Origin of the sequence: Algoriphagus mannitolivorans DSM 15301, from assembly GCF_000429425.1 — a bacterium.
Lineage (GTDB): Bacteria > Bacteroidota > Bacteroidia > Cytophagales > Cyclobacteriaceae > Algoriphagus > Algoriphagus mannitolivorans.
Genome location: NZ_AUBV01000013.1, coordinates 1 through 115,343 on the forward strand (window position 1 = coordinate 1; position 115,343 = coordinate 115,343).

The window sequence follows — 115,343 nt, forward strand, 5'->3', positions numbered from 1 at the left end:
GTGAAAATCTTATTTATCCAACCCGGAAAACCTATGCAAAATGCTTTTATCGAGCGATTCAACAAAACCTACCGAACCGAAGTATTGGATTACTATTCCTTTGTATCACTCCAAGAAGTCAGAGAGATTACCCGGGAATGGATAGAGGACTACAATCATCACAGACCTCACGGAAGCCTGAATAATTGCTCTCCAATAGATTTTGCAAAGCAATGGGCGTTAACAGTGGATAACTTCTCTGAAGTTACCCACAATTAACACCCTTAGTAGTAATAATAGTCAACATCAAAAACCAATTTTGTCTATTTTAGAATTGTCCAAAAAGTGGGAAGCCTTCACCAGCAGCTCAAAATCGGATGGTCTTCGGATGCCACAGCACTCCGTGCGTCCCCTTCGCCCCCCCCCTGAGCGTAGATTGCCCCACCTAAGCGGAGTTTGCAACTCCGCTTGAATATCTTCAGGAATTTGTAATTCCCAACCAACCAGCTTCCTAGATACATCCTTGATTTTTTGACCAATTACCCCCTCCCTCCCATTCCATTTTCCCCTATCTTTAGTCAAACAACAAATCGTAAGTACTATGAATGGTAATTTCAAAGGAGCCTTAGTCGGAACGTTTATTTCCTGGATGCTTTTTGCCTTGATTGGTTTTGGGCTTTGGGGATGTCCTACCTACAATGTCTGGCAGCAGGAAATGTCCGGTCGGGCGGAGTTTGCCAAGGCTGAGCAAAACCGCAGAATTCTCATCGAAGAAGCTGCCGCCAACCTGGAAGCCGAAAAGCTCAATGCCCAGGCGGAAGTCGAAAGAGCCCGAGGGGCCGCAGAAGCAATCTCCATCGAAAACGGAGCACTTTCCGAGAAGTACATCCAATACCTCTGGGTACGCCAGCAGCGCAATCTCAGCGACAAAACGGTCATTTATATCCCGACCGAAGCCAATCTCCCCATCTTGGAATCCACCCGTGGCCTAAAAATCCCTTCCGGAAGGAATCAGGATTAAACCTTCCCTATCCCACCCTAAGCCCAGTGAGTTTTCGCTGGGCTTTTTTGATGGAGTCATACCTCGTACCGCCCCTCCGCCGTCAACCTGAGCGGAGTCAAAGGGCAAGGCAAACGATAGCACGAATTCAAACTCCGTCACCCTGAGCGGAGTCGAAGGTTATTATTGAAAAGCAAAAAAATGTAGAATCAGTGGATAGTCCCACATTTCGACTCCGCTCAATGTGACAAACCTACGTTTCCAAACAGCCTATTTTTCATACCCTTGCTAAGGACTGCACCAAGAATCTCTCCCCTAATTCCTTGGTCGTTTGGGATTGCTGGCCTATTTTGAAGGTTCTTGCCTGCCTATTGACCTAATGATTTTTCTATGAAAAGACGCTATCAACTCATCCTAAGCATCCTGCTGATTCTGATTTTCCTGGTCATGGAGCCTCTTGCCGATTGGTTTCGGGAATCCACGGGGCTGGATATTTCCTTTTTCGTGGAGCAAAAAAGGAATCTGCTGATCATCGGCTTTTCCTGGCTGATCATCGTGCTGATCCGGGGTTTGCTCCGGAATATCCTCAAACGATACGATATCAATGAAGAGGATAATTTGGCCTCCAGAAAGCTCCATACGCAAGTTAGTCTCCTGGAGCGGGTGGTGGTTTTTGTGATCATTTTGATTGCCGTTGGACTGATTCTGCTTTCTTTTGAAAGCATTCGGGATGTGGGCATCGGGATTTTTGCCTCTGCTGGGGTTGCGGGGATCATCATCGGACTTTCCGCTCAAAAAGTAGTCGGTACCCTTTTGGCCGGGATTCAGATTGCGATTACCCAGCCTTTCAGGATCGAGGATGCCGTAGTGGTGGAAAATGAATGGGGATGGATTGAGGAGATCAACCTGACCTATGTGGTGGTGAGACTTTGGGACAAAAGAAGGCTGGTCCTGCCTTCTACCTATTTTTTGGAAAAACCCTTTCAAAACTGGACCCGAAACAATGCGGATATCGTCGGTACCGTGTTTTTATACATAGATTATTCCATCCCTTTTGAGGAACTCAGAAAAGAACTCACCCGGGTTTTGGAGAGTTCTGATCTCTGGGACAAAAAGGTCAATGTGCTTCAGGTCACTGAATCCAAGGAATCATCCGTAGAGGTCCGGATTTTGGTCAGTGCCAAAAACTCTCCCATAGCCTGGGATCTTCGGGTATATGTCCGGGAAAAAATGATCGAGTTTATCCGGAAAAATTACCCGGACAGCCTTCCTCGAACTAGGGTGAAGATTGTGGGCGAAAAAACACAAACATAACCTCTAATTCCTCTTTGGAGTACAATCATATTCCTATGAATACTCTTGGGATTTACCGAAATTGAATAAAAATCGAAAACTTATGGCAAGCGTGGAAGAAATCAGGTGCGAACTGATTGATAAAATACAAAGCATTGAAAACAAAGAATTCCTACTGGCTATCCAGCAGTTAATTACATCGGGTTTAGCGGGTTCCAAGTCCATTGAATTGACCAAAGAGCAAATTGAAATGCTCGAAATGAGTGAAGAGGATATCCAAAATGGACGTCTGATTTCCCAAGAAGCCATGGATAAAAGAAACTTGGAATGGCTAGAAGGGCTGTAAAATGGACCAGAACAGCCAGATAGGTGTTTTAGATTTGAAATTTGAGATTTGATCCCATTTTCCCTTCGTTGTCTTCGTGCCTTCGTTGCAAATAGACTTTTCAAAAACCAATAAATAAAGATTAGGCAGGAATTTGAGATTTGATTTCATCTACTCTTCGCGTTCTTCGCGGCTTTGCGGTTTTCAAAAGCCATAATCTTATAAATCTCTCCCAAAATCCTGTAAGACTTTTCTGCGCCAGCTGTGGCAATTTTGTATCATCAATTTTCAGCTATGAAAACAGAAACCACACTAACAGCTCAAAAGCCGGGAAATCTCCATAAGGAAACCTTTCCCGTGACCGGCATGACCTGTGCGGCCTGCGCCTCCAGCGTGGAAACCATATTACAGCACACCCCCGGAGTGAAGTCCGCTGCCGTAAACTTTGCCACCAATACTGTTCAGGTGGAATATGACCATACGACCACACCCGAAGATTTGAATACTGCCCTAACTGAAATCGGATATGGCTTGGTAGTCGGTTCAAAAGATGTTCAGGAAGCCGTCCAAGAAGAACAGGAGAAAAAATTCCAATCCGTCAAGAAGCAGACCATAGGTGCGGCAGCATTGACCTTGCCGGTATTTATTCTCGGAATGTTTTTTATGGATTGGGAACCGGGAAAATGGATCAGTCTGGTGCTTTCCATTCCAGTCCTTTTCTACTTTGGAAAAAACTTCTACACCAATGCCTGGAAACAGGCCCGGCATGGCAAGGCCAATATGGATACCCTCGTAGCCCTGAGTACCGGAATTGCTTTTATTTTCTCGGTATTCAATACACTTTTTCCAGAGTTTTGGCACCAAAGAGGGATTCATCCCCACGTCTATTATGAAGCCGCGACGGTGATTATCGTCTTTATTTCCTTCGGAAAAATGCTGGAGGAAAAAGCAAAATCCCAAACCGGAACGGCTTTGAAAAAGCTGATGGGTTTGCAGCCGAAAACGCTCACGCGACTTCAGGATGGAAAGGCCCGGGAAATCAAAATAGAGGAGGTTTTGGTCGGTGACAGAATTCTGATCAAGCCTGGAGAAAAAATCCCGGTGGACGGAAAAGTACTGGAAGGCAGTTCATTTCTAGACGAAAGCATGATCAGTGGAGAGCCAGTTTCGGTGGAAAAGAAAGCCGGGGATTCGGTCTATTCCGGCACTATCAACCAAAAAGGAAGTTTGGAAATTGAGGCAGTCAAGGTCGGTGCTTCCACACTCTTGGCTCAAATCATCCAACGGGTTCAGGAAGCCCAAGGAAGTAAAGCGCCGGTCCAAAAACTGGTGGATAAGATCGCCGGGATATTTGTTCCGGTAGTCATTGGGATCGCGCTGCTCACCTTTGGAGTATGGATGATTTATGGAGGTGACAACGCATTTTCCCATGCCCTACTCGCAGCTGTGTCGGTATTGGTGATCGCTTGTCCCTGTGCTTTAGGCTTGGCTACCCCTACCGCCATCATGGTCGGTGTAGGCAAAGGAGCAGAAAACAACATCCTGATTCGGGATGCAGAAAGCCTGGAACTCGGTCATAAGGTCAATGCGATTATTTTGGATAAGACGGGGACGATTACGGAAGGAAAGCCTACAGTCAGCAGTGTTCAGTGGGCAGCTGGCAATCATCATGAAGTAAGTAGTAAGCAGTCAATAGTAAGTAGTGGATCAGCAAACCATTTACCACTTACCACTCACTATTTACAGATTTTATACACCTTGGAGTCCAAATCCGCGCATCCTCTAGCAGAGGCTGTGGTGAAGCATTTGAAAACCGAAAATGTCAAAGCCACTGATCTGGAGCATTTTGAAAGTATCACCGCCCGTGGGGTTAGTGGCCGGAAAAACGGAAGAACCTATTTCGTAGGAAACCGTCAACTTCTACAGGAAAATGGAATTTCCATCCCAAAGAATTTGGAGTCCACAGCCCAAGAATGGAGTAACCAGGCACAAACGGTGATTTGGTTTGCAGATCAGGATAATGCACAGGCCATACTAGGCATTCAGGATCAGCTTAAACCCAGTTCAAAAGCTGCTGTAGCCCAACTTCAGAAATCTGGTGTGGAAGTGTATATGCTTACCGGGGATAACCGACAGACAGCCGCGGCCGTCGCCCAAGAAGTGGGAATCGCTGATTATCGGGCAGAAGTCATGCCTGAAGACAAGTCAGAATTTGTCAAGCGACTTCAAGAAAATGGAAAAATAGTCGCTATGGTAGGTGACGGGATCAACGATTCAGAAGCCTTGGCCCAAGCCGATGTGAGCATTGCCATGGGGCATGGATCGGATATCGCCATGGATGTGGCCAAGATTACCCTGATCACCTCCGATCTTCAGAAAATCCAACAGGCATTTCAGCTATCTCATTTGACCGTCAATGGCATCAAGCAAAACCTCTTTTGGGCCTTTATCTACAACCTAATCGGAATTCCTATTGCCGCAGGTGTCCTTTATCCGATCAATGGATTCCTTTTGGATCCCATGATTGCCGGTGCGGCAATGGCCTTTAGCTCGGTTTCCGTGGTGATGAATAGCTTGAGATTGAAAATACGGAAATTGTAAAATTGCAAAATTGAAAAATTAGGAAACTCTGTCCATTCTGACTACTTCCAAATTTGACTACTTGATACTTGATACCAGATACTTAATACTTAATACTTAATACTTAAAACATGAAAACGTTAAAATTCAAAACCAACATCCAGTGCCACAATTGTTTGGCAAAAGTTAGCCCTAAGCTAAATGAAGAATCCGGGATCGCATCTTGGGAGGTGGATTTGCAGGATCCTGACCGTACCTTGACCGTCAACACCGAAAATCTGGAGCCAGCTGACATCAAAAAAGCGGTGCTGAAGGCCGGGTTTATCGCTGATGTTAAATAAAGACTCAAGATTCTAGACTACAGACGCAAGACCATTAATTCTTGCGTCTTGGCTTTTGCCTCTTGCTTCCTGCCTCTTTTGTCTTGCTTCTTGTGTCTTGTCTCTTGCTTTTAGAATCTAAATTTGAACTTCCAAAATTAAATTCCGTACTTTTGCCTTAATGCGAGCCTCATTCTCCATATTCTTAGCCCTTTTGGTATTCTTTGCCTCCGTTGGAATGGCGAAGACGACCCATTTTTGCATGGGCTTGGAAATGAAATCTGAAATTGGCTTTGGAACAAAGCATGTGGATTGTGGCATGAACATGTCGATGGATCATAGCGAAAATGAAGCTGACAATCACCAAGACCCCAAGTCCTGCTGTGAAAATGTCACTACCCAATTGCAGGTGGATGATGAGTTTCAATTAAAAAAATCCGACCTCAATCTGTCCCTGAATTTTGCAGTGGCATTTGTTCAGGCATTTGTGTTTGGAGTGGAAAATATTCCTTCGGACACTCCTGTCTATCCTCCATACTCCCACCCTCCCCTTGAACAGGACCTTCAGGTTCTATATCAATCTTTCTTGATATAAATTAAAGGTTGCAGAACGCTCTGCATGCAAAAAAATCCGCCAATACATTTTGGCTCAGTCCTTTGCATTTTAAACCTTTGATTTATGCTCAATCGAATTATCAAATATTTTCTAGAAAATAAACTGGTTACTGTGCTGTTCCTGCTCCTGATTATCGGATGGGGAATTGTCACAGCTCCTTTTAACTGGAATGTGGATTTCCTTCCCAGAGATCCCGTACCCGTGGATGCTATTCCTGACATTGGAGAAAACCAACAAATTGTCTTCACTGAATGGATGGGGCGCTCCCCTCAGGATGTAGAAGACCAGATCACCTATCCGTTGACCACTTCCCTTTTGGGATTGCCAGGGGTCAAAAGTGTGCGATCCAGCTCTGCTTTCGGATTTTCCAGCATCTACATCATCTTCGAGGAAGACATCGAGTTTTACTGGAGTCGGTCACGAGTCCTGGAAAAACTCAATTCCCTGCCTGCCGGATTGCTTCCCGACGGAGTCCAGCCGAAGCTAGGACCGGATGCCACAGCCTTGGGTCAGGTATATTGGTACACCTTGGAAGGTCGGGATGAAAACGGAAATCCAACCGGTGGATGGGACTTGCACGAGCTTAGAACTGTCCAAGATTATTATGTCCGATACTCTCTCACGGCTGTCGAAGGGGTTGCTGAGGTAGCTTCCGTTGGTGGATATGTCAAAGAATATCAAGTGGATGTAGATCCCGCAGCGCTCAAAGCTCACGGCGTGACCCTGATGGATGTGATGGAAGCCGTTCGAAAATCCAATCTGGATGTCTCTGCCAATACCATCGAAGTCAACAGGGTGGATTATTTCATCCGTGGCTTGGGTTATGTGGAAGAACTTTCCGATTTGGACAAGGCCGTGGTCAAAGTCACCAACAATGTACCGATCCGAATCCAGGATGTGGCTAGGGTGAATATCGGCCCGCAACCCCGAAACATGTCCGGGATTCTGGACAAAAGCGGAGCGGAAGCTGTAGGTGGAGTGGTCATCGCTCGCTATGGAGACAATCCCCTCAAAGTGATTGAAGGAGTGAAATCCGAAATCGAAAAACTTTCCCAAGGACTTCCTTCTAAAACTTTGGCAGATGGTACGGTTTCCAAGGTCACCATTGTGCCCTTTTATGATCGAACGGGCCTGATCTACGAAACCTTAGGCACCTTGTACGAGGCCATCAACCTGCAGATTTTGGTCACCATCCTGGTGATCATCGTCATGGTATATAACCTGAGAGCTTCTTTGCTGATTTCTGCACTATTGCCTTTAGCGGTATTGATGTGTTTCATTTTTATGAAATACTTTGGCGTGGATGCCAATATCGTGGCCCTATCCGGGATCGCCATCGCTATTGGGACCATGGTGGATTTGGGGATTATTCTCAATGAAAATATTCTCCGGCATCTGGAGTCCTCACCTACTGGTCAGTCCAAACTGAAGACGGTATATCAAGCTACCGCAGAAGTGTCGGGAGCGATTGTCACTGCTGTGAGCACCACGATCGTCAGCTTCTTTCCGGTATTTACCCTTCAAGCGGCAGAGGGAAAGCTCTTTGGTCCTTTAGCGTATACGAAGACCTTTGCCTTGGTTTCAGCGGTGATTTTCACCCTTTTGATCATGCCAGCTTTTTCCCATTGGGCATTTTCCATGAAGGAAATGAAGGGAAAGTTGGGTCGATGGATCAACCTTTCCTTATTGATCATCGGACCGGTTATTGCCATTACCGTTTGGGCTTGGGCCGGTTGGTTTTTGTTTGCCTTTGGCTTGTTGCATGCACTTTCTTATCAGTATCCGGAAAAAGTCGGGCCCCATAAAAACCTGGCAACCATCGCCATTACCCTGCTATTTGTCACCTGGCTGTTGACGGGTCTATGGATGCCTTTAGGGGTATCGGTCAGCAAGCTGGTCAATTTCTTCTTCATCGCGCTACTGCTGTTTTTGGTCTTGGGAGGATTTGCAGGGTTTATCCGCATTTATCCTAGAATTTTGCTTTGGTGTCTGGCCAACAAAGGGAAGTTTATCCTATTCCCGATTTTCATCTTCTTGCTGGGAACCAGTGTTTGGTTAGGATTCAATCGGGTATTTGGAATTTTCCCGAGAACCTTTGACATGATCGGGGTCAATATCCGAACCACAGGGCTTTGGTCAGGTTTGAGCCATTCCTTCCCGGGTTTGGGTAAGGAATTTATGCCTTCACTCAACGAGGGATCTTTCCTCCTGATGCCCACCACCATGCCTCATGCCGGTGTGCAGGAAAACAAGGAAGTCCTTCAGCAACTGGATATGCTGGTCACGGCCATTCCGGAAGTAGAAATAGTCGTCGGAAAAGCAGGTCGTGCAGAAACTGCCATTGATCCTGCCCCGATGAACATGTTTGAAAACACGATCAATTACAAAAGCGAATACGCCACAGACATCAATGGCAACCGACTTCGCTTTAAAATCAATGACGGAAAATATGAATTGAAAGACGGGTCCCTTTTCGATCCTGAAACCATGACTCCCAATCAAATACAGGTGTCCGATTTGGTCCAGGATGAGGATGGAGAGTATTTCCGTCAGTGGAGAAAGCACATCAAGTCTCCGGATGATATCTGGGAAGAAATCGTCGGAGTGATCCAAATCCCCGGTGTTACCTCCTCCCCTAAGCTTCAACCTATTGAAACACGGTTAGTCATGCTGCAAACCGGCATGCGAGCTCCCATGGGGATCAAAGTTTACGGCCCTGATCTTCAAACCATTGAAAGCTTTGGCTTAGAGTTGGAAAAGTACCTCAAAGAGGTGCCTTCAGTGAAGAAAGAAGCAGTATTCGCTGACCGAATTGTGGGTAAGCCCTATTTGGAACTGGACATCAACCGGGATCAAATTTCCCGATACGGGATGAATGTAGTAGATGTGCAGGATTTCATCGAAACTGCCATTGGAGGCATGAAATTGAGTACCACTGTGGAAGGTCGGGAGCGATTCCCGATTCGCGTTAGATATGCCCGGGAGTTTAGAGATGATCCTTATGCCATAGAAAACCTTCAAATCCCGACACCTTTGGGAAATTATATCCCTTTAAGCCAAGTAGCCTCCATCAATTACCGACCTGGACCTGATATGATCCGCGGAGAAAACAGCTTCTTGGTAGGCTATGTCCTGCTGGACAAAATGGAAGGATTCGCGGAAGTGACTGTCGTCGAGCAAGCCCAAAAGTACCTGAAGGATAAAATTGATTCCGGAGAATTGAAGGTTCCGAATGGAGTCCGCTATGTTTTCTCTGGTTCTTATGAAAATCAGGTCCGTGCGGAGAAAAGACTGGGTATTGTAGTTCCCCTCTGTTTGATCCTGATTTTCCTGATTCTTTACTTCCAATTTAAGTCAGTATCCACCTCCTTGTTTGTTTTCGCGGGAATTGGAATGGCCTTTTCCGGAGCATTTCTGATGCTTTGGTTATATGGGCAGGATTGGTTTATGGACTTCAGTTTCTTTGGAACCAATATTCGGGACCTTTTCCAAATGAAAGTGTACAACCTCAGCGTAGCAGTTTGGGTGGGTTTCATTGCCCTCTTTGGAATTGCCACTGATGACGGGGTGGTCGTGGCCTCCTATTTGGACCAAAGCTTCAAAGAAAATCAACCTACTACTGTGCAACAGATACGGGAGGCGGTAGTGGAAGCCGGAAAAAGACGGGTTTTACCTTGTATGATGACCACGGCGACCACATTGCTTGCTTTGGTTCCGGTATTGACCTCTACAGGAAGAGGATCTGACATTATGATTCCAATGGCGATTCCTTCCTTGGGAGGAATGGTCTTGGAAACTACCACGGTGTTTATCGTGCCAACCCTTTATTGCTGGTGGGCAGAGCGAAAATTAAAAAACAATTCCAAGGCCTTTGCTGAAGAATTAAACACATAAAGTCATGACAATTAAGACTCTATTCGATTTTGGATTTCGGATTTCTGACTTCAGATTTCTGACTTCAGATTTCAAATTTCTGACTTTCCTACTCCTGTCTGCTCTGATGGTTTTCTCAGGAAAATCTAATGCCCAAACCCTAGATGACTACCTTATCCTGGCTGCCGAAAACAATCCCGGACTAAAAGCTTCCTATGCCCGTTACGAAGCCGCCTTGGAGCGAGTCAAGCAGCCTGGCCTTCCTGATCCAGAACTTCAAGTCGGAATTTTTCTGCGCCCCATGGAGAGATTTATGGGGAATCAGCAGGCTGACCTCAGACTGATGCAAATGTTTCCTTGGTTTGGGATGATCGGTACTCAAAAAGAGGAAGCCAAATCCATGGCTCAAGCTCAGTATCAGCTCTTTTTGGAGGAGAAAAACCAATTGATGTATCAGGTAAAATCCACTTGGTATGACATGATCAGGCTTCAGGAGGAAATCAGGATTTCCAGGGAAAATCTGCAATTCCTTCAGCAATACGAACGCTTGGCCTTGATCAAATATCAGGGGGCCACAGGTGGTTCATCAGGAGCTTCTGGCCCCTCTATGCTTTCATCAGGAGGAAACATGAACTCCAGCACTTCCGCAGGAGCCTCTGAAATGAGTGGAATGGGTGGTAATTCAAGCACTGGGCCCAACTTGCAGCGTCCTTCTTCAGGGATGAATTCCAGCGCAATGAGTACTTCCGGATCTTCTTTGAAGGATATTCTCCAGATCCGGATTTCTATGAAGGAATTGGAAAATACCATCGAGCAGCTTCAGGCAGATCTGGAACCTCTTCAGATCAAATTCAACCAATTGCTCAACCGTGAAATCCGAGCAGAAATAGCTCTTCCAAGCGGTTTTCAGCCGATTGTGCTGGAAGTGGAAAAGATGGCGGTATTGGACAGTATTCAGGCCAATAACCCTATGCTTGCCATGTTTGACTCAGAATTGGAGGTTTACCGCCAACAGGCTCAAATGGCCAAATTGGATGGGCGTCCGATGATGGGAGCAGGGGTAAATTACATGCCCTTTTCTCCAAGAATCGAAAACGGGATGATGATGGGAGGAGACAATATGGTCATGCCCATGGTCTCACTGACACTGCCGATCTATCGAAAAAAGGTAAATGCGAAAATCAAAGAAGCTGAGCTCCTTCAGGAAGCGACACTTCTTCAAAAAGAGAAAACTTCCAACCTATTGGCCATGGAATGGGCCAATGCCTTCAGGGATTGGGAAGATGCAGACCGGAAAATCAGGCTCTATTCCGGGCAGAGGGAGCTCACTGACCAAACTTTAAATTGGTTGATAACTTCCTACACCGCAAATGGGGATGATTTTGAAGAGATTCTCAGAACCCAGCAATCCTTGCTGGATTACCAAATGAAGGAAATCAATGCGATCAACCTTCAATATCAAAGTTTGGCCAAATTAGAAATGCTTTCAGCATCATCAATTCCTCTTAATTAAGAAAACGATGAAAAAGATATTTGAAAATAAAACGATACTCATCCTCACTACCTTGCTCTTAGGGGCATTGATTGGATGGATTTTAAAACCTTCTGCTTCACATTCTGAAGCCGAACATGACCATGCCGGAGAAGCCGGTGCCAATACCCTATGGACTTGCTCCATGCATCCACAAATCAAATTGGGTGAACCGGGCTCCTGCCCTATCTGCGGGATGGACTTGATTCCTGCCACTCAGATGAGTGCTGGCTCAGGCAATCCCCTCGTCTATGAGATGACTCCAGAAGCTGTGGCTATGGCCCAAATCCACACGACCAAAGTGGGTGGATCCAATGCTTCAGGTGAGCTTTTTCTTACCGGAAAAATCCAGGCAGACGAAAGGGAAAATGCCTCCGTCACAGCCAAATTCCCCGGAAGAATTGAAAAGCTCTTCGTGACCTTTACCGGAGAGCGGGTTCAGGCAGGTCAAAAACTGGCTACCCTATACTCTCCGGAATTACTTTCCGCCCAAAGGGAATTATTGGAAGCGAGCAAAAGTAAAACCTCTTTCCCGGAGCTGTACCAAGCTGCTAAAGCAAAGCTAAAACTTTGGAAACTCAGTGATTCTCAAATTCAGGCTATTGAAGAAAGTGGAAAAGTAAAAGAGCAGATCGATATACTTGCCGATCAGAGCGGAGTGGTTACCCAGAGAAACGTGGCGCTGGGTGACTATGTCAGCACAGGACAGGTATTATTCAATGTAGTCAATCTGAACAAACTTTGGGTTCTTTTGGATGCCTATGAAGCGGACTTATCCTCTATCAAGCTAGGTGATCCGATTAGTTTTTCAGTTGCCGGACTTCCAGGTGAATCATTCAGTGCGAAAGTGGCTTTTATTGATCCGCTTTTGGATCCTAATACCCGTGCAGCCTCCATAAGAGCAGAAATCTCCAATACAGGTCAAAAACTGAAACCGGAAATGTTTGTCACAGCTTCTGTAAAAACAAGATCAAAAGGTTCATCGGCTGAACTATCTGTCCCTAGAACAGCCGTTCTTTGGTCTGGGAAGCGCTCTGTCGTCTATGTAAAAGTTCCTGCTGAAAGACCTTCCTTTGAAATGCGAGAGGTAACCTTAGGAAGCCGAATGGGTGACAATTACCTGATAGAATCAGGGCTGCAGCCTGGAGAAGTAATTGTCACCAATGGAGCATTTGCGATCGACGCAGCAGCACAGCTTTCGGGCCAATTTAGCATGATGAGTCGCCCAGAAACCAAGTCCTTGGAGGTTTCCTCAGAATTCAGAAATCAAATTACCCAAGTGGCGGATGCTTATTTTGGTATTAAAAATGCCTTGGTCAAGGACGATTTGGAAGGCACAAAAAAAGAAGTCAATCAGCTATCTCAAAACCTTTCCAAAGTCAATATGGCTCTAGTAAAGGATAAGGCCCATGAGCAATGGATGAATCAGCTCCAAGGGCTGAAGGATGCTAGTCAGAAAATCAGCTCTTCTCCCAATCTTGAAGAGGCCAGAAAGCACTTTTCCATGCTTTCATTCCACATCCTGGAAATGACCGAGACCTTTGGAATCAATAAAGATGTGGTGTATAAAGATTATTGTCCAATGGCTTTTGGAGACCAAGGTGCGTATTGGCTGAGCGAGCGGAAGGATATCACCAACCCATATTTTGGTGCTTCTATGCTTACTTGCGGAGAAGTGAAACAAACCTATCTTAAAGGTCAGCCTGTTTTGAATTTAACAGGCTCGAGTTCAGCTTCGGCTCCAGCCCATCAACATTAAATAGATTGCCCCAGTTTGTGTCTTCACAAACTGATTTCAAATTGCTAAACCAAACGCCCCAGTCTGTGTCTCCACAGACTGGAATTAAATTGCTAAACCAAACTGATTTTAAAATATCAATCAACAACACCTAAATTATAACACATATGAAAAAGTCCCTTTTAATCGCCCTTGCACTTTCAGTGGTACTTTTCTCCTGTGGAGGAAAAACCGAACATGCTGAGGAACATGAGGAGCATACTATGGAACATTCCTCCGGCCATGAATCAGAGGCCACTCCTACTTCCACTTCTAGGAATATGGGTACCACCGCGATGATTGATGCTTACCTCGCGGTAAAGGATGCCTTGGTGGCCGACAATCAGGCAGAGGCAGCCACAAAAAGCGAGGCCTTAGTGACGGCAATTCAAAGCTTTGATGCACAGGCAGCTGAGTCACACAAGGCAAAAGCTTTGGAAGAGGCCAAAAAATTGGCTTCTGGTGACATTGCAGCCCAAAGAGAAAGTTTCCAGGCCCTGAGCGTGGCCATGAAAAATTTGCTTAAAATCGCAGGCACTGACCGGACCTTGTACCATCAGTACTGCCCGATGTATAAAAACAATACAGGAGGCATGTGGCTCAGTGCCAATGAAGACATTAAAAATCCACTATTCGGCAGCTCCATGTTGACCTGCGGTCGAGTGGAGGAAACTATCTCGATGAATTGATTTAACATAAAAAGCGAACTGGTATAATCAGTTCGCTTTTATATTTTCGATTATGAAAATCAAACTCATCTGCCTCCTAGCCTTTATGGTTTTATCCTCCGGAATAAACGTTGCCCAAACTCGGGAAAAGATTCTTGAGCCATTGAAAGTTTCCCAAATCAGAGGAATCAATGTCTTTGGCAAACCGGTGGACAACCAAACCCGCTGTGTGCATTGGCATTCGGACTTGGATATCATTGCGATCAAATTCAAGTGCTGCGAAAAGTATTATCCTTGCTTTTCCTGTCATGAGGAAGAAGCCGATCATGCCCATCAGGTTTGGCCCAAAGCCCAATTTGACCAGAAAGCCATTCTTTGTGGAGTCTGCGGAAATGAATTGAGCATTGAAGACTATATGGCTTCCAATAATACCTGCCCGCATTGCAAATCCGGATTCAACCCCGGATGCAGCAAGCATTACCATTTGTATTTCGAAACGGAACCGAAACAGTGACCGGTGAACAGTGATCAGTTCGAAGTTTCCAGTTCTGAGAATCGAAGCTATTATCCCTTAAAATCAACCATATTATGAATAAACTCACTACCCTTTTTCTTGGCGTTTTATTGGCTTTTGCTTGTAACCCCAAGACAGAATCCACCTCAGAAGTTGAGATGGATCATAGCCAACATATGGCACCTGCGGATTCTACCCAACAAAAGCCTAAAAGTCCAAAAACCTCAGCCATGGCCATGGTCAGTGGAAATCATATCCACATTGACTATTCTTCTCCAAGTGTCCGCGGGAGACAGATTTTCGGAGGTTTGGTGGCCTTTGGAGAAGTTTGGTCCACCGGTGCCCACAAAGCCACTTCCATCCAATTTGAAAAACCGGTGATCATTCAGGGAAAAGAAATCCCGGCCGGTAAGTATGGATTCTTTACCATTCCGGGACAAACAGAATGGACACTGATACTGAATCAAGTTTGGGACATGCATTTGGCGGATGATTACGACAGTGCCAAGGATGTAATCAGAGTTCAAGTAAATCCAGAAACCCTCCTAGAAACGGTTGAATCACTTACCTATACAGTAGAGGAAACTGCCCCTGGAACTGCCAAAATCAGCGTTGCTTGGGACAAAACCAAAGTGAGCTTCGAGGCTAAAAACAAATAACCCAGTAATCTATCACTCAGCCCTATGAGAAAAAACAATCAATATTATACCCGAAAAATCCACCGATTTCTGGGCGTGTTTATCGGAATTCAGTTTTTCTTTTGGACCCTTTCAGGCCTTTACTTTTCCTGGACAGACATCGATGAGATTCATGGAGATCACTTTCATGCAGAACATATGATGCACATGGCGGCAACTAATTTGGTTGACCCGGGATCATTGGACTCTACCTTGGAAATCTCCACCCTTGAGCTTCGTTTTGTTCGGCATCAACCTCATTATTGGGTCAATGGAGAAAAACTTTACAATGCACAAACGGGAGAACTTCAAAACGAAATCACCGAAGAACAAGCCAAAGAGATCGCCAAAATCTATATCAAGGGCGATTATGGGATAAAAAAAGCTGAATATTTGACAGAAACAGGATCCCACCATGAATACCGGGGTCGGCCCCTACCCGCTTGGGCAATTCACTACGATCACCCGGAGAGCCTCACTGCCTATATCGACGCGAAAAGCGGAAACTTTGAACGTGTGAGACACAGTAGCTGGAGGGTATTTGACTTCCTGTGGATGTTTCATACCATGGATTATGCCGGTCGGGACAATTTCAACAATCTCCTTCTTCGGGCATTTTCACTCTTTGGAATGGCCACGATCGTTTCTGGATTTACGCTGTTCTTTATGACAGTAAAAACCAGGAAGCCAGGTAAGCGTTGATTTTGGAGCAAACTTTCCCAAAGTTTAAAACTTTGGGAAAGTTTCAAATTGTCCGGCAATTGATTTTATTCTTGTTTCTGAAGGCTACCCTTTTGCCTTTTAAGGCTTCCAATTCCGATTGCTCTTTTTTTCAGCCTGAACTTTCTTTGATTTTAGCCGCTTTTCCACCGCACCTTTGCTGGGTTTGGTAGCTTTTCTCACTTTTCGTTTCGCAAACGCAGATCTGAGCAGATCATAGAACTTCCGGATTACCAATTCCTTGTTTTGAATCTGGGAACGTTTTTCCTGAGACATCAGCTGTAAAAACCCCTCTTGATCAATCTTATTCTTAGCTTTATGAAGAAGAGTCAATTTTTCCTCCTCGCTTAAAACCAAAGAGTTATTCACATCGAAACGTAATTGAACTTTCGTCTCGACCTTATTGACATTTTGCCCTCCAGGCCCTCCGCTTCGGGAAGTCTGAAACTGGAATTCGGGTAAAAATGCGCCAGAAAGGATTCTTTGTTCGAGAGAGTTCATGGGATTGGAAAATTGGAAGAGTACAAAATTGGAAAATTATACAATAGATGCCTTCCCAATCAATTTTCCAATGTTACAATTTTTCAATCTTTCAATTCCTACCTTTACGAACTAATTCCAGCCTAAATGGAGTTATCACAAGCGTAACCTAATGGACCTTGAATCCATTAATTATTACCTATGAAGACAAAACCAAGAGTTGTAGTCGGCCTTTCAGGAGGTGTCGACAGCAGTGTTGCCGCTAAAATCCTTCTGGATCAAGGCTATGAAGTCATCGGCATGTTTATGAAAAACTGGCACGATGAATCCGTCACCATCTCCAACGAATGCCCTTGGATGGAAGACTCCACGGATGCCATGCTCGTAGCCGAAAAGTTGGGAATCCCCTTTCAAGCCATTGACCTCAGTGAAGAATATCGAGAAAGGATTGTGGATTATATGTTTTCGGAATACGAAGCCGGAAGGACTCCCAATCCTGACATTCTTTGCAACCGGGAAATCAAATTCGACATCTTCCTAAAAGCTGCCCAAAAGCTCAAAGCAGACTTTGTGGCCACGGGTCATTACTGCCAGAAAAGGGAGATTTTGGTCGATGGTCAACCTGTTTATCAATTGATTGCAGGAGCCGATCCCAACAAGGATCAAAGCTATTTTCTTTGCCAGCTCTCTCAGGAGCAGCTTTCCAAGGCTTTATTTCCCATTGGGCACTTGCAAAAGCCTGAAGTACGCCAAATCGCCAAAGGAGCAGATCTAATCACTGCAGAGAAAAAGGATTCTCAAGGTCTATGCTTTATCGGAAAGGTTCGATTACCGGAATTCCTTCAGCAGCAACTCAAGCCTAAAAAAGGCAAAATCATCCAAATCCCTGAAAATTTACCGATTTACGATCAGGTTAAAGTTCCTGCAGGAATCGATGCCCAAGACTGGGATCAGGAAACTTTGGATGGACTATGCTTGCCGATTCATTATACTCCAGACCAGGGAAAAGTATTGGGAGAACACAATGGGGCCCATTATTTTACCGTGGGTCAAAGAAAAGGCCTTCAGGTAGGCGGAACAGGTAAACCCCTTTTTGTCATCGAAACCAATACCCGGCAAAATGTGATTTACACGGGTTTAGGAGAAGATCATCCCGGCTTGAATCGCTTTGGTCTATTTGTCAAAAAAGACCAGGTGCATTGGATTCGGGAGGATTTGGCTTTAAATCCCGGTGAATCGGCTGTTTACGAAGCAAGAATCCGTTACCGCCAACCCCTCTCCAAAGCTACTTTGGTCATGAAAGAAAACGGATTGTATGTACTCTTTGAAAATGCCCAAAAAGGCGTCGCCTCCGGTCAGTTTGTAGCTTGGTATCAAGGTGAGGAATGCATTGGCTCCGGAACGATATTTTGAGTTTTCTCCCACAGATCTGCACAGAAAAGGTCACTGATTTTCATGGATTATAAAATCCGTGATTTTAATCTGTGAACATCTGTGGGAAAGAGTTAATGCTTCTATTCTCCTTTCTTTGCGGCTTTATGGCTGGTAATTGTGCTTAATATACTCTTTGAAAAAATCATCAACTCGGGCTGTCGACTGTCGACCGTGGTCTGTTGTCTTTATCTTCCCTCTGTGTTCTCTGTGGTGAAAATTTATGCTTAACATTCTCTTTGAAGACGAAAATCTTATCCTTATCGATAAGCCAGCCGGGCTTTTGGTGCATCGAACTCGTCAAGCGTATGGGGAAGAGGAAAATGCCTTAATCCAACTGCGGGATCAGATTGGTTCTTGGGTGGCCCCAGTACATCGACTGGATCGGGCTACGAGTGGAATTTTACTTTTCGCCAAAAACGAAGAAATTTTACCACTGCTCAAGGCTAGGTTTATGGATCGGGAAGTTAGAAAGTACTATCTGACCATTGTCCGAGGCATACCCAAAGAAAAAGAAGCCTTAATAGACCATCCTTTGGAAAGTGAACGCTCCAAAAAACTTCAGGAAGCTCAAACCAAATACCGGGTTTTGGCAGAATCCGAGATTCCTTTCAATTCTACCGGACGCTATCCGACCAGCCGGTACAGTCTTTTGGAGGTTGAACTACTTACAGGTCGGACGCACCAGATCCGAAGGCACCTGGCACATCTTCGTCATTACATCATCGGAGATAAAAAGCATGGTGACAATAGGCAAAACATCTTTTTCGAAAACCAATTTGGGCTTTCCAACCTCCTACTTCATGCTTGGAGGTTAAGCTTTCGCCATCCGATGACTGAGGATGAAATCTCCCTTTCCTGCCTTCCTCCCGCCCATTTCCGAACAATTATGTCAAAATTGGGATGGAATGACACTGAATTTTTTTCGGGAAAATAAAGGAAAAAGAATTTTGGCTTACCTTAGAAAAACACTTCAATTACCCTATGAATAAATCCATTTTAACTTTTGGGATGTTGCTGGCTGCAACCACCCTATCTTTTTCCCAAAAGCAAGACATTGAAAAGAACTTCGATGGAGCTGAAGCGATCAAAAGCTTTACTTATTTGGCTTCCGACGAATTGATGGGAAGAGATCCTGCCCGTCCGGAAATGAAGTTGGCCTACGATTACATCGCCTCCTACCTGAAAAAAAGCGGCGCAAAGACGGTTCCGGGTGCCAATGGATATTTTCAGGATATTCCTTTTCGGCTTACCTCTCCTCCTAAATCAGGTTCAGTAAAAATCGGCGCCAAATCCTTTACTCTGGGCAAAAATCTTTTGGTATTGGATGGCAATTCCCTTTCAGGTGACTTTGCTTTGGTGGATGTAGGATTTGGAACGGCTGAGGATTTTGCAGGCAAGGACTTAAAAGGAAAAATTGCCGTGTCCAATGTCGGGGCTCCAAATAGACTCAATCCTTCCGATCTTTTTGCCTTAGGTGCTGAAAAAACCAAAAGAGCTAAGGAAGCTGGGGCCGTTGCCATCATCGAAAAATTCAATGTGCCTTCTGTTCCTTGGCAGTTGGTTTCCAATTTTCTCAATCGCACACAGTTGACTCTAGACCAAGGAGTAGCCTCTGACCTTACCTATATCTGGCTGGAAGATCAGAAAAACGAATTGACAGGTGACAAGTTGAACACAGCTTCTTTGACCATTGAAGGAAAGAAAAATTCCTCGGTAGATGGCAAAAATGTGATCGCCATGATCGAAGGCACTGACCCGGTACTCAAAAATGAATATGTCTTACTTTCTGCACATTATGATCATGTGGGAGTAGGTACACCCGATGCACAAGGAGACTCGATCTACAACGGAGCAAGAGACAATGCCGTAGGAACCGTCGCAGTCATGAATGCTGCTAAATATTTTGCCAAAAATCCTCCCAAGCGTTCTATAATGATTGCCCTTTGGACAGCGGAAGAAAAAGGGCTTTTGGGAAGCGCATATTTTGCCAATAATCCTTTGATTCCTTTGGATAAAATTGTCTATAACCTGAATATCGACAATGGAGGATATAACGACACCTCGATCATTACCGTCATCGGGTTGGGCCGTACCAGTGCGGACTTCTTGATCGAAGAAGCCGTCAAAGAATTCGGAGTAAAGGCTGTGGCAGATCCATCACCGGAGCAAGGATTGTATGACCGCTCCGACAATGTCAATTTTGCACGAAAAGGAATTCCTGCTCCAACATTCTCCTTGGGATTTACCGCCTTTGATGACGAGATTCAAAAGTATTACCACAAGGCAGGCGACCATGTAAGCAATTTTGATTTGGATTACGCGCAAGTTTATTGGAAATCCTATATCCTTGCTGCGCAAAAAATAGCCAACTGGAGCCAGAAACCTGCTTGGAAAGCCGGAGACAAATACGAAGAAGCCAGCAAGCAGCTATATGGCAAATGATTTTTAGTATCTAGATTTTAGTATCAAGTATCTAGAAAAAATAATAGGACTCATAAAAAAAGCTCGATTCCATTCTGGAATCGAGCTTTTTCATTTCGTCTAAAATCCAGCTACTTGATACTTGATACTTGCTACTTGATACTTGATACTTGCTACTTTTAAAACAACATACCTGCGATGGTTGCAGTCATCAGACAAGCCAATGAAGCAGCCATAAGAGATTTTAATCCCAAACGACTCAAATTACCCTGTTGGTTGGGTGCTATGATGGAAATTCCTCCCAACTGAATAGCAATGGAACTGAAATTGGAGAATCCGCAAAGCGCATAGGTAGCAATCACAATGGATTTTGTACTTAAGGTGCCTGCGGCTTTCATTTCAGAAAGACTCAAGTAGGCTACGAATTCATTGATTACTGTTTTTTGACCCAGCAAACTCCCGACTTGCAAACTATCTGCCCAATCTACCCCAATCACCCAAGCGAAAGCCCGGAAAATCTGCCCAAATATGTACTCCAGAGAAAATCCCTGAAACTGGCCTCCAGTCGTTGAAGAAACCCAAGCATTCAGCCCTGTATATTCTCCGATCAATCCACTTAGGCCATAATTCACTGCTGCAATTACTGCTATAAATGCCAAAAGCATTCCGCCCACATTCAGAGCAAGTTTTAAGCCTTCTGCTGCACCGATAGACATTGCGTCAATCAAATTGACTCCCATCGCCTCTTCATTCACCTTCAATTCATCCTGCTTGATTTCTTTTTCGGTTTCAGGGATAAATATCTTGGATAAAACAATCGCCGCCGGGGCATTCATAATACTGGCACCCAATAGGTAGGCGGCAAATTTACTCTGCTCTTCTAAGCTACTACCGCCCAAAAAGGCTACATATCCTGCCAAAACACCTCCGGCAATAGTCGCCATTCCACCTGTCATTAAGCACATCAGTTCAGATTTACTCATCTGAGGGATAAATGGTCTTACCAAAAGCGGCGCTTCCGTTTGCCCCAAGAAGATATTTCCGGCAGCGGAAAGTGATTCAGGTCCAGAGAGTCTCATAGTTCGAGCCATTACCCATGCTATGCCAAAAACAATTTTTTGAAGCACTCCCAAATAATACAAACCTGCAGAAACTGTAGAGAAGAAAATGATGGTGGGTAATACTTTGAATGCAAAAATAAATCCAAAGCTGTCTCCAGCCAGGTCACCAAAGATAAATCTGGCTCCTGCTTCACTGAAGCTCAGGAACTTCACAAAACCCTCAGATAACAACTGGAAACCTTCTTTGACAAATTCGACCTTGGTAATCAAAAAGCCAAATACCAATTGTAGTGAAATCCCAATTAAGACCAACCTCCAGTCTATCCTCTTTCGGTTGTTTGAAAAAATAAATGCAATAAAGATGATGACTACAAGCCCGATGGCACCTCTGATATAATCCATGAAGATGAATATGAAACGAAGGGTTAAAAATAGGCCAAAGGCAAACAAGAAAAAAGCCCCAGATGATCCGGGGCCTTAGTTTCTTAATTTCTCTTGTTTATTTCATCCCGAATCCGGGCTGCTTTTTCATAATCTTCATTATTGATAGCCTTTTCGAGAAGCTGATTTAGCTTGTCCAAGCTAAAATCTTTCAACGAACCTTCTTTTTTGGAAGAAACTTTTTGAACTGGCGCCTTAGTCTCCGGCTGATCATCTCCTTTGTGCTCTTCCTCTGTATGTTCCACAGCTGCTTCAGACATCACTTTTTCGACACAGAAAATAGGAGCATTAAACCTCACCGCAATGGCAATCGCATCGGAAGGTCTACTGTCAATTTCTATTTCTCGAACGGAGTCTTTGCAAACTATTTTTGCATAAAAAACCCCTTCCTTCATGTCAGAAATGATGATTTTTTCAATTTCAAACTTGAAACTTTCAGAGAATGATTTAAAAAGGTCATGAGTCATCGGTCGATTAGGAATGATCTTTTCGATCTCAATTGCAATCGCCTGAGCCTCAAACATTCCAATCACAATAGGCAATCTTCTATTGCCTCCCATCTCTCCCATCACCAAGGTGAAAGAGCCCGATTGGGAATGATTGGATGATAATCCCAGAATCTCCAGTTCTACTTGTTTCTTCACAAAAATTATAGTTCTGCTTTTAGTGCTTCGGTTAATTTAGGTACTACCTCAAAAGCATCTCCAACAATTCCGTAATCAGCTGCCTTGAAAAAAGGTGCCTCTGGATCTTTATTAATGACCACAATGCACTTTGAGGAGTTAACCCCTGCAAGATGTTGAATAGCTCCTGAAATTCCTACAGCGACGTACAAAGTAGGTGCAACTTTTACACCTGTTTGTCCCACGTGCTCATGATGCGGCCTCCATCCGATATCAGAAACCGGTTTGGAACAACCTGTAGCTGCCCCTAATACTTTGGCCATGTCTTCCAGCATACCCCAGTTTTCAGGACCTTTCATTCCTCTTCCTCCTGACACGACGATGTCTGCCTCAGGAAGTAGAATTTCTCCGGTAGCTCTTTCCGTTGAAGTAATTTTGGATGCGAAATCAGCATCAGAAAGATTGATTGAAATGGATTCTACCGCAGCATCAGCGCCGTCGGTTTTCAGATCCACAGCATTTTTCTTTACCGCAAGAATTTTATTTTCTGTAGTCACGGTAGTTTCTGCGAAAGCTTTACCTGTGTAAATGCTTCTTTTGACCACATAGCCTGAAGTAGTATTTGGCAATTCTACGACATTGGAAACAAGACCTGCATTTAATTTGACGGCCAATCTGGAAGCCACAGCATCTCCGAGAGAGGACTTCGCCAATACCAAGGTCTTAGCACCTACAGACTGGAAAGCTTGTGCTACAGCAGAGGCATGAGCCGAAATCACACCATCATTTAAGCGGGCATCACTTGCATGAAGTACTTTAACCGCTCCTGCTTTACCAATTGAAGCCAATTCAGAAGCATCAATAGCACCGAGCGCCAAAGCCACCACCTCACCTTCACCTGTTTTTGCCGATAAGGCATTTGCAAAGGAAACAGCTTCCAAGCTTGTCTTTTTCACTTTTCCTTCTGCGTGTTCTATATATACTAGGATAGACATATCTTTTTAATTTACAATATTTTACACAAAATGGATTAAAGTACTTTCGCTTCGTTTTTCAAAAGCTTCACCAATTCGGCGACGTTATCTTTATCCACGAGTTTTACAGCACCTTTTGCCGGAGGAAGCTGGAAGCTGGTAGCTTCTGCCTGAGTGTCCTGAGCTACAGGTTCCACCACATTCAATGGCTTGGTTCTGGCAGACATGATACCGCGCATGTTAGGAATCTTCCATTCTGCGATTGGCTCCTGACATCCGGCAATCAATGGCAATTGGGCTTCCAGATATTCTTTTCCACCTTCGATCTCCCGGGCCATTTTTACAGTGGATCCATCCACGTCAAGTTTCATGACCGGAGAAAAAGAAGGCATGCCCAGAAGTTCACCTACCATCCCATGCACCATACCTCCATTGAAATCGATGGACTCTCTACCCATCAAAATCAAATCATATCCGCCTTCTTTGGCATAATGAGCGATTTGCTTGGCGACAAAAATGGAATCCTTCGGAAAAGAATTTACCCGGATCGCATCGTCAGCTCCAATCGCCAAAGCTTTTCTCAAAGTTGGTTCTGTTTCGGCCTCTCCGACGTTCAATACGGTCAATGTGCCTCCTGTCTGATCCCGAAGCTCCACTGCTCTAGCCAAAGCATAATCATCATAAGGCCCAATGATAAATTGAACCCCAGTAGAATCAAACTTTGTATTATTGGCAGTAAACTGAATCTTGGAAGTCGTATCCGGCACGTGAGTGATACATACAAGAATCTTCATTGGTTTAGAGTTAGATTATTTTAGATTTATTTTGCGTGAAAATAACAGCGAAAGGTTAATTAAAAAAACTATTCATGAGCAAATTAGATCGTGCTAAAGTACTCCGGGAATACATTTTTGAGGAACCCGACAATCCCTTTAATTATTATGCTTTAGCGCTGGAAATCAAAGATTTAGACCCTAATGAAGCAAGTAAATTATTTGATTTTCTCTTGCTCCAACATGCTGATTATCTTCCAGTTTATTTTCCCGCTGCGAATTTCTTTTTTGAACTAGATCAAATTTCTAAGGCAAAAGATGTTTTCGAAAAAGGAATTGCTTTGGCAAATTCTTTAAAGGAGACAAAGACTCTACTTGAACTCAAAAACTCCTATCAAAACTTCTTGTTTGAAAATGATCTGGAGGAATAAGTTTTAGCGATGATAATTATCGGATCCCCAGATCTGAATTTCCTCTTGTCCTGAGATTTTTTTTCAAATCCTCCCTGCCAATTCTCCCTAGAATCCTTAAAATAGAAATGGAATTGATTTTCAATTTACTAAATTCAGTAGTCGAATTCTACTAAAAAGGCTTTTTACTATGATCTCTCAAAAAGAAATGCTGAACTACTTCATTCCTTTGATGGAAAAAGAGGGTAAACGCTTCAAGAAAAAAAGCCTTATCAAAGCCAAAAAAGCTGAGCCTGGACTAGTTGTCATTACAAAAACCAGCGATGGCGTGGAAACCAAGAACACGGCTCAAAAGGGCGATTGGCTGGTAGAAAATCAAACCTCCGCAGAAGAACAATACCTTATCAAAGAGGACATTTTTGAAAAAAAGTATGAAATGATGCACGCTCTGGGCGGAGGTTGGGGTTGTTTTAGACCCAAAGGTGAAATTTACGCTATGAAGGTAAATGCCTCAGATTTGAAGTCTTTAGGCTCCAAAGAAGTCTTGGAATTTCAGGCACCCTGGAAGGAATCAATCCATGTGAAGCCCGGAGACTATTTGGTGATCTCTTTGGATAAATCTGAAATCTACCGGATTGCTCTTAAGGAGTTTCTTCAGACTTATGAAGAAATTAAAGGCTGAGCACTATTTTTCCCAGTTGACTTCCTGCACGCATTCTCTCAAAAGCCGCCAAAGCATCTTCAACTCCGAAGATTTGGTCAACCACTGGCTTGATTTTTTTAGCATTCACCAATTCAAGCATTCCAGCAAAATCCTGATCTGAGCCCATGGTCGAACCCATAAGCTTCAGCTGATTCCAAAATATCCTTCTGGCTTCCACTTTCCCCGGATTTCCTTGAGTGGCTCCGTAAAAAATTATCCTTCCACCCGGCTTGCAAACCTGAATTAATTGGTTCAGACCATCTCCTGCTGCTCCGTCAATGATCACGTCAAAGCCACCTGAATTCTCCAATGCTTGGGTTGTCCAATCCTCTGATTTGTAATTGTAGCCAAATTTAGCACCCATGGCCTTGGCTTTTTCAAGTTTATCCGGACTACTGCTGCTTACTGAGACATTTGCTCCCAAAGCAATTGCAAACTGAGCGGCAAATTGTGCAACCCCTCCTCCTATCCCAGTGACCAAAACTTGATCTGCTACTTGAACTTGACCTTGATAGACCAGAGCCCGAAATGCAGTCAATCCTGCCAAGGGCAATGCTGCGGATTCCTCCCAGCTTAGGTGAACAGGTTTAAAATTTAATCGGTCCACCGGCACGGCGACATATTCTGCAAAAGTCCCATTTCTAGGCATCCCGAGGATTTCAAAGTTCTTACTTTGAGCCAATTGGCTGTCCCCCCAATGGATTGCCGGATTAATTATCACCTCTTTCCCGATCCAATTTGAATCTTGGTCAGAAAAAACTTCTTCTACTATCCCAGCCCCATCTGAACCAAGAATAATTCCGTCCTTCAGGTTGGGATACAAGCCTTTTCTACTCCATTCGTCCCGATGATTCAAAGCTGCAGCTCTAATTCTCACCAAAGCTTCACCTTCTTTTAATGCAGGTTTAGGAACCTGAAGCATTTTTATCTTATCCGGGATGGTTTGATCTAAAACAATCGCTTTCATGAATTCTTAGAATTGAGGTGGTGTAGGATCAACCTTCAGCAAATCATCGATCGAATCGTCATTGGCACGGCTTGAAATATTGACCACATTTTTAGAGTCAAAACTCGATACACCACTAGCCCCTGAAGTAAACTTATGGGAATAAGACACCTCTCCTGATGGATTGCTTGGGTAGTTAGAGGTAAAATCAAAATCCGTAAACTTGGTAAATCTACCCACAAATCGAAGCTTGACATTATCCAAGGAACCATTTCTGTGCTTGGCGATGATTACTTCCCCTACTCCTGCCGTGGATGCTCCTCCTTCATCTTCGGTAATACCGTAATACTCTGGTCGATACAAGAACATTACCATGTCGGCATCCTGCTCGATCGCTCCGGATTCTCGAAGGTCAGAAAGTTGTGGCCTCTTGTCACCCCCACGGGTTTCTACAGCTCGGGAAAGCTGGGAAAGTGCAATAACCGGAATACTTAATTCCTTGGCAATCTTTTTCAAGGCTCTGGAGATACTCGCAATTTCCTGCTCTCGGTTTCCTCCTCCTCCGCCTTTGGTATCACCGGACATCAGCTGGAGGTAATCGATAACGATCATTTGAATGTCATGCTGAGCTTTTAGCTTTCTCGCTTTTGCTCTCAACTCCAAAATGGAAAGTGCAGGGGTATCATCCACGTAAAGTGGAGCTTTGGAAAGTTTCGCTGTCTTATGCACCAATTGGGCCCATTCGTGCTCGGCGAGGGTACCTTTTTTGATTTTCTCCGAATCCAACTCGGCCTCTGAAGAAATCAGACGGTTTACCAACTGAACAGCGGACATTTCCAGAGAGAAAATGGCAACAGGGCGATTATGATCCACAGCAGCGTTACGAAGGACCGAAAGTACGAAGGCTGTTTTACCCATCGCAGGTCGCGCCGCAATGATGACCAAGTCGGATTTTTGCCAACCTGAAGTGACCCGATCCAAGGCCACCATTCCTGATGGAACCCCGGTCAGACCATCTTTCTGATTTTTTCGTTCTTCCAATTCTGCAATAGCATCCCGCATAATAGACCGCATATCGGAGTAGTTTTTTCGGATATTTTTCTCAGAAATCTCAAATAGATTCTGTTCCATTTTATCCAAAAGCTCAAAAACATCTGTCGTGTCTTCGAAAGCATCCTTCTGGATTTCTGAGGAAATCCGGATCAAATCCCGTTTGATCGCCTGTTCGGTAATAATTCGGGAATGGTATTCAATATTGGCCGCAGAAGCAACCTTGGAAGTCAATTCGGTGATGTAAAAAGCCCCTCCGGCAATTTCCAGAGTTCCTGATTTTCTCAGTTGGGTAGTAACCGTCAAAAGATCAATTGGCTGAGAATCAGAAAACAGATCCAATATCGCCTGGAAAATGACTTTATGAGCCTCTTTGTAAAAACTCTCAACTTTCAGAATATCAATGACATTGGTCAGTGCGTCTTTTTCGAGCATAAGCGCACCAAGTACGGCCATTTCCAGATCTACGGCCTGTGGAGGCACTTTTCCCAGGAAATTTGTAGGATTTTCAAAAGCAGGTTTCTTTCGGGTGATTCGAGGTTGGTTGGTATTATCGGTCATAGAACAAATGTATCTGCTGAAAGGCAAGAGTTGTAAACAAGTTTTCCCAAAACTTATCAACAGGCCAAATCAAGCAAAAATCAAGCCTTGGTTAAAATCGTCTCTTTATAGTAAACTCCATTGCGGTATCCCCTAAACATGGAGCAAAGTACAGCCCAGCTAAAGTGCCAGAGCATTTCCGAAACCGGGATCCCCAGAATTTTATATCCTAGAATGGGTTCATCATTCAGCATTCCATAGGTATCCCAAAAATGTGGATACAGAATTCCAAAGGTGATGTAATAGATCAAGATCACAATAAACAAGGTAGCAAAACCAGAAATCAGAGACAGACGAATCAAATCAGGTCTCTGGATCCAGATGTATGCTGCCAAGCCCATAAACGTCAGGAAAGTCACATAGCCTGAGTGAATTTTAAAACCCAGGCTAAATACCGTGAGGCTTAGGCAGCCCAGCAGCCATAAGAAGAAAAAGTCGCGGTTTTTGGCAGGAGACTGACGCTCATAATCCACCTCTTTTTTTGTAAAAGACGAATGAATATATCCTCCCACTCCAAACATGGCAAAACCGATGATGAAATCCTCTATTCCTGGCCAACCTGTCTTCCATAACATCGGTGGCTTCCAGTAATCGTGAAAGTACCAGACTTCAGCAATGATTCCCATAAGTCCGCCCACCATTCCGACTTTGATCATCCCGCTTTTCCAGGGACTTTTTGCAAATACAATCAGCCAAGCCACCAGATACAGCAGGGAAAGAATCAAATAAGCATATTTGTCGTCCAGCATTGCTAAAAATTTTGCCCGAAAATAGCCAAAATGCTTCCGGTTAAAAAAAACCCAAAATGAAAAATAGAAAGTCCCGTGGCTGACCTATTTTATTTTTAAGTTTGAAAGAAAAATTAATCACCACTTTTTCTTTGCAATGAAAAAATATCATTTCATCGCCATTGGCGGGGCTGTGATGCACAACCTGGCTTTGGCTCTGGTCAAAAAAGGCTACCAAGTCACCGGAAGCGATGATGAAATCTACGAACCATCGCGAACCCGTCTCGCAAAAGCGGGAATTCTGCCCGCTGACCAGGGCTGGTATCCTGAGAAAATCACCAAGGACCTTGATGGAATTATTCTAGGCATGCATGCCAGAATTGATAATCCTGAATTAATTAAGGCTCAAGAGATGGGAATTCCGGTTTACTCTTTTCCGGAGTTTATTTTCAACCAAAGCCAGAACAAAAAGCGGGTGGTAATTGCGGGTTCACATGGGAAAACTTCCATCACCTCCATGATCCTTCATGTACTCCAAGACCAAAAAGTTGATTTCGACTATTTGGTGGGAGCCCAGATTGAGGGATTTGAGCTTATGGTGGGATTGTCAGAGGCTCCCGTGATCATCATTGAAGGAGATGAATACCTGACCTCTCCAATTGACCGAACACCCAAATTTTTCCATTACCATCATGACATTGTTTTGGTCAGTGGAATTGCCTGGGACCATTTCAATGTTTTTCCTGACTTCGAGGATTACAAGGCCCAGTTTGCCAAACTAATGGATCAAACCCCACAAACCGGTCAACTGATTTATTGTGAGGTAGATCCATTGGTTAAAGCTGCGGCAGAGGCAAGTTCGACCGCAGGTCAAAAAACTTCTTATCAAGCCCATCCTGCCGAAATAAAGGATGGGAAAACGTTCCTTAAAACAGATTCCGGTCTGCTGGAGATTTCGGTTTTTGGAAACCACAATCTTCAAAATTTACAGGGAGCTTTGGAGGTTTGCGTTTCCTTGGGGCTTAGCAAAGAGCAATTTTACCAGTCCATTCCAAGCTTTAAAGGAGCTGCAAAACGTCAAGAAATCCTCGCCAGAGGAGAAAGCGGAATACTCTTCCGGGATTTTGCACACGCACCTTCCAAACTCAAGGCTACCGTCAATGCAGTGAAGAACCAGTTTCCAAATCGAAGGCTGATCGCGGTGCAGGAATTACATACCTTTTCATCCCTCAACAAGGCTTTTTTACCAAATTATGCAAATTCCATGGATGAGGCAGACGAGGCTGTGATCTACCTCAATCCCCATGCGGTGGCCATGAAAAAACTTGAATTGATGGACGAGGAAACCTTGAGGAATGGATTTAAAAGACCAGATTTGAAACTATTTACCTCAAGTCAGGCATTGAATGAATACCTGCTTAATCAAAATTATACTTATACAAACTTGTTATTGATGAGTTCGGGCAATTACGACAACCTGGACCTCGAACCCATCAAAGCCAAATTTTAGTCACATGAAATGCCCATGAGAAAATGCTTCTCACACAGGGGGATGATTATCCAGGGCATTCCATCTGACCATTAAAAATCAAATTATAAACAGATGAAACTCAATATCAAAAACCCAATTGCATTTTTTGACTTGGAAGCTACCGGCACCAATGTCTCTACAGATCGAATCGTAGAGATTTCTGTCGTCAAATTACTTCCGGATGGTGGACAGCAGATTTATACCCGCAGAGTTAATCCCGGAATTCCAATTCCACTGGAGGCGTCATTGATTCATGGGATTTATGATAAGGATATCAAAAGTGAGCCCTTTTTCAAGGACATTGCGAAGGATGTTTTTCAATTTATCGGACAAGCTGATTTGGCAGGTTTCAATGTCTTGAAATATGATATCCCTTTGTTGGTTGAGGAATTCCTGAGATCAGGAATCGATTTTGATCTGGATAAAAGAAATCTTCTGGATGCACAGAAGATTTTCCACTTGATGGAGAAAAGAAACCTTACCGCAGCCTATAAATTCTACTGTGGAAGAACCTTGGAAAATGCTCACAGTGCCGAGGCCGATACCTTGGCTACAGTGGATGTATTCCGTGCGCAGATCGAAAGATACCAAGGTGAAGAAGTAGAGGACCTTCAAGGAAACAAGCTGGGAGTTTTTGAAAATGACATGAAAAAAATCCACGATCTAGTCAATGAAAAGATGGTGGATTTAGCAGGTCGATTTATTTTCAATTCCCAGGGAGAAGAGATATTCAACTTCGGTAAGCATAAAGGAAAAACCATCGAACAGGCACTTAAAGAAGAGCCGGGGTATTACGATTGGATGATGAAAGGAGATTTTCCTTTGGATACCAAGAGAAAGCTCACTCAAGTCAAACTCCGTGGTTTTGGAATGAAATGATCGGAATCAGTAGGCAGTATGCAGTTGACAATTTATTGGCTACTGCATACTGATCACTGGAAATTGTTTACTTATTATAATACTCAAGCGCTTTGGCCATATTGGCGTTCAATCTTTCGATTCTGCGGTCAGGTCCAGGGTGAGTGGATAGGAATTCCGGTGGAGCCTCACCGCCTACTTTTGCCATTCTCTCCCAGAATACAGGAGCCGTTCTTGGGTCATATCCTGCCATCGCCATAAAGATCAATCCGAGTTCATCTGCTTCTAGCTCATGCTTTCGGGAAAATCTCAGCATTTCCAATTGAGACCCAATACCTACAGATTGCAAAAATATCTGTTGAACCAAGGTTGGGTTTTGCCCCATGGCCGCAGAGAGGAAAGACAATCCAAAATTGGCAGCCAATCCATTGGACATTCTTTCTCTAGCGTGTGAAGCCACCGCGTGGGCCACTTCATGTCCCATGACCACAGCTACCCCATTTTCATCCTGACACACCGGCATAATGCCTGTGTAAAACGCAACTTTCCCTCCTGGCATACACCAAGCATTTACCTCTTTGGATTCTGCAAGATTAAATTCCCAATTGAAAGTTTTTACCAGATCATCATACCCCTCCTGAATTAGGAATTTTTCTACAGCTTGGGAAATTCTTTTCCCAACTTTCACGACTCGTTGACCATCAGCAGTATTGGTTACCAATTTAGCTTCAGCCTTAAATTTCTGATATTCGGTTTCCACCAAAGGCATAATTTCCTCATTGGAAACCACCGCCAGCTGGCTTCTGCCAGTCAGGGGGACCTTTGCACAAGCATAGGCCATAAGCCCAACCAAGAATATTAACAATATCTTTTTCATAGTCATTTAATGTTTCTTTATCCCAAATTTTTCAAAAAAAGTACCAATGAATACCACTTGATCAAAATTTATTATTTTCAAATCTAAACTAAAGAAATGGAACCTACCCTAAAACCCCACGTGCTCAATCAAAAAGCAATTGACTATCAAGGCAAAATGACCAATCCCGTAGTTTTTTGGTGGGCAATGTTGTTCAAATTACCATCTGCAGTTTTTTGGAAATTGAGAATAAAATCTCTGGATCCTGAAAAGTGCCAGGTGACCATCCCCTATTTTTGGCGTTCCCAAAATCCTTTTCGCTCCATCTATTTTGCCGCATTGGCAGGTGCTGCTGAATTAAGTACAGGAGCTCTTTGTCAACTGGCTTTGGCTGGAAAGGGTGCCTTCAGTATGCTGGTGGTTGATTTTCGGGCCGAATATCACAAAAAAGCCAATTCCAAAATCACCTTTACCTGTGAGCAAGGCACAGAGCTTTTTAATCTGATTGATAGTCTAAACGTAGGTGATACCAATCAATTGACTATGATTTCGGAAGGGAAAAATCCATCTGGTGAAGTCGTGGCCAGATTTTATGTAACCTGGTCCTTCAAAAGGAAAAGTTAATCCATCAAAACCGCCTCAAGTCTTACAAACTCCTTCAGGGATGCTAAAACCCGTTCACTGGACCAATCCAAAAACTCATGGCTTTGGTGGAATTCATTAAACCTGACAATCATTTTATCCCAGGACGAGCGATCCATGTCATACATTTCCATCAGTTGATTCCTTACAGAATCCGCATCGATCACCTCCAGATATCCCGCTCTTCTTCTTTCTTTTTCCAGCTTTTCCTCATAGGCTTTCAATTCCCTATTTCTGCGAGTGAGTGAAGAAAGAACTCCAGAAATGGCAATTCCGCCATGAAGGTTTTCATTGGTCAAGGGTTGAACTCCGACTGCCTTGCTCAATGACCTTGGGCTTTCAGGTTCATTTTCCGCCAAGTACAGTTTTCCATCCTTAAATCGAAACCGGTAAGGCTCTGCCTCTACTTGGAAAGTAGGCAAAAGCCTGGCTTTGTCATGAATTTCGATTAATAAAAACCTGTCCGAAGTCAGCGTCAGTTCTTTTTCCAAAAATCCTGGAAAAGACACCACAAGCGTATCACCAATACTGGCTTTTACCTGGAAATAACCGCGCTCGTTGGTAAAAGCTTTGGATTTGCCTTTGACCTGAAGAGAAACGCCCTCCAAATATTTCTTATCCAGAGCATCCAATACATTCCCTGAATAAGTGCTTTGTGCAAATACTGGTAAATTGATCAGGAACAGGAAAACTAGAAAAACAGGGCGCCTCATGGTTTTCCAAAGGTATTTCCAAAAAAAGAAAGGTGAAAAATTAACCGGTTAAAGAAACTTAAGCTCCGTCACTTAATATCTAAAAGCATGTCTGTACCCAGAAATTCGGGAGTTTCAGTTCTATACCAAGTTCGGTTTTGGGGAATTTTCATTCCAGCAAATTCTTTTTCCCCTTGCAGATATATGATTTCGCCTTTCTGATTGGGCTCATCCTGATAGAATTTATAAGCTTCCATTCGGTAATTATCCGGGTTTAGGTAGAAATACCATATGTCCTTTTCATAAGGAACCCGCACCACCCGATATGACTTTCCTTCCAAAACTTCCTCTCTCACTGAATCCTCGATCCTAGTTCCTTTGTCCATGAGTTTCATTGGCAAGCCCCACAAATAGCAATAATAATTGCGCATTCTCAGAGCCCTTTCTTTTTCGATTTCTCCTTCAAATATCTCAAGGGAGTCATTTATAACCTGATAGTGTAAGCCTTCAATTTGGTAAGTAAACTTCCCCTCTTTGTTGTTAAGCGTGAATTGATAATATCGGGAGTCCCTACCTGCAGGAAGACTATCCTGAATCACAAAGCTGGCTTCTAGGTTTTTCCATTTCCCTTCAGGATCATGATAGGCTATCGAATTTTCAATCATTTCTTTCCCTGAAAGAGGTCCCGTGTTGGGGGTACCGCAAGCCGACAAAAAGGAAATTACTAGGATTGTTATCGAAACTCGAATCATGAGAATTTGGGTTTGTCTCTCTAATTTAGCCAAATGAATTATAATCTCACCCGAATAGCTCCCACACCCAGCGGATTTTTGCATCTGGGTAATGCCTATTCGTTTTTGATGAGCAAGGCACTTGCTGAAAAACTTGGAGCAAAAATCCTTCTGAGAATCGACGATCTGGATCGGGAAAGATACCGCTCAGAATATGTCGAGGATATTTTTGAAACCTTGGATTTTCTGGAAATACCCGTCGATCTCGGCCCAAAGAACCTGAAAGAATTTGAATCGGAATGGTCTCAAATTCATCGTATGCCCCAGTATGAAATTGCTTTGGAAAAAATAAGGGGTTCAGGCTTGGTATTCTCTTGCGACTGCTCCAGAAAAAAAATCCAGGAGTTGAATCCACAAGGCTATTATTTAGGGTATTGTCTTGATCGGAGAATGAAGTTGGACAAACCTGAAACTGCCTGGAGAATCAATACCTTGGAATCTGATTTTTTGAAGTATGTGGAGTATCCTAAGCAAACAGTGACCTCCTTGATTCCAGATGAGACGGCCTTTTATCTTGTTAGAAAAAAGGACAGAGTTCCTGCCTACCACCTCAGCTCTGTGGTCGATGATGAATATTTTGGGGTGGATTTGATCATTAGAGGAAAAGACTTGCTTCCGTCCACTTTTGCACAGCTGGATTTAGCCAGGATTATTGGATCGGAAAAATTCCCTAAAGCCACTTTTCTCCATCACCCCTTGTTAAAAGGCCCAAAAAAAGAAAAACTTTCTAAATCTGATGGAGCCACCTCTATCCAGTACTTGAGAAAAGAAGGAAAAAAGCTGGAGGATGTATTGGAGATTTTGGGACAAATGGTCTCTTCTCCCAACCCCATCAGAACTTTCGAGGAGTTTAAAACCTCAATCCTCTAGAACGCAAAAAGCTCTGATAAACAGAGCTTTTTGTATTCTAAAAAAATTTAAAATTAATACTTCGCAGGTTTGCCGGGAGCCACTGAAGACTTCAGGATAAACTGGCGGATATCTTCATTGGAAGTCACCAAATCCTCTGCTCTTAAATACATCATATGTCCTGAGCGATAACCTTTGAAATCAATTCGGTCTTTCATTTTTCCATTTGGATCAATATGCCAAGTACTGTATTTGGCATTGAAATAATCTGTACCGCCGTCATAATAGCCAGACTGAACCATTAGGTGCAGGTAAGGATTTTGACGCATTGCAGTACCCAAGTCATACCCTGTAGTTTCATTACTTCTGTCCCATGGATTCACCGGGCCAAAAAGATTGTAGGTAAGGTCCGTGTTGAATTTCAGAACATTTTTCGCGTAATAGTTAAATGCCGGCGCGAAAGCGTGATTCCAGCTCGTCAAGGCCGGATCAAAATCATAGCGTTCTCCACCTTCCATTCGGTCAAATCCCTTGTATCTGGAGTCCAATCGTCCAATCGTCATTCCATCTCTTTCTCTAAGGAGCTCCTTCCAGAAAAAGCTGGTAGGAACCATCAAGTTGTATTGGAGAATTGCTTCCTTGCTCAAACCTGAGTAATAAGCCATTTTAGTGGCTATGGCATTCTTTTCAGCATCAGAAAGCATTCCTCCTTTGACCATTGCAGGAAGAATTTCATTCACAGCCATAGGCTCAACAATGGCTAGGATTTCATCCAAATCCTTTGCCTGAAGCTCTGCAGGAAGAGCTTTGTGATACCATGCCGTTGCAGCATAATAAGGCCAGTAATTTGCCATTTTCACCGGGCCACCCCGATCAATACCCATGTCAGTTGGAGACACCAAAATCACCCCATTGAAATACATCCAGTGAGAGTTTTGCAGTTGGGAAACCAAACCTGCCACGCGGGTGGTCCCGTAGCTTTCTCCAATCAGGTATTTTGGGGAGCTCCAGCGGTTTTGTCTGGTCACAAAAGTATTTACCCAATCTGCGAGGTATTTGATGTCAGAATTGATCCCAAAAAATGTACTTCTGGGAGTATCCTCTTTTACAATTCTGGAATATCCAGTATTGACCGGATCGACATAGACGATATCTGCCAAATCCAAAATGGAGTTTGGATTGGATTTAACACCATAAGGCTGGACAGGGTATCCTTCGTCATCGATATTCAGAATAACCGGCCCGGTGTAGGCCAAATGCATCCAGATCGAAGCTGAGCCAGGGCCACCGTTGAAGCTAATCACCAAGGGTCTTTTGGTCTTATCAGCAACATCCGTACGCTCATAATAGGTGTAAAAAAGAGAAGCTATCGGTTCACCTTTGTCATCCCAGACAGGCTGCGTTCCGGCGGTGGCTTTGTAAGGAACTCTTTTTCCTTTGATGGTTACTTCTGCGGTAGTTTCGACTTTGGACTCCACTTCTATTTTCCGCACAGTTTGCGCGAAGGAGACTTGGAAGCAAAACAAAATCAGAATACTTAAATAGATTTTTCTCATAAGGCATTTTCTTTAATCCGGGAATTAAATAACAACATTTGCCACTTTGGAAGAGGGGAAATTACAGGAACGGAGATTTGAAATTCTTACCGCTGGGTGCTTGATCCCACCAATTTGGCTATGACAACTGCTGGATATAAAATTCCAATGGTAGAGAGGAAAACAGACAGCATTTTGGAAAGTATATTGACTGGAACGATATCTCCGTAGCCGACCGTGGTCAGTGAAACCAAGCTGAAATAGATGTAGGTAGAGAAATCCGAATCCACAATTTTTAGCTTACTTTCCTGACTTAGCGGATCTACGCCTTCGATCGAACTGCCAATTACAATTTGGATCACTTCAAAGCCAAATGCTCCCAAAATCGCAAAAAGGAGATAGACATTGATCGCACCGATTACCCGGTATAGATTAATTTCAAAGTCCCTAAAAAGAAGCCTGAAGTTTAGGAAAATAAACACAGACATGTTTATCACCCCGAAAATCCTTTCCAATAGGTAAAATTCATATGGCAGATCGCTAAACCTTAATATCCTCAGCGCTAGCTGACACAAAAAAAGTATAGTAGTCAGGAAGATTAGAAACCTGTTGTCTGAAGACCAAATCCCGGTAAAAAACAAGAAAATAAAGACCAGATTCACGAATAGCATATTCACATGCCCGTATTCAATCAGGACTGGTAGAATGAAAACCGTGAAAATCAAAATCAAAAGTAAAGCAAGAAAACTGGCATCGTTGAGCCAATAGTTGCTGAAATGCCTGATCAACCTTCTTACTCTTAATCCTTTTGATACATTCTGATTTTCCATTTAATCTAGTTTTAAAGAACCTGTCAATACTTCCACAGCACGACCTTTAATCCAAACCCGGTCGTCATGTTTTTCCAAACCCAGAGTGCCTCCCCTTTTACTAGCCTGGTAGGCCTTGAATTGAGTTTTTCCGGTCTTTTGATTCCAATAATCCACTAAAGCACAATGAGCAAAACCGGTCACGGGATCCTCAGGAACGCCCACATTTGGCCCGAAGAATCTGCTGACCATATCATATTCACCATTTCCTTTTGCTGTCACGATAAATCCCTCCTGGCTATGGGAGGCAATCAAGGAGATGTCGGGATTGAGACTTCTCACAGCTTCCTCATTTTCCAATTCGAAAATCCAGTTTTTTCGAAGTTGAGCAGCCTGAACGATCTTTTTCCCGAAAAGCTCGGATTGAAAAAATGGATGAGTATCGGTGAACGTAGGAATCAATGGAAAATCCATCAGAATATACCCACCCTCACTTTTCACTCTCAATTCACCACTTCGGGTTTGAAACTTCATGGTCTCCCCTTCCGAAGACCAACCGGATTGGACCATCCAATAAGCAGACGCCAAGGTAGCATGTCCGCAAAGGTCAATTTCCAGCGTTGGAGTAAACCAACGCAGGCCAAATACTCCCGGATCATTTGTTCTTTCCACAAATGCCGTCTCGCTGAGGCTCATCTCCATGGCGATATCCTGCATTTCCTCTCGGCTCAATGGTTGGTCTAGCAAACAAACTCCGGCAGGATTTCCCGAAAAAGGCTTTTCCGCAAAGGCATCAACGACTGTAATTGGAATAATTCTCATGGATATCGCTCTAGAAATATATTCATATGGTGGATAAAATGCCCGGGAATGATCCAAAAGAGGGCTCTCGGGGTAATAGGATTTCCGCTGGCAGTCCCTACAATATCCAAAGTATCATTCGGAAGCGTCTTCAAAAGCGTCAAAATCGACTTTCGCTGAGATTCAAAATCCAACAGCAAATCCCCAATTTCCACTTGTCCGAATCTGGCATTCAAAACATAAGGGTCTTGATCAAATCCCGGCATAGCTTGTTTTTCTCCTCTGGCAAAGCAAAGTGCACGGAAAGTCATAATTCTTTCCGTATCGATTACATGCCCCAAAACCTCCTTTGGGGACCACTTTCCCGGTGCATAGGGAGTATCCGCCCAGCCATTCTTTTTCTTGGAAAACAATTCGTTTAAGTCGTAAATCTGGGAGTAGATCAGTTCACGATAATTGCTTTCGGGCTGAAGCTTGGAAATATAGGTTTCATAAAACCCGGCGTAATCACCTTTTTTAGGCAAAGAGAAAGTGTTCATGTAAAAGTTGCTTTTAGATTTAATCTTCAGGGATAAATTTAGGCTTATCCTAAAATCACCACCAACAATGCGCAAGTTTTTATTTACCCTATTCCTCGGAATGATCTCTTGGGGAGTATCTGCACAAGAGATTATCGTCAGAAACCCAGAGATTAACCGACTTGTAGAAGAAGTATCTTCGGATTCTCTCAAAAAATACATTTATGAGCTCTCGGCTTTTCATTCAAGACATACCTTGAATACCAACTCTGAAAATGGAATGCCCGCAGCTCAACAATACGTGCTTTCAAAGTTCATGCAATTTGCCAAGGCCTCTAAAGGTCGAATGAGCGCCCAGATTGAAGAGTTTGTGACTCCGGGAGATGGAAGAAGAGTATTGACAGATTCCAAAGTAGCCAATGTAGTAGCGACCTTGAAAGGAACAAATCCCAATGACAATAGAATCATCATTGTTTCGGGTCACTTGGATTCCAGAAATAAAGATGTGATGGATGCCGAGGGTGCTGCCCCCGGCGCCAATGATGATGGTAGTGGAGTGGCTGTGGTCATGGAATTGGCTAGAGTCCTAGCCCAAAAAGAATTTTCTGCAACAATCTATTTTGTTGCCTTTACCGGTGAGGAACAAGGCCTCAAGGGTGCTACCTATTTGGCAGATAAAGCCAAGTCCGAAAACTGGAATATAGAAGCCATTCTCAACAATGACATTGTAGGAAACAGCAATTCCTCCGAGACATTAATAAGCAACAATACTCAAATGAGGGTTTTCTCCGAATCCATTCCTTTGGCAGAAGATGAGCGAGGGGCCGCTATTCGAAGATCCATCAACTCGGACAATGACAGTGATTCCAGACAGTTGGCGAGATATATCAAGGAAACCGGAGAAAAATACGTGGATCACATGGAAGTAAAGTTGATTTATCGTAGTGATCGATTCCTGAGAGGTGGCGACCAAACTCCTTTTATGAGAAATGGATTTACTGCCGTTCGAATGTCAGAAATGAATGAAAACTTCATTCATCAGCATGAAAATGTCCGGGTAGAAAATGGAATTCAATACGGTGACCTTCCGGAATTTATGGATTTCGAATATCTGAGAAAAGTATCAGCGGTGAATCTGGCCTCGGCAGCTTCCTTGGCAAACTCCTCGGGAATGCCTCAAAATGTAAAAATTGATGTGCGTGGTCTTACCAACAAAACCATTTTGCTTTGGGAAGCCCCAAAGTATAAAGCTGTGAAAGGGTATTATGTATTGATGCGGGAAACCTCCTCTCCAATGTGGGAGAAGAAGTTTTTCACCACTGAGACGACCATCACCTTGCCCTATAGCAAAGACAATTACTTCTTTGCAGTGCAATCTGTTTCAGAAAGTGGAGAAGAAAGTTTGGCTGTTTTCCCTTCACCCTTAACTAGATAAGGCTTTAGTGTTAAATTAAATCAATTCTAAATTTCTGCTTTGCCTGTCCAAAAATGAATCCATTAACCCTTCTTTTTGGTTAAGTTTAGGTATAAAATACTTTAACCTATGAAACAGAAAGAAATTGTTACGCTACAGCGTTCATTGCTACCAAATACAGAAGCTCTATTAAACAAGCAGGTTGAGATGGAAGGAAAGTCCTCCGCCTATTACTTATCCATGGCTTCTTGGTGTCATATGATGGGCTATGCAAATGCCGCCAAATACCTCTACACACATGCTGATGAAGAGCGTATGCATATGATGAAGATTTTTCAGTACATCAATGAAGCAGGTGGACATGCTATCCAACCTGAGATCAATGGAATCAGACACAATTTCAACTCGTTGAGAGAAGTTTTTGAATTGATTTTGGAACATGAAATCAAGGTCACCAAGTCAATCAACAACATCGTGGACCATGCTTTCAGTGTAAAAGACTTCGCTACTTTCAGCTTTATGCAGTGGTATGTCACCGAACAGCGAGAGGAAGAAACGATGTCACGAAGAGCTCTCGAGTTGTTCGATATTATCGGTGAAGAAGGTGTTGGATTGTGGACCATCGATCAGGAACTCGGTAAACTCAATTCAGCTGCTCATGCAGAAGAATAAGTAAAAAGAGGAAAAGATGGCGCCTTGGAGAAATTCAAGGCGCTTTTTTTTTTCTATTTTTTAAAAAAGACTTCACCTAAAAGAGAAGAAATAAATATTGAATAAAGACTCTATTCGTTTTAAAATCACACATTTATTTAATTTTTTATTCTTTTGATCCAATTCTTTGTTTTTAAAAATTTCAATAGAATATCTCTTAATAGCAAAAATCATAAAATAATATTCTAGAATACTGAGATTTTATAGTTTTTTTCTAATTTAAATATTGAATATCAAGGAGTTCTTACATCTTTTTTTGAGGTCCAATATGAATCACGAATTTTCTCATTATCAATCTCAATTCTTTCAACTGATCAAAGGAGCTATCCCTCCGTATGCCTCATTGGTAGATGAAATCTCTGAAGTTTTAAATGTGAGCATGGACAGTGCTTACCGGAGAATTCGAGGAGAAAAGCAATTAGACTTTGAGGAAATCAGAATTTTGTGCCAAAAATTTAACATTTCCATTGACCGGATTTTCAGTCAGGATTCCAATTCCATACTCTTCCAAGGAAAGCTGAACCACGAAGGTGAAGATTCCTTTAGGGAATGGATGGAAGATGTGCTAGCCCAACTGAATTTGGTTCATAGCTTTCCAAAAAGACATGTCTATTTCCTTGTCAAGGACATGCCTCCATTTCATCATTACTACCATCCCCTATTGGCAGGATTCAAGTTTTTCTTCTGGATGAAATCCATTCTGTTTTATGAAAGTCTTAAAAACGAAAAATTCACTCTCGACAAGAACTACTTTGCTCCTTTTCAAGAGCTAACCCATAAAATCCTAAAAATTTACAACAAAGTACCGACCTCAGAAATCTGGAATGAAGAAGGTCTTCATACTACACTCCGACAGATTGAAGTGTATCATGAGATGGGGTTAATTCCCGATAGGAACATTACTCTTTCCTTGTACAATTGTGTTTTGGAGGTAATTGACCACCTGGAGAAAATGGCTGAAACCGGCAGAAAGTCCATTCTCGGACATCCTCCCAATGATGACTCCGGAGAATATCGACTCTATTTGAACGAAATCGTATTAGGGGACAATACGTTTATGGCTGAAATCGGCCCCAATAAAATCACCTACCTCAATCACAGCGTGCTGTTTTTTGTCGGCTCTACCGACCAAAAATTCAATGAGGCCATGTTCAACAACCTGGAAAACCTGATGAAAAAATCTACCCTGATCAGTGGTACAGGGGAGAAAGAGCGAAAGCAGTTTTTCAATAAACTTCGTAAAAAAGTGTATGCTAAAATAGCATTGGTTGAGGTACTGTGATATATTGAACGTCTCAAATTAGTTCACTAGATTACTCCAAATCACACCCTAATGAGAATCTCCAAAAGCCTTTCGGCGGGTATTCTACTCCTTTTAGCCTCCTGCAATTCTTCTACTCCTTCCTCGGAAAGCCAAGAATCTCCAGCTTCCAATGAGGTAGTATTTTCGGATCCGGAGCCACCCGTAAAAGAAGAAGGAATGGTTTGGATTCCCGGCGGAGAATTTATCATGGGCACCAATGAAGCGGATGCTTATCCTGCCGAAAAACCAGCAGTTAAAGTAAAAGTATCAGGTTTTTGGATGGATACTCATGAAGTTACCAATGCTGAATTCGCCAAGTTTGTAGAAGAAACTGGGTACATCACCGTGGCAGAGCGCAAACCCGAATGGGAAGAGTTGAAAAAACAACTGCCTCCCGGAACTCCAAAACCGGATGATTCTATATTGGTACCTGGCTCCATGGTATTCACACCGCCACCCTACCCTGTTCCTACACAGGATATAAGTCTTTGGTGGAGTTGGGTAAATGGGGCTAGCTGGAAAAATCCCGAGGGTCCCGGAACGGACTGGAAGGGAAGAGAAAACCATCCTGTAGTGCACATTGCCTTCGAAGACGCCCAAGCCTATGCTAAATGGGCTGGAAAAAGGCTTCCAAATGAATTCGAATGGGAATTTGCAGCCCGAGGAGGAGTAAATGGAAAACGTTTTGCTTGGGGAGATGAATTAACTCCATCAGGAAAGCATTTAGCCAATACTTTTCAGGGAAATTTTCCTAATGAAAATCACGCCATGGATGGGTTTTTGGCCACTTCACCGGTAAAGTCCTTCCCCCCAAATTCCTTTGGACTATACGATATGATCGGGAATGTATGGGAGTTGACCTCGGATTGGTATGATGCACTGAAACTTGCCAGAATCGCGGGACAAGCGCCGAAATTGGATGCAGGCATGAACCCATGCTATAATCCTGACAATCCATTCGCTCAAGAAAGAGTAATCAAGGGAGGTTCTTTTCTATGTTCCCCAAATTACTGTGTAAACTACCGCCCATCCGCAAGACAAGGACAGGCTTTTGACTCCGGAACATCAAATGTGGGTTTCCGCCTGGTGAAAGATCCTACAAATAAATCAGTAAGTATGAACTAAACTACCACAATTTACTAATATGAAAAAATTTCTTTTTTGTCTGATTAGTACCCTTTTCGGGTTTAAAAATCCAACTTTTGCTCAGCTACAACCAGGCTTTTCACCTCAGGAATACAGAGATTTTCTGGGGATCACAGCAGGTAGTGTGAATGATGAAAATTTCGGGAGAGGAATACCACAAAATCCTAATCTCAAAAAAATTTATGAATCCCCTCAGGTCGGTTTAGAAAACAAATGGTATCTCTGGATAGAAGAGGATAAAAAGATTGGCTGGCTTACGATCCGCGGTACTGTCAACAATAATGACTCTTGGTTGGCTAATTTCTATGCAGCGATGATTCCAGCCCAAGGAAGTATACAAATCAATAATTCCTATCAATTTCAATTTGATCTAAGCCCTGATCCCAAAGCCGCTGTCCATGTAGGTTGGACATTAGCAACAGGCGCACTGGCAGAATCTATGGTTCCGAAAATCGACTCACTTTACCAAAATGGATATCGGGATTTTATTATTTCTGGACATAGTCAAGGCGGAGCAATAAGCTATCTAATGACTTCTCATATCCTTTCTTTAAGAGAAAAAGGCAGATGGGAAGAACCTGTCCGGATTAAAACCTACGCTAGCGCAGCACCAAAACCAGGAAACCTATACTATTCCTATTCTTTTGAATTTCAAACTCGCGGAGCTTGGGCCTTTAATGTGGTAAATGGAGCAGATTGGGTTCCAGAAACCCCTTTTTCAATTCAGACCACACAAGATTTCAACCCATCCAACCCTTTCGTAGGAATAGATGAGATTATTAAAAAACAGAAATTCCCCCAAAATTTGGCGTTTAGAAAAGTCTACAATAAACTGGATAAACCTTCTAAAAAGTCATTTAGGAATTTTCAAAAATACTTAGGCAATTTCGCTGAAAAACAAGTCAAAAAATCTTTGCCGGAGTTTCAAGCCCCAGAATATTATAATTCAAACAATTACTCAAGAACAGGTAATTTTATTATCCTATTTCCCAACAAGGAGTATTGGGAAAAGTACCCGGAGGAGAAAGGAAAAATATTTAAGCACCATGCGCTTCAGCCCTATCTATTTTTGCTTGAAAAACAGTATTTGAGTGGAACATTGGATTAGAGCACGTAAAAAAGCTTCAAATCATTTTTTAAAGTAATTAATTGCCAAAAATCCCTGCAAACCATGGCTTTAGCCAAAAATCTGATTTTCGGAGAAAATTTATTCTATCTTATTCCTCCAACCCATTAAACCCAAAATTCATGAAAAACCGTCGAGAATTTCTCCAAAAATCAGTCCTAGGTCTGGCGGGATTGGTCGCAGCACCATCCTGGCTTCAAGGCACTCCTGCCTTGATTTCTTCCTTGAATAAGCCCCTTTCCACCATCAATGGCGTCAACATAGGCTGCATCACCTATTCCTTCCGAAGCATGCCAGATCAAAGTGCCGAAGCTACGCTGAAATATGTCGTTGACTCGGGGATTTCCTCCATCGAATTGATGGGAGATCCAGCGGAAAGTTTTGCAGGAATGCCTGCTCCTACTTTTAATAGAATGAGAACATTCCAATTGGGAGGAAAGCAAAGACGTGGTGAATCTCTTACTGCTGATGAGACCAAAGAATTGGCAGATCTCCAAGCCCAAGCCACAGATTATTCCAAAGCAGTGGCATCTTGGAGAGCCAATGCAGACATGAAAAAGTTTGAGCAACTTCGCAAAATGTACAAAGATGCGGGAGTGAGCATTTATGCCTTTAAGCCAGCTGCATTTGGAGTAAATAATTCTGATCTTGAGGTTGCTTACGGAATGAAGGCTGCAAAAGCCCTAGGCGCCACTCATGTCACTTTGGAACATCCTTCAGATGATGCACAGACTCTCCGACTAGGAAAGCTGGGGGAAAAGCATGGAATGTCTGTGGGCTATCATGGCCACGAACAGGAAACCTTTACTTTTTGGGATACAGCCATCGCCCAAAGTCCCAGAAATGGCCTAAACCTAGATGCAGGCCACTACATTGCTACTGGCGCAAATGATTTGCTTGCATTGATCGAAAAACAAAACTCCAGAATTCTAAGCATGCATACCAAAGATCGTCAAACTCCCGCGAATGGGAAAGGCAATCTGGAATGGGGAAAAGGTGATACTCCTATCGGAGATATGCTGAAGTTGATGCAGAAAAATAAGTACAAATTCCCGGCTACGATAGAACTGGAATACCAAATTCCTCAGGGTTCCGATGCGGTAAAAGAGGTTCAAAAGTGCGTGGAATTTTGTAGAAAAGCTTTGTCCTGAAGTTGAATTAGATTTAAAATCCCACTTCTAAGCCGCCCGAATAGGGCGGCTTTTTTAATGACCTTCTGGAATTTTTTCCCCTGCCAAAACAGCCACTTCCATCCTATTTTCTTTTGGGGGAATCGGGCAAGTGGCAAAGGCGGTGAAAGCGCATGGCGGATTGTATGAATAATTGAAATCAATCCAAGTATATCCCGTACGGTCTGGGTAGTCCACGTACAAGTATCTCCCGGTGGGATAGGTTTCATGGCCATTGGTCAGGTCAGAGAAAATAACAAAAAACTTCCCCAATTCATCCAAAACGGTGAGTTCGATTGGTTTTCCTTCTAGCTCAAATTTTAAAATCCCCATCACCTTCCATTCGATCACCTGTCCCAGGACATTGGGAATCCCCATGGTTTGGTTAAACTTGGGCTCAAAGAATGCCTTTATCCGAAACTCGGGATCATAAGGATAATAGGGCAATCCCTTGAACTCCAGTACCCCTGGATGCTTTAAATCTCTAAGCCTAACGCCATATTGTCCCCCCCTTTCGATTACAGTCCATTTCCACCGATCGAAATAAGCTCCTCCTCCCTTTCCATATTCCAATGGAAAGACCAGAGATTTTTGGGGAACTGACTCCTTGGAGTTCTTTGAAAGCTCTGGATTGAAAACAAACCAAATGGAGTCTCTTTCGAAGTGAAATTTTCCAATATTCCCCACTTCCATTTTAGAGGAGACTTCAAGTTTATCATTTCCCACCTGATTCAAATAGGAGGTATTTTGATCGATCCATAAAAGGCCGATCAAATTGAGCCAGCCATCTTCTTTAAGCAGCTCATGTGCCCTTTCGTTTTTCCATTCTTCATGATTTTCTGCTTGAGCAAAAACCCTAGTGGATAACAAGATGGTAAGCATCAATAGAACAAAGGATTTCATCAGCAGGAATTAAAGGATAGATTCCAATTTTCGCAACCTCTCCAAAGCCAACTCAAGTTCCTTTTCCTCTTTGGCGAAGCAGAAGCGGATGATTTTGTCATCCTTCTTATCAGAGTAAAAAACCGAGATTGGTATACAGGCGACTTTAAGCTTTCGGGTCATTCTCTCAGCCAATTCCCAGTCAGATATATCTGTCAGATGCCCGTAGCTGGCCAATTGAAAAAAGCTGCCAGTGCTGGGGATAAAACCAAGCTTGGTTTCTGCTAAACCTTTGGCAAAAAAGTCTCTCTTTTTTTGATAAAAATCAGGGATAGAAAGGTATCTATCAGGCACTTTTAAATATTCTGCTAAAGCAAATTGTATGGGCGTCACTGTACTAAAAGTGACATATTGGTGAACTTTTCTAAACTCTTTACTAAGATCTTTGGGAGCAATGCAGTATCCGATTTTCCATCCAGTGACATGAAAGGTTTTGCCAAAAGATCCACAGACAAAAGTCTTAGCTCGAAGTTCAGGGTGAGAGCCAATGGAGATATGCTTTTTTTCATCGAAGGTAATGTGCTCATACACTTCATCACTGATCACATAAATTTCCCGGTCTTGGATCAGTTCAGCCAATTGATTTACATCCGAAGCTGACCAAACAAAACCGCTGGGATTATGGGGAGTATTGACAATTATCGCTTTGGTATTGGAGGTAATGGCATCCTTTACTTTCTGCCAATCGACCGAGAAGTCTCCCACATTCAAGGGGACATAGACAGAAATTCCTTTGTTCAGGGTGATGGCAGGATCATAACTGTCATAAGCTGGCTCCAACACAATTACCTCATCACCCTCCTGAACCACAGCGGTAATCGCACAAAAAATAGCCTCAGTGGCCCCTGAAACTATCGTTACTTCTGATTCCATGTCAGGGAGATATCCTTGGCAAAGGTGGGTTTTGGAGGCCAATACCTCCTGCAGCGCAGGAATCCCGGACATGGGTGCGTATTGATTGTAATTTTCTTTGGTGTACTTCGCAACCAATTCCAAAAGGACCGGGTCTGCGCCAAATCCCGGAAAGCCCTGAGAAAGGTTTATGGCACCTTCATCTTGGGCCATTTTGGACATGATGGTAAATATGGTCGTTCCTAAATTGGGGAGTTTCGAGGACAGCATATCGGAATTTGTGGTAAATCCTCTACAAGAAAAGCAATTTTCTCTTGCCTTAAAAAGCAAAAAGCCACAGCAAATTTGCCGTGGCTTTGAACTTTCAGGAGAAAATTAAATTAATGCGCGTTCACCTGATCACTTACAGACTTAGCTAAATTTTTTCCTCTTTCTACACTGTCGAGACCAGCTTGCTTCAACTTTTTGGTCAATTCCTCACCAGTTTTTTGAAGCTCTCCTAGTTTTTTGGAAAACTTATCCATCTGAGGACCAAGCTTTTCCTTATTTTGATATATCAGTGCACCTGCGGCGATACCTGCAGCCAATCCTCCTAGCCAAATGGCCCATGTCTTTTTTGAATTACTCATAATGAAAGTGGTTTTTAAGTGAATATATTATAGTGTAAAAATCAACCGGAACATTCCGGACCTTCAAGATTTAGATCTTGTACACTTTTATTCACGGAAAAAAGCATGCCTGAGTTTTAAATAGTTGACAATAAAAGCTAATTATTTTAATGTTTTTTCTTTTTTGAATTACAATATTGAAAATGTAAATCCAATATTTCCCCATATGTCCAGCATCACTTTTACATCCTCTATGGAGGAGTTTGATATGAAAATCTGGAATTATCACATTCCTATTCCAGACGAAATCGCTTTTCAGATGATGGATGGAAATCATCGAAGGGTCTTGGTTTGGATCCAAGGTGAAGGTCCATTTCACATGGCCTTGATGAAAGTCAAATCCTATTGGTACCTCATCCTCAATCATGAACTGAAAAAGAAATTGAATCTGGAAACCGGAAAACAAATTGAAATCAAAATAGAGCGGGACTTCAGCGAGTTTGGACATGAAGTTCCAGAAGAGTTTCAGGTTCTATTGGATCAGGATGAAGAGGGGAATGAATACTTCCGTGCCTTGACTATGGGCAAGCAGCGAAGTTTGATTTACCTGGTTACCAAGGTGAAAAATCCCGATTCAAGGATGAAAAAATCACTGGCCATCATTCATCACCTCAAAAAATCTCAAGGTAAATTGGATTTCAAACAACTCAACGAGTGGATTAAATACTACAACAACTTGTAAATTTGATTTCTGAAAAAATCCCTACTTGTTATAAAAAAGCTTTCGAACTGTAGCTTTTCTCTAAAAGAGGCCGTATTTGATGAAGATTAACTGACTAACCCGATGAAAAAATTTGCCTTAATCCTACTCTATTTTGGACTTGCATTGACGGTGTTTTCCTGTACTTCAGGTACTGATGAAGATCCATTGAATGTCTTTCGGGAGATTGCCTACAATTCCCTTACTGCCTCAGAAAAATCAAGCCTTATCGGAGCATGGCAAAATGCTGAAGTGTCTGCATGGGTAGATGGAAATTACCTGGTCACTTTCAAAACAACCGAAGATGCCACCTTAGGACCAATTCAGGTAGTAGTGGATCCCGGTCGAGGAATTGTGATTGAGAAACTACCTCGTTTTTGATATTCAATAAAAAAGGGCCACTTACGGCCCTTTTCTGCTATATCATGAAGCACTGGTTGTTTTCTCCTTTTTTGTGGCTTTATTCTGCTTTTTCTTTGGTCTGCTTGCACCAAAGGTGCCACGGTTAATTTTTCCTTTTTTGGATTTAATGTCTCCTTTTCCCATAGTTTTATCAGATTTAAGTTAACAATTCCCAAATTTAAAAAATCGCCAACTTGGAGGCCAAATCAAGGCCTGAGTTTCTTTGTTAAACTTTCAATAATGTGATAAAAATACTTCCTCAAATCAACTGCGACCTAGGCGAGGGAATTCCTCAGGAAGAAAATATTTTCCCTTGGATCGATGCTGCTAGTATAGCCTGCGGAGGACATTTTGGGAATGAGAAAACTATTCGCAATTCCCTAAAATTGGCACTGAAATTCAATGTAAAAGTCGGGGCTCATCCCTCCTATCCGGATCCAGATAATTTCGGAAGAAAATCACTGCAACTTCCCTTCGAGGAATTGGCAGAGACTCTATTAGCCCAAATCGGAAAATTTTCCGCTCTTGCCTCAGAAGAAGGAATCCAGCCTGATCACATCAAATTCCACGGCGCCTTGTACAACGATGCCGCCAAGAATAATGAATTAGCCTCTGACCTCTCCAAATTGCTCCTCAAGAACTTCCCGCAAATCCCGGTATTTGTTCCTCCGTTTTCAGAAATGGAAATAGCCGCCATAAAAATCGGGCTGAAAACCCGCTTGGAGGTATTTGGAGATAGAACCTACCAAGACAATTATTTATTGGCTCCTAGAACAGAACCCAAAGCCTTATTGGTAAATTCAGAGGATATTTTAATCCAAATTAATTCCGTTTTGACCGAGGGCCAACTCATTTCTTCCACCGGGAATAAGCTGCCTATTGTAGCAGAAACGATTTGCTTTCATGGAGATAATCCCGGAATCCAAAACTTTTTACCTTTGATCAGAAAAAAATTCTGGGCCAACAAAAGCAATCCGCTCTCATGAAAATTCAAGCCCCAAACTATATCCCCATTACCCCTTTGATTGGAGAGCTTCATTGGAATTTGAAGCCGAGTGATGACCTCTTGGAATTGCAACTAGGATGGATAAGTTGGCTAAATGCGGAATTGTCCCATGAAATCGAGGAAGTCCGTCAAGGCTTTTCAGCCATTGGAATTCGATGGAAAAATGAAGTTGCCCAAAAACGCTTTGCCGGAAACTATCTCAATATGCCGATCAAACCTTATCAGCTTTCAGGTAAAATTTGGGAAGTACCGGTGTGCTATGAAAGTAATTATGGTACTGACCTTGGAAACCTTGCCCTTCAAAAACACATGCGGGTGAATGACCTGATCGAACTGCATTCCAGCACCTTATACCGAATCCACTTTTTTGGATTTTTACCTGGATTCATGTATCTCAATGGACTTCCGGAAGCACTTCATACGCCTAGAAAGGCCGTCCCTGACCGATCGGTGTATCCCGGATCAGTGGGGATCGGCGGTTCACAAACTGGGATTTACCCTATGGAAAGCCCGGGAGGCTGGCATATTTTTGGAAGAACGCCTATTCAGTTATTCGATCCTGAGCAAGATCCACCAGTTTGGGCTTCCATCGGAGATCAAATCCAATTTGTAAGAATCAGCGCTGAGGAGATGAATGATCTCCTGGAAAACCCAACCTTACCCTCTTCCAGATGATTGAGCAAAAAGGACATATCCTTGTTTTGAAAACAGGTCCTGGAACGACCATTCAAGACCTGGGCAGAAAAAATTGGACAAAATTCGGAATTCCCAACTCTGGACCTTGTGACTTTATATCGGCAGAATGGGTTAACCACGTCCTGAGAAATGATGGCAACTGTGCGGTATTGGAAATCTCACAACCTGGGGTTAAAATGGAATTTCATGGTTCCTGCATGATTGCCTTGGCTGGCGCCAAAGCTTCAGTCTTGTTGGATGGAGAGCCTATCCCTCAGTTTCAGAGATTGGTGTTGAAAAATAATTCCGTGCTAGAGGTCGGCGCGATGGAGGAAGGCTCAAAAGTCTATCTTGGAGTCAGAGGCGGTTTTCAAACCCCTTTGAGACTTGGTTCCAGAAGCTATTTCCAAGAAATCACTCCCCACGCTTTTGTACAAAAGGGAGATCAACTCCCTTACATTTCGACGCATTCCTCTTTTGATTCGGGCTTTTCAGTTCCAAAATGGGATTCCACGTGGTTTCAAAAAACTGCCTTGGAATTTTATCCCGGACCAGATTACCAATTTCTTTCTCATGAAAACAGGGAAAAATTACTGAATCAGGAATTTACTGTTTCTCAATTTTCTTCACGGATGGGAACACTCCTCACCGAACTCCTTGAAAATGACATTCCTGAATTGCCCACCAATCCTGTTTATCCCGGTATAGTTCAGCTCACCTCTGGAGGTAAGCTTATTGTTCTGGGAAGAGACGCGCAAGTCACTGGGGGTTATCCACGGATTATGTTTTTAACCGAGCTTTCACAGGCAATTTTGGCACAGAAAAGAACGGGGCAGAAAATCCGATTTATCAAAAAGCAGCCTTGAAAATGATTTCTTACAAGCTTCATTTTATTGATAATTGAGCTGAAAAGACAAGAATTTAAAATAATTGGAGAAAGACTTGAGCGAAGAAGGATAGTCCATTATCTTAAGAATAAGTTTTTCTTAACCCAACAATCATGGACTCTGTTTTAACCCAAAAAATCCTGGATCAGGGAATGCATCCAGTTACTGTCGCCCAGCAAATTGAAAATTTTAAAAATGGGTTTCCCTTCTTGAAAATCCATGCTCCAGCTACTCCAGGCAATGGAATAAAAGTGCTCAGCGATAAAGAATTGGCAAACTACACTTCCACCTATCCTTCCAAAGCACTTAAAAAAGAGATTGTCAAATTTGTGCCTGCATCAGGAGCTGCATCTAGAATGTTCAAGGATCTATTCGCCTTTTTGGATGGAGACGGCGATCTTGAAAAAAGCCCATTTGCCAAAAAGTTTATCGAGAACATCAAAAAATTTGCCTTCTATCAGGACTTAGACAAGGTCCTAAGTGCTCAAAGGAATACCTTGGAAGAATGCCTCCAGGCAGGGATGTACCGGAAAATTATATCCATGCTACTCTTGGAAGAAGGGCTAGACTACGGGAGTCTTCCTAAAGGCCTTTTGAAATTCCATAAATATCCTACCGAAAACAGAACTCCGGCGCAGGAACACTTGATAGAAGGTGTCCAATATGCTGTAGGAAAAGGAAATAAAGTGAAAATCCACTTTACCGTTTCCCCAGAGCATGAAAGTAAATTCAAAGCTGAAATAGCCAAGGTTTTACCCGCCATCAAGGCTGTGTCTGGACTTGATTTTGAAGTCTCGTATTCTCAGCAAAAAAAATCCACAGACACCATTGCGGTAAATATGGATAACTCACCATTTATGGAAGAAGATGGAAGCTTACTTTTCCGTCCTGCCGGCCATGGTGCTTTGTTGGAAAATCTCAACGATATCGATGCGGATCTGATCTACATCAAGAATATTGACAATGTAGTACCTGACCGACTCAAGGAACCCACCAAAGAGTATAAAATGGCTATTGGAGGTTTACTATTAGAGGTGCAGGAAAGAATTTTTGATGCCCTCAGAGCAATGGATGAAAAAATTTCCCATGAATCCCTAAGCTTGGCAATTAAGGTGTACAATGAAGATTTGGGCGGTAAAATCCCTCCAACGGCCTCCTCTGAAAAACTCCATGAGCTGGCTCATTACTTGAAAGACAAGCTCAATCGCCCGATTCGGGTTTGCGGAATGGTGAAAAATACCGGGGAACCCGGAGGTGGTCCATTCTGGATTGAGGAAAAGGATGGATCCTATTCCCTTCAAATTCTCGAAACTGCCCAAATCGATCTGAATGACCCCAAATCAAAAGCCCATATGCAGGCTTCCACTCACTTCAACCCTGTGGACTTGGTATGTGGAACAAGAGATTACAAAGGCAGAGCTTTTGACCTCATGGAGTTCAGAGACATGCAAACCGGATTCATTACCGAGAAATCCAAAGGTGGAAGAGATCTGAAAGCTCTTGAATTGCCTGGTCTTTGGAATGGCGCCATGGCCGGCTGGAATACCCTATTTGTGGAAGTTCCATTGATCACCTTCAACCCGGTCAAAACAGTGAATGATTTGCTTCGGGACGAGCATCAAGCCTGAGATTGATTTGAGATTTGAAATTTGAGATTTGATTCGGCAGATCTCAAATTTCAAGCCTCTAGTTTTTTATCAAAAAACTCCTTTTTCCAGCTGTTCTTTTAGATAAGCCTTCATCTCCTCTCCTTCTTCGACCTTTATTTCTCCGGGAAGTCCCAGAATAAACCTGCCTAAACCCGGTAACTGGGAAACTTCTCCTTCAAAAAAATACTGGTTTCGGTTCTTTACCTGCATAAATGGAATTGCATTCGGGTGCTCCTCTTGCATCAATTGATAGGCTTTTTTGCTCAGCTTCAACTTGACATGAAAGTTTCTTTTGCCAGAAAAGCCAAATAAAGCCTGCTCCGGGAGTTCATGTTTTGCTTCAAATTTCCAGGAATCTGAACCCACGATTACTTCCCCTATTCTTTCGATTTTAAACACCTTCATGCTTTTGCTTTCGACTTCAAGTGCATGAATACTTTCGTAGTCTGAAGAAAATCCCACCGGCTCGACCAATCGATCCGAGACAGTATCGCTACTCAGGGAATAGTAATCCTTCAACCAGATTTGCTTTTTCCCGGCTATTGCCTGGGCAATCAAATCCACCAACCTTCCCAAATTAGCCTTAAAAAGCTGCTCGGTACCTTGCTTCACCTCAGATTTAAGCTGAAGCTTTTGCAAGACAGAATCTTTGAGAAGATTTCCTTTTGCTTGACTTTCGATCAAGGTTTTCAACCACTGATTTTCTTCCTGTGAAAAAGTGCTGTAAGTGGTATCAGAGGGTAAATAGTCAGGTCTTTCCTGGATTTTGTACTTGCTAAACTCCTTGACCACTACAAAGCCTAAAGCCTCCAGAAGCTTAAAATATCTATATATCGTTCGCTCATCTGTTTCCAAAAGCTCTGCCAGTCGATGAACCGGCTTTCCGATATTGCTTTGGAGTAAGTTAATGAGTTTGAATACCCTGAGGATTTTTTGCTGTTCGATTTGACTAGATTTTGCCATAGCTGCTGACGATTACTGTCTAAAAGTAATTCCTTCTGGAAGAAGAAAGGTTATCATTGACAGCTATTGTCAAAATAAAATGACCCAAAAACCAATCCGTCTCAGGTTCAAACCTATTCTGGTTCAAGTCTTCAGATCTGGACCTTTTTACAGCGTAACACTGGTTCAAGTCTCCTGACTTGGACCTTACCTCAACGCAACTCAAGTAGAGGGCTTCTGAAGACTGCAAGAAGCATTAGTCCAAGTCTAAAGACTTGAACTAATCCAATCTGAAGACTTGGACTAACTCAAGAATCACCTATTTTTACCCCATGTCCCCAAAGATTTTTTTATGGAATAGGCCCAAGAAATTCGCCTTTTTGGCGGGTTCGTTTTTCCTTTTCCTCTATTGGCTCATCGGTTTTGACGGGATTACTTTTTCTGATGATGTATATTATTTATTGGCTGGAAAAAGTTTCTGGGAAGGAACCATGGAGGTCAATGCCTACCACTTTTCCAGTCGATGGGGTGCCTATGTACCCGCAGGGCTTATGGGCTATTGGTTTGGATTCGATCCTCACCGGATTTCATTGATTTCATGGATTGCCTATGTGGCCACCTTAGCTTTATTACTAAAGGCTTTACCTTCCAGGTCGAGTCCTTGGATTCTCACGATTTGGTTTAGCTCTCAAGTCTATTTCCTTCACTTTTTGACCAAGGTTTACCCTGATTCTCTGCTGGTTTTCTGGACCTGCCTGATTCCTTTTTCAGCTATCTTTAGAAATGAAAAACCCCTATTAGCGGCCTTGGGAGTGATTTCAGGTTTGTTTTTCGGATTTATTACCAAAGAAACAATCGTCTTTTTGGCTCCCTTTCCAGTCTTACTTTTTATCTGGGATTATCGAAAAAAAACCCTCAACCCAAACTTTTACTGGAATATCCTCGGGCTCGGATTTCTTTTTGGATCTGGCTATTTAGCCTATTTCTGGATCAATTTCGGAGATCCGTTCTATCGGGTTTCTTCCATCAATGCAGGCCATTACATCTCAGAATTCACCTATGCTGACAAAGGGATATGGTCCATTCTCCGGAGAATCACATATCTGCCAGTGGTGACATTTATCGAAAGAGCCTACTGGATCTGGGTGGTCATGGCGATACCGGGCATTTACTCAATCTGGAATGACAAAAATTCCAAAGGAGTCGAAATGGCATTAGCCGCCGGCTGTTTGCTCGTAGGTTTTTGGTTTATGACTTCAACGCTGGAATTTTACAATCCTATCTACCTCAATCCAAGGCACCTGATCATTCTGATTCCCAGCCTTGTTTATCTGATTGCTCTGGGATGGAGTTCGTGGGAGAAAAATCAAAATCTTAAGCGGGTTTTGATTTCGCTGATGGTTGTAGGAATTACAGTTAGCCTAGCTCAACTTGACCTGAAAACAGCAGCTTTCCAAGGGGCCTTTTTAATACTCATGTGGATAAAATCACCTGGTTTGAAGATGGCATATTTAAGTTTGATGTTACTTTTTCCAGCCTTAGCCTCCCTGGTCTATCAGGAAAAAATCAAGGGGTATCTGCTTTTTATAGAAACCTTAAGTAAAGAGGTGGGAAATACAGAAAATCAATCTCCTATTCTGGTCAATAACTTTGTCAAGTTCAGTGAAGAAGTACTTTTTCCCGAAAATGAAAAAGTAAAAATCCAGCTTTTCCCGATTGAAAAACTGGATTCATTGAAGGCTGTTCATCCAGCCTCACTTCGGGTTTTCCTCTATGAATACTATCGGCATGCCTATCCGAAAGAGCAGGAAGACGTAGAAGCTTTAGAACTTTGGCTAAAAGAGAATTATACTGTTCAAAGTGAGGATCACAAAGGAAAGGTTTGGATCAGAGAATTACGTCTGAATCCTGAGTGATTACTTTCTTTTCTTCTGTCCTAAGGCAAAAATTCGGTTGACATTGAATCCCAGCCTGAATTCTTCACCAGGAACTCCATTTCCTCCGGCAAGGAGATAGGGTTCAGTCAGTGCCTGAGAAGTGACAAAGTACATTTGGAACACATGCCCTCCTGCCTCTACATCCCATCCAATCCCGAAATTGCTGCGCAAATCTGAATTCAGGTTGGGAATATATTGCAAGGTAAGAGAAGACCGATCAGTTACTTTCCACTTTCCGCTCATTCCTAAAGCAAGGTAAAAGTTTTGATCTCCCTCAATCTGGAAGATCGGCAGGGGGTTGTTGAAGTAAGCAAAGGTGGGACTCAACTGGAAACTGATTTTTCCGGAAAATTTTCTCGCCAACATCACTTGCCCGAAATAATTCAACCGGTCTCCAAAAACGGGCTGCTCTGCAACAGGAAAAAAAGAATAATTATTGGTGATGACGCCTGCACCTCCTGCTAAGCTCAGTGAAAAAGGCATTTTCCCGTTTTGAGTTTGCTCGAATAAATGATAGCGGCCAAAAGCCTGATACACTTTGTCCCTGCTGGCCCGTGAGACCCCCAAGGAAAATTTATCGCTCAGTCCAAATTCAAAGCTAAACTGGATATTGGCGCCATTATCCAGGCCAAAGAGATTTTCTATACCTCCATTCAGGGTGCCAAAAGTATGCATAATCGCAAAGTGCATCGTTTTCTTTTCCAGCGGTTCAACCGTCAATAGATTGATGTGTCTTGGAGCATGAAAAATGAGTTCGACGGCTTGATTTTCATTGGCTAGTTGCCTTTCTAATTGGGAAAAGGAAGTACTAGTCAGTCCTAAAAGGAAGGCAAAGAATAGGAATATCTTTCTCATTTTTTGGGGCTTAAGGTAGCATTGATGGTCACTTTCTGCTCGGGTGCCAATTCATAGAAGACCAACTTTGGAATTTCAATTTGGTAGTCATTCAGCAGGATTGTAAACTCAGAATTGAGGTCGAGCCTTTTGTCAGAGCGCATGGTGATTGTTCCTTGCACTAGGATTTCCCGCTCAACGCCATGGATTTTAAACTTTCCCCTAGCACGTACGGGATAAGATTGACCTGCTTTCAAGTCCGGCACGGGCTCCATTTTTCCTGTAAATTCTGCAAAAGGAAATTTCTCTGTCTCCAGGTAGTTTTCCCTCATATGTTTATCTCGGAGACCAATTCCGGTATTCAATGTGTTTAGATCCAGATAAAAGTCCAAAAGGTTCTTCTCCAGATCAATCAATCCATTTAAAGAGTTGGACTTGCCCTCAAATTCATTCAAAGGCGCCTTGCTGAGAAAAACCACTGAACCATTTTTGGTCAGGTATTCTTGAGAAAAACCAAGAATGGGAATAAAAAACCAGGCGATGAAGATCAGCCGTCTCATCTCGTGATGACCAAATTGTTTCCGGAAACCTGAGTACCAAACTGTTGAAGTGGCGCATTAGCGGGTCCTTGAATCACTTGTCCATTAGGGTCAAAAACAGATCCGTGACAGGTGCAGGTAAAGCGGTTGTTTCCGAATGTCCAGTTATCAGAACAACCAGAATGAGTGCAAACCGAGGTCAAAGCCACATAGGAGTTGTTGATATTCGCTACCAATGTTCTGGCATTTGAGATCAACAGCCAGTTGCCTGAAGTGCGAAGCCTAGTCTGAATATTTAGATCGATAGAAATGGTATTTCCTGAAATGGTTATACCTGAACCTGGATCTGAAGGGGGATTGGGATTACCGGGAGGATTGGCATCCTCGGTTGTGGAACAAGAAGTAAAGAATGATGCACCTAAAGTTCCCAAAACCAGACTTACGCCTGCTTTTTCCAAGAATTTTCTTCTGGATTCTGATAATTCTCCCGTAATAACTTTCACTTTTCCTTCCATAACATTTAAATCTAAGGGATTACATGATTCATTTACGGAATAAAATCGGAAAGCGGATGTAATGTTTACAAAAATGCCAAGAAAGACTAAAAATTTTTGGCTTTAAAAGAGAGACCCTAAAGCCATGTTTATTTGATTAGAAGTGTTTTCTATTCAAAATTTCAGAAAGCACAATTGCTTCTTTGACTGACTTGGGATTTCTCAGCTTTTGCCCATAAGGATTCACTTTTTTGGGCTTGAGAGGATCATCCTCAATTTTCAGAATGGGGGTTTTCAGCAAGGAAGGAATATCCGCAAATTCCTGATTTGGGATCTTTTTGTTAGCCTTAAAAGTCCCCTCATAGTACCTGGTTTCATCATCTTCTTCTTCCTCTACCACTTTCTTGGGTATCGCCCGGCGCTCATGAACTGGGATGGGTTTGGGAGCTGGGGCTGCTGGTTCAGGCCTTTGAGGGTTTTGAGCCTCCCGGATTTCTCTCAGCAAATCATCAAACGTCACTCCCTTTTGTGGTGCTTGAGAAGTAGGCTCAGTGGAATCCGGAAGTTCCTCCCCTCCCTTTTTCTTGGTCATTTGATAGATAAAATAAGCAATGACCGCTACGATATAGATGATATTCCCGAAGTCCATTTTGTGAGAGTTTAAAGTTTAAAGTTAAAAGTTTAATGGGAATACTATTGAAATACTTGGAAATACGCTTCGCGAAATATGAAAAGAAATACAGTGGAAATACATAGAAATCCGCTTCGCGAAGTAGTTATTGGTGTATCTGGATATCTCAATGGTATTTCGCCGACTGAAAGGAGGCATATCTCTGCCACTACCAATTAATTATCCTTTTTACAACATTTCACATTTTCAATATATGCATATAGATAATTTTTTATGTAGATTACCTAACCTTTTCAGTTTACATATTACTAATATCAATTTCTATGAAAAAAATACCCTTTTTTTTCACACTGATTTTTGCATTTACTCTCAGCTTTTCAGTGTGGAGCCACAATTCTGTCAGGATGGAAAATCCTGCAGATCCCATAAAAGTTACCTCGGTGGAAGGAATTACAGAATACCGTCTTGAAAACGGTCTTCGGGTCCTTCTTTTCCCAGATCTTACCAAAGAAACCATCACGGTAAACATTACCTATTTGGTGGGGTCCAAGCACGAAAATTACGGAGAGACAGGTATGGCTCACCTCTTGGAGCACTTGGTTTTCAAAGGAACACCCAAACATCCCAATATCCCTCAGGAACTTACCGAAAGGGGTGCTAGGCCTAATGGAACCACTTGGACGGACCGTACCAATTACTTTGAAACCTTCAATGCCACAGAGGATAACCTGCGCTGGGCTTTGGATTTGGAGGCCGACCGAATGGTCAATTCCTTCATTTCTGCCAAAGACTTGGAAAGCGAAATGACCGTCGTTCGAAATGAATTCGAGTCCGGAGAAAACTCTCCTTTTCGGATGATTATTGACCGGACGCTATCTGCGGCCTATCTCTGGCATAACTATGGAAAAACGACCATTGGAGCCAGATCTGATATCGAAAATGTCCCCATTGATCGTCTTCAAAATTTCTACCGAACCTATTACCAACCCGATAATGCGGTTTTGGTAGTGGCTGGAAAAATCGACGAAGCCAAAACACTTCAGCTGATCAATGAGTACTTCGGCGCTATCCCAAAACCAAGCCGTGTTTTACCTACTTTTTACACTCAAGATCCGGATCAAGATGGTGAAAGGAGAATCTCTGTTCGACGTGTAGGCGACACCCAACTTATTGCTACAGCCTATAAAATCTCAGCCCTTTCCCACCCCGATGCTGCTCCGGCTGCCTTGTTGAATTCCATTCTTACCGACAACCCATCCGGGAGAATGTACAAATCCATGGTGGATACCCAGCTCGCCAGCTATGTTTTTGGAAATACTTTCCTCTGGAAAGATCCCGGAATCTTGATCACCATGGCGGAATTGTCCAAAGACAAATCAAGAGAAGAAGCTCTTGCGGCCATGCTAAAAACTCTGGAGGAGTTGAAATCCAACCCAGTAACTCAAGAAGAAGTGGAAAGAGCCAAAAACCGATGGATTCGACAATTTGAACTTGGCTACAATTCTTCCGAGAGAATCGGCCTGCAACTCAGTGAATACATCGGCGCAGGAGACTGGAGATTGATGTTTATCCAGCGTGACCGGATCAAAGCCACCACCCTGGAAGATGTACAACGGGTGATCAACAATTATTTTAAAGTGGATAACCGCACAATCAGTGAATTTATTCCGACTGAAAAACCTGAAAGAGCTACCATTCCTCAGGCGATCGACATCGACGCATTGGTCAAGGACTACAAGGGCGGAGAAGCTTTGGCCATGGGTGAAGCTTTTGACCCAAGTCCAAGCAATGTGGACAGCCGCACCAGCAGCTTTACCCTTGACAATGGCATGAAAGTGAGTTTGCTCAGTAAAAAATCCAGAGGAAACTCAGTCAACTTTATGTTTACTTTCCGCTTTGGAAATCCTGAGAATCTCAAAAACATGGCTGAAATCGGCAATATGACCGGTAGCCTTTTGGACAAAGGAACAAAAACCAAAACCCGTGAACAGATCAAAGATGAACTGGATCGTTTGAAGTCTCAGGTAAACTTCTTTGGAAGTGCCACTTCCCTGACTGTAATGGGGCAGACTACCCGGGAAAATCTTTCTGGAGTTTTGGCTTTGATTCAGGAAATCCTTCAATCTCCGGCTTTCCCACAAGAGGAACTGGACAAGTTGATCATGGAGCAAGTGACCGGAATAGAGTCCTCCATGAGCGATCCGACCTCCTTGGCCTTCAACAGAATCAGCAAGCATATGAATATGTATGAGCCAAGCGATCCCCGCTATCCAAAGTCCTTTGAAGAAAGCATTGCTGCGCTCAAGGCTGTAAAAATCCAGGATGTCAAAGACTTCTATGCCAATTTCTATGGTGCAAATCAGGGTACAGGAGCTATTGTAGGTGATTTTGAGGAAGAGGAAATTTCTTCTCAGTTGAAATCCATGTTTGAAAATTGGAACAGCAAAGCAGATTATGCACGGCTAGTTGCCATTCCAAGCAATAAACCTGCAATCAACGAAGCCATCGAAACTCCGGATAAACCAAACGCCTTCTTCTTGGCCATGCAGGCATTGGAGATCAAAGATTCAGATCCAGACCATGCTGCATTGACTTTAGGTAATTTTATGCTAGGCGGAGGTTTCTTGAATTCCAGATTGGCTACCCGAATCCGGCAAAAAGAAGGGCTGAGCTACGGTGTAGGTTCTGGTTATTCAGCAGGTTCCTTGGATCCATCCGGAGTTTTCCAAGGCTATGCGATCTATGCTCCAGAAAACTTGGAAAAGCTTGAAATTGCATTCAAGGAAGAAATCCAAAAAGTGCTGGACGAAGGATTTACGGCCGAGGAAGTGGAAGCCGCCAAGGCAGGTTGGCTTCAGGGCAGATCTGTCAATCGCTCCCAGGACAATTACCTCGCAAGTGCTTTGAGCAACAACCTTTTCCTTCAGAAATCTATCTTGCGGGAGCAGGAACTCGAGGATCAAATCCGGGCCCTGACTCCGGCACAGATTCAGGAAGCGATGAAGCGGCACATTGATCTCAACAAAATGTCCATCGTTAAGGCTGGAGAATTCACCAAAAAGTAATTGATTCTATAAATTCCCAAAAACCTCCTGGAGTAATCTGGGAGGTTTTTTTTTGATTTAGGTAAAAAATAAGGCGAGAATGGTAAAAAATTAGGATTTACGAATTACGATTTACGACGCTTTGTTGATCTACAAACCTGGGTAAGATTCCGGCAGCTTCAGCAATGGAATCCGAGTATTTATATTGGGAATTAGGAATGGCTTTCCTTTTTGACCTCGTAAATCGTAAATCCAAAATCATAAATCCCTAGCGCGTATTTCTATAAAATATTGCCAAATCACCCAATCCATGCTATTTTGTTAACTTTTAGAAGGAGGTAAAAAGGAATGCTGCTTAGTAAACTGGAAATCAAAGGTTTCAAAAGTTTTGGGGATAAAATGACGATCCACTTCGACAAGGGAATTACCGGCGTGGTGGGTCCCAATGGCTGTGGCAAGTCCAATGTCGTCGATGCCATCCGATGGGTACTCGGGGAACAAAAGTCCCGAATGCTCCGCTCCGACAAGATGGAAAACGTGATTTTCAACGGCACTAAAAACCGTAAGCCTTCCAACCTCGCGGAGGTTTCCCTGACTTTTGAAAACACCAAAAACCTCCTCCCTACCGAATACACCCATGTCACCATCACCCGTCGCTACTACCGATCCGGGGAAAGTGAATACCAAATCAATGGGGTTACCTGCCGACTGAAGGACATCACCAACCTTTTTATGGACACGGGGATCAATTCCAACTCCTATGCGATCATCGAGCTCAAGATGATCGACGAGTTGCTGAATGACAAAAACAACTCCCGACGTGAACTCTTTGAGGAAGCGGCTGGCATCTCCAAGTTTAAAACCCGCAAAAAGGAAACTCTCCGCAAATTGGAGGATACCGACGCGGATCTTTCTCGTGTGGAAGACCTGCTCTATGAGATTGACAAAAACCTCAAGTCTCTGGAAAAGCAGGCCAAGCAGGCGGCCAAATACTTCGAAATCAAAAAGGATTACCGACTGGCCAGCATCAACCTGGCCAAGAAATCCATCGAGCAATACGCTCAGAATCTGATTGAAGCGAATTCAAAAATCCAGAATGAGTCTGACCGGAAGCTTCAGATCCAAACCCAAATCGCTGATCTGGAAGCCCAGCTCAGCGAACTGAAAGCCGACCTGATTCACAAGGAAAAACTTCTCTCCTCCCGTCAGAAAACCCTCAACGAGCACGTGAATAAAATCCGGGCTTTTGAGTCGGAAAAGAAAATCAAAAACGAACGCCTCCGCTTCCTGGAGGACCGTTCCCAGGCTTTGCGCGAGCAAATAGACAACGACCGCAAGTCCAATGACCGCGCGGGATTCTCCATTCGCTCTCTGCGGCAGGAGAAAGAGTCTGCGGAAAAGATTTTGCTGGAAAAAGAAACCATCGTCTCCCAACTACGGGAAGAATACGATGCCCAAAAACTGTTTGCTTCCGAAAAACAGCAAGCCCAGAAAGAGGTGGCGCAGCAGTTTGACAGCTTCAAGGAGCGAGTGTATCAATTGGGCAAGGAAGTGGAGATCAAACAAATCCAGCTCTCCACCCTCAAGCAGGAGCTCGAGCGAACTTCCTCCGACGATACCTCTCAGGAAGCCAATCTGGTGGAGTTTGAGGATAAAATGGTGGAGTTGAAAACCCAGCTGGATGCTGCTCAGGCCGCTCATGAGAGCCTGAAAGTCAAGCAGGAAGACCAGGATCAAAAGATCGATCAGACCAACAAGGTCATCGAAATGATCCGGGAGGAATTGACCACTTCTTCCCGTAAGCTGGACTCCAAAACCAATGAATTCAACCTGACCAAATCTCTGGTCGAGAATCTGGAAGGCTTTCCCGAGGCCATCAAATTCCTGAAGAAAAACCAAACCTGGGGCAAGGATGTCCCCCTCCTCTCCGATCTCCTGACCACGGACGAAAAGTACCGGGTCACCATCGAGAATTACCTGGAGAGCTACATGAACTACTACGTGGTGGACACCGAGGGAGAAGCTATTGCAGCCATTCAGCTCCTCAGTGATGCCGCCCGGGGAAAGGCCAACTTCTTTGTTCTTGAGCATTTTGAGCGCTTCAAACCCAGCCAAACCAAGCTCTTTTCCAATGCCATTCCTGCCACGGAGATCATCGAGTTTGATGTCAAATACAGCCGTTTGATCAGCTTTATTCTGGACAATGTGTACCTCGTGCAGGGGGACTACAAGGAATTCCCTCAGGATCCGGACTGCATTTTTCTCTCCGAATCCGGAAAATATACCAAGCGTAAATTCTCCCTTTCCGGGGGTTCTGTAGGGCTTTTCGAAGGAAAAAGAATCGGCCGGGCCAAGAATCTGGAAAAGCTGGAAAAAGAAATCAAAGAACTGGGCAAAAAGGTCAGCAGCACCCGCTCCAATCTGGATCAAAAACTCAGCGACTTGCTCAAGCTAAAGGAAGTCAGCTTTAAGAAAGAACTGGAAATCAGCCAGCAAAACATACAGGAACTCAGTGGAGCCTATGTCTCCATCCGCACCAAAAAGGAGCAGTTGGCTGAATTGCTGAGCTCCAATGCCAACAAGCGGGAGGATATCCTGGACCGCATCGCGGCTTTGGAAGAAAGTCTAAGCGACATCCAGCCCCGATTGGCGGAGGAAAAAGAGCAGTTTGAAGGACTGGCAGAAAAGCTGGCCCTGCTCAACGAAGAACTGGAATTGGAAAACAAAACCCTGGCGGAAAAGTCCCAGACTTTCAACCAGGAGAATATCACCTATATCCAGCAGGTCAACCGGGTGAATAGCCTGGATCAGGAGATTGAGTTTAAGCAAAATGCCTTCGAAAGCTCCAAGGAACGCATCGAAAAGGCGCAGGCCGAACTCTCACAACTGGACTCTGAGATCAAAACCCTGCTCGAAAACAACGAAATCAAAGACGACGAACTGATCGAACTCTATTCCGAAAAGGAAAGCATCGAAAAGGGCGTGACCGAAGCGGAGAAGCAATATTACGGAGCTCGCGGACTGATCGATGAGACGGATACCCGCATCCGAAGCTTCCAGAAGGCTAAGGAAAACTTTGACCAACTCCTGCAGGAACTCCAAAAGGCGGTCAATGAGATCAAGCTCAAGATGAGCGGGATGAAGGAAAGACTGAGCGTGGAGTTTGAACTAGATTTGGATCAGCTGATGGAAGAAAATCCGGCTTTGGATCCTGAATTTGTAGAATTCGAGGAGCAGGAACTCCGAGAATTGGTGCGCAAGCAAAAGGAAAGACTGGAAAAGATCGGCCCGATCAACCCCATGGCCATGGAGGCCTACGACGAGATCAAGGAGCGATACGATTTTATCTCCACCCAAAAAGAGGATCTGATCAAGGCCAAGGAATCCCTGCTGACCACGATCTCTGAGATCGATCAGGTGGCCAAGGAAACCTTCCTGGATGCCTTTACCAAGATCAAGGAAAACTTCGTGAAAGTCTTCCGCTCTCTCTTTACCAAGCAGGACGACTGCGACCTTACTTTGGTGGATCCGAGCAACCCTCTGGAGTCTGCGATTGAGATTATGGCCAAGCCTAAGGGCAAGCGACCATTGACCATCAATCAACTTTCAGGAGGGGAAAAGACCCTGACCGCCACTTCCCTACTCTTCTCGATCTACCTGCTGAAGCCTGCGCCCTTCTGTATTTTCGACGAGGTGGACGCCCCGCTGGACGATGCCAACATCGACAAGTTCAACCAGATTATCCAGCAGTTTAGCGGAGAGTCCCAGTTTATCATCGTGACGCACAACAAGCGCACCATGGCCAGCACGGATATTATGTATGGGGTAACGATGATTGAGGCCGGAGTCAGTAGAGTGGTTCCGGTGGATTTAAGGGAGTTGGCTTAGAAAACTGACAATTTTTGCCGTTTATGAAAATATGTTCAAAACTTTTGAACTATAATTTTATATTGTGTAAACCTTTTTTAAAACATTTTTATGGCCACTCTTAAATACTTTGCAGATTTTCCAGAATTAGGAATTCCAGACGCACATATAGACGTAATTTATAAGGATGGAAAATTTTTAGATGGCACAACAAAGATGGAATTATCGCTAGAGTATAATTCTCAACTTTATCCAGAAGGAATCCATCTCAAATTGCTCGTTCCACTTTTCGCACTCAATCCAGAGGAACAAAAAGCACATATTAAGGTAAAGCGGAAGCTCTTCTTAAAAATCGGGTCGTTACTTTACTTTGCTATTGACGATCTTTCCTTCTATTGCGAATTGGAAAATGATCTTTATCTGATTCAAGTTGGAAATCGGACTGCCAAATTATCCCCCTGTAGTTGCAAATTGAAAGGAGCAGATGATTCTAGAGGAAGACCAGTGTCACCTTTTCATCAAAAAACCTATGATTCATTGAATCAACTTTATACAGGTACATCCATGGATTATTTTGGACATAGAAAATACCATATAGGAAACGCCTTCAAAAAATTTTCAACACGAGATCGAAAAACCCTTCAATACCTGAGAGACACCTTTTCTTGGGAAGATTAATTACAAATAAACATGTTCGAACAAACCTTTAAAAACGTCGACGATATCCTTCATAAGGATGCAGGCTGTGGCTCAGAGTTAGATTATGTGGAGCAGACTTCCTGGATTCTTTTTCTCAAATACCTTGATGATTTGGAGCAAGATCGAGCTACCGCTGCTGAACTCGAGGGCAAGGACTATACTCCCATCATCGGAAAGGAGTACCAATGGAGCACTTGGGCTGCTCCTAAACTGGCTAATGGAGACCTCGATCATCACAAAGCCCAAAGCGGAGACGATCTAAATGACTTTGTGAACAACAAACTTTGGCCCTATCTCAAAAGCTTCAAGCTATCTGCCCAAAGTCCGGATACCATCGAATACAAAATCGGGGAGATCTTCTCCGAACTGAAAAACCGCATCCAAAGCGGGTACAACCTTCGGGAAGTGATCAACCTGATCGATTCCTTGCGTTTCCGAACCTATGCCGAAAAGCACGAAATGTCTCACCTCTACGAAGGAAAGATCAAAAACATGGGAAATGCCGGTCGAAATGGAGGAGAATATTACACCCCTCGCCCCCTAATCACCACCATCATCAAAGTGGTTAATCCTCAAATCGGAGAAACCGTCTACGATGGAGCAGCAGGATCGGCAGGCTTCCTGTGCGAGGCCTTCGAGTACATGCGAAAAAGTAAATCCCTCAGTACCGCTGAATCCGAAATCCTCCAAAAGCGCACCTTCTACGGTAAGGAGAAGAAATCCCTAGCCTACATCATCGGGATCATGAATATGATCCTGCATGGGGTCGAGGCTCCGAATATCATCCATACGAATACGCTTGCGGAGAATCTGGCAGATATACAGGAAAAAGACCGCTACGATGTGGTGCTGGCCAATCCTCCTTTCGGCGGAAAGGAACGAGCGGAAGTACAACAAAACTTCCCGATCAAAACCGGAGAAACTGCCTCCCTATTCCTACAGCACTTTATCAAAATCCTTCGGGCAGGCGGACGAGCAGGGATCGTCATCAAAAACACCTTCCTCAGCAATACGGATAATGCCTCTATTGCCCTACGTCGCCAACTCCTGGAAAACTGTAACCTCCATACGGTCCTGGACCTCCCGGGTGGAACCTTTACTGGTGCCGGGGTAAAGACCGTGGTGCTTTTCTTCGAAAAAGGAAAACCCACCCAAAAGGTATGGTTCTACCAACTGAATCTAGATCGAAACTTAGGCAAGACTAATCCCCTGAATGAAAATGACCTAGCCGAATTCGTAAAACTTCAGAAATCCTTCGCAGAGAGTGAAAACTCTTGGAGTATCAATGTGGCCGAGATCGATCCAGAAACTTGCGACCTTAGTGTCAAAAACCCCAACAAAAAAGAAGAAGCTCCCCTACGCTCTCCACAAGTCATTTTGGAAGAAATGAAATCCTTGGATGAAGAAAGTGCCGAAATCTTAAACTCAATTATGGAATTGATATGAAGCAGAATTGGGAAATAAAAAAGTTGGGGGAAGTATCTGATGTTGGTGCGGGAAATTCTGCACCACAAAAAAAAGAATTATTTGACAATGGAAAATTCCCATTTTTTAGGACATCTGATGTTGGACAAATACGAAAAGGGTTTATTGAAAGAAGTGTTGACTATTTAAACGATAAAGGAATTAAGGGTTTAAAACTTTTTCAAAAAGGCACAATTCTTTTTCCTAAAAGTGGTGCATCCACATTTTTGAACCACCGAGTGATGATGAATGTGGATGGATACGTTTCAAGTCATCTAGCAACTATTAAAGCAAAATCAAAAATTGCGGACGATAGATATTTGTTGTACTACTTAATAACTATTGATGCTAAGGACTTAATGCAAGACATTGCTTATCCCTCCTTGAAAACCTCAGATATAGGATTAATTCCTATCCCCCTTCCCCCTCTCCCCGAACAACAGCGCATAGTTTCCATTTTAGATGAGGCCTTTGCCGCTATAGCCAAGGCAAAAGCTAATGCCGAACAAAACCTCCAAAACTCCAAAGAACTGTTTGAAAGCTATTTGCAGGGGGTGTTTGAGCAAAAAGGTGAGGGATGGAAAAAAACTTCTCTTAAAAACGAGATAGAATTATTGTCAGGATTTGCCTTTAAGAGCAAATTTTATTCAGAAAGAAATGAAGATATTCTGCTTGTTAGAGGAGACAATATTATGCAAGGCTATTTTAGATGGGAAGATGCCAAAAGGTGGAATAGTGACGAATTCGAAGAATACAAAAGATTTCAGCTTTTTGAAAATGACGTAGTCTTAGCTATGGATAGACCATGGGTAAAAGCAGGACTTAAATGTGCTATGATTTCAAAAAATGAAATCCCATCTCTGTTAGTTCAACGAACCGCTAGCCTAAGGTGTAAGAAAGATCTAGATAGCTCGTTTCTTTTTTATTTAGTAAAATCTGTGGCCTTTACACGTCATTTATTGGGAGTTCAGACTGGAATTGGAGTGCCACATATTAGCGGCAAACAAATTCTTGATTTTAGTTTTTATAAACCAGAATTAAAAGAACAACAAATCATCGTCCGCCAATTAGATGCCCTGCGAGCCGAAACACAAAAGTTGGAAGCGGTGTATCAGAAGAAAATTGAGGATTTGGAGGAGTTGAAGAAGAGTATTTTACAGAAGGCGTTTGCGGGGGAGTTGACTTGTAAGGGGGTTGAGGTATGAGATCTTTAAGAAGTCGAGAAGTTGAAATTGTTCCTGGAAATCCATTTGAAAATTGTAAACTGGATAGAAAAAAGTATGCAGAAATTCTTACACAAATTATTGAGAATTACTCTGATGGGTTTGTTTTATCGGTGAATAATAAATGGGGAGAAGGAAAAACCACATTTATTAAAATGTGGAAAGTTTACCTCGGAAATAAAGGGTTTAGAAATGTCTACTTTAATGCTTGGGAACACGACTTCGGGCAAGATCCAATGGCTGCCATTCTATCAGAAATTAAATCCCTAAATTTTGGAAATAAAGGTCAATTAGAAGGAATTATAAAAAAAGCAGGGAAGTTATCTATTCAACTTGTCCCAATTCTTTTGAAGGCAGTGGCAGATAAATATATGGATACTAAATCTTTTGCTGATGGCATAAAAGAATTAGGGGATAAAGCGATTGTTGCATTTCAAACAGAAGTGGATGAATATGCAAAGAAAAAAGAGGGACTTGAAGAATTTAAAAATGCCCTTGCTGAATACGTTTCGACGCTTGAAAAACCATTAGTTTTTATAATTGATGAACTCGATCGTTGCAATCCAAAATATGCGGTTGAAGTTCTAGAAATCATCAAGCATTTTTTCTCTGTTTCTGGAATTGTATTTGTTCTTTCTATTGACAAAGAACAACTTGGAAACGCAATAAGAGGTTATTATGGAAGCGATCTTATAGAAGCAGACGAATATTTAAGAAGGTTTATTGATGTAGAATATTCAATACCTACGCCTCAAACAAAAAAATTCAATGAGTACCTTTACGAGTCTTACAAATTCAATGAATTCTTTTTCTCTGTAGAAAGAATAAAATATCCTGAACTTAAATCTGATGCAGAAATTCTGTTAAAAATTGCTGATATATTATTTACAAAAACAAAGGCAACATTAAGGCAACAAGAACGAATTTTTGCATTAACTCGCTTAATATTATTTTCATTCAATAGCAATCAGTACACCTTCTCAAATTTACTTTTCATTTTAGTTTATTTAAAAACACTTAGGAATGATTATTTTATAAGAATTTCAAGTTTTGAATTAAGCATTCAAGAATTAAGTGATTTGTTTTATGATATAATTTATAGTGAAAACAGCTCATTGGGTAGTATTAATTTGTTATATGTTGAAGCTCTCTTATTATGGTTTTATAACAATGATAAAAAATATGAGTATAAAATTAATTTAATTCAGAAAGATGATTCTGATAAAATAATCACTCCTATAAAATCAAAACTTGAAATAAAATTTTCCAAATCTAATTTAGCTCAACTTTTTGGGCACATTTCAACTCAATGGAACTTTGAAAGAATTGGGTTAAGCTATTTGATAAATAAAATTAATTTGACAGAACCATTATCAATTCAATAATGAACGAATCTGAAACCCGAGCCGAATTAATTGACCCCAAGCTGAAAGAAGCTGGTTGGGGTGTCATCGAAGGATCGAAGGTCCTCCGGGAATACAAGATTACGGCAGGGAAGATTCAGGTGGGTGGTCGTGGGAAACGGCAGATCGCGGATTATGTCTTGGTCTATAAAGGGACCAAGCTAGCCGTCATCGAAGCCAAATCTGCTGATTTGGAGGTTGGAGAAGGAGTCATGCAAGCCAAGCAATACGCAGATAAATTAAAGCTTGCTACCACCTATTCATGCAATGGTAAACAGATTTATCAAATCTGCATGGAAACGGGATTGGAAGGTTTGGTGGATGAATTTTTAAGTCCAGATCAGCTTTGGGAAAAAACCTTCCCGATCAAAGTCGGAATTACTTTTGAAGACTATTCAGAGGAATGGAGAGAGCGCTTTGCTTCGGTTCCTTTTGAAGATAAATCAGGAACATGGGAGCTTCGCTACTACCAGGAAATTGCAGTTGCAAAAACCTTAGAGGCGATCGCCAGTCAAAAAGATAGGATATTACTCACTTTGGCTACTGGAACAGGGAAAACCGCTATTTCCTTCCAGATTGCTTGGAAACTTTTTCAAACACGCTGGAGCCTACAAGACAGAAACAAAGATCCAGAATATGCATACCGGAGACCGAGAATTTTGTTTTTGGCAGATCGGAATATTCTTGCCAATCAAGCCTACAATTCTTTTTCAGCTTTTCCAGAGGATGCACTCGTCCGAATCAAACCAAACGAGATCAAGAAAAGCGGGAGAGTTCCAACTAATGGAAGTTTGTTCTTCACCATCTTCCAGACCTTTATGTCGGGAACGGATGAGAACGGGAAGCCTGCCCCCTATTTCGGTGATTATCCCAAAGACTATTTTGATCTGATCATCATTGACGAATGTCACCGAGGAGGCGCACAGGATGAAAGTAATTGGAGAGGGATTTTGGAATACTTCTCCCCTGCCGTTCAATTGGGTTTGACCGCTACTCCCAAGCGGAAAGACAATGTGGACACCTACCGATATTTTGGAGAACCCGTCTATGTGTATTCCCTCAAAGAAGGCATCAATGATGGATTTTTGACTCCCTTTAAGGTTAAGCGAGTTCAAACCACCTTGGATGATTACATCTACACCTCCGATGATGAAGTTTTAGAAGGGGAAGTTGAGGAAGGAAAACGATACGAGGAGAAAGACTTTAACCGGACCATAGAAATTGTAGAACGAGAGCGAAAGCGCGTACAAGTCTTCCTTGCCGATTGCAACCAAAAGGAAAAATCCATTGTCTTCTGCGCGAATCAAGCCCATGCGGCTTTGATACGAGACTTGATCAATCAGGAAAGCAAAAGTAAAGATGCCTTTTACTGCGTTCGGGTGACTGCCAATGATGGGGAAGAAGGAGAGCGACAGCTTCGGGAGTTTCAAGACAATGAAAAAACTATCCCAACAATTCTGACTACCTCTCAAAAACTCTCCACTGGAGTGGATGCCCGAAACGTACGGAATATTGTCCTCCTTCGCCCGGTCAATTCCATGATTGAGTTTAAGCAAATTGTAGGTCGAGGAACACGAGTTTATGATGGCAAGGAATTCTTTACCATTTATGATTATGTGAACGCTTACCATCACTTTGCTGATCCTGAGTGGGATGGCGAACCTGCTGAGCCAGAAGGAATAATTAGTGATCCCCCTACTACTTGTAAAGACTGTGGAAAGCTTCCTTGCGAATGTGTAAAAGAACCACCAGCACCATGTGTGGTTTGTGGGGAATTCTCTTGCATCTGCGAAAAGAAATCCAAGAAGGTAAAGGTAAAATTAGCTCGAGGAAAAGACAGGCAGATACAACACATGATGTCCACTTCTTTTTGGAGTGCTGACGGAAAACCTATTTCTGCGGAAGAATTCTTGAATGATCTATTCGGAGAATTACCCAAACTGTTTAAAGACGAAGAGGAATTGAGAGCCATTTGGGGAAATCCGGTTACTAGAAGAACCATGCTGGAACGATTAGATGAATTAGGCTTCCCAAAAAGTGATTTGATCACTTTACAAAAGCTAGTCAACATGGAAAAGAGTGACTTGTTTGATGTGTTGGAATATGTCTTCAATGGAGATTATATTGCCAAATCCAGGGAAGAACGAGCCGACTTAGCCAAGAAATCCATTGTTCCTTTGTTGAACCCCAACCAAAAGGATTTCATCGACTTTGTATTAGAAAAATATATAGAAGCCGGGATCGATGAACTGGATGATTCCAAACTTCGAACCTTAATCGAAAACAAGTATCAGAGTCTTCCAGATGGGTTAAGTGTATTGGGTAATGCCGGGGAAGTGAGAAAGATGTTTATTGATTTTCAGCAGTATTTGTATCAGGAAAAGGGGGCATAGAAATGAAGACAAAATTATACTTGATACCAAGAAACTTTCCTTATTTTGAGCAATCAAAAATTGACACTCCTTTTTATTTAGTAGATGAAAGAACAGGAGAGGTTTTACATTTTTTTTATAAAAAGAACAATATTTTAGAGGATTTAAAAAAAACTATAAAGGGAATAAAAAGGATAAATTGGATTTTAGATTCTAAAAATATTGATATCGAAGAGGTCCTATATGATCAAGAGAAATGGAAAGTAGTAAAGGAAAAAATTTACTCCTGGCATGAAAGAAAAAAAGAGAGTCCTTATTTATTATTAATAATTGAAAAAGGAATATTTCAGATAGAAAAAAATAAACCAAGATTCCTTTTTGATTTGGTAAATTCTACAACTGGTGAAATAATTGTGTCTGAATCTTGTTCTGATAAGTCGTATGCAATAATAGATTTAAAGGAATCACTTATGGATATTAGAAACGAAAAATGGGAAATATATGGAAATAGATACATTATTAAACATTTATCTGAGACAAATATATCATCAAAAGAAATTGAGAAAAAAATAAATATCTGGAGACGAAAGAAATCATTAGAAAACTCCTTATATTATTTCAAAATAAATAAAATATAATAATTATTTATTAATTTTTTTGGGGTTCATTTATAAATAATCTATTTCAAATGTTTATTCCAGGTCAGACATATCAGCGCTCTCAAATCCACGATCAATATGGGGGAAGTCGACAAAGTGGGATAAGCCCTTCTGCTCAATTTCCATACATTTTTATTTTTTCAGGTTCGCAAGGAAGTCTGCATGGATACAAAGACCAATGGATTAATGAAAATGTCTACTCCTACACTGGCGAAGGTCAAGTTGGGGACATGAAGTTTACTAAAGGAAACTTGGCTTTAATGGAACATCAAAATCATGGAAAGCGAGTATTTCTTTTTGAATATGTCCAGAGAGGATATGTGAGATTTGAATCTGAATTAGAGTTTTATGATGCAGATTTTTTTAATACTCCTGACAGAAATGGGGATTTGAGAATCGGGATTAAATTTTTTTTCAATCGTATAGGTGCAAGACCTATCATCCGACCGGAGCAATTACAGTTGGATTTTGAATTTCATTCCCAACAAGAGAAATATGAAATTACCCTACCTTCTTCCACCGAAAGAGAGGGTTTGGTGACTTCCCGAGTTGGACAAGGTGCCTATCGAAAAGGAATTATTCATCGCTGGAATTACCAATGTGCCGTGACAGAATTCAAAGACCCAAGAGTTCTGATCGCCTCACATATTGTTCCTTGGAAAGATGCTTCAGATCCAGAACGATTAGATGTAGATAATGGAATCTTACTCTCTCCTACCTACGATGCCTTGTTTGACCGGCATTTGATCAGTTTCGAGAACTCTGGAAAGATTATTTTGTCAGATCAGATCTCCTGGAAAGACTATAAGAAGATTGGAGTCAGTGGTCAAGAGAGAATTCTAGGATTAAGTTCTGGGAACAAGGAGTATTTGGAGAGGCATAGTAAATTTTTGTTCAATAATCATTCAAGTTAAAAGTGTTCTTATGCGTCTATTTAGCTATTGTATTCCAATTGATGATGGTGCTGCACCAAATCCATATTTTGACATATGCACCCTAGCTATCTGTAAACCAGTTATCAGAAGAGTTGCGAATATTGGAGATTGGGTTGTTGGAGTTGGTTCAAAAAATGTTGGAGGAATAGATTATTCAGGCAAACTTGTTTATGCCATGAAAGTCACTGATGTAAAGACAATTCAAGAGTATGATGAATTCTGCAGAGCTGAGTTACCCGGTAAAATCCCAAATATTTATGCTTCTGAATACAAGAGAAAGGTGGGTGATTGCATTTATGATTTTGAAAAAGATATTGAAGGTAAACTCAGGCCAAGTGTTCATAATTTCAAAAATAGGGATACCGATCTTGGCGGAATTAATGTTTTATTATCTACCCATTTTTACTATTTCGGAGATAAAGCCATAGACATACCACCCCATTTAACCGAAATCATTAAGCAAGGACAAGGGCATAAATCAAATTCCATTCATCATTTAAGGTTGAGTTTTTTGGATTGGATAGAAAACTCAGGTTTTAAATTAAATAAATTGTATGGAAACCCTCAGATAAAGATTGAATTTAAGCAAAGCCCTGATGGTGGGGCCACAACTTGCTCAATTAGATGTAAAAATGATTCAATGGATGAATCACTCGAAAATGAATCAATTTGACCTGAAGAAAATTAATTTAACCTATAACGATATGAAACAAGACATTTTTTACGTGAGCATTTTTATCGCAATCTTTTTCAGTTGTAAACAGAGTGAAAATAAAGCTCTCAAAACGGAGACAATTACAATTTACGAGGCTATTGAAAATAATGGCAAATATTCAAAGGGTAATATAAATACAAAATATTCTTTAGGTTTTCATCCCAATGGATCTCAAAGATTTTTTGCAGGATTGGTGGGATATGAAGGAACAAAAGACACTACTTTTTATGAGGAGTCTAAGCAAAATGAAGTTAAAAAAGAAGGGAATAAATCTTTCATTTATTCCCCGAGTAATGAACTAATAGGTGTATACGTAGAAAAATCTGACACCTCTTTTTTTTATCTGGGTGAGAGTTTTGATAGACCAGATAGCTATGAGATAAGGGATAATAAAGGAAGGTTAAAATCAAGATATGAATACATTTTGGGCGAATTGAGAACATACACCAATGCTATTTTCAATGATCAAAATTTGTGTACTTACGCAATTTTAGAGGTTGATTATATTCCAACTGGCGTTGACTCTTTGATATATAATGAAATAGAACTTGCAAAAAGAAGAGTCGAAAAACGGAAGAAATTGATTTATGAGGCAGAATATACTTTTTATTAAAATCTCGGATTTGGATTTTTCACCCAAGGAAAGGACAAGTCCGCCGCTTTACTTACGATGTCCTCCTATAATCAAGGCTAGCGAATTTTAAATAAGGGTTTTTATGTTCTTATCGCTTATTTCGAATCTTTTCCCCTCCATAAAGAGACTTTTTATCTAGATTTCCAGTGTCTGAGTTAAGAATTAGAGAGAAATCTCACGATTTCTAGATTCAAAGACTCGATGTCGAGTCTTTGTACCTCGTAAAAGAGTCATTTATTCGGAATGACGAATGTTGGAGATCCTATTTCGAGAGAATTCTTAGGATTTTCAGAATTGGAACCTCGGAAAAGTAAAAAATCAGACTTGATCGAGTGTTTTTAGGATGGATAAGCACTTTGGTAAAAGGAAAAAAAATACTGCCGGAGGAATTCCCCCGGCAGTGGGTTGGATAAACAACCTTTGACTTACCGTTTAGACCAGTTGCCCATTTTCCTTTTTCTTGGGCTTTTGCTCATACCTCACCTTTAGATCTGCATCGATAGGTTTGGCATTGGGTACATCCATTTTCACGCCGACTTGTACCGACTTGTAGTACGCATTGGCAGGCTTCATCAGATCCACGCCCAGCTCCAGGAGGGTATCTCCCAGATTGCTGACGATCTGATTGAGCGCATTGAAAACGGGATTTAATTCCTGATGCGCTTTCCAATCCTTTTGCATTTCCGACAATTTGGCAAATGCCGGTAAAAATTCAGGATTGGAATGGGCATACTCCAATACCTTCTCCACGAAGGGTCTGGAGGCCTCACCCATCTTGTAGCGCTTTTTGCGCTGTTCGGGAGTGAGGGCGATGAGCAGAGGGCTAAGCTTAGCCTGCAAAACCGCGATCGCATCTTTGATCGCCTGGAGATCCGCCGGAGGAATCTCGATGGAAATTTTGTTTTCCATAGTCTTTAAAAATTAAACGTTAGACAATTAATGAAACAGTACTAAAAAAGACTGTACGAAAAGTTAAGTTTTTCCAGATTAATATCCAATAAGTTTCAGCACCTTAATCCATTTGTTGTCAGGTAATTACAGGCATTAAAGAGTTTGTTATTCTAGGCCAAGCGGATGGTATTTGGGCTTATGGAGGATAGTTATTGAAGGATTGTTATTCGAGAATAGTTATTGGTTATTGCTTCTTGTCCTTTGCTTATTGCCTTTTGCGTCATGGCGCTTTTGTGAGATAAACTATGTGCTCTTTGTGGTTAAAAAAGATTGCCCTTTGCCTCTTGCACCCTGCCAATTGCCCTTTGCGGCATAGCGGCTCTGCGAGAAAATTCTATGTGCTCTCCGTGTTCCCTGTGGTTTGAAAACTAATCAATCCCCTGCCCCCTTGCCAAGGGGGAGTTTTAGGGCGTGGGAAAATTGGATTTGGTTATCCTTAGCGACTTAGCGTCCAGTCGAGATAAACTATGCGTTCTATGTGCTCTCTGTGCTCTCTGTGGTTGAAAAAGATTGCCCTTTGCCTCTTGCCTCCTGCCAATTGCCCTTTGCGACTTAGCGCCTTTGCGCGAAAATTCTCTGTGCTCTCTGTGCTCTCTGTGGTTTGAAAAGATTGCCTCTTGCCAATTGCCCTTTGCCCATTGCTCCTTGCCATCCCGAACCATAAAAAATGGCCTGCGTTTCCGCAGACCTTCTTGGTCAATTAAAAAGTCGAGGAAATTAAGGATCGATACAAAAGCTTCCGCTTACCTTGGCAAACTGGTTATTCAACGAAGGATACCCATCTCCCGAGGCATCAAAGGAATAAGTCCCCGTGATTTTTGGAGAGATTGTCTTGATAGTCAGGGTGCCCATGTTTTTATTTTTTCCAAAATCCCGATTGGTTCTCCAATCGTCATTGACTGTTCCATTTATCGCTATCAATCGACCTACTGCTCCTGAGCTAGTCAATCCAGTACCTGTTCCAGCATTTTGAAAATTGATGGTTTTATTTGCAACCAAATTGGAACCTGTAAACATGATTTGAACCACATACCGAGTGCTTCCAGAAGTCCCATCAATCACCAAGGCCACATCAGAAGCGGTGTAAGTTGAAAAGATAGTATTGGCAGCTACCTTTTTACCCGTACCCGTGGCAGAACCAGGTTTGATTTGATCCCAATAGCTGACCAGAGTAGGCGCTTTTATTTCGTTTACACAAGCTCCAGAACCCCCGCCGGAGCCTCCAGAGCCTCCACCGGAACTCCCTCCTCCACCTGCGATTCCACCTGTTCTGCTAGTGTCAAAGTCAATATCGAAGATAAATACCAAATCTTTAATACTCCCTCCAGCATTGGAACGAAACTCACCTGTAGCCACCAAGGTAAAGCTACCTGAACCCTCATCCGATTCACGGGCACTTACCGTATAACTTGAAACACCCCCAACCCCACTGATGGGTCTATAAATATTACTCAGGAACGTCGTGGCATTATCCAGATAATTGTCCACCAGATCCAATGAACGTCCGTTATTGGGTGTTTTGAAATAGTAAGTATCACCTCCTACGGTCATGGTGAGATAGATAAATTCATTGGAAACGGAAAGTTCCTGTATGTTAGAAGTAGAGATTCCCGTCTGCACTCCATCGATCGTTAAAACCCCATCGGCGATGATCTTCTCAAGTGATCCATCGGCGGAGTTGAACTGAAAAAGATATTCCTTGACTTCTGATTTGAATAAGTTGCAAGCGGAAAGAAAAAGCATACACCAAAGAATGCTAAGGGCTTTGAGCACCGATTTGCCTGAACTGGGAATTGAAGAGTTAGGCTGAATGTTGGAAATATCCATAAATGGGTTTTGTGTTAAGTTGCTAAGAGAAGCATTTCACGAAATGCTATTTTGCTTTCCAATATTCGACCCGAATTTTTGCCTTTCCTATACCTAAAAATTGGTAATTTTTAGATTGATTTCTTTGAAAGTGAGTCAATCCTTATCTTTCCTCCGAATACCTCTATCACCCTGTTTTACAGCATTATTTTCTACTTGCTTTGGACAATTGCTTCAAGTTTTGCTTTGATTTCATTCCTGAAAGCCTTGTGAAAGGAAAACTGAATTGGTTCTGGATTTTCCTTTTGATTTTCCAATTTTCCTGCGAGGAAAAAAAAGAGGTGCTCAGATTTGGAGCTTTTGCCGATCAGGAGTTTGATGCAGGCCAAGCTTGGAAGAGATTTGATACCTTGAGTCAAGATAAAACGCTGTTTAATTCCGGAATCACCCGAAATCAATGGTGGATGGGGCTTACCCTGACCAATCCTACTGACAGTATTCAGCGGTTCCTTTTCGTTCCTCACAATCCCCACATCAATCGAATTCAACTTTTTCAAAATCATCAGACAAGTCCTTCCCTAGACTTGGGAGATATCTACCCTTTTGATCAGCGTCCCTACCTGGATCGGGATTTAGTCATCCCGATTACCCTTGATCCAAAGAGCAAGCAGGATTTTTTACTGTTGATGGACAAAGTGGGAGAGACTTTTCACATTGAGCCGGAGATCTTTGATTTCCAGACTTTTCAAGAAAGAAAAGCCAATGACACCTTAGTTATGGGATGGATCATCGGCTGGATGAGTATCATTTTTCTTTTTGCCTTGTTTTTTGCCGCTGAGCTAAAATCCTGGAGTGGGGCCATTTATGCGGCCTATGTACTGACCATTTCCTTATGGCTTGCCACGCATTGGGGCTTGACATTTCAGTTTATATGGCCCAATCAAACCAACTGGACAGGAATTGCCCGCCCTTTTTTCAATCTGTTGACCAATATTTTGATTTTGGTATTGGTGGTGAAGTTTTTTCCTCCCCATATCACTGGAAAAAGGACAGCCAAGTGGATTTGGGCTTGCTCAGCTTTTCAGGGGATAATGATTTTGTGTATGGTGATGCCTATAGGAATCATGGAATCCATTCCTTCCAAAATCATTTTCTTACAGCTAACGCTGATCGTTTCCCTTGTCACCAACATTTTGATTCTTATCTATCCATTTTTACAATGGAAGGCAAAGGTTCCTCTTGCCGGGTTTTATCTGGTTGGAATAGCCTTATTAGCCCTTTTTGGGATCGTGCTTCAGCTTAATCAAAAAATCATCCCCATGGGCTTGCCTCATTATTTGGTAGATTATGGGAGCGCTTTTGCCTTGATGGGTGAGACGGGCATTATCACGGCAGCTTTTGCCCGTAGGGCCTCTCTTTTTAAGAAAGAAAAAGAAAAGCTATCCATTGAAATTCTGGAAAAAGAAAAGAAAGTGGCAGATCAACTCATCCAAGTTCAGGAAGATGAACGATTGCGACTCGGCCGAGACCTTCATGACAGCATCGGAGGAATGTTGGCCAGTTTATATTTAAAAACAGAAACCATTCAAGAACAAAGTTCAATAGGGTCAAGTTTGTCAGAATTGAGGCAAATGATTGAGCATAGTATCCAAGAAGCCCGGTCATTGAGTCACAACCTCACCCCCCATCACTTGGAGGAAAATGGACTGGAAAATGTCTTGAAAGCTCAACTAGACCTCATTCGACAAAAATATCCGATCGATATCCATTTTTATTTTCAGATTAGCAAGCCCATTAGCAAATCCCTTCAGTTGATGTTATATCGTATTTCCAATGAACTCCTGCAAAATATCGTCAAACATGCGGAGGCAAATGAAGCTTTACTCAGTATCTCGGAACAAGAGGGAAAAATTGAGTTGATTGCAGAAGATAATGGAAAAGGGATGGACCCCAAAGTCACTTCTTCTGGAATCGGCTTAAAAAATATTCAAGAAAGGGTAGATTACCTGAAGGGGACATTGGATTTGGAGTCCAATTCTACAGGAACTACGCTAACGATCATGATACCGCTGCATGCTTAACTTTAGTGAAATCAAACTAGTCCACATAGATGACCATTTACTCTTTGCTCAGGGAGTATATTCCTTGGTGGGGAATGAATCCTTTATTCTAGACTTGGTTCATGCTCAAACGCTCCAGGAAGGATTAAAGGTTGCCGGAAAAATGCAACCAGATGTGATTTTGCTGGATTACTTTCTACCAGATTCCACCGGCATTAAGTCCATCCGGGAATTGAAAAAGGTCTGCCCCAATACGAAAATTATTCTTCTGACCATGGAAAATAATCCTGAGGTGATGGAGAAATGCCGAACGGAAGGCGCGATAGGCTATTTGCCCAAGTCCATCAGTAAAAAAGCGCTGATAGAAGCATTGAATAATGCCATCGAAAACATCCCAACTTTTCCTGAATTGATTGGACATTCAAACCAACCTTCGGGAAAAAACTCTCAGATAAAAATCCTCAGCAAGCGGGAAAAACAAATCGCATTCCTGATTGCAGAGGGATTTACGTCGGCAGAAATTGCCAATCAGCTTTTCCTCAGCGAACTCACCGTCAATACCCATCGAAGAAATCTCATCAACAAACTGGGCTTAAAAAACTCCGCTCAACTGGTGGCATTTATCGAAAATCTAAAATTTATGGGATCCTAATAATTTCCTACCAAGCATCTGTCTCTGAGGGACTTTTGGGGATTAGTTATTGGTTATTGGAGGATAGTTATTCGAGAATAGTTATTGGTTATTAGTTATTGGAGAATAGTTAATGGTTATTGCCCTATTCATCTTGCCCTTTGCTCTTTGCGGTTTAGCGTCTTTGCGAGGAAATTCTCTGTGCTCTCTGTGTTCTCTGTGGTTTGAAAACTAATCAATCCCCCGCCCCCTTGCCAAGGGGGAGTTTTAGGGAGTGGGAAAATTGGATTTGGTTATCCTTAGCGACTTAGCGTCCAGTTGAGATAAACTATGTGCTCTCTGTGCTCTCTGTGGTTAAAAAAGATTGCCCTTTGCCTCTTGCCACCTGCCCTTTGCACTTTGCTGTTAAGCCTCTTTGCGAGAAAATACTCTGTGCTCTCTGTGTTTGAAAAAGAAAACCTTTCTCCGGTAAAATGCCACGAAGGCAGAAAGGCACTAAGAAGAAATTATTTATTACAAAGTCTCCTTTCGCCCTTTTGGGAAAAATTTAGTTATTGGTTAATAGTTATTGGTTATTGTCATTTGCCAATTGCCAATTGCCCTTTGCGGTTAAGCCTCTTTGCGCGAAAATTCTCTGTGCTCTCTGTGGTTAAAAAAGATTGCCCTTTGCCTCTTGCCTCCTGCCAATTGCCCTTTGCGGCTCTGCAAGAAAATCTCTGTGCTCTCTGTGGTTGAAAAAGATTGCTCCTTGCCTTTTGATTCTGTTCTTTGACTACAAACCCGAGCTAGCAGTGCTTTTATATTTCCTGATCATCTCTATATGTTCAATCCCATCCTCGTCGTAAACTTCTCCATCTGTCCGGAAACCCAGAGATTCGTAAAAACCTAAGGCATAGGTCTGCGCACCCAATCGGATGTCCACTGGACCAAAAAATTTCTCACAGGATTCAATGGCCAAGTCCATAACTTTTCGACCTATCCCCTTCCCTCTGAAGGAAGGTGAGGAAACTACCCTACCGATAGCCACTTCTTTGTAAGATAAACCTGCCGGCACCAGGCGACAATAGCCTGCCAGTTCAGCTCCAGCATACAAAAGCAAGTGAAAACATTTCTGATCCTTGTCATCCATATCCAGAAAAACACAATTTTGCTCGACCACAAAAACCTCGCTCCTCAAACGTAAAAGCGCATACAATTCATCGACAGTAAGTTCTTGAAAGGCTTTCAGGGTATGTGTCAAATTCATGGAATTTAGGAGTATGATTTTCAGAAGGGTTTGGCGAATTAAAAATCTAATATGGTCTGCAAACCCTGATTCTCCAAGAAAGTAAAGTTATTCCCCGAGGGAATGCACAAAAAAAAATAGGGGCTAAGCCCCTTGTACTCTTTCCCCTATTCCATCAAAGATGGGGTAATTATTTATTCAAAAAATAAATGGAAACCTCTATCAAATTCTTCTTAAAGAATCGGGCTTTGCCCATATCCTTAATTTATTCCAATCTAGGCTCGCCCCAATTGTCTCAGCATCTTTACATGGTCCCAAAGAGCTAAAAAGAAGGTTCCCTTGACCAGATAAGGGATTTGAAATTCCCTGGCGGTATCGGATACGATCTTGGAGATTTTTCGATAGTGCACATGGCAAATGTTTGGAAACAAATGGTGCTCAATCTGAAAATTTAAGCCTCCGATCAACCAGGAGAAAATTCTGCTCTTGGGAGCGTAATCACTTGTGGTTGCCAATTGGTGGGTGGTCCAGTCATTTTCAACCATACCCTTATCGTTGGGCTGCGGAAAAGAAGTATCCGGCAGAATATGAGCGGTCTGAAAGACCACGCTGATGCAGATTCCTGTCACAAAGTGCATGCTTAGAAAAGCCAGAATGACTAGGTAGGCTGGAAGGGGCACCATAATCAAAGGCAGCACCAAGGCATAAGAGTAATAGAGCATTTTCCAACCGATGATTTTCATCAGCAATTGACCAAATTCACCTTTCCTCTTAAAGAAGTCCATTTTTTTGTAACGTACTGCTTTGACAAAATCCTTCAGCGTAATCCAAGAGATCGTAGAAAGTCCATAGAATATCCAGATGTAGAAATGCTGAAATCTGTGGATCCAATACCGTTTGGCATTGGGAGAGAAACGCAGGAAAAAAGGTGCGTTGATATCATCGTTCTCATGATCAATATTGGTGTAGGTATGATGAAGGACATTGTGCTGAATCTTCCATACGTTGGAATTGGCACCGATCAAATTCATGGTATAACCCATCAATCGGTTGATGTTAGGATTTTTGGAATAGGATCCATGAATGGCATCATGCATTACCCCCATTCCTACTCCTGCCATTCCCAATCCACTACAGATGTATAAGGCAAATACTGCCCAGGGGTTGGACACCATTCCTGAACCCAGGAATGCCAGTGGAACAAAGAAAAGGGCAAGCATGAAAATGGTTTTGATCACCATTCTCCAGTCTCCAAATCTGTTTTTTGAGGTTTTTCTGAAGTAATCATTCACCCTTTGGTGTAGGGTTTTTGAAAACTCAGCATTGGTTTTTTTTTCGAATTTGATATGTTTCATTGTGGCAAATTTTATTGCTCTTTAACACCTCAGCAGTAATTGCCGTGGGGTTTTAAAGCGTGTAATGGCTTGAATCAATAAGTCTGGAGCTCTGCAAAAAGCAAATCCAGCTCATGTCGGGTTTTATTCAATTTGACGGAAAGCCGATCCATCATCTTTTCTTTTTGACCCTCAGCATAATCAAAGTCTCCATCCATAAGGATAGAAAACCGCTGTTTGAGCATTGCTTTTTGTTCTCTCCAACTCCTAATAATATTCATAAGTACTGCGTATTATTTTTTGACTTTTCAGCGGTCCCTTACTTGTGGGACGCTTTCTGTAATATTCAATTCTCTTTTTTCTCGAGTATTTCTCGTTCAAAGAGGGCCAATTCCTTTTTTTGTGGCCAATCTGCAAATGCGCAATAGTAGATTTCTTTGTAAAATCTCCTGATGACCAAAGGAACCTTGGGGTCCACTTTGGCATAGACGGTGTCTCCTGCTTTGAATTTGTTGGTTATTGGCTCTTCCATTTTGTGGATTTTTAGTGTGTAATTGTTTAAATGCTGACATCCTCGTAACCACTTTTGATAATGGTCGAAAGCATTTTAAATCTTTTATTGGCCTTGATCCAGTGTTTGGCATGGGCTGGGATAATGATGGCCTGGCCTGTTTCCAAGTTGAGGAATTCATCCTCCAAGCAAAGGGAGGCTTCTCCATCCAAGATTTGGATCATGTGCTCGAAAGGTAAATATTGGGTAGTCTGAATCTCTCCAGTGTCAAAGGAGGAAATAGTAACTGTTCCGGTGTTTTGCTTAAGGATAGATCGCGTCACGACTGATCCAGAAACATACTCCACCGAGTCCACCAAAATATGGGGGATGGATTTTTCAAAATCAGTATGATCCATGGGTTTGGGATTAAAGGGTGAGGTCAATTGGAAATTAATCCATCTTCTTTTTTTCCTGTTTCTTGATGGATTTGGCCTCTCTCTTTTCTTTAAGGGTCTTTTGAGGTGCTTTAGCACCTGATTTTTCTTTGATGTTTTTATCCTTAGACATGATTGCTTGGTTAGATCTAGGAAGTCATTGGGCGGAATAAACCTTTTAACTTCTATTCTAAATTTCGCTCTATTTGCCTTCTAATGTGTTACACCTATATGAGAGATTATTACATATATCCCACATTTTAGGGGTTTTGAAGAGTGGTCAAAAAATACGTTGCCTTAAAAAATTGAGTTTTGGCTAAATGTTTTCCAGGTTCTGCTTCCGCTTATTTTTGAGCTGTTTGTAAAACGTGGGAGTTAGCCCTGTGATCTTTTTAAACTGGTTAGAAAGATGGGCCACACTGCTGTAATGGAGTTTATAAGCAATTTCGGTCAGGTTCAACTCGTCATAGATCAGTAGTTCCTTCACCTTTTCTATTTTATGGAGGATGATATATTGCTGGAGGGTGATACCCTTTACCTCAGAAAAAATATTGGCGAGGTAGGTATAATTGTAGCCTAGTTTTTCGCTGATGTAATCCGAATAATTGGCATTGGGGAGCTCATCGGTGTAATGAATCATTTCAATGACTACATTTTTTATTTTCTCAATGAGGATACTTTTTTTATCATCCAAAAGCTCCAGGCCTGACTTTTTGAGATTTTCCTGTAACAGGGCTCTTTGTCTCTCGCTGAAGTCCTCCAAAATTTCCACCACCCCCAGATCGACGATCATTTGGCGGATACCCAATTTTAGAAGTTCATCCCTAACCAGCATTTTGCATCGCAAACTGACCATGTATTTGATGTAGAGCTTCATAGAATGGGGGGATTCGAATGTGTTTTGTAATCCTACTTCGATTGGGAAATTCTGCCAATGAATTGATTTTCTAATAAAGATGGGTACACTTTAGAAACATCAATGATTCCTTGAGAATTCCTCTTCCTTAAACCCGAGCGTTATTTCATTACCGGGCCTTTAAACATACTCGGGAAATGTTTATTGGTTAATAGTTACTGGTTATTTTGGTTATTGGTTATTGCTCATTGCCCTTTGCTTCTTGCCTCTTGCCTCTTGTTTCTTGCCTCTTGTTTCTTGATACTTAATACTTCTTACCAAGCTGAGTGAAGTCGAAGCCTTGTCCATTGACCTTTTTGATAAAAAAACAACCCACGATGCCTGCCGTGGGTTTAGTTTGAAGTTTAGATAAGTTACAATTCTTTATTCGTGAATAAATCCACTTTCTCTAGGAGCTAAAGGTTGAAGTTGAGTTCAAAGTCTCGGGATTATTCATTTTCTGCCTGAAGAGCAGCGATATTATTGTCTTTATAGAACTTGTCCCGATAGGCTTGGAATTCTTCTTCCAAAGCAGTGACTAAGTTGAGATTGCTATCCACGGCAACAAAGATGTCCACCAATTTCTTTTCCAATAGTTCGACGCCTAAGTTGATATTATCGGCCTCAATTTTGGAAATTTTCTTCATGACGGAAGTTTGACTGTTCCTCAAATCCTCCAATTCTCGGAGGATTTTATCCATTAAATCCAGTTTATCAAGTTTATCCATAAGTAGTAGTTTTTCTAGTTTTAAGAATGATGATCTTGAAAGAATATACGAAAAATATCGGATACCATGAAATTTGAGTCTTTTGGCAAAAGAACAAGACCTTTCAAAAGCTTCTGAATTTCAGTCCATTTCCTTGAAATTGAACCTAAAAGGACTTTGCCATTTCTTTTTTTAGGTTGTAATAATTGGAAAGGAAAATTCCTTACCCTCTTCACGGCAGAGGAATTATCGACTAAGATCTTTGAGAAATAATTATCGATAAATCGATGGAATTTGTGTGAAGATTAAGGAATCTTGGCTCTCGCTTCCGCACTCCCTACCTCCTTCCCCTTTCATCGTTTCCTAAATCAACTTGGAAGCTAAAGCAAATCATCTAATTGATTATCAACTAATTTCTTTTAATTCTCCTCAAAATTGCCTATATTATTACATCGACTTTCTGTGTTTTGCTATCCAAACAGGCAAAGAATCGATTGAATTATTTTCTCACATTTTAACCCAGAATTTTATGGCTATTGTCAAAGTAATTGAAGTCATTGCTTCATCTGAAAAAGGAATTGAAGCTGCAATTGAAAATGCAGTCACTGAAGTTTCCAAGACCGTTCACAACATTGATTCCGTGTGGCTCAAGGACACCAAAGTCCATGTCAAAGACGGAAAAATCGTCTCCTACGGAGTGATTTGCAAGGTATCTTTCCGAGTGGATTAAATTTGAGGATTTTTTCTAAAAAGCCCTGAATTAAGCTTAATTCAGGGCTTTTTTTTATCCTCATCCGATCCTTTTGAGCAATTTTTTCAAAACCAAAATCTGCAAGATTTAGTCAAAAAGAACCCCAGCCTTTACCCTTAAGCCTTGGTTGATTTTCAAGCGTTTAATCCGCATTAACCCTACTCCATTTTAGGGCTCTCCTTCAGACCACTCCTTTTATTTTCCTCTCATATAAACTTAACCCCAAATTAACTTTTGGAGTACCTGATATTCAATTCTCTTTCGGATATTCGGGAGCTTATATTTTAACCAACTTATATGATAAAAAATTTACTCTATTTCACTTGTTTTTGCCTCTGTCTTTTGGGAAATCTCGCCCAAGCCCAGCAGGTATTTTTCAATGAAATCCACTACGACAACACCGGTACGGATGTCGGAGAAGCCATTGAAATCGCTGGCCCAGCTGGTACGGATTTGACCGGATGGTCAATTGTCCTGTACAATGGGGCCAATGGTGTGCTTTATGACACCAAAACCTTGAGCGGCACAATTCCAAATGTTTCCAATGGATTCGGTTTTGTGACTGTTACCTACCCCTCAAACGGTATACAAAACGGCGCCCCTGATGGAATGGCCTTAGTCAATAATGGCGTGGTGGTTCAGTTTCTTAGCTATGAAGGGGTCTTCACCGCTGTAGGCGGCCCAGCCAATGGAATGACGAGCACAGACATTGGGGTTATTGAAGGAGGAAGTGATCCCATTGGATGGTCTCTTCAGCTCGTAGGCACAGGCTCCAGCTATTCTGACTTTACTTGGGCTACTCCGAAAGCATCTACTTTCAATGCCCTCAATAGCGGACAATCTTTTGATCCAGTCCTTTTCATCAATGAATTCCACTACGACAATGCCGGTACCGATGTAAACGAAGGCATAGAAGTAGCGGGAACAGCAGGTCTTGATTTGACAGGATATCGGATTATCCTTTACAACGGAGCCAACGGCCTTTCCTATGGCACTATAAACCTTACAGGTACTCTTCCAAACCAAGACAATGGATATGGTACTTTATTTTTCCCTTTCTCAGGGATTCAAAATGGTGACCCGGATGGTTTTGCCTTGATAGGTCCGGCCCCTGCCAATAAAGTAATCCAGTTCCTAAGCTATGAAGGAACTTTTACTGCGCTGAATGGCATTGCCAATGGATTAGTCAGTACAGATATCGGAGTAGCTCAGACCAACTCAACTCCTATTGGTACTTCACTTCAGTTGCAGGGTACGGGAAGTAAATATTCTGACTTTACTTGGTCTTCTACTTCTATTTCAAGCACTTATAATTCGGTAAATACCGGTCAAAGCTTCGGAGGCGTTATTGTTAACCCAGAGCCGGTTCTCTTAAGTATTGCCCAAGCAAGACAAAAGCCACAGGGATCTGAAGTTTTGGTTAAGGGAATTTTGACTGCCACCGATCAGTTTGGAGGCCCAGCCTTTATTCAGGACCAGACTGGTGGAATTCCTGTTTTTGATTCACAAGTACATGGTGTTGGCGTTTTCCAAATCGGAGACGAAATCCAAATTTTGGCCAAAGTTGGAGCCTTCAACCAGCAGATCCAATTAGGAAATGTAAGTGAAATCGAAGTACTCAGCACAGGAAATCCAGTAACTCCAAAAGTGGTCAGCATCAGCCAAATCACTGCAGCTTTGGAAGGTCAATTGATTCAAATACCTGCCGCTGCCTTTGCAGTACCAAAAGGATTGCTATTCCCTGAAAGTAATTACATCATCACGGATGGAAGCGGAAATCTGGAATTGAGAATTGACGGACAGGTTAGCAGTTTGGTAGGACGGGTCATTCCAAGCGGTGCCCAAACGATTACCGGCGTCTTGGGAAGCTTTAGAGGCACACTTCAATTGTTGCCAAGATTTATTGCAGATCTTCCAGGAACAAATCCATATGAAGCCGCGGGATCCGATATTCCTGCCAATGAAACTTTGGATGTGATGACTTGGAACATGGAGTTCTTTGGATCCACCATCGCTACTTTCGGCCCTACTGATGTTACTCTTCAGGCTGCCAATGCCTTGAAAGTATTCCAGGCCACCATGCCGGATGTGATTGCCGTTCAGGAAATCAGTGACGAAAACCTTCTGGCTCAGGTGGTTGCTCAACTTCCAGGCTATGCGGTGATTTGCTCGGATCGATTCTCGAGATCATTTGAAGCGCCAGACCCTACCTTCCCTCCTCAAAAGCTTTGCTTGATCTACAATACCGCTGTAGTGGAAGTCATCAATCAGAAGGTTCTTTTTGAGCAAGTGTATGATGAAGCAAGATTAGGATTGAACACCTTGCTGGATGGATATCCTACTGGCTCGCCTTCATCTTTCTGGTCCAGTGGTCGTCTCCCTTGGATGGTAGAAGTCATTGCTAACATCAATGGAGTAAAAGAGAAAGTCAACTTGATCAATATTCACGCAAAATCCGGGGCTACCAATCAAGATTTGGCAAGAAGAAGATTTGACAATCTGGCCCTAAAAGATAGCTTGGATGCCTACTATGCAAATGCGAACATCATTTTGCTAGGTGACTATAATGATGACTTGGATGTATCGATCGGTTCAGGACCAAGCACTTATGAAGTGATTATTTCGGATCCTGATTTTGACGGGGTGACAATTTCACTCAGCGAAGCAGGTTTGAGATCCTTTATCTTCAATGACAATGTGATCGACCATATCACGATCTCCAATGAACTGTATGACAACTATCTAGAAGGTTCAGAGGTCTTGTACATTCCGTTTAATGAGATCGACAACTACGCCAATACCACCTCGGACCACTTGCCAGTATCAGCAAGATTGCTTGCCGGTGAGGCATTGCTTTCGGATGCAGGAGAAGGCGGAGTTGTGTATTACGGATATGCACCTATGTCCAGCATTACCTTGAATGCGGCAGATGCTACTGGAGGATTTGGAGCTTACAGCTATAGCTGGAGCAATGGCCAATCAGGTCAGCAAATCACCGTTTCACCTACAGAGACCACTACCTACACCTTGACTGTCACCGATGAGGCAGGAAATATTTTCACAGATACCGTGACCGTGTGTGTGGTAGATGTGAGAAGCGGAAGTAAGTTGGACAAAGTAACAGTATGCCTTCCAACCGGTAATTCCGGCAAGAGCAATACGCTTAGCATAGCTGCTGAAGCAGTTCCTGCGATGCTTGCTAAAGGAGCTACCCTAGGAGCTTGTGGAATTATTCCTTGCGAAAGTTCAACTGCTAATGTGTCTAGAGTGATGGATTATGCCGAAGCAACTATCGTGAGAACCTTCCCTAATCCAATGGAAAGCCGAGTGGAAGTTCAGTTGGATGAGGCTCTGGATATCGATGTAGCCTTTATCCTATTCGATCACAGAGGCAATGTGATCCAAAGTGGATTGGGAAGATTCGAAGCTGGTAAGCTTGGTCTTGACTTTGGAACTCAGAATCTGAAAAACGGTATCTATTACCTGCACCTTAACCAAGGTCAGGAAACCAAAGTGGTGAGATTACTGAAGAGGTAATTTTGAAGCTTAGATTCTTTAAAGCCCGGTCGTTTGATCGGGCTTTTTTTATGAAAAATGCTTCATGCCAAACTTAGAACTCCCCCAAATTTGGTTTTCGGGGATGAAAAATTTGACCATAGGTACTTTTCTAATTCGGGTTAAACTATTTAATATGATTATCCGCAATTGCACCACAATTCAAAATTCCTTTGGTTGGCCGGTTGGAAGACCGAAGTCCGAAGCTCACTAAAACTGAACTTCAAGTGGGATTTTATTCATGTTGTATGGCTTACTGGTTAGAAAGCGGAGATACATACTTTTTAATAAAATTATCCGCAATTGCACCACAATCCAAAATTACTTCGGTTGGCCGGTTGGAAGACCGAAGTGCGAAGTCCGAAGCTGGCTAAAGATGAACTTCAAGTGGGATATTAAACAATGAGTATGGCCTTCCGGTAAGAAGGCAGATTTATATATTATTTAAAAGCCCACAGAAAAATAACAATCCTATTTTGACCATTCCAGTACTAATGCAAAATCAGCTAACTTAGGCTCATGATGAGATTTTGGACTGGATTTATTGCTGCTGCATTGCTTGTGGCTGGTTTTTGGTGGATTACTTCCCGACAGGAAAAAAAGGAAGAGTTGTTCGCTGACTCCAGTTTAATCCAGCAGCAAATCGAGCAAGTCGGCAAATTGATCGTGACAGAAGGGCATTATTCTCAGGTGTTTACTTACAAAAACTCGCAAAAGCTTTTTCTGAATCTGATTTCTGCAGACAAAAAAGCGCTGGTTTTAGTCAATACCAAGGCCACCGTAGAATACGATTTAAGAAAATTAAAAACTGAATTGGATCCCGCATCGAAGACAGTCCGAATTCTGGAGATCCCTGAGCCGGTTCTGCAGATTTACCCGGAGTTTGATTATTACGATGTCACTCAAGATTATCTAAATCCTTTTGAAGGAAAGGATTACAATACCATCAAAACCAAAATCACCGAGCAAGTTCGTGCCAAAATCGAGGCTTCCTCCATTAAAAGCCAAGCAAAGGATAGACTGATGGAGGAACTCGCCAACCTATATTTTCTGACCAAAACTTTAGGCTGGACTTTGGAATATGAAGACGAAATCATCAGCTCGGAAGAGCAGTTGAAGATAATTGGGAAGTAATGTTTTTTAGTTTAAGATTCCACAAGCTCACGCTCTTTAACTGGGGCGTTTTCGGTTGACAACTCCCCTTCCCACTTACTGACGGCTGTTGTTGCTAGACCATTTCCCAAGACGTTGGTTGCACTTCTGAACATATCGCAAAAATGGTCAATGGGAAGAATCAAAGCGATTCCTTCAACTGGGATATTAAACATGCCACAAGTAGCAGCAACCACCACTAAAGAGGCTCTTGGAACTCCTGCCACACCTTTACTACTCAGCATAAGCACCAAAAGCATGGTAAGCTGAGTTCCTAAGTCAAGTTCAATTCCATAGACTTGAGCAATGAAAATGCTTGCAAAAGTCATATACATCATACTTCCGTCAAGATTAAAGGAATAGCCTAAAGGAAGGATAAAAGAAACAATCCGATCGTTACAGCCAAAGCGTTTGAGTTCCTCGGTAAGTTTTGGAAAAACTGCTTCGGAACTGGTGGTACTAAAAGCGATGACCATAGATCCAAACAAACTGCGAAGTAACTCCCACAGTCGTTTGCCTAACATCAAATATCCAACTCCCATCAAGACTACCCATAAGACCCCTATTCCGGCAATGAATGCTCCAAAATATCGGGCATAGGTCAACAAAATATCCAAACCTCTGGTAGCAATCACCGCAGAAATAGCTCCAAATACACCCAATGGAGCAGACATCATGATAAACCCAACCATTTTCAAAGTAACATGTGCGACCACATCCAAGGCTTTGATCAATGGGTAGCCGTGCTGGCCCATCCCAGAAAGAGCTATCCCGAAGAAAATGGAAAAGACAACTAGCTGAAGAATCTCATTGGTCGCCATTGCTTCAAAGACACTTTTGGGAACAATATGTTCTACAAAGTTTTGAAGCGAAAAGCTCTGGGTCTTTCCTGTTACATCCGCAACTCCAGAGGCATCAGAAGCGCTTAGATTCATCCCCACTCCTGGCTCAAAATAGTTTACCATCAACAACCCGATCAAAAGAGACACCAAGGAAGCTGAGAAAAACCAAAGCATGGATTTCCCCCCTAGTCTACTGACCGCTTTTACATCACCCAGTTTAGCGATTCCAACCACCAAAGTAGTGAACACTAAAGGTGCAATGATCATCTGAACCAAGCGGATAAAGATGGTTGCCAGTAATTTGATATTGTCGCTGTAGGTAGATATATATTCTTGCTGACCAGTCGAATGGATGAAGTATCCAACAGCTACCCCGAGAAGCATCGCCCCAAGAATGGAGTAAGTAAGAAAGTTGTTTTTCATAAAACAGGCGGGCGATTCACATTTTCCCACACAAATAAAAGCAAATGAATGGATCAATTTTTCAGATGAAGATCAAAGCAGAAAAATAATTTTTTTCGAATGAAGGGAATGTATATCGCCTTTACAAAAGACCAAATCAAATGAAATTGGAAAATCATTTCCAAACCCAATCAGAAGCATTTCTGAACTGTTGGATTATTGATGTAGCTCTTATTCTTGAAAAAGATCCTAATCACGGATCACTCGCCTTTAATGGATTCAAAAAATCTGATTAAATGAAAAAATCCTTTGAAAACTAAATTCCATCGGAGACTTTTTTGAATCTTCTTTAAATCCAAACTTAAATCAAAATTTTAATTTTTAAGATCAGGACTTACTTCCTCTTGGAGGGGATTCTTTATAAGAAACCCCAAACATTAAACGAAATATGTCTTGGTCAGAAAGTACAATTTATGGTTCAAAATAGCTAATCGATCTAATTATAAATTGAAGGTAAAAAAGGTTATTAAATTGATTTTCAATTGGATATATTTTTATAATACGATATATTCTTTCTAGTTCTTTTACATTTTGTTTAACCAAAAACCAATATACCCATGAAAAATTTTAAATTTTCAATGCGAGGAGGTTCACTTTTAAGTCTCCTTATTTTAGTAGTTTTTGCGCTCGGTTGTTCTATGGATGGAACAGAACAGATTCAGGATTTTGACAACCTTAAAAACTCCGAAAACTTATCAAAAGTCTTCAATTCGTTGGATGCGAATCCAGAATTTGCTGAGGATTTTAGAGAAGCCTTAGAGAGGAGTAAACAAAATCCCTCCAGTTTGATGGATGCTGAAATTATGCTTCGTTCTAATAAAAAATGGGCCAGCATAGTTAATGGTGGAGGAACTCAAGACAATAGTTTTTTTGATGGATATTACATATCCTTCCAAGCCAAAGAAAGTGTAGATGGAATGGACGTAGGAATGATCAAGTTTTCAGATGAGGAAGGTGAAGTTGTGGGTTGGGCTGAAGTTAACTGTTTGTTTGTGATCGGAAACCAAGCCTATATTAGGTTCGAAATTGAATCCATTCCTTATTATATAGGTTTTCAGGATAATGGAGAAGGTGCTAATGCTGATTCTGATTTGTATACTGGAACTTGGTTAAATTTTGGTAATCCTCCCTGTGAAGATTTTGCAGATTTTATTACTGAAGAAGAATTGATGATTTATGAATGGACTGAAGGCAATGTTCAAGTAGATTAACTAATAAAACACTCTAAAAACCGAGGAAGTATTCTCGGTTTTTTTTGTTCGTCTATTTCTTTTGATTTTTATCGTTTGGCCTTTTTTTGGAAGTTAATGGATAATTAATTGGTGTCTTAAAAAAATAAAAACTTCATTTACAGGCTCCAAAGGCACATTCACCTGAATATTTAGAAATGCATAGTACCAAAAAGATTAACTTTACTTACCTTTGTAAAAGAAGGATGCCAGAGCACTTAGACGAAGTACTTCCATCCTGTCAGTAAACAGTATCGGTAATTTCCCTGCCCCAAGTAGCATTTCAAGAGTTTTTCACGGTAATAATTCTTCTCTTTCTACTTTTTAGTTCCCCATCTAGCCTAGTCTAGCCGTAGAATTGAATACCGCAGAATGAATTCAAAAAACATCTTGAACAAATTTCTTTCCCCCTTTCACCCCCTTTCTTATTAAGACCATTCGATTTTCGGAATCAGCTCTTTCTGATTTCTCCCTTACCCTTCGCAGCCGGGTCAATTCTCATTTCCAATCCACAAATCAGAGTAAATACGGTAACCCGGAAATGGTTTTCAAAACCATTCTCATGTTGACCCTATACTTTGTACCAGTGCTTCTGGTCAGTACCGGCTTGCTCACCCAAACTTGGCAACTATTCGCTTGTTTCATTCTCAGTGGTTTTGGCATGGCCGGAATCGGAATGGGAATCATGCATGACGCCATCCATGGAACTTACTCTTCCAACCCCAAAATCAACAAACTTCTAGGCTACACTTTAAATATGGTAGGCGCCAATGCGACTATCTGGAAAGTGCAGCACAATGTCCTTCATCATAGCTTCACCAATATCCATGAAGGGGATGACGATTTGAATGTTCCTTTTTTCCTGAGGTTTTCTCCCAATGCAAAAAAGAACCTTCTTCACCCTTATCAACATTGGTACACCTGGTTTTTCTATGGTTTATCGACGCTTTCTTGGGTGACTACCAAAGATTTTATCCGCTTGGATAGATATTATAAAATGGGATTGTTCAAAGGAAAGAATGTTTACCGAAACACTTTCATCAAGATCCTACTTTGGAAACTAGTTTACTTCGCCTTCACCTTAGGGTTGCCGATTTTATTCTCTCCTTTCGGAGTTGGTGAAATCCTACTAGCCTTCCTTGCACTTCATTTCGTAACAGGACTTTCGATTTCATTGGTTTTCCAAACCGCCCACATCATGCCTGATGTATCCTTTCACTTAACAGATGAACATGGCATGGTAGAGGGAGAAAGAATGATTCACCAATTGATGACAACCAGCAATTATGCTCCCAAAAGCCGGGTTTTCTCTTGGTTGATTGGTGGCCTGAATTATCAGATTGAGCATCATTTATTCCCGGACATCTGTCATGTCCACTACAAAGACATTTCAACCATTGTAAAACAAACGGCAGCTGAATACAACCTGCCTTATTATTCCAAAAAGAATTTTTTACATGCTTTAAAGTCACATTTCAAAATGCTCCATTATCTGGGGAATTATGAAGCCGTGCCTGTAAAAGCGACTCATTAATACTATGACTTACCCAAAAAGAAATAATCGTCCCATATCCAAAGGGGCTCCACAGGCACCTGGAAGACACCAAACCAAAAGGAAAATGGTTTCTTCCCTTGATCCAAAACAATTGGTCAAGAAAGCATTGCCTGTTCAGAAAATCAGTAATCCCACCTCGGGACAAAACTTCATTAATCTTCCCTTGGACAAAAAACTCCAAGCAAACATTCAAAAGAAAGGATACACCACCTTGACTCCTATCCAGGAGCAAGCGGTTCCAGTTCTTTTGGAAGGAAGAGATATGCTGGCGATTTCCAAAACAGGATCCGGCAAAACTGCAGCATTTTTGATCCCCTTGATCATGAGATTGCTGGAGAAGCCACTGGCACATTCTGTGTTGATAGTAGCTCCTACCCGGGAACTTGCCTTGCAGATCGGAGAAGAGTTTAAAGAATTAACGCTGGGAATGAATCTCAGATGGGCCACCTTTATCGGTGGGACCAATATCCAATCTGATCTAAATCATCTTTCCCAGAAACCTCAGGTTTTGATCGGGACACCGGGAAGATTGTTGGATTTGGCGAAACAGCGAGTTCTTCCGCTTAAACAAGTAAATACACTTGTTTTGGATGAATTTGACAGAATGCTGGACATGGGATTTATCCAAGACGTCAAGCGATTGGTGGAAATGATTGGTTCAAGAGAGCAAACCTTGCTCTTCTCTGCCACTTTGGACGCCAGCCAGCAGAAATTGATTTCCGGATTATTAGACAATCCTGTGGAAATCCAAATCGATCCAGGAACTTCTGCCAACGAGCATATCAATCAGGAAACCATTCAGGTGGCTGACGGAGAAGATAAGTTTTTGGTCATGAAAGACCTTTTCCAGGACTCTTCTTTGGAGAAAGTAATTCTCTTCACCGAAACGAAAAGACTGGCTGATCGGTTGGCTAAAAAACTGAACCAAAACGGGATCTCTGCAGGTCAAATCCACGGAGATAAATCCCAGAATTTCAGAAATAGAACCTTGGACGAATTCAAATCAGGAAAGATCCGAGTTTTGGTGGCTACCGATGTAGCTGCTCGAGGTATTGATGTAGCCGATGTAAATCTTGTCATCAATTACCAAATGCCCATGACCATGGATGCTTATATCCATAGAATTGGGAGAACTGGAAGAGCCGGGAAAACCGGACGAGCAATCACCTTTATCAACTGAGAAATTATCCATGTCGAAAAACCAAAACACATTTATTAAAAAACAAAAAGCCGAGCTCAAAAAGCGAAAGCAAAAAGAGAAACTAGAAAAGAAACTTGAACGTAAGGCACAGCCGAAAGACGGAAGCCTTGAAAACATGATCGTTTATGTGGATGAATTCGGAAACTTCTCTGATTCTCCGCCTGAGCCTCCAGTACCAAAAAAACAATTAAATCAAACCAATAATTCACACAGCCGAAAGGCAGATCAAAACAAGTAAAATTATGAACCAAGGAACAGTAAAATTCTTCAACGAAACAAAAGGATTTGGATTTATCACTCCAGCAGACAACTCTGAAGATGTATTTGTACATCACACTGGACTAGTACACGAAATCCGTGAGAGAGATCAGGTTACCTATGACCTAGTACAAGGTAAAAAAGGTATCAATGCCGTTAACGTGAAAGTGGTAAAGTAATCTCCTCCTTTCACAAACGTTAAAGAGGTGCAGGCTTTGTCTGGACCTCTTTTTTTTTGCTTTCATTTTGATGTTTTTGAGCTCACAGACCCTGTAAGAGCCAATGGATTCAGTAAATCAAATTAAATTCTGAAAATCATAAAAATAACTGTAATTTCTGTGGCTTTTCGCCCAACACACCCATGAAAAACCATAGACAATTCCTTCCTCTTTTCAGAATATTTGCAATTGCCGGTATTCTGATTTCTAACTCACTGGTAGATGCTCGGGCTCAAGATTCCGAACCCAATCCCTATCGAAAAACAACACTCCATGGAGGACTTGGTTTTGCTGGGATATATGGTACAGCTTTTATCAATCTGGAACGGATGCTCACCCAATCCTTGGATAAAAAAGTAACCGGTACATTTGGAAAAGTAGGATATGGCACCTATGGTGCTTGGGGAGATTCGGGACAATACTTCAATCTCCAATATGGAATTATTACCGGAAGAAAGGCCAGTCATTTTGAAATGAGTGCTGGGCCGAATTTCGTAGTGAATGGAGATATGGATTTCCCGATTGCATTCAATTTTGCTTATCGCCACCAAAAACCAGGAAAACCATTCCTTTTCCGAACCGGCTTCGGTTTTCCTGAATCTTTGTTTTTTGCAATGGGTCTTTCCTTTTAAAGAAATGACTCATTCTTAAAATATAATTTCCATATTTAATTCTGCTTCAATACTTTAACCTCTAGCACCTACTCCTTCCATGAAACCTACATCCCTCCTATTCCCGATCCTGTTAATAGCCATTTTCTCCTGCTCCAAAGCTTCCAAAGAAGACCTTGTCATTGATGAATCGGCAAAAGCCCGGCTTGACTCAGCTCTCATCGAAATGGTGGAATCGGGAATGGTGGCTGGAGCATCTGCCTTAATTTATGAGAAAGGCGAAGAGGTTTACTTTAAGGCAGCGGGTTTTGCGGATAGAGAAGCACAAAAGCCAATGGAAAGAAATACTTTGGCCATCATCTATTCCATGACCAAGCCAATTACTGGAGTGGCATTGATGACTTTGTACGAGCAAGGTGCATTTCAACTTGACGATCCCTTGGAAAAATATGCTCCTGAATTCGCCAATATGATGGTTTTTGCGGGCATGGATTCGGTATCTGGAGAAATCAAACTTGAGCCACTTACCAGACCTATTACCATCAGAGATATCACCCGACATACCGCTGGATTTGCAACCAATCCAAACCAACCCGGATTAGGGGAGCTATTAAAGGCCGCTGATCCTGGAAACCGGAATAACACCTTGGTTCAAATGGCGGAAAAAATGGGGAAAGTTCCTCTCATGTTTCAGCCTGGAGCCCAGTGGGCTTATGGACCTTCGGTAGATGTTCAGGCATTCTTGGTAGAAAGACTTTCTGGCAAACCTTATGGGGAATATGTTCGGGAAAATGTTTTGGATCCTCTGGGGATGAGCGAAACACGATATTTCGTTCCAGAAAGTGATCAGAACCGCTTGTCGGCCATGTACCGAAGGTCGGAAGATGGTGCCCTGAGTCAAGTTCCGGATTCTATTGCTCATGCCTTCAATACTCAGCAGTGGGCCTTGACCCCGGGAGGTTATGGCTTGACTTCTACTTTGGACGATTACATGAAGTTTGCCCAAATGCTGGTCAATGGTGGAACCTATGAGGGAACCACAATTCTCAAACCGGAAACGGTGAAACTAATGGCTACCAACCAGCTGGATGAGAGCGTCACAGAGCGGATGTTTCTACCTAGTAAGGGGAATGTTGGTTTTGGGATTGATTTTGCCGTAAGAGTGGCTCCTACCTCTTCTCCGGAGGAAAATATGGGAATGGTTGGAGAGTATTTCTGGGATGGAGCAGCCAGCACCTTATTTTGGGTAGATCCTCAAAACAATTTGACAGCAGTTCTCTTCGTCCAAGTCATGCCTTTTGCCGGACAGGTTCATAAGAAATTCAGAGATGCAGTTTATGGGCCCTTTCAAGATCCCAACAAAGGACAAAATTAGATTGATTTCCTTTGGATAAGAATTCCAATACTGAGTTCTACCTTCAAATTTTAGTCTTATTCTGCTTATCCAAAGAAGCTCGCAACGCCTTCGGGTTGGGGAATATTTTAGAGTAAACGGGGAGATTATTCCCCATTTTTTATGCAAGAATTCCAAGGAATAAAATATAAAAAACCATTAATTGGCTTCTAGAGCCTGAATTTTAACAATAATGCAGTATTGTTTGAATTGGTATTCAACTTGATTTTTGGAAATCCTAAACTACAGGATCATGACTATCAAAAATATTGTTGAGGTTTCAGGGAAATCAAACAAAGGAATAGAAGCTGCTGTGGAAAATGCTGTTCAGGAAGTTTCAAAGCTTTTCATCAATGTCAGCACAATCCACCTCAAGGACATAAGAGTTCATATCCATAAAGGGAAAATCGACTTATACGAGGTTACCTGTGATTTGTCATTTTCCAGAGAAAAGACGGAGACTTTTCAAAGTCAAAGTATAACCGGTTAAGAGAAGCGCGTTATTTTTTCCCCGAAAACAAAGGAGGATTCTTTTCTTCAAAATCCGTGAGGTCTTGAAACGCCTTAGCCAACTCCAGTATTTTACCTTCTTGATACAAATTTCCCAGAAGCGTCAGGCTGGTTGGTCTACCCTTTTCATCAAAGCCATTGGGAATACTCAAGGCAGGATGTCCGGTAAGATTAGTGATCAACACTTGTCTGCTTTTACTCGCTGGGGCAATGATCACATCATAATCATCAAATAGATCATTGATTTCCTCAATCAGCATCGACCGAACCCGATTGGCTTGAAGGTATTCCACAGCTGGAATAAACCGGGATTGTCTCAGGGAATTTGCCCGGGACCCCTCGTGCTGCTCAACCATAAGATCCACCTCACCACTTCTCACCAAATCATCAAAGAAGGCTCCGGATTCAGCTCGAAGAATGATATCAAAAACCCCATAGGGATAGTTTTCAGGAAGCTCAATTGGGGTTAATTCTAATCCCATTTTCCGAAAAACTTCCAAGGAGGCGAGCATATTTTGGCCGGATTCAGTGGTGTCTTTTTCGATATCCTTTTGAAGGAAAGCCACTTTCAGTTTTTTCACATCACCTGCGGCAGAAAATTCAAAGGAAATCTCATTGGTCGAGGGATCATACTCATCCTTTCCGTAAATCGCCTGAAAAACAATGGCACAATCTTCTGCACTTCTGGCCATAGGGCCAATTTTATCCATAGACCAACTCAAGCTCATCGCTCCATGACGACTCACCCGGCCATAGGTAGGTCGGAGACCTGTGATTCCGGTTCGAGCTGAGGGCGAGGTTATCGAGCCCAAAGTCTCTGTTCCAATGGCAAACGGCACCAAGCCAGCAGAAGTAGCGGCTCCAGATCCAGCTGAAGATCCTGTAGCACCTTGACTCAAGTCCCAGGGGTTGAGGGTTTTTCCACCAAACCAAACATCCCCTCTTGCCAGGGATCCTGAGACTAGTTTAGCGATTAAAACTGCACCTTGTGCCTCCAGCTTTTGCACTACGGTCGCTGTCATGTCAATCACTTGATCTTTATAGGGTTCCGCTCCCCAAGTGGTCGGATAGCCTTTGACAGCGAGCAAATCTTTCACCCCATAAGGAATCCCATGTAGAATTCCCCGGATCTTCCCTGCTGCCAGTTCTTCATCTGCTCTTTTTGCCTGTTCCATAGCCAGATCTTCAGTGAGTGTGATGACGCTGTGGAGTTTGGAATCATGCTCCTTTATTCTGGAAATGAAAAACTGGGTAAGCTCCACGGAGGTAATTTTCCTGCTTTGAATTAAAGAGGCCAATTGTGGGATCGTGAAAAATGCAAGCTCATTTTTGTCTTCCGGAAGCTCAATAGCTTTGGGAATGGAAAAACTTGGAGAAGTTTCAAACACAGGAAATTGGAAAGCTCTTGGATGCGGGTCAAAAAGTACTGCGGGGAAAACTTCATTGGGGATTTCAATACTCCTTAGGCTGTCATACCCAGCCTTATTTCTTGCCAAATAATTCGCCAGTGGATCAAAGTGCTGTTTATTCAACTCCAGCCCAATTAACTTTTGAGACTGTCGGATACTTTTTTTAGAAACAGAATCTTCTTTACTCTTACAGGCAAATTGCAAAATCAATACACTGGAGACTAAAACAGCGGATAAAAGTGATCTCATTCAGGAATCAGGACTAGTGGGTGAGCAGGAATTTTTCTTCCGGTCAAAATAGAAAAATCCAAGTTGTAAACAGGACGAAATTGGGTTGATCGGTAAAAAATGCATAAAAAAAGCCCAAACCTAATGGCTTGGGCTAGCTGTGTTTTATTGGGCGAGATACCCTCCGTCCACGGGATAATAAGACCCAGTTACAAAACTGGAGTTGGATGAGGCCAGAAACAAAATCAAATCGGCAACCTCTTCTGATTTCCCCAGCCTATTCATGGGATGTAAAGATTCCACTTGCTTAATCGTCTCTGGCTCTAAAACATTTGTAAGCAATGGGGTATTGATATAGCCCGGTCCGATGGAGTTTACCCGGATATTTTGGTTAGCATACTCGAGGGCTGCTGCCTTTGTCAATCCCACCACTCCATGCTTTGAGGCTACATAAGCAGGGGAAAATCTTGTTCCTACATTACCCAGAATTGAAGCAATATTTACAATGGATCCTCCTCCAGATTTTAGCATAGCTGGAATTTGAAATCGCATCCCATAAAATACTCCGTTGAGGTTGATGTCCACGACTTTTTGCCAACCATCCAAGGGATATTCACCTGTAAGTGCCAAAGGTCCGCCGATTCCTGCATTATTCACCGCAATGTCCAAGCCTCCATAGGTATCCATGGCAAATTGAACCAAAGCTTCCTGCTCCTTGGCTTGGGATGTATCACATTTGAAAAAACTTGCCTCTCCTCCAGATTTTTTGATCTCCTCTAGGACTTCTTTCCCATGCCCTTCATGAATGTCAGATACAATCACTTTGGCACCCTGATTAGCAAAAAGAAGAGCGGCTGCTTTTCCAATTCCAGATCCAGCTCCAGTGATCAGTGCTACTTTGTTCGATAAGGTTTTCATTGGTCGTTTTGTTTGGTTAATGGTCAAAGAGGTAAGCCCTCCTTTTATTTTACGTACCAATAAATGTTTCGGGCCTCTAGACCTAGAATATTTACCTTAAAATGACTTTTATCATAACACAAGTAGTGGATTAAGGCATTTGGAATTTCCTAGCTCCATATCGTAAATGGGAAAATATGCGGGGTTTGATTAATTTGAAGCTAAATAAACTCTAAACCCAGCATTATGAAAACCCAACTATTAGTAATCGCCTTAATCTTATTAGGCATAATTTCCTGCAGTCCCAGAAACGTAGATGATTCTGACAACCGCTTTGAAAATGTGGAAGAAATCTCCGGAGTTGCTAGACTGAAAATCAGTGGAGTTATCAATCTGACTTTGATTCAATCTGATAATGAATCCATCAGTATTGAGGGAAGTGAGGAGCTCTCAGAGCGATTTAAAATTACTCAGCAAGGGGACCAATTAGAACTGGAATTGAAAGATGTGAAAGGCAATTTCTTCAAGGATAAAAGCTTGGATGTGACCCTTCAAATCGCCGATTTAAAAGAATTGGAATTTGAAGGAGTGGGAAATATCAAAACCCAATCTGCCTTCAATGTTGACCAAATTTCGATCCGAGGCGAAGGTGTAGGAAATATCAACTTGGAATTGAATGCGAATCGCATTGATGCAGATCTGGATCTGATGGGCAATATGAACCTGAAGGGAAAATCGGATCGGTTTAACCTGGACAATGAGGGAATCGGAAATATCGATGCATCCGGTCTAATTGCCCAAAATGTGGATTTGAGAAGCTCCGGGATTGGCCGAGTGGCTGTTCATTGCGAGGGAGAACTTTCCCTGGAAGTATCAGGTATCGGGGAAGTAAAATACACCGGATACCCTAAAGTCATCAAGGAAGACGTCAGTGGGATTGGAAAAGTTAGCCGGAATTAATCCGGCTTTTTTTATGAAGTGAAATTGCAGGAAGAATTCGAAGGCTTCCAGGCGATCCTCACATGGGTGATTTCTGAGGGATCAATGCCACTTTGTTCGCTCAGAAATCCAATATTTTCACCGCTGCAATCCACAACAGTGACTATGGAATTGCAAAACGGACAGCAGTTTTCCATTAAGAAGACTGTATTTCCCTTATATCTTGCTTCAACGATGTAAAAATACTCGGGAAATGAACTTGCCTCAATTTCTTCAATACGCTCCACGAACCAAGGCAAATTTTGGGCAGGATTTTCGACTCCACAGGATTCAGGACCTTCTGAATCTTTACAGGAAAAAAATACGAGACTTAGAAAAAGGAAAGGAAGTAAGTATTTCATCGTATTTGTTTTGTTTCCTTTACGGGAAAAAAGAATAAGACGCTACATCCCAACCAGGGTTACCACTTTTTCAACTGCTCATAGACCAAGTGCATCGGAAAGCCCATGACCGTATAATAGGAGCCTTGAATACTATTGACTCCCATGTATCCAATCCATTCCTGGATCCCATAAGCTCCAGCCTTATCAAATGGTTTATACTTACGGATATAATGCCAAATCTCCTCTTCCTCCAAAAAACGGAAGGTCACTACGGCCTCGTCTTCCAAGGTCACTTTTTTCTTTCTGTCCATCAAGGTGACGGCTGTCATCACGATATGGGAAGATCCTGAAAGGCTTTTGAGCATATCAAAAGCCTCTTCCTCAGAATTGGGCTTGCCCAAAATATGACCACGTTCTATCACCACGGTATCTGAAGTAATCAGGATTTCATTTTCCTGAAGCTCACCAGGATAGCTTTCAGCTTTGAGTTTGGACAGATAGGCTGCCACAAATTCTACCGGAATCTCCTCAGGGATAGACTCATCCACATCGAGCTTTCTTACTTCAAAATCGACTTCCAGCCCTTTTAGCAACTCCTGTCTTCTGGGCGAGCCAGAGGCGAGAATGATTTTTTTATTCTTGAGTTTTTGTAAAAAAGGCTCCATAGTCATAATCAAATTCACGTTGGTTGATACTTGCAAAAAGCAAACCACCCAAGGCTTTGGGATAAAAGTAAGTGGATTTTTGAGGCATCACCTCGCCCGATTTGCATACTTCCAATACTTGCTCCAGCTCGATCTCACGGGTAATTACTGCAAAACTTGCCTGCCCTTCTCTTACTTCCCGGATACAGCGAGAAAAGTTCCTTTCAAAGGCCAGTTGATTGGATGAGCGCTGATCTTCCTGCTTGATGCCCAGAATTTTTGAAAATAGCACCTCATGCAAAACCCAGAGATCAAGCTTCCTAACCGCTTCAGCCACTTCTGAGGCCAATTCATTCCATTTTTCTGGCTTTAGCTTGATGATCCACGCATCCTCTTTGAATACTAAGCCGAAGGACCAAACTCTTTGGAAGGTGTAGGTCGAGAGCTCCTCTGCGTCTCCAAATTGACGGATGTCAAACCACTCTCCTAACCTATCAAGCAGTTCTTTTTCTGAGATTTCAAGCCCATAAAAAAGCCGGTGTGTAGGAAGGATTTTCAGGTGATTACCGTGGGCATTGGTAAAATACATCAAATGATAATCCGAACCTTGCCACTCGGCCTCTGGAAATGCGTCTTGCTTATTTTTCCGATAGGCTATTGCTCCTTCCAATCGATGATGTCCATCTGCCAAAATGATCTTTTGAGGTTTAATTTTTTCCAAAAACTTGGCGATCACTTTCGCATCATGAATCACAGCCAACACTTCCCGAACTCCCTGATAATCTTCCAGTTCATAAATAGGGGTCGCCATAGCTGCATCCATGTATTTTTCCAATTCAAAGCTCTCATCTTCATACAAACCATGCGTCGGACTGACTTGAATTTCCGTGGCTTCCAAAAGATGAATCCGATCATTTACTGCCGAAACGATGGTGTTTTCATGACGGAGGATTTGGCCTTCATTCCAATCGTAGGCTTTAATCTGAGCGATAAAGCCTTTGCGACAGCGCTCATCATGATCTCCGGGCAGTCGGAAATACTGGTAATACACATAGATTCCGGGCAATGAATCCTGCCGGATTATTCCCTCCCGTTTCCAACGATTGAGTGTTTCCTTCGCTTCGAAGAAGGGATCTTTTCCTGTAGGAACGGATAAATGAATGCTATTCAGAGGATTTTGGTACAAAACTTCCCTTTGTTTGGAAGAAACGACATCAAACAAAGGAGCCGTCAATTCCTCCATTTTTTCACTCAAGCTTTCCGAATATCTCCAGGCTTTGAGGGGTAAAATCTCTGCCATCAGATCAATCTATTTTTCCAATTGGTGGTCGCTTGATTTGAAATCGGTGTTTTGGGATTTATTCTGTCTTCTTCTTTTTCATAGAAAACAACCGATAAAGCTGCAAGGATTTCTTTTTCCTCATCAGAGAATGTAGGTTCCAATTTATCTGGGGTGAAAAATCTTTCCACAAACTTGGTATCGAACATACCGGAAGTAAACGCCTCATGCTGAAGCGCAAAGCGACAAAAATCTAAGGTAGTCTCGATTCCGGTGATTCTATAGTCATTGATAGCTCTTATCATACGATCAATGGCATCCTGACGATTTTCTCCGTGAGTGATCAACTTGGCGATCATTGGGTCATAATAAATCGGAATATCCATTCCCTCTTCAAATCCATCATCCACCCGGATTCCTGGTCCCTGAGGTCTCCTGTAAGTGATCAGTTTTCCAATGTCGGGCAAGAAATTATTCTTTGGATCCTCGGCATATACCCTGACTTCCACCGAATGCCCATGAATTTTCAAATCCTTTTGAGAGAATGGAAGGGGATTTCCCTCGGCGATTTTGATTTGCTCGCGGACCAAATCCTTCCCTGTAATCATCTCAGTCACAGGATGCTCCACCTGCAATCGGGTATTCATCTCGAGGAAATAAAAATTCAATTGGTCATCCACGATAAACTCTACAGTACCCGCACCATAATAATTACAAGCCTTTGCCACACCAACGGCAGCTTCTCCCATGGCTTTTCGCATTTCCGGAGTAACTACGGCAGAGGGAGCTTCCTCAATGACTTTTTGATGCCTACGCTGGATCGAACACTCTCTTTCAAACAGGTAAACAATATTGCCATGCTGATCACCCAAAACTTGGATTTCAATATGTCTTGGGGAGGTAATGAATTTTTCAATAAAGACTGCTCCATCTCCAAATGCTGACTGTGCTTCTGACACAGCTCTTTGCATTTGCTCCTCAAATTCAACCTCAGAATCCACGATTCTCATGCCTTTTCCGCCGCCACCCGCAGAGGCTTTGATCAAGATGGGATAGCCGATTTCCTGAGCCTTTTCTTTGGCAGCTTTTATATCTGAAATCGCCTCTTCTGTCCCTGGAACTAATGGAATATCATACTTCGCAACTGCCTGTTTTGCAGCCAGCTTACTTCCCATTACTTCAATTGATTCTGGAGATGGTCCGACAAAAATCAATCCCGCATCGGTTATCTTTTTGGCAAAGGCTGCATTTTCTGAAAGAAAACCATAACCCGGATGAATAGCGTCCACACCCAAGTCCTTGCAGACCTGTATTATTTTATCTCCCAAAAGGTAAGATTGATTGGAAGGCGGAGGCCCCAAGCAAACGGCCTCATCGGCGAATTTGACATGAGGGGAAAGTCGATCGGCTTCAGAATACACTGCGACTGTCGAAATGCCCATTTCTTTGGCAGTCCGCATAATTCTAAGTGCAATTTCACCACGGTTGGCGACCAAAAGTTTTTTGATTTCTGGCATAAATCTCTAAAGGTTTCTTGGGTAGGTAAATCTTACTTGAGACGAAATAAGGAAATTATCTCGAGGAATACAGAATCCTGCATCTAATGAAACGGATTTTTGCTTCGGAGGCGATTTAGTTTTATTTTTGGCGGATTTTAATGTTCACATTAATTCAACCCACCCTCTAAACTTTAACAAGCTTTGGATCTATTTGCAAAATTAAAAACGAATATGGGCCCTTTGGGCAAACACTCTGAGTTTGCTGATGGGTATTGGTCATTCCCTAAACTGGAAGGTGAGATTGCTCCCCGGATGAAGTTTAAAGGAAAAGAAGTACTTACCTGGTCCCTTAACAATTACTTAGGACTTGCCAACCATCCCGATATTCGGAAAGCAGACGCGGACGCCGCTGCCAAATGGGGTGCTGCCTATCCAATGGGTGCACGTATGATGTCTGGTCAAACTGACATGCATGAGCAACTGGAAGATGAATTGGCTGCATTTGTAGGCAAAGAAAAATCTTACCTGCTTAACTACGGTTATCAAGGGATCATGTCTGTGATCGACGCTATTTTGGACCGTAAGGACGTAGTAGTTTACGATTCAGAATGCCATGCTTGTATTATAGATGCCTTGAGAATGCACCTAGGCAAGCGGTATGTATTCCCTCACAACGATATTGAAAACTGCGAAAAGCAGCTTGAAAGAGCTACAAAACTTGCTGCGGAAACCGGTGGTGGAATATTGGTCATTACCGAGGGTGTATTCGGAATGACCGGTGATCAAGGCAAATTGAAAGAGATCGTTGAGTTAAAGAAGAAATTTGATTTCAGACTCCTAGTAGATGACGCACATGGATTTGGTACTATGGGTAAAACCGGTGCCGGTACAGGTGAAGAACAAGGTGTGCAGGATGAGATCGATTTGTACTTCTCCACCTTTGCAAAATCCATGGCTTCCATCGGTGCATTTATCGCCGGCGACGCAGATGTGATCTTGTATTTGAGATACAACATGAGATCCCAAATCTTCGCAAAATCACTTCCGATGCTATTGGTGGAAGGTGCTTTGAAGCGTTTGGATATGCTGAGATCCCAGCCAGAATTGAAAGATAATCTCTGGAAAATCGTAAATGCGCTCAGAAAAGGCCTTCACGACAACGGATTCAGCACCGGTAAATCAAACTCCCCTGTCACCCCAGTTGTCTTGAATGGAACAGTAGGTGAAGCGGCAGCACTTTCCATGGATTTGAGAGAAAACTTCAATATTTTCTGTTCAGTAGTAATTTACCCAGTAGTACCTAAAGGGATGATTATCTTGAGATTAATCCCAACTGCGGTACATACTTTGGAAGATGTGGAAGAAACTATTGCTGCATTTTCTGCAGTGAAGGATAAACTGCTTTCCGGTGTTTATAAAAATTCTGAGCTCGCACTTTCTTTCGGAGAATAAAAAAAAAATTAAAAAAAACGGCCTCTGGATTGAAATAGTAAGTATTTAGGCTATATTCGATGACAGTAAACTTATCATCAACCTAAAAAATAAACTTTTACTATGAGCAGATTTAGTGAAGTAAAAAATCTAGTAATGAGCTTGGAAGCTGACTTCGAAAAGTTCTACGACAAAGGAAACCAAGCTGCGGGTACCAGAGTAAGAAAAGGAATGCAAGAGCTAAAGAACTTGGCTCAGGATATCCGTTCAGAAGTTCAGAACATGAAGAATGCCGGTTGATCCGAAGAAAAATAAAAAGGGTGGTTTCAATACCACCCTTTTTTTTGCCCCTTACTCCAGATATCCTTCTTTTTAATCAATAGAGGCCAATAACTCATCCAAAGCGATGGAAAGCTTTTCATTGTCAAAGGTATTTCCTGAGGCGACGATTCCAGTCCCAACACCCATCCAGGCAATCTCATAGCTCTTGGCATCCTGAATTAAAAAGATCACTTTTCCGATCATTCCTTTATTGATCACAAACTCGCTATTCCCACCTGATGAAAATCCTCCGGTGCCGTTGGCTGAATAAATAAACGGAAAAGGAACAGAGGAAGATTGACCTAGTTCTTGGATGAATTCCCTTGTGACTAATACAGATTGAATCAAAAAATCAGGATTTTCCTCAGCTTGAACAAAGCCAAATTCCACCAATCGATCCTGAAAAATCTGGGTAAGGGCCTTATTTTTCTTTGTAGAATACTCGGAATCCACCATTTTAAAGGAATGATACCTTCTCAAATTCTCCTTTTTGGCAAAGGTGTCAATGGTAATGGAATCAGATACCTTGCAGGAAAATGTGGCCAATAAAAGTGCTGAGGCGAAAAGAAGTTTTTTCATAGTAGAAGAATTTAGGTAGAAGATAGGTGGATTTACGCTTTCTCCAAATAAAAAGTTTTCCTTCAGAGATTTACAGGTCAAATCTTAAGGAAACCCCCTGAGGACCTAGGCTAAGATTCTGAACCAGCTTGGGTAATTCCGCAGCATGAGATGCATGAAATCCATACATCACTCCATCAAATACCATCAAAAATGCCCCTTGAAGAATAATGGACTTTCCAAAACCCACCAATCTTTCCTTGTCTTTTCTAATTCCTCTTTCTTTTAAATACAAACCTCCGGCCATATAGGCTACATCCAAGGCTGCATTGACCAAAAGAATTTTCTCGATTCCATGTTGAGCTTCCATTGTGGCCCAAAAATCAGTTCCTGGAACCTCCTTAGTAGCCTGCCAGTATCCCAATCCTGCAATCACCAAATTGACAGAATTCCAATACATATTCATTTGATGAAAAGCTTTCACCTCTCCGGAGGTTTGGCTGGCTCCTATCCCACCCCAAATCATATTTCCTATTGCCCAAGAACCCAAAATCAACATTCCCTTTTGATTATAATCCAACCGCTGCAGGTTGAATTCTTTCAAGGCAGGTACCTCTTGCGCTACTAAAGGAGAAAAACCTAAACTCAGAAAAAGGATCAATAAAAGTCCTAAACGAAAAGATGTGCTTGTTTTCATGACCTTAAAACCAATATGTAAACCATAAGTTCACGCTATTATCCAAGTCATCCAAATCATCCTACCGCCAAAAAATATCATAATGAAGCCGACAGCCTTGTTTAAAATCCCCATCAACCTTGGAGTAACAAACCGGGAAAGCTGTTTGGCCACAAAGGCCTTAAGTAAATCAATGCAAAATACAGTCACCAAAATCCCTGAGTAGTATAAAAAAACCTGGGTTCCCGACCAGGATTCCTTCATGGACACTAAGCTTGCAATGGAGATCCAAAAGAGTAATACAAATGGATTTATCCCATTGATCGAGAATCCCTTGGCAAATGCTGTCCTCTTTTTATGAGTAGACAACTCGATCCCACCGGTATTGGGTCTATCGATACTTTTCTTGACCAAGGAGCTAATCCCAAATCCAACCAGAATTAAACCACCTACATAACCTAAAACCAGTTCAAAAAGGGTGTTATCGGCCAAAATCCGAATCCCAAAATAGGTTAGAATTACATACAAGGTATCACTGCACAGAATTCCCAAAGCCAAAACCATGGCATAACGAAATCCCTTTTCTAGGCTATTGGTGATCAAAGTGAAAAACACAGGCCCAACGATAACGCTGAGCAAAAGCCCCATGCTGATTCCTTCCAAGAGAGAATTACCCATTTGGCAATTCTTTAGCTTTGAGAAAATCTACCCAGGATTTAGCCTTCTCTCCTTTCAGTACTCTTGGAAATTTGTTTTGGCCTCCTTCTTTGCCCTGGATTCTCATCCATTCATAGAATACTTGAGCCGGAATCACGTCCAACAGTACTTTTTTCAAGGCATGTCTTCGTTCCACTGCATAATCATCATTGAGTTGGCAAAGGAATTCATCGATTTTGGCTTGTAGCACTTTTTTATCCACCTGATCATCGGTTCCGATATACCAGTGATGAGCAAAGAGATTTTTATAGGGAATTCCCAATACGGTAAATTCCCTAATTCTGATATTGAAATGCTCAGCAGCCATTTCAATCGCCTTATTCATATTGTCCACAGAGAGATGCTCTCCACAAAGACTCAAAAAATGCTTGGTTCTTCCAGTAATGATGATTTCAGATTCGTTTTTTGAAACAAACCGAATAACATCTCCTATCAAATACCTCCAGGCTCCGGCACAGGTGGTGATCAACAAGGCATAATCTTTCCCCTCTTCTACTTCATCAATTTTTAAGGTTTCGGCAGTCGAAAGGATATTCCCTTCTAGATCAAAGTTTTCCTCAGTAAAGGGCACAAATTCATGGAAAATACCATTATTCAGCACCAAACGCATGGATTTCCGGTTGGGCAAGGCTTGGAAGGCCAAAAAGCCTTCTGAAGCCAGATAGGTTTCCATATAAGTCAATGGTTTTCCCAGCAGGCCTTCGAATCCTTTTTTATAGGGTTCAAAAGAAACTCCCCCATGCACGAAAATCTGAAGATTGGGCCAGATCTCATGAATATTCTTAACCTGATACCGTTCGATGATTTTTTCCAACAAAATCTGAAGCCAGGCTGGAACTCCAACAATAATACCGATATCCCAAGTTTTTGCGTGTTCTACTATTTGATCCAACTTATCTCCCCAATTTCGATTTCTGGAAATCTTTTTTCCCGGCTTATAAAACCGCTGAAACCAGATCGGTAGATTTCCTGCGGTGATTCCGCTGAGGTCACCGGAAAAATAGGTTCCATTAAACTCCAGATCCGTACTTCCTCCTAGCATTAAAATGCCTTTGGTATAAAGAGAGGCGGGAAAATCATATTTAGAAAGGCTTAGAATCTGCCGGACTCCGGTTCTTCGAATAGCCTTCACCATGGATTTGGTGATTGGAATATATTTGGAAGCCGCTCCTGACGTTCCCGAGCTCAGCGCAAAGTATTTAACTCTGCCAGGCCATGTGACATTTTTCTTTCCTTCTTGGAGCTTATGCCAAAACTCTGCATGAATTGAATTGTAGTCATAAATTGGAACCTGCTCCTTGAATCGGACATAAAATGCATCAGGATCATTTCTGAATTCCTTCAAAATACCTTCGAAATCATACTTTTTTCCGATTTCAGTCCTGACCGACTTCAGTAAAAGTTTTCTCAATTGCTCTTTTTGCAAATCAAGAGGATTAGCACTTTCCTGCTCTAAACTTTCCCGAAGACGAATGCCTTTTTTAAGCAAATTGCTGAGGATTGCCATATCTTTGTTTGTGCCGTTTGGGTAAAAATGAACCATAAAATTAGAAAATGGACATCAAAGCCAACCTTGAATCCCTGAAAAAATCATTCGTCAATTCTGAGTGTAAACTTATCGCTGTCAGCAAAACCAAGCCCATCGAGGATCTAAAAAAGGCCTACGAAGCAGGCATACGTGACTTCGGAGAAAATAAGGTTCAGGAAATCCAAGCCAAACAGCCCGAAATGCCAGCTGATACCCGATGGCATATGATCGGACATTTGCAAAGCAACAAGGTCAAATACATTGCCCCCTATGTTTATTTGATTCATGGGGTGGATTCCTTTAAACTCCTCAAAGAAATCAATAAGCAGGGCAAAAAAATCGACCGGGTAATTCCAGTACTTCTGCAAATTCATATTGCCGAGGAGGAAAGCAAGTTTGGATTCGACAGGCAGGAATTAGAAGAAATGATTTCCTCCTCTGAATTTTCAGAGATCAGCCATGTGCATGTCAAAGGCCTGATGGGAATGGCTACTTTCACGGAAGATGAAACCCAAATCCGAAAGGAATTCAAATCCCTGAAGCAGTTGTTTGAATCCCTGAAAAACAAGGCTCTCCCCTCTTTTGTCCAAATGGAAGAATTATCCATGGGCATGAGTGGTGATTATCAAATCGCCCAAGAAGAAGGCAGTACCATGGTAAGAATTGGGTCAGCAATTTTTGGAGCCAGAAATTATTCATAAACATGAACGGAAAACACATTTTAATGGCAGCAGGACTTTCCGGTGCCTTTGCGGTAGGATTAGGAGCTTTTGGGGCTCATGGTTTGGCGGATATATTGGCTAAAACCGGAAGAACTGAAACCTTTCAGACTGCCGTGAGCTACCATTTTTATCATACCCTGGCCTTGGCGGTGGTAGGACTACTATCCTTAATCAAACCGGATTGGAAAAGCCTCAAATTTGTAACCTGGTCCTTCATACTCGGAATTTTAATCTTCTCGGGATCACTTTATATACTTTCTCTGAGTGGAATCACTTGGTGGGGAGCTATTACTCCTCTGGGTGGAGTAGGATTTATCCTGGGATGGTTAGGCCTTTTTTATTCAGCTTTGAGAAATGATCAAATCCTGGTTAAATAAGCTTTTTTTGATATTTACCTTGACTTTCTATTTCTGGGAAAGTCAAGCCCAAACCACCCGTGCGCAATATATCCGTCTCAGCGAACTTTTGGGGGATCAAAGCTTCTTTAGCGGGCATTTGACCGGTTTCGTGCTTTATGATCTGGATTCTCAGCTGGTGCTGTTTGAGAAAAACTCTCAGATCAATTTCATCCCAGCTTCCACAACCAAGCTTTTTACCCTTTTTGCTGCTGTGGCTGTTCTTCAGGACTCCACTCAAACCCTCCGATACCTTCCAGCAGGCGATACCCTTAAAATCTGGGGAGCGGGCGATCCCAGCTGGAAATACCTAAGTTTTCGCCAACCGGATTTTGAGAAAATCTGGAAAAACTATCGGGTTATTCAGTTTTCTGATGCCAATCAGGTGAGTCCTGCATTTGGATATGGCTGGCAATGGGATGATTATTATTATGATTATTCAGCTGAAAGAAGCCCATTGCCTATAGCGGGGAATTTATTAGAGGTTAAAAAAGTCGGTAACCGGCCAGAAGTATTACCTAGTAGATTCCAAAAATCTATTCGAACTACAACGTTACCGATCAAAGAATTAGAGAGGGATTTTCATACCAATACCTTTTCCTATAACCCAAGCACTTTCATCGGTAGGGAAAAATATATACCACTACTCACTTCCGGCAACTTAACGGCTGAATTGGCTCAGGAAATCACAGGTAAAAAGTGGATCTATAAGAAAGAACCGCTACCCCAAAATCATAAGGTATTCCGAGGCGCTCCTCTAGTTCCCCTACTGCAGGAAATGATGCTCGAAAGTGACAATTTCATTGCTGAGCAGATGCTTTGGATGGTTTCTGATCGACTTTTTCAGACTTTGGATACAGAAAGAGCCATCGAGTTTATCAAAAAGACCTATTTCTTTGACCTTCCTGACCAACCCAAATGGGTAGATGGAAGTGGACTTTCTAGGCATAATCTTTTCACTCCTCGCTCCATGGTAGGATTGTTTGAAAAGCTTTACCGCATCCTTCCGGAAGCCCAATTATATCAAATGCTACCCACTGGAGGTAAGACAGGCACTCTCAAAAACAGCTTTCAGGCCGCTCAGCCATATATTTTTGCCAAGACTGGCACCATCAGCAATCATTATAGTCTTGTGGGAATGGTCAAAGCAAAAAGCGGAAAAACCTATGCATTCGCGTTTATGAATTCCAACTACCTACATTCGGCTTCTACAGTAAGAAGAGAAGTGGAGAAGGTAATGATTCAGGTTAGGGATTTTTTTTAGAGTTGGGAGACGGGAGTTTGGGTCCGATGTCGGGTGACCGATGTCAGATGGGTGGGGAGATTGGAGATGGAAGACGGGAGACGGAAGTTGGGGTCCGATGTCGGGTGACCGATGTCAGATGAGGTAGGGAGAGAGGAGTTTATGTTATGACCCTTTTAAAGTCGTCGATGGTCGATTTTCCACAACTATTTCAGTGCTGCTTTGAACTAGAAGAAGAATTGAGAATAATGAATATCCCCATTTCTACCAGGTACCAAATGAAATAAGGTTTGAAGTCTGATTTTAGGTGCTGTGGACTGTGGTCTGTGGTCAATCGACGAAATTCTAACTTTTTGAAAATTTTTCCCAAAAACTGTAATGAAAGGAAGATGCCTGGGTCTAAAGAAGAAAAAACCAAAACCATGAAAAAGTTGATTCTTCTATTCTTTGTCATTTTCTCCAATCTATCCTCAAGCTTCGGTCAGGAACTTCAGGTAAAAATCTCAGGAAATGGCCCGGCTGTTATCTTGATTCCGGGACTTTCCTCCTCAGGGGAAGTCTGGGATGAGACAGTAGCCGATCTCTCTCGAAATTTCCAGTGCCATGTAGTTACTCTTCCTGGCTTTGCGACCAATCCAGCGGGAAGATTACAAGCTGGTTTTATTGACACGATGGAAAGCCTGCTTAGCGAATACATTCAAAATCAACCCGGAAAAGTTTTCCTTATCGGACACAGTTTAGGAGGCTTTCTTTCTCTTCA

General features: G+C 42.2%; 111 protein-coding genes (1 of these 111 running past the window's edge). 67 read left to right on the forward strand and 44 right to left on the reverse strand.

Annotated features, from left to right (window positions below):
- The 14 genes from G458_RS20820 to G458_RS0113770 form a co-directional block, all read left to right on the forward strand.
- The coding region (locus G458_RS20820) for an integrase core domain-containing protein (protein ID WP_157359780.1) at positions 1-258 on the forward strand (258 nt) is incomplete at its 5' end.
- Positions 259-580: 322 nt separating this feature from the next.
- Positions 581-1,000 (forward strand): hypothetical protein, encoded by a 420-nt coding sequence (locus G458_RS20825; RefSeq protein WP_051287296.1) that lies wholly within the window; start codon positions 581-583, stop codon positions 998-1,000.
- A gap of 369 nt (positions 1,001-1,369) precedes the next feature.
- The gene (locus tag G458_RS0113710; protein ID WP_026952405.1) at positions 1,370-2,293 is read left to right on the forward strand and encodes a mechanosensitive ion channel family protein; all 924 of its coding nucleotides are present in this window, start codon (positions 1,370-1,372) and stop codon (positions 2,291-2,293) included.
- An 82-nt stretch (positions 2,294-2,375) separates the two neighbouring features.
- Positions 2,376-2,618 (forward strand): hypothetical protein, encoded by a 243-nt coding sequence (locus G458_RS0113715; RefSeq protein ID WP_026952406.1) that lies wholly within the window; start codon positions 2,376-2,378, stop codon positions 2,616-2,618.
- Positions 2,619-2,891: 273 nt separating this feature from the next.
- Positions 2,892-5,198, forward strand: coding sequence for a heavy metal translocating P-type ATPase (locus G458_RS0113720; protein ID WP_026952407.1), 2,307 nt, complete (start codon positions 2,892-2,894; stop codon positions 5,196-5,198).
- 110 nt (positions 5,199-5,308) lie between these two features.
- On the forward strand, positions 5,309-5,518 hold the full coding sequence (locus tag G458_RS0113725) for a heavy-metal-associated domain-containing protein (RefSeq protein WP_026952408.1): 210 nt from the start codon (positions 5,309-5,311) through the stop codon (positions 5,516-5,518).
- 160 nt (positions 5,519-5,678) lie between these two features.
- Positions 5,679-6,092, forward strand: coding sequence for an HYC_CC_PP family protein (locus G458_RS0113735; protein WP_157359799.1), 414 nt, complete (start codon positions 5,679-5,681; stop codon positions 6,090-6,092).
- Positions 6,093-6,176: 84 nt separating this feature from the next.
- Positions 6,177-10,007: an efflux RND transporter permease subunit gene (locus G458_RS0113740; protein ID WP_026952410.1), complete on the forward strand. Its 3,831-nt coding sequence runs from the start codon at positions 6,177-6,179 to the stop codon at positions 10,005-10,007.
- 4 nt (positions 10,008-10,011) lie between these two features.
- Positions 10,012-11,499 carry a TolC family protein gene (locus G458_RS20830; protein WP_051287298.1) on the forward strand — a complete coding sequence of 496 codons (1,488 nt, stop codon included), beginning with the start codon at positions 10,012-10,014 and terminating at the stop codon, positions 11,497-11,499.
- Between the two features lie 7 nt (positions 11,500-11,506).
- A complete protein-coding gene (locus tag G458_RS0113750) occupies positions 11,507-13,276 on the forward strand; it encodes an efflux RND transporter periplasmic adaptor subunit (RefSeq protein ID WP_026952411.1) in 1,770 nt (589 codons plus the stop codon).
- Positions 13,277-13,422: 146 nt separating this feature from the next.
- Positions 13,423-13,983, forward strand: coding sequence for a DUF3347 domain-containing protein (locus G458_RS0113755; protein ID WP_026952412.1), 561 nt, complete (start codon positions 13,423-13,425; stop codon positions 13,981-13,983).
- A 52-nt stretch (positions 13,984-14,035) separates the two neighbouring features.
- Complete coding sequence (locus G458_RS0113760; protein ID WP_245579275.1) at positions 14,036-14,476, forward strand: CHY zinc finger protein; 441 nt, start codon at positions 14,036-14,038, stop codon at positions 14,474-14,476.
- Between the two features lie 74 nt (positions 14,477-14,550).
- On the forward strand, positions 14,551-15,135 hold the full coding sequence (locus G458_RS0113765) for a DUF2911 domain-containing protein (protein ID WP_035468243.1): 585 nt from the start codon (positions 14,551-14,553) through the stop codon (positions 15,133-15,135).
- A 24-nt stretch (positions 15,136-15,159) separates the two neighbouring features.
- On the forward strand, positions 15,160-15,855 hold the full coding sequence (locus G458_RS0113770) for a PepSY domain-containing protein (RefSeq protein ID WP_026952415.1): 696 nt from the start codon (positions 15,160-15,162) through the stop codon (positions 15,853-15,855).
- 99 nt (positions 15,856-15,954) lie between these two features.
- Here the strand turns inward: G458_RS0113770 and arfB are convergent, their stop codons facing one another.
- The gene (gene arfB / locus G458_RS0113775; protein ID WP_026952416.1) at positions 15,955-16,374 is read right to left on the reverse strand and encodes an alternative ribosome rescue aminoacyl-tRNA hydrolase ArfB; all 420 of its coding nucleotides are present in this window, start codon (positions 16,372-16,374) and stop codon (positions 15,955-15,957) included.
- Between the two features lie 180 nt (positions 16,375-16,554).
- Between arfB and mnmA the strand changes: the two genes are divergently transcribed.
- The 3 genes from mnmA to G458_RS0113800 all read left to right on the forward strand — a co-directional run bounded on the left by mnmA (position 16,555) and on the right by G458_RS0113800 (position 20,229).
- A complete protein-coding gene (gene mnmA, locus G458_RS0113785; RefSeq protein WP_026952417.1) occupies positions 16,555-17,766 on the forward strand; it encodes a tRNA 2-thiouridine(34) synthase MnmA in 1,212 nt (403 codons plus the stop codon).
- 241 nt (positions 17,767-18,007) lie between these two features.
- A complete protein-coding gene (locus G458_RS20835; RefSeq protein ID WP_035468244.1) occupies positions 18,008-18,721 on the forward strand; it encodes a pseudouridine synthase in 714 nt (237 codons plus the stop codon).
- 47 nt (positions 18,722-18,768) lie between these two features.
- Positions 18,769-20,229, forward strand: a complete 1,461-nt coding sequence (locus tag G458_RS0113800) for a M28 family peptidase (protein WP_026952418.1) — start codon at positions 18,769-18,771, stop codon at positions 20,227-20,229.
- A gap of 158 nt (positions 20,230-20,387) precedes the next feature.
- On the opposite strand, the gene G458_RS0113805 is transcribed toward G458_RS0113800, so the two are convergent.
- From G458_RS0113805 to G458_RS0113820, 4 genes are all read right to left on the reverse strand, one after another.
- Positions 20,388-21,671 carry a NupC/NupG family nucleoside CNT transporter gene (locus tag G458_RS0113805; RefSeq protein WP_026952419.1) on the reverse strand — a complete coding sequence of 428 codons (1,284 nt, stop codon included), beginning with the start codon at positions 21,669-21,671 and terminating at the stop codon, positions 20,388-20,390.
- 83 nt (positions 21,672-21,754) lie between these two features.
- Positions 21,755-22,354, reverse strand: a complete 600-nt coding sequence (locus G458_RS0113810; RefSeq protein ID WP_026952420.1) for a bifunctional nuclease family protein — start codon at positions 22,352-22,354, stop codon at positions 21,755-21,757.
- Positions 22,355-22,359: 5 nt separating this feature from the next.
- Complete coding sequence (locus G458_RS0113815) at positions 22,360-23,328, reverse strand: electron transfer flavoprotein subunit alpha/FixB family protein (RefSeq protein ID WP_026952421.1); 969 nt, start codon at positions 23,326-23,328, stop codon at positions 22,360-22,362.
- A gap of 35 nt (positions 23,329-23,363) precedes the next feature.
- A complete protein-coding gene (locus G458_RS0113820; RefSeq protein ID WP_026952422.1) occupies positions 23,364-24,101 on the reverse strand; it encodes an electron transfer flavoprotein subunit beta/FixA family protein in 738 nt (245 codons plus the stop codon).
- Positions 24,102-24,175: 74 nt separating this feature from the next.
- On the opposite strand from G458_RS0113820, the gene G458_RS0113825 reads away from it, so the two are divergent.
- Both G458_RS0113825 and G458_RS20840 read left to right on the forward strand, forming a co-directional pair.
- On the forward strand, positions 24,176-24,511 hold the full coding sequence (locus tag G458_RS0113825; protein WP_026952423.1) for a hypothetical protein: 336 nt from the start codon (positions 24,176-24,178) through the stop codon (positions 24,509-24,511).
- A 169-nt stretch (positions 24,512-24,680) separates the two neighbouring features.
- Entirely contained in the window at positions 24,681-25,172 is a 492-nt protein-coding gene (locus tag G458_RS20840) for a hypothetical protein (protein WP_051287300.1), read from the forward strand.
- Here G458_RS20840 and G458_RS0113835 read toward each other — a convergent pair.
- The 3 genes from G458_RS0113835 to G458_RS0113845 form a co-directional block, all read right to left on the reverse strand.
- A complete protein-coding gene (locus tag G458_RS0113835; protein WP_026952424.1) occupies positions 25,162-26,160 on the reverse strand; it encodes a zinc-binding dehydrogenase in 999 nt (332 codons plus the stop codon). The genes G458_RS20840 and G458_RS0113835 overlap by 11 nt on opposite strands.
- 6 nt (positions 26,161-26,166) lie before the next feature.
- Positions 26,167-27,750: a replicative DNA helicase gene (gene dnaB, locus G458_RS0113840; protein ID WP_026952425.1), complete on the reverse strand. Its 1,584-nt coding sequence runs from the start codon at positions 27,748-27,750 to the stop codon at positions 26,167-26,169.
- An 80-nt stretch (positions 27,751-27,830) separates the two neighbouring features.
- Positions 27,831-28,538, reverse strand: a complete 708-nt coding sequence (locus tag G458_RS0113845; protein WP_026952426.1) for a lycopene cyclase domain-containing protein — start codon at positions 28,536-28,538, stop codon at positions 27,831-27,833.
- A gap of 136 nt (positions 28,539-28,674) precedes the next feature.
- Here G458_RS0113845 and G458_RS0113855 point away from each other — a divergent pair, with 136 nt between their 5' ends.
- Both G458_RS0113855 and G458_RS0113860 read left to right on the forward strand, forming a co-directional pair.
- Entirely contained in the window at positions 28,675-30,027 is a 1,353-nt protein-coding gene (locus G458_RS0113855; RefSeq protein ID WP_026952427.1) for a UDP-N-acetylmuramate--L-alanine ligase, read from the forward strand.
- Positions 30,028-30,120: 93 nt separating this feature from the next.
- Positions 30,121-30,927: a 3'-5' exonuclease gene (locus tag G458_RS0113860; RefSeq protein WP_026952428.1), complete on the forward strand. Its 807-nt coding sequence runs from the start codon at positions 30,121-30,123 to the stop codon at positions 30,925-30,927.
- A 67-nt stretch (positions 30,928-30,994) separates the two neighbouring features.
- On the opposite strand, the gene G458_RS0113865 is transcribed toward G458_RS0113860, so the two are convergent.
- Positions 30,995-31,783 carry a M48 family metallopeptidase gene (locus G458_RS0113865; protein WP_035468246.1) on the reverse strand — a complete coding sequence of 263 codons (789 nt, stop codon included), beginning with the start codon at positions 31,781-31,783 and terminating at the stop codon, positions 30,995-30,997.
- 96 nt (positions 31,784-31,879) lie between these two features.
- On the opposite strand from G458_RS0113865, the gene G458_RS0113870 reads away from it, so the two are divergent.
- Entirely contained in the window at positions 31,880-32,386 is a 507-nt protein-coding gene (locus G458_RS0113870) for a DUF4442 domain-containing protein (RefSeq protein ID WP_051287302.1), read from the forward strand.
- On the opposite strand, the gene G458_RS0113875 is transcribed toward G458_RS0113870, so the two are convergent.
- The gene (locus tag G458_RS0113875) at positions 32,383-33,117 is read right to left on the reverse strand and encodes a carboxypeptidase-like regulatory domain-containing protein (protein WP_026952431.1); all 735 of its coding nucleotides are present in this window, start codon (positions 33,115-33,117) and stop codon (positions 32,383-32,385) included. The two genes, G458_RS0113870 and G458_RS0113875, sit on opposite strands and share 4 nt — an antisense overlap.
- 68 nt (positions 33,118-33,185) lie before the next feature.
- Positions 33,186-33,848 carry a DUF6503 family protein gene (locus G458_RS21490; protein WP_051287304.1) on the reverse strand — a complete coding sequence of 221 codons (663 nt, stop codon included), beginning with the start codon at positions 33,846-33,848 and terminating at the stop codon, positions 33,186-33,188.
- Positions 33,849-33,881: 33 nt separating this feature from the next.
- Here G458_RS21490 and G458_RS0113885 point away from each other — a divergent pair, with 33 nt between their 5' ends.
- Positions 33,882-34,757, forward strand: coding sequence for a glutamate--tRNA ligase family protein (locus G458_RS0113885; protein WP_026952432.1), 876 nt, complete (start codon positions 33,882-33,884; stop codon positions 34,755-34,757).
- A 53-nt stretch (positions 34,758-34,810) separates the two neighbouring features.
- Here the strand turns inward: G458_RS0113885 and G458_RS0113890 are convergent, their stop codons facing one another.
- The 4 genes from G458_RS0113890 to G458_RS0113905 form a co-directional block, all read right to left on the reverse strand.
- Positions 34,811-36,292: a S10 family peptidase gene (locus G458_RS0113890; RefSeq protein ID WP_026952433.1), complete on the reverse strand. Its 1,482-nt coding sequence runs from the start codon at positions 36,290-36,292 to the stop codon at positions 34,811-34,813.
- Between the two features lie 86 nt (positions 36,293-36,378).
- The gene (locus G458_RS0113895) at positions 36,379-37,101 is read right to left on the reverse strand and encodes a potassium channel family protein (protein ID WP_026952434.1); all 723 of its coding nucleotides are present in this window, start codon (positions 37,099-37,101) and stop codon (positions 36,379-36,381) included.
- Positions 37,102-37,902, reverse strand: coding sequence for a PhzF family phenazine biosynthesis protein (locus G458_RS0113900; RefSeq protein WP_035468247.1), 801 nt, complete (start codon positions 37,900-37,902; stop codon positions 37,102-37,104).
- Positions 37,899-38,420, reverse strand: a complete 522-nt coding sequence (locus G458_RS0113905) for a DinB family protein (protein ID WP_026952436.1) — start codon at positions 38,418-38,420, stop codon at positions 37,899-37,901. Before G458_RS0113905 ends, G458_RS0113900 begins: the two co-directional genes overlap by 4 nt.
- Positions 38,421-38,487: 67 nt before the next feature.
- Between G458_RS0113905 and G458_RS0113910 the strand changes: the two genes are divergently transcribed.
- The 6 genes from G458_RS0113910 (at position 38,488) to G458_RS0113935 (ending at position 45,250) form a co-directional block, all read left to right on the forward strand.
- The gene (locus G458_RS0113910; RefSeq protein WP_026952437.1) at positions 38,488-39,834 is read left to right on the forward strand and encodes a M20/M25/M40 family metallo-hydrolase; all 1,347 of its coding nucleotides are present in this window, start codon (positions 38,488-38,490) and stop codon (positions 39,832-39,834) included.
- Positions 39,835-39,942: 108 nt separating this feature from the next.
- Positions 39,943-40,485 carry a ferritin gene (locus G458_RS0113915; RefSeq protein ID WP_026952438.1) on the forward strand — a complete coding sequence of 181 codons (543 nt, stop codon included), beginning with the start codon at positions 39,943-39,945 and terminating at the stop codon, positions 40,483-40,485.
- Between the two features lie 307 nt (positions 40,486-40,792).
- Positions 40,793-41,806, forward strand: a complete 1,014-nt coding sequence (locus G458_RS0113920) for a hypothetical protein (protein ID WP_026952439.1) — start codon at positions 40,793-40,795, stop codon at positions 41,804-41,806.
- A gap of 51 nt (positions 41,807-41,857) precedes the next feature.
- Positions 41,858-42,952 carry a formylglycine-generating enzyme family protein gene (locus tag G458_RS0113925; RefSeq protein WP_026952440.1) on the forward strand — a complete coding sequence of 365 codons (1,095 nt, stop codon included), beginning with the start codon at positions 41,858-41,860 and terminating at the stop codon, positions 42,950-42,952.
- Positions 42,953-42,971: 19 nt separating this feature from the next.
- A complete protein-coding gene (locus tag G458_RS0113930) occupies positions 42,972-44,081 on the forward strand; it encodes a lipase family protein (RefSeq protein WP_026952441.1) in 1,110 nt (369 codons plus the stop codon).
- 140 nt (positions 44,082-44,221) lie between these two features.
- Positions 44,222-45,250, forward strand: a complete 1,029-nt coding sequence (locus G458_RS0113935) for a sugar phosphate isomerase/epimerase family protein (protein WP_026952442.1) — start codon at positions 44,222-44,224, stop codon at positions 45,248-45,250.
- A 54-nt stretch (positions 45,251-45,304) separates the two neighbouring features.
- Here G458_RS0113935 and G458_RS20850 read toward each other — a convergent pair whose 3' ends face one another.
- From G458_RS20850 to G458_RS0113950, 3 genes are all read right to left on the reverse strand, one after another.
- Positions 45,305-46,171 carry a DUF1684 domain-containing protein gene (locus G458_RS20850; protein ID WP_051287306.1) on the reverse strand — a complete coding sequence of 289 codons (867 nt, stop codon included), beginning with the start codon at positions 46,169-46,171 and terminating at the stop codon, positions 45,305-45,307.
- Between the two features lie 9 nt (positions 46,172-46,180).
- The gene (locus G458_RS0113945) at positions 46,181-47,332 is read right to left on the reverse strand and encodes a methionine aminotransferase (protein WP_026952443.1); all 1,152 of its coding nucleotides are present in this window, start codon (positions 47,330-47,332) and stop codon (positions 46,181-46,183) included.
- 110 nt (positions 47,333-47,442) lie between these two features.
- A complete protein-coding gene (locus G458_RS0113950; RefSeq protein ID WP_026952444.1) occupies positions 47,443-47,691 on the reverse strand; it encodes a hypothetical protein in 249 nt (82 codons plus the stop codon).
- A 205-nt stretch (positions 47,692-47,896) separates the two neighbouring features.
- Between G458_RS0113950 and G458_RS0113960 the strand changes: the two genes are divergently transcribed.
- Both G458_RS0113960 and G458_RS0113965 read left to right on the forward strand, forming a co-directional pair.
- Positions 47,897-48,412 carry a YdeI/OmpD-associated family protein gene (locus tag G458_RS0113960; protein WP_026952445.1) on the forward strand — a complete coding sequence of 172 codons (516 nt, stop codon included), beginning with the start codon at positions 47,897-47,899 and terminating at the stop codon, positions 48,410-48,412.
- 102 nt (positions 48,413-48,514) lie between these two features.
- Positions 48,515-48,811: a hypothetical protein gene (locus tag G458_RS0113965; RefSeq protein WP_026952446.1), complete on the forward strand. Its 297-nt coding sequence runs from the start codon at positions 48,515-48,517 to the stop codon at positions 48,809-48,811.
- 42 nt (positions 48,812-48,853) lie between these two features.
- On the opposite strand, the gene G458_RS21695 is transcribed toward G458_RS0113965, so the two are convergent.
- The gene (locus G458_RS21695) at positions 48,854-48,976 is read right to left on the reverse strand and encodes a 30S ribosomal protein THX (protein WP_084438876.1); all 123 of its coding nucleotides are present in this window, start codon (positions 48,974-48,976) and stop codon (positions 48,854-48,856) included.
- A 98-nt stretch (positions 48,977-49,074) separates the two neighbouring features.
- Between G458_RS21695 and G458_RS20855 the strand changes: the two genes are divergently transcribed.
- The 4 genes from G458_RS20855 (at position 49,075) to G458_RS0113990 (ending at position 53,028) form a co-directional block, all read left to right on the forward strand.
- Complete coding sequence (locus G458_RS20855; RefSeq protein WP_051287308.1) at positions 49,075-49,818, forward strand: LamB/YcsF family protein; 744 nt, start codon at positions 49,075-49,077, stop codon at positions 49,816-49,818.
- On the forward strand, positions 49,815-50,513 hold the full coding sequence (pxpB, locus tag G458_RS20860; RefSeq protein ID WP_051287310.1) for a 5-oxoprolinase subunit PxpB: 699 nt from the start codon (positions 49,815-49,817) through the stop codon (positions 50,511-50,513). Before G458_RS20855 ends, pxpB begins: the two co-directional genes overlap by 4 nt.
- Complete coding sequence (locus G458_RS0113985; RefSeq protein WP_026952447.1) at positions 50,510-51,379, forward strand: 5-oxoprolinase subunit C family protein; 870 nt, start codon at positions 50,510-50,512, stop codon at positions 51,377-51,379. Before pxpB ends, G458_RS0113985 begins: the two co-directional genes overlap by 4 nt.
- Positions 51,380-51,513: 134 nt before the next feature.
- Complete coding sequence (locus G458_RS0113990) at positions 51,514-53,028, forward strand: DUF4301 family protein (protein WP_026952448.1); 1,515 nt, start codon at positions 51,514-51,516, stop codon at positions 53,026-53,028.
- 69 nt (positions 53,029-53,097) lie between these two features.
- Here G458_RS0113990 and G458_RS0113995 read toward each other — a convergent pair whose 3' ends face one another.
- Positions 53,098-54,012: a helix-turn-helix transcriptional regulator gene (locus G458_RS0113995; protein WP_026952449.1), complete on the reverse strand. Its 915-nt coding sequence runs from the start codon at positions 54,010-54,012 to the stop codon at positions 53,098-53,100.
- Between the two features lie 311 nt (positions 54,013-54,323).
- Here G458_RS0113995 and G458_RS0114000 point away from each other — a divergent pair, with 311 nt between their 5' ends.
- Positions 54,324-55,907 carry a hypothetical protein gene (locus tag G458_RS0114000; RefSeq protein ID WP_026952450.1) on the forward strand — a complete coding sequence of 528 codons (1,584 nt, stop codon included), beginning with the start codon at positions 54,324-54,326 and terminating at the stop codon, positions 55,905-55,907.
- Here the strand turns inward: G458_RS0114000 and G458_RS0114005 are convergent, their stop codons facing one another.
- From G458_RS0114005 to G458_RS0114020, 4 genes are all read right to left on the reverse strand, one after another.
- Positions 55,908-56,783: a DUF5777 family beta-barrel protein gene (locus G458_RS0114005; protein ID WP_026952451.1), complete on the reverse strand. Its 876-nt coding sequence runs from the start codon at positions 56,781-56,783 to the stop codon at positions 55,908-55,910.
- A complete protein-coding gene (locus G458_RS0114010) occupies positions 56,780-57,322 on the reverse strand; it encodes a YceI family protein (RefSeq protein WP_026952452.1) in 543 nt (180 codons plus the stop codon). Before G458_RS0114010 ends, G458_RS0114005 begins: the two co-directional genes overlap by 4 nt.
- Complete coding sequence (locus G458_RS0114015) at positions 57,319-57,816, reverse strand: QcrA and Rieske domain-containing protein (protein ID WP_026952453.1); 498 nt, start codon at positions 57,814-57,816, stop codon at positions 57,319-57,321. Before G458_RS0114015 ends, G458_RS0114010 begins: the two co-directional genes overlap by 4 nt.
- A 136-nt stretch (positions 57,817-57,952) precedes the next feature.
- Positions 57,953-58,444: a hypothetical protein gene (locus G458_RS0114020; protein WP_026952454.1), complete on the reverse strand. Its 492-nt coding sequence runs from the start codon at positions 58,442-58,444 to the stop codon at positions 57,953-57,955.
- 386 nt (positions 58,445-58,830) lie between these two features.
- Between G458_RS0114020 and G458_RS20865 the strand changes: the two genes are divergently transcribed.
- The 11 genes from G458_RS20865 to G458_RS0114080 all read left to right on the forward strand — a co-directional run bounded on the left by G458_RS20865 (position 58,831) and on the right by G458_RS0114080 (position 75,420).
- On the forward strand, positions 58,831-61,491 hold the full coding sequence (locus G458_RS20865) for a M16 family metallopeptidase (protein WP_169719273.1): 2,661 nt from the start codon (positions 58,831-58,833) through the stop codon (positions 61,489-61,491).
- Between the two features lie 327 nt (positions 61,492-61,818).
- Positions 61,819-65,358: a chromosome segregation protein SMC gene (smc, locus tag G458_RS0114030; protein ID WP_026952455.1), complete on the forward strand. Its 3,540-nt coding sequence runs from the start codon at positions 61,819-61,821 to the stop codon at positions 65,356-65,358.
- Between the two features lie 90 nt (positions 65,359-65,448).
- Positions 65,449-66,015: a hypothetical protein gene (locus G458_RS0114035; RefSeq protein ID WP_026952456.1), complete on the forward strand. Its 567-nt coding sequence runs from the start codon at positions 65,449-65,451 to the stop codon at positions 66,013-66,015.
- Between the two features lie 12 nt (positions 66,016-66,027).
- Entirely contained in the window at positions 66,028-67,482 is a 1,455-nt protein-coding gene (locus tag G458_RS0114040) for a class I SAM-dependent DNA methyltransferase (protein WP_026952457.1), read from the forward strand.
- Entirely contained in the window at positions 67,479-68,705 is a 1,227-nt protein-coding gene (locus G458_RS0114045) for a restriction endonuclease subunit S (RefSeq protein ID WP_026952458.1), read from the forward strand. Before G458_RS0114040 ends, G458_RS0114045 begins: the two co-directional genes overlap by 4 nt.
- On the forward strand, positions 68,702-70,108 hold the full coding sequence (locus tag G458_RS0114050; RefSeq protein WP_026952459.1) for a KAP family P-loop NTPase fold protein: 1,407 nt from the start codon (positions 68,702-68,704) through the stop codon (positions 70,106-70,108). The genes G458_RS0114045 and G458_RS0114050 overlap by 4 nt, the downstream gene beginning before the upstream one ends.
- Positions 70,108-72,519: an EcoAI/FtnUII family type I restriction enzme subunit R gene (gene hsdR / locus G458_RS0114055; protein ID WP_026952460.1), complete on the forward strand. Its 2,412-nt coding sequence runs from the start codon at positions 70,108-70,110 to the stop codon at positions 72,517-72,519. The genes G458_RS0114050 and hsdR overlap by 1 nt, the downstream gene beginning before the upstream one ends.
- A 2-nt stretch (positions 72,520-72,521) precedes the next feature.
- Entirely contained in the window at positions 72,522-73,136 is a 615-nt protein-coding gene (locus tag G458_RS0114060) for a hypothetical protein (RefSeq protein WP_026952461.1), read from the forward strand.
- Between the two features lie 50 nt (positions 73,137-73,186).
- Positions 73,187-74,071 carry an HNH endonuclease gene (locus tag G458_RS21495; RefSeq protein ID WP_051287318.1) on the forward strand — a complete coding sequence of 295 codons (885 nt, stop codon included), beginning with the start codon at positions 73,187-73,189 and terminating at the stop codon, positions 74,069-74,071.
- A gap of 10 nt (positions 74,072-74,081) precedes the next feature.
- Entirely contained in the window at positions 74,082-74,765 is a 684-nt protein-coding gene (locus G458_RS20880) for an Nmad2 family putative nucleotide modification protein (protein ID WP_051287320.1), read from the forward strand.
- Positions 74,766-74,796: 31 nt separating this feature from the next.
- Positions 74,797-75,420 carry a hypothetical protein gene (locus G458_RS0114080; protein ID WP_157359802.1) on the forward strand — a complete coding sequence of 208 codons (624 nt, stop codon included), beginning with the start codon at positions 74,797-74,799 and terminating at the stop codon, positions 75,418-75,420.
- Positions 75,421-75,873: 453 nt separating this feature from the next.
- On the opposite strand, the gene G458_RS0114090 is transcribed toward G458_RS0114080, so the two are convergent.
- Both G458_RS0114090 and G458_RS0114100 read right to left on the reverse strand, forming a co-directional pair.
- Entirely contained in the window at positions 75,874-76,350 is a 477-nt protein-coding gene (locus G458_RS0114090) for a hypothetical protein (protein WP_026952463.1), read from the reverse strand.
- 759 nt (positions 76,351-77,109) lie between these two features.
- The gene (locus G458_RS0114100; RefSeq protein WP_026952465.1) at positions 77,110-78,219 is read right to left on the reverse strand and encodes a hypothetical protein; all 1,110 of its coding nucleotides are present in this window, start codon (positions 78,217-78,219) and stop codon (positions 77,110-77,112) included.
- A gap of 248 nt (positions 78,220-78,467) precedes the next feature.
- Between G458_RS0114100 and G458_RS0114110 the strand changes: the two genes are divergently transcribed.
- Positions 78,468-80,279 (forward strand): sensor histidine kinase, encoded by a 1,812-nt coding sequence (locus G458_RS0114110; protein WP_169719274.1) that lies wholly within the window; start codon positions 78,468-78,470, stop codon positions 80,277-80,279.
- Entirely contained in the window at positions 80,272-80,910 is a 639-nt protein-coding gene (locus G458_RS0114115; protein ID WP_026952468.1) for a response regulator transcription factor, read from the forward strand. Before G458_RS0114110 ends, G458_RS0114115 begins: the two co-directional genes overlap by 8 nt.
- Positions 80,911-81,661: 751 nt before the next feature.
- Here G458_RS0114115 and G458_RS0114120 read toward each other — a convergent pair.
- The 7 genes from G458_RS0114120 to G458_RS0114160 form a co-directional block, all read right to left on the reverse strand.
- Entirely contained in the window at positions 81,662-82,135 is a 474-nt protein-coding gene (locus G458_RS0114120) for a GNAT family N-acetyltransferase (protein WP_035468249.1), read from the reverse strand.
- A gap of 254 nt (positions 82,136-82,389) precedes the next feature.
- Positions 82,390-83,469, reverse strand: a complete 1,080-nt coding sequence (locus G458_RS0114125; RefSeq protein WP_026952470.1) for a fatty acid desaturase family protein — start codon at positions 83,467-83,469, stop codon at positions 82,390-82,392.
- Between the two features lie 74 nt (positions 83,470-83,543).
- Entirely contained in the window at positions 83,544-83,729 is a 186-nt protein-coding gene (locus G458_RS0114130) for a hypothetical protein (protein WP_026952471.1), read from the reverse strand.
- A 65-nt stretch (positions 83,730-83,794) separates the two neighbouring features.
- Positions 83,795-83,980, reverse strand: a complete 186-nt coding sequence (locus G458_RS20885; RefSeq protein WP_035468250.1) for a hypothetical protein — start codon at positions 83,978-83,980, stop codon at positions 83,795-83,797.
- Between the two features lie 26 nt (positions 83,981-84,006).
- Complete coding sequence (locus G458_RS0114140) at positions 84,007-84,357, reverse strand: cupin domain-containing protein (protein WP_026952472.1); 351 nt, start codon at positions 84,355-84,357, stop codon at positions 84,007-84,009.
- Between the two features lie 334 nt (positions 84,358-84,691).
- Entirely contained in the window at positions 84,692-85,252 is a 561-nt protein-coding gene (locus G458_RS0114150) for a helix-turn-helix domain-containing protein (protein WP_211234635.1), read from the reverse strand.
- Between the two features lie 467 nt (positions 85,253-85,719).
- A complete protein-coding gene (locus G458_RS0114160) occupies positions 85,720-85,998 on the reverse strand; it encodes a hypothetical protein (RefSeq protein ID WP_026952474.1) in 279 nt (92 codons plus the stop codon).
- A gap of 508 nt (positions 85,999-86,506) precedes the next feature.
- Here G458_RS0114160 and G458_RS0114170 point away from each other — a divergent pair.
- The 3 genes from G458_RS0114170 to G458_RS0114185 all read left to right on the forward strand — a co-directional run bounded on the left by G458_RS0114170 (position 86,507) and on the right by G458_RS0114185 (position 91,417).
- Positions 86,507-86,707 (forward strand): dodecin family protein, encoded by a 201-nt coding sequence (locus G458_RS0114170; protein WP_026952475.1) that lies wholly within the window; start codon positions 86,507-86,509, stop codon positions 86,705-86,707.
- A gap of 318 nt (positions 86,708-87,025) precedes the next feature.
- Positions 87,026-90,265 carry a DUF5689 domain-containing protein gene (locus G458_RS0114175; RefSeq protein WP_026952476.1) on the forward strand — a complete coding sequence of 1,080 codons (3,240 nt, stop codon included), beginning with the start codon at positions 87,026-87,028 and terminating at the stop codon, positions 90,263-90,265.
- Positions 90,266-90,802: 537 nt separating this feature from the next.
- A complete protein-coding gene (locus tag G458_RS0114185) occupies positions 90,803-91,417 on the forward strand; it encodes a DUF4230 domain-containing protein (protein WP_026952477.1) in 615 nt (204 codons plus the stop codon).
- 11 nt (positions 91,418-91,428) lie between these two features.
- Here G458_RS0114185 and G458_RS20890 read toward each other — a convergent pair whose 3' ends face one another.
- On the reverse strand, positions 91,429-92,700 hold the full coding sequence (locus tag G458_RS20890; protein WP_051287321.1) for a dicarboxylate/amino acid:cation symporter: 1,272 nt from the start codon (positions 92,698-92,700) through the stop codon (positions 91,429-91,431).
- Between the two features lie 596 nt (positions 92,701-93,296).
- Between G458_RS20890 and G458_RS0114200 the strand changes: the two genes are divergently transcribed.
- From G458_RS0114200 to G458_RS20895, 8 genes are all read left to right on the forward strand, one after another.
- On the forward strand, positions 93,297-93,950 hold the full coding sequence (locus G458_RS0114200; protein ID WP_026952478.1) for a hypothetical protein: 654 nt from the start codon (positions 93,297-93,299) through the stop codon (positions 93,948-93,950).
- A 580-nt stretch (positions 93,951-94,530) separates the two neighbouring features.
- Positions 94,531-95,502 (forward strand): fatty acid desaturase family protein, encoded by a 972-nt coding sequence (locus G458_RS0114210; RefSeq protein WP_035468252.1) that lies wholly within the window; start codon positions 94,531-94,533, stop codon positions 95,500-95,502.
- 85 nt (positions 95,503-95,587) lie between these two features.
- Entirely contained in the window at positions 95,588-96,703 is a 1,116-nt protein-coding gene (locus G458_RS0114215; protein ID WP_245579276.1) for a DEAD/DEAH box helicase, read from the forward strand.
- 10 nt (positions 96,704-96,713) lie between these two features.
- Positions 96,714-96,962, forward strand: coding sequence for a hypothetical protein (locus tag G458_RS0114220; protein WP_026952481.1), 249 nt, complete (start codon positions 96,714-96,716; stop codon positions 96,960-96,962).
- A 4-nt stretch (positions 96,963-96,966) separates the two neighbouring features.
- Positions 96,967-97,161 carry a cold-shock protein gene (locus G458_RS0114225; protein WP_026952482.1) on the forward strand — a complete coding sequence of 65 codons (195 nt, stop codon included), beginning with the start codon at positions 96,967-96,969 and terminating at the stop codon, positions 97,159-97,161.
- Positions 97,162-97,343: 182 nt separating this feature from the next.
- On the forward strand, positions 97,344-97,832 hold the full coding sequence (locus G458_RS0114230) for a hypothetical protein (protein ID WP_026952483.1): 489 nt from the start codon (positions 97,344-97,346) through the stop codon (positions 97,830-97,832).
- Between the two features lie 79 nt (positions 97,833-97,911).
- Positions 97,912-99,186, forward strand: a complete 1,275-nt coding sequence (locus G458_RS0114235; RefSeq protein WP_026952484.1) for a serine hydrolase domain-containing protein — start codon at positions 97,912-97,914, stop codon at positions 99,184-99,186.
- Between the two features lie 271 nt (positions 99,187-99,457).
- Positions 99,458-99,694, forward strand: a complete 237-nt coding sequence (locus G458_RS20895) for a dodecin family protein (protein ID WP_051287326.1) — start codon at positions 99,458-99,460, stop codon at positions 99,692-99,694.
- A gap of 10 nt (positions 99,695-99,704) precedes the next feature.
- Here G458_RS20895 and G458_RS0114245 read toward each other — a convergent pair whose 3' ends face one another.
- Both G458_RS0114245 and G458_RS0114250 read right to left on the reverse strand, forming a co-directional pair.
- On the reverse strand, positions 99,705-101,372 hold the full coding sequence (locus G458_RS0114245; RefSeq protein WP_035468254.1) for an amidase: 1,668 nt from the start codon (positions 101,370-101,372) through the stop codon (positions 99,705-99,707).
- A 144-nt stretch (positions 101,373-101,516) separates the two neighbouring features.
- Entirely contained in the window at positions 101,517-102,269 is a 753-nt protein-coding gene (locus tag G458_RS0114250; protein WP_026952486.1) for an SDR family NAD(P)-dependent oxidoreductase, read from the reverse strand.
- Between the two features lie 225 nt (positions 102,270-102,494).
- On the opposite strand from G458_RS0114250, the gene G458_RS0114255 reads away from it, so the two are divergent.
- A complete protein-coding gene (locus tag G458_RS0114255; RefSeq protein WP_026952487.1) occupies positions 102,495-103,208 on the forward strand; it encodes a head GIN domain-containing protein in 714 nt (237 codons plus the stop codon).
- An 11-nt stretch (positions 103,209-103,219) separates the two neighbouring features.
- Here the strand turns inward: G458_RS0114255 and G458_RS0114260 are convergent, their stop codons facing one another.
- Genes G458_RS0114260 through accC form a run of 4 tightly spaced genes read right to left on the reverse strand, consistent with a single transcriptional unit; the run spans position 103,220 to position 107,010 of the window.
- Positions 103,220-103,588, reverse strand: coding sequence for a hypothetical protein (locus G458_RS0114260; protein WP_026952488.1), 369 nt, complete (start codon positions 103,586-103,588; stop codon positions 103,220-103,222).
- Between the two features lie 59 nt (positions 103,589-103,647).
- The gene (locus G458_RS0114265) at positions 103,648-104,235 is read right to left on the reverse strand and encodes a Maf family nucleotide pyrophosphatase (protein WP_026952489.1); all 588 of its coding nucleotides are present in this window, start codon (positions 104,233-104,235) and stop codon (positions 103,648-103,650) included.
- Positions 104,204-105,514 (reverse strand): DUF1015 domain-containing protein, encoded by a 1,311-nt coding sequence (locus G458_RS0114270; RefSeq protein WP_026952490.1) that lies wholly within the window; start codon positions 105,512-105,514, stop codon positions 104,204-104,206. Before G458_RS0114270 ends, G458_RS0114265 begins: the two co-directional genes overlap by 32 nt.
- Complete coding sequence (gene accC, locus G458_RS0114275; RefSeq protein WP_026952491.1) at positions 105,514-107,010, reverse strand: acetyl-CoA carboxylase biotin carboxylase subunit; 1,497 nt, start codon at positions 107,008-107,010, stop codon at positions 105,514-105,516. The genes G458_RS0114270 and accC overlap by 1 nt, the downstream gene beginning before the upstream one ends.
- 183 nt (positions 107,011-107,193) lie before the next feature.
- Here accC and G458_RS0114280 point away from each other — a divergent pair, with 183 nt between their 5' ends.
- Positions 107,194-108,444 carry an aminotransferase class I/II-fold pyridoxal phosphate-dependent enzyme gene (locus G458_RS0114280; protein WP_026952492.1) on the forward strand — a complete coding sequence of 417 codons (1,251 nt, stop codon included), beginning with the start codon at positions 107,194-107,196 and terminating at the stop codon, positions 108,442-108,444.
- 102 nt (positions 108,445-108,546) lie between these two features.
- Positions 108,547-108,723, forward strand: a complete 177-nt coding sequence (locus G458_RS20900) for a histone H1 (protein WP_035468257.1) — start codon at positions 108,547-108,549, stop codon at positions 108,721-108,723.
- A 72-nt stretch (positions 108,724-108,795) separates the two neighbouring features.
- On the opposite strand, the gene G458_RS0114295 is transcribed toward G458_RS20900, so the two are convergent.
- From G458_RS0114295 to G458_RS0114310, 4 genes are all read right to left on the reverse strand, one after another.
- A complete protein-coding gene (locus G458_RS0114295; RefSeq protein WP_026952493.1) occupies positions 108,796-109,323 on the reverse strand; it encodes a DUF4136 domain-containing protein in 528 nt (175 codons plus the stop codon).
- A 70-nt stretch (positions 109,324-109,393) separates the two neighbouring features.
- Positions 109,394-109,999, reverse strand: coding sequence for a DUF6992 family protein (locus G458_RS0114300; RefSeq protein WP_026952494.1), 606 nt, complete (start codon positions 109,997-109,999; stop codon positions 109,394-109,396).
- A gap of 30 nt (positions 110,000-110,029) precedes the next feature.
- Entirely contained in the window at positions 110,030-110,656 is a 627-nt protein-coding gene (locus G458_RS0114305) for a LysE family translocator (protein WP_026952495.1), read from the reverse strand.
- On the reverse strand, positions 110,649-112,202 hold the full coding sequence (locus tag G458_RS0114310; protein WP_026952496.1) for a GH3 family domain-containing protein: 1,554 nt from the start codon (positions 112,200-112,202) through the stop codon (positions 110,649-110,651). Before G458_RS0114310 ends, G458_RS0114305 begins: the two co-directional genes overlap by 8 nt.
- Positions 112,203-112,249: 47 nt before the next feature.
- On the opposite strand from G458_RS0114310, the gene G458_RS0114315 reads away from it, so the two are divergent.
- From G458_RS0114315 to G458_RS20905, 4 genes are all read left to right on the forward strand, one after another.
- Positions 112,250-112,924: a YggS family pyridoxal phosphate-dependent enzyme gene (locus G458_RS0114315; RefSeq protein WP_026952497.1), complete on the forward strand. Its 675-nt coding sequence runs from the start codon at positions 112,250-112,252 to the stop codon at positions 112,922-112,924.
- A 2-nt stretch (positions 112,925-112,926) separates the two neighbouring features.
- On the forward strand, positions 112,927-113,322 hold the full coding sequence (locus tag G458_RS0114320) for a DUF423 domain-containing protein (RefSeq protein WP_026952498.1): 396 nt from the start codon (positions 112,927-112,929) through the stop codon (positions 113,320-113,322).
- Positions 113,300-114,604, forward strand: a complete 1,305-nt coding sequence (locus G458_RS0114325) for a D-alanyl-D-alanine carboxypeptidase (protein ID WP_026952499.1) — start codon at positions 113,300-113,302, stop codon at positions 114,602-114,604. The genes G458_RS0114320 and G458_RS0114325 overlap by 23 nt, the downstream gene beginning before the upstream one ends.
- Before the next feature lie 401 nt (positions 114,605-115,005).
- On the forward strand, positions 115,006-115,343 hold the 5' portion of the coding sequence (locus G458_RS20905) for an alpha/beta fold hydrolase (protein ID WP_051287328.1). Its footprint extends 517 nt past the window's final position; the window shows 338 of its 855 coding nt (coding positions 1-338); it begins with the start codon at positions 115,006-115,008; its stop codon lies off the right edge, out of view.

Excerpts from the sequence above, each read along its gene's own strand:
- G458_RS20825 (WP_051287296.1), top strand. The coding sequence starts at position 581 with ATGAATGGTAATTTCAAAGGAGCCTTAGTCGGAACGTTTATTTCCTGG.
- G458_RS0113710 (WP_026952405.1), top strand. The coding sequence starts at position 1,370 with ATGAAAAGACGCTATCAACTCATCCTAAGCATCCTGCTGATTCTGATT.
- G458_RS0113715 (WP_026952406.1), top strand. The coding sequence starts at position 2,376 with ATGGCAAGCGTGGAAGAAATCAGGTGCGAACTGATTGATAAAATACAA.
- G458_RS0113720 (WP_026952407.1), top strand. The coding sequence starts at position 2,892 with ATGAAAACAGAAACCACACTAACAGCTCAAAAGCCGGGAAATCTCCAT.
- G458_RS0113725 (WP_026952408.1), top strand. The coding sequence starts at position 5,309 with ATGAAAACGTTAAAATTCAAAACCAACATCCAGTGCCACAATTGTTTG.
- G458_RS0113735 (WP_157359799.1), top strand. The coding sequence starts at position 5,679 with ATGCGAGCCTCATTCTCCATATTCTTAGCCCTTTTGGTATTCTTTGCC.
- G458_RS0113740 (WP_026952410.1), top strand. The coding sequence starts at position 6,177 with ATGCTCAATCGAATTATCAAATATTTTCTAGAAAATAAACTGGTTACT.
- G458_RS20830 (WP_051287298.1), top strand. The coding sequence starts at position 10,012 with ATGACAATTAAGACTCTATTCGATTTTGGATTTCGGATTTCTGACTTC.
- G458_RS0113750 (WP_026952411.1), top strand. The coding sequence starts at position 11,507 with ATGAAAAAGATATTTGAAAATAAAACGATACTCATCCTCACTACCTTG.
- G458_RS0113755 (WP_026952412.1), top strand. The coding sequence starts at position 13,423 with ATGAAAAAGTCCCTTTTAATCGCCCTTGCACTTTCAGTGGTACTTTTC.
- G458_RS0113760 (WP_245579275.1), top strand. The coding sequence starts at position 14,036 with ATGAAAATCAAACTCATCTGCCTCCTAGCCTTTATGGTTTTATCCTCC.
- G458_RS0113765 (WP_035468243.1), top strand. The coding sequence starts at position 14,551 with ATGAATAAACTCACTACCCTTTTTCTTGGCGTTTTATTGGCTTTTGCT.
- G458_RS0113770 (WP_026952415.1), top strand. The coding sequence starts at position 15,160 with ATGAGAAAAAACAATCAATATTATACCCGAAAAATCCACCGATTTCTG.
- arfB (WP_026952416.1), bottom strand. The coding sequence starts at position 16,374 with ATGAACTCTCTCGAACAAAGAATCCTTTCTGGCGCATTTTTACCCGAA.
- mnmA (WP_026952417.1), top strand. The coding sequence starts at position 16,555 with ATGAAGACAAAACCAAGAGTTGTAGTCGGCCTTTCAGGAGGTGTCGAC.
- G458_RS20835 (WP_035468244.1), top strand. The coding sequence starts at position 18,008 with ATGCTTAACATTCTCTTTGAAGACGAAAATCTTATCCTTATCGATAAG.
- G458_RS0113800 (WP_026952418.1), top strand. The coding sequence starts at position 18,769 with ATGAATAAATCCATTTTAACTTTTGGGATGTTGCTGGCTGCAACCACC.
- G458_RS0113805 (WP_026952419.1), bottom strand. The coding sequence starts at position 21,671 with ATGGATTATATCAGAGGTGCCATCGGGCTTGTAGTCATCATCTTTATT.
- G458_RS0113815 (WP_026952421.1), bottom strand. The coding sequence starts at position 23,328 with ATGTCTATCCTAGTATATATAGAACACGCAGAAGGAAAAGTGAAAAAG.
- G458_RS0113820 (WP_026952422.1), bottom strand. The coding sequence starts at position 24,101 with ATGAAGATTCTTGTATGTATCACTCACGTGCCGGATACGACTTCCAAG.
- G458_RS0113825 (WP_026952423.1), top strand. The coding sequence starts at position 24,176 with ATGAGCAAATTAGATCGTGCTAAAGTACTCCGGGAATACATTTTTGAG.
- G458_RS20840 (WP_051287300.1), top strand. The coding sequence starts at position 24,681 with ATGATCTCTCAAAAAGAAATGCTGAACTACTTCATTCCTTTGATGGAA.
- G458_RS0113835 (WP_026952424.1), bottom strand. The coding sequence starts at position 26,160 with ATGAAAGCGATTGTTTTAGATCAAACCATCCCGGATAAGATAAAAATG.
- dnaB (WP_026952425.1), bottom strand. The coding sequence starts at position 27,750 with ATGACCGATAATACCAACCAACCTCGAATCACCCGAAAGAAACCTGCT.
- G458_RS0113845 (WP_026952426.1), bottom strand. The coding sequence starts at position 28,538 with ATGCTGGACGACAAATATGCTTATTTGATTCTTTCCCTGCTGTATCTG.
- G458_RS0113855 (WP_026952427.1), top strand. The coding sequence starts at position 28,675 with ATGAAAAAATATCATTTCATCGCCATTGGCGGGGCTGTGATGCACAAC.
- G458_RS0113860 (WP_026952428.1), top strand. The coding sequence starts at position 30,121 with ATGAAACTCAATATCAAAAACCCAATTGCATTTTTTGACTTGGAAGCT.
- G458_RS0113865 (WP_035468246.1), bottom strand. The coding sequence starts at position 31,783 with ATGAAAAAGATATTGTTAATATTCTTGGTTGGGCTTATGGCCTATGCT.
- G458_RS0113870 (WP_051287302.1), top strand. The coding sequence starts at position 31,880 with ATGGAACCTACCCTAAAACCCCACGTGCTCAATCAAAAAGCAATTGAC.
- G458_RS0113875 (WP_026952431.1), bottom strand. The coding sequence starts at position 33,117 with ATGAGGCGCCCTGTTTTTCTAGTTTTCCTGTTCCTGATCAATTTACCA.
- G458_RS21490 (WP_051287304.1), bottom strand. The coding sequence starts at position 33,848 with ATGATTCGAGTTTCGATAACAATCCTAGTAATTTCCTTTTTGTCGGCT.
- G458_RS0113885 (WP_026952432.1), top strand. The coding sequence starts at position 33,882 with ATGAATTATAATCTCACCCGAATAGCTCCCACACCCAGCGGATTTTTG.
- G458_RS0113890 (WP_026952433.1), bottom strand. The coding sequence starts at position 36,292 with ATGAGAAAAATCTATTTAAGTATTCTGATTTTGTTTTGCTTCCAAGTC.
- G458_RS0113895 (WP_026952434.1), bottom strand. The coding sequence starts at position 37,101 with ATGGAAAATCAGAATGTATCAAAAGGATTAAGAGTAAGAAGGTTGATC.
- G458_RS0113900 (WP_035468247.1), bottom strand. The coding sequence starts at position 37,902 with ATGAGAATTATTCCAATTACAGTCGTTGATGCCTTTGCGGAAAAGCCT.
- G458_RS0113905 (WP_026952436.1), bottom strand. The coding sequence starts at position 38,420 with ATGAACACTTTCTCTTTGCCTAAAAAAGGTGATTACGCCGGGTTTTAT.
- G458_RS0113910 (WP_026952437.1), top strand. The coding sequence starts at position 38,488 with ATGCGCAAGTTTTTATTTACCCTATTCCTCGGAATGATCTCTTGGGGA.
- G458_RS0113915 (WP_026952438.1), top strand. The coding sequence starts at position 39,943 with ATGAAACAGAAAGAAATTGTTACGCTACAGCGTTCATTGCTACCAAAT.
- G458_RS0113920 (WP_026952439.1), top strand. The coding sequence starts at position 40,793 with ATGAATCACGAATTTTCTCATTATCAATCTCAATTCTTTCAACTGATC.
- G458_RS0113925 (WP_026952440.1), top strand. The coding sequence starts at position 41,858 with ATGAGAATCTCCAAAAGCCTTTCGGCGGGTATTCTACTCCTTTTAGCC.
- G458_RS0113930 (WP_026952441.1), top strand. The coding sequence starts at position 42,972 with ATGAAAAAATTTCTTTTTTGTCTGATTAGTACCCTTTTCGGGTTTAAA.
- G458_RS0113935 (WP_026952442.1), top strand. The coding sequence starts at position 44,222 with ATGAAAAACCGTCGAGAATTTCTCCAAAAATCAGTCCTAGGTCTGGCG.
- G458_RS20850 (WP_051287306.1), bottom strand. The coding sequence starts at position 46,171 with ATGAAATCCTTTGTTCTATTGATGCTTACCATCTTGTTATCCACTAGG.
- G458_RS0113945 (WP_026952443.1), bottom strand. The coding sequence starts at position 47,332 with ATGCTGTCCTCGAAACTCCCCAATTTAGGAACGACCATATTTACCATC.
- G458_RS0113950 (WP_026952444.1), bottom strand. The coding sequence starts at position 47,691 with ATGAGTAATTCAAAAAAGACATGGGCCATTTGGCTAGGAGGATTGGCT.
- G458_RS0113960 (WP_026952445.1), top strand. The coding sequence starts at position 47,897 with ATGTCCAGCATCACTTTTACATCCTCTATGGAGGAGTTTGATATGAAA.
- G458_RS0113965 (WP_026952446.1), top strand. The coding sequence starts at position 48,515 with ATGAAAAAATTTGCCTTAATCCTACTCTATTTTGGACTTGCATTGACG.
- G458_RS21695 (WP_084438876.1), bottom strand. The coding sequence starts at position 48,976 with ATGGGAAAAGGAGACATTAAATCCAAAAAAGGAAAAATTAACCGTGGC.
- pxpB (WP_051287310.1), top strand. The coding sequence starts at position 49,815 with ATGAAAATTCAAGCCCCAAACTATATCCCCATTACCCCTTTGATTGGA.
- G458_RS0113985 (WP_026952447.1), top strand. The coding sequence starts at position 50,510 with ATGATTGAGCAAAAAGGACATATCCTTGTTTTGAAAACAGGTCCTGGA.
- G458_RS0113990 (WP_026952448.1), top strand. The coding sequence starts at position 51,514 with ATGGACTCTGTTTTAACCCAAAAAATCCTGGATCAGGGAATGCATCCA.
- G458_RS0113995 (WP_026952449.1), bottom strand. The coding sequence starts at position 54,012 with ATGGCAAAATCTAGTCAAATCGAACAGCAAAAAATCCTCAGGGTATTC.
- G458_RS0114000 (WP_026952450.1), top strand. The coding sequence starts at position 54,324 with ATGTCCCCAAAGATTTTTTTATGGAATAGGCCCAAGAAATTCGCCTTT.
- G458_RS0114005 (WP_026952451.1), bottom strand. The coding sequence starts at position 56,783 with ATGAGAAAGATATTCCTATTCTTTGCCTTCCTTTTAGGACTGACTAGT.
- G458_RS0114010 (WP_026952452.1), bottom strand. The coding sequence starts at position 57,322 with ATGAGACGGCTGATCTTCATCGCCTGGTTTTTTATTCCCATTCTTGGT.
- G458_RS0114015 (WP_026952453.1), bottom strand. The coding sequence starts at position 57,816 with ATGGAAGGAAAAGTGAAAGTTATTACGGGAGAATTATCAGAATCCAGA.
- G458_RS0114020 (WP_026952454.1), bottom strand. The coding sequence starts at position 58,444 with ATGGACTTCGGGAATATCATCTATATCGTAGCGGTCATTGCTTATTTT.
- G458_RS20865 (WP_169719273.1), top strand. The coding sequence starts at position 58,831 with ATGGAAAATCCTGCAGATCCCATAAAAGTTACCTCGGTGGAAGGAATT.
- smc (WP_026952455.1), top strand. The coding sequence starts at position 61,819 with ATGCTGCTTAGTAAACTGGAAATCAAAGGTTTCAAAAGTTTTGGGGAT.
- G458_RS0114035 (WP_026952456.1), top strand. The coding sequence starts at position 65,449 with ATGGCCACTCTTAAATACTTTGCAGATTTTCCAGAATTAGGAATTCCA.
- G458_RS0114040 (WP_026952457.1), top strand. The coding sequence starts at position 66,028 with ATGTTCGAACAAACCTTTAAAAACGTCGACGATATCCTTCATAAGGAT.
- G458_RS0114045 (WP_026952458.1), top strand. The coding sequence starts at position 67,479 with ATGAAGCAGAATTGGGAAATAAAAAAGTTGGGGGAAGTATCTGATGTT.
- G458_RS0114050 (WP_026952459.1), top strand. The coding sequence starts at position 68,702 with ATGAGATCTTTAAGAAGTCGAGAAGTTGAAATTGTTCCTGGAAATCCA.
- hsdR (WP_026952460.1), top strand. The coding sequence starts at position 70,108 with ATGAACGAATCTGAAACCCGAGCCGAATTAATTGACCCCAAGCTGAAA.
- G458_RS0114060 (WP_026952461.1), top strand. The coding sequence starts at position 72,522 with ATGAAGACAAAATTATACTTGATACCAAGAAACTTTCCTTATTTTGAG.
- G458_RS21495 (WP_051287318.1), top strand. The coding sequence starts at position 73,187 with ATGTTTATTCCAGGTCAGACATATCAGCGCTCTCAAATCCACGATCAA.
- G458_RS20880 (WP_051287320.1), top strand. The coding sequence starts at position 74,082 with ATGCGTCTATTTAGCTATTGTATTCCAATTGATGATGGTGCTGCACCA.
- G458_RS0114080 (WP_157359802.1), top strand. The coding sequence starts at position 74,797 with ATGAAACAAGACATTTTTTACGTGAGCATTTTTATCGCAATCTTTTTC.
- G458_RS0114090 (WP_026952463.1), bottom strand. The coding sequence starts at position 76,350 with ATGGAAAACAAAATTTCCATCGAGATTCCTCCGGCGGATCTCCAGGCG.
- G458_RS0114100 (WP_026952465.1), bottom strand. The coding sequence starts at position 78,219 with ATGGATATTTCCAACATTCAGCCTAACTCTTCAATTCCCAGTTCAGGC.
- G458_RS0114115 (WP_026952468.1), top strand. The coding sequence starts at position 80,272 with ATGCTTAACTTTAGTGAAATCAAACTAGTCCACATAGATGACCATTTA.
- G458_RS0114120 (WP_035468249.1), bottom strand. The coding sequence starts at position 82,135 with ATGAATTTGACACATACCCTGAAAGCCTTTCAAGAACTTACTGTCGAT.
- G458_RS0114125 (WP_026952470.1), bottom strand. The coding sequence starts at position 83,469 with ATGAAACATATCAAATTCGAAAAAAAAACCAATGCTGAGTTTTCAAAA.
- G458_RS0114130 (WP_026952471.1), bottom strand. The coding sequence starts at position 83,729 with ATGAATATTATTAGGAGTTGGAGAGAACAAAAAGCAATGCTCAAACAG.
- G458_RS20885 (WP_035468250.1), bottom strand. The coding sequence starts at position 83,980 with ATGGAAGAGCCAATAACCAACAAATTCAAAGCAGGAGACACCGTCTAT.
- G458_RS0114140 (WP_026952472.1), bottom strand. The coding sequence starts at position 84,357 with ATGGATCATACTGATTTTGAAAAATCCATCCCCCATATTTTGGTGGAC.
- G458_RS0114150 (WP_211234635.1), bottom strand. The coding sequence starts at position 85,252 with ATGAAGCTCTACATCAAATACATGGTCAGTTTGCGATGCAAAATGCTG.
- G458_RS0114160 (WP_026952474.1), bottom strand. The coding sequence starts at position 85,998 with ATGGATAAACTTGATAAACTGGATTTAATGGATAAAATCCTCCGAGAA.
- G458_RS0114170 (WP_026952475.1), top strand. The coding sequence starts at position 86,507 with ATGGCTATTGTCAAAGTAATTGAAGTCATTGCTTCATCTGAAAAAGGA.
- G458_RS0114175 (WP_026952476.1), top strand. The coding sequence starts at position 87,026 with ATGATAAAAAATTTACTCTATTTCACTTGTTTTTGCCTCTGTCTTTTG.
- G458_RS0114185 (WP_026952477.1), top strand. The coding sequence starts at position 90,803 with ATGATGAGATTTTGGACTGGATTTATTGCTGCTGCATTGCTTGTGGCT.
- G458_RS20890 (WP_051287321.1), bottom strand. The coding sequence starts at position 92,700 with ATGAAAAACAACTTTCTTACTTACTCCATTCTTGGGGCGATGCTTCTC.
- G458_RS0114200 (WP_026952478.1), top strand. The coding sequence starts at position 93,297 with ATGAAAAATTTTAAATTTTCAATGCGAGGAGGTTCACTTTTAAGTCTC.
- G458_RS0114210 (WP_035468252.1), top strand. The coding sequence starts at position 94,531 with ATGTTGACCCTATACTTTGTACCAGTGCTTCTGGTCAGTACCGGCTTG.
- G458_RS0114215 (WP_245579276.1), top strand. The coding sequence starts at position 95,588 with ATGGTTTCTTCCCTTGATCCAAAACAATTGGTCAAGAAAGCATTGCCT.
- G458_RS0114220 (WP_026952481.1), top strand. The coding sequence starts at position 96,714 with ATGTCGAAAAACCAAAACACATTTATTAAAAAACAAAAAGCCGAGCTC.
- G458_RS0114225 (WP_026952482.1), top strand. The coding sequence starts at position 96,967 with ATGAACCAAGGAACAGTAAAATTCTTCAACGAAACAAAAGGATTTGGA.
- G458_RS0114230 (WP_026952483.1), top strand. The coding sequence starts at position 97,344 with ATGAAAAACCATAGACAATTCCTTCCTCTTTTCAGAATATTTGCAATT.
- G458_RS0114235 (WP_026952484.1), top strand. The coding sequence starts at position 97,912 with ATGAAACCTACATCCCTCCTATTCCCGATCCTGTTAATAGCCATTTTC.
- G458_RS20895 (WP_051287326.1), top strand. The coding sequence starts at position 99,458 with ATGACTATCAAAAATATTGTTGAGGTTTCAGGGAAATCAAACAAAGGA.
- G458_RS0114245 (WP_035468254.1), bottom strand. The coding sequence starts at position 101,372 with ATGAGATCACTTTTATCCGCTGTTTTAGTCTCCAGTGTATTGATTTTG.
- G458_RS0114250 (WP_026952486.1), bottom strand. The coding sequence starts at position 102,269 with ATGAAAACCTTATCGAACAAAGTAGCACTGATCACTGGAGCTGGATCT.
- G458_RS0114255 (WP_026952487.1), top strand. The coding sequence starts at position 102,495 with ATGAAAACCCAACTATTAGTAATCGCCTTAATCTTATTAGGCATAATT.
- G458_RS0114260 (WP_026952488.1), bottom strand. The coding sequence starts at position 103,588 with ATGAAATACTTACTTCCTTTCCTTTTTCTAAGTCTCGTATTTTTTTCC.
- G458_RS0114265 (WP_026952489.1), bottom strand. The coding sequence starts at position 104,235 with ATGGAGCCTTTTTTACAAAAACTCAAGAATAAAAAAATCATTCTCGCC.
- G458_RS0114270 (WP_026952490.1), bottom strand. The coding sequence starts at position 105,514 with ATGGCAGAGATTTTACCCCTCAAAGCCTGGAGATATTCGGAAAGCTTG.
- accC (WP_026952491.1), bottom strand. The coding sequence starts at position 107,010 with ATGCCAGAAATCAAAAAACTTTTGGTCGCCAACCGTGGTGAAATTGCA.
- G458_RS20900 (WP_035468257.1), top strand. The coding sequence starts at position 108,547 with ATGAGCAGATTTAGTGAAGTAAAAAATCTAGTAATGAGCTTGGAAGCT.
- G458_RS0114295 (WP_026952493.1), bottom strand. The coding sequence starts at position 109,323 with ATGAAAAAACTTCTTTTCGCCTCAGCACTTTTATTGGCCACATTTTCC.
- G458_RS0114300 (WP_026952494.1), bottom strand. The coding sequence starts at position 109,999 with ATGAAAACAAGCACATCTTTTCGTTTAGGACTTTTATTGATCCTTTTT.
- G458_RS0114305 (WP_026952495.1), bottom strand. The coding sequence starts at position 110,656 with ATGGGTAATTCTCTCTTGGAAGGAATCAGCATGGGGCTTTTGCTCAGC.
- G458_RS0114310 (WP_026952496.1), bottom strand. The coding sequence starts at position 112,202 with ATGGCAATCCTCAGCAATTTGCTTAAAAAAGGCATTCGTCTTCGGGAA.
- G458_RS0114315 (WP_026952497.1), top strand. The coding sequence starts at position 112,250 with ATGGACATCAAAGCCAACCTTGAATCCCTGAAAAAATCATTCGTCAAT.
- G458_RS0114320 (WP_026952498.1), top strand. The coding sequence starts at position 112,927 with ATGAACGGAAAACACATTTTAATGGCAGCAGGACTTTCCGGTGCCTTT.
- G458_RS0114325 (WP_026952499.1), top strand. The coding sequence starts at position 113,300 with ATGATCAAATCCTGGTTAAATAAGCTTTTTTTGATATTTACCTTGACT.